The following is an 87,446-nucleotide window of genomic DNA, read 5'->3' as shown; positions in this document are numbered from 1 at the left end:
CTTTCGGGCTGTGAGCCCATGTAACACAAACGGGCTACCGCTTCGAGCGAACGGGAGAGATCAGCTTCCGGACGCCAGATTCAATATACAAGTAACCAAAGAAAGCAGCTCCCGATACGCCCGCGGTCACACGCAATTTGGGTAGTCCTCTCGTCGTTCGTGGGCTGCCTAACGAGTGCCCTCATAGGCCCCATCGAGCTTGGCTCGCGCACGGTCTGCCGCCCGAATGCGTCGAGCGCGCTGGTTCAGCACGAAAGAGCTTCGGCACAGCGCTACGCGCTGCCGTTGGGTATGCAAGGGAAACCAAAGGGCGGCGATTGCAGTGGGATGGAGACGTTAGTAGAGAAGCGCGCGCGGACCCGCTTCACCCGTCGGCCGCGAAGCGGGCTGGAGCTATTTGGTGCTGAACCAGTTGGCTGTGTGGTGCGATGTGGCAGACCGTACGCGAGCCAAGCCCGGTGATTGTGATGAGGGCACTCGTTAGGCGAGTGCCACCTAGGACGAGAGAACTACCCAAATTGCGCGTGACCGCGGGCGTATCAGTAGCTGCTTTCTTTGGTTACTTTCTTTGCAGCAGCAAAGAAAGTGACTGCCGCCCCGCACAGGGGCAGTGCTAATAGACCGACACGAACGCAGGATTCCACGAAAGCGGAAGCGAACAAGCACAAAGCCCGACACGAATACCGAATCCAGCGAAGAAGAAAACACGCACGAAAAAGGGCAAAAAACATCAAGAACAAAACTTAGCCAGCAACCCTAACTGCGCGTTGCGAATAGACTTACCCGGACGGCGCTTCCGATAATGCCCATCGCTCTGCATGACCCAAGCCGATTGATTATCGCCAAGACAAACCGATAACCCTTCAGCAATAACCCGCCGCTTCAACCGCCTATCGCGAATCGGAAACGCCACTTCCACACGACGAAAGAAGTTGCGATCCATCCAGTCAGCGCTCGACAAAAACACATCTTCCCTGCCATTCGCATAGAAGTAAAAAATCCGATGATGCTCGAGAAAGCGCCCGACGATTGACCGAACCGTAATGTTCTCCGAAAGATCCTCGACGCCGGGCTTCAACGAACAAACCCCGCGCACGATCAGATCGATCTTCACGCCCGCATGCGAAGCCTCGTAAAGCGCGGCAATAACCGTAGGCTCGAGCAGGGCATTCATCTTCGCGACGATGCGCGCACGCCGTCCCGCCCGCGCATGCTCGGCCTCGGCGCGGATCGCATCGATCAGCTTCGCATGCAGCGTGAAAGGCGATTGCCATAACTGATGCAGCGGAATCTCTCCGCCAATGCCCGTCAGTTGCTGAAAGACGTGATGCACGTCCTCGCACATTTCCTGATCGGAAGTCATCAGACCGAAGTCGGTATAAAGACGCGCCGTGCGCGGATGATAGTTGCCCGTGCCCAAATGGGCATAACGCTTCAACACGAACTTGCCGCCTTGCGACACGCGCCGCACGATCAGCATCATCTTCGCGTGGCACTTATGGCCGACGACGCCATACACCACATGCGCGCCAACCGCTTCGAGCTGCGACGCCCAATTGATGTTCGTCTCTTCATCGAAGCGCGCGAGGAGTTCCACGACGACCGTCACTTCCTTGCCATTGCGCGCGGCCTGCATGAGCGCATCCATGAGCGGCGAATCGGTGCCCGTGCGATAAATCGTCTGTTTGATCGCGACGACCTGCGGATCCTTCGCGGCCTGAAGCAGCAGCTCCAGCACCGGCTGAAAACTCTCGTACGGATGATGCAAAAGGATATCGCCCTGATCGATCGCATCGAAAAGATTCGACGTGTTCACGATGGCCTTCGGCACCGACGGAATATGCGGCACGAACTTGAGATCGGGTCGATCGACCATCTCGGGCAACTGCATGAGCCGCACGAGATTCACCGGCCCGTTCACGCGATACAGATCGCGTTCGCTCAGCTGACCTTCGTCGAGCAGACGCCGCACGAGATGCGGCGGCGTTTCCGCCGACACTTCGAGACGCACCGCGTTGCCCAGATGCCGCGCCGGCAATTCGCCCTGCAGCGCGACGCGCAGATTGGTGATTTCGTCCTCGTCGACGAAAAGCTCGCTGTTGCGCGTGATGCGAAACTGATTGCAACTGCGCACGACGAGATGCGGAAACAGCTCGTTCACGAAGTGCTGCATGAACGAACTCAGCAGCACGAAACCATGCGGATAGCCCGACAGCGCTTCGGGCATGCGAACGAGCCGCGGCAGCGCGCGCGGTGCCTGCACGATGCCCATCATCGCCTGACGGCCGAAGGCATCGGTGCCTTCCAGCTCGACGACGAAGTTCAGGCTCTTGTTCAGCACGCGCGGAAACGGATGCGCGGGATCGAGCCCGATAGGCGTCAGGACGGGGAGCAGTTCGTTGTAGAAGTAGTCGCGCGCCCATCCGGTCTGCTGCTCCGTCCAGTCCTCCGCGCCGTGAAAATAGATGCCTTCCATTTCGAGCGCCGGCAGCACGATGTCATGCAGCATCGAATATTGCTGGCGCACGAGCCGTTGCGCGCGCTCGGAGACGAGGTCGTAGACGTGCTGCAGCGACATGCCATCCGGCGAGAGCGAGCCGGGGTTGTCGCGCATCTGCTCTTGCAGACCCGCCATACGGACTTCGAAGAATTCGTCGAGATTGCTGCTGGTGATGCAGATGAAACGCAGGCGTTCCAACAGGGGAACCGTCGTATCGGCGGCTTGCGCGAGGACGCGCTCGTTGAAACCTAGTATGCCCAGTTCGCGGTTGAAGAGCGGATAGCGTATGGACATCGGAGGGAGGGAAGGTGTCTCGATCAGATGGGCAAGGGAACTCTCGGATGCTCTCACAGTATGATGTATTTTTTATGACATAACGGATGTCACAAATTCTACTCACATTGCGGATAGCGTTGCCAGCGCAAACGCGCGGTTCCGAACGGGACGGCAAGGCCCGCTCGCCAACCCGGCATAGAATAGAATTCGTGCGCTGCAGCAGCGCCGCTGTGACAGTGCTTCCCCCCACTTCACGATTTCTGGATATCCGATGGTCACACATCCCCATCTACTTGCCGCGGTCGACCTCGGATCGAACAGTTTCCGGTTGATCGTCGGACGGGTCGAGGAAACGCCCGCCGGCAGCCAGATCTATCAGGTCGACGCGCTGCGCGAGCCCGTACGTCTCGGCGGCGGCCTCTCCAAGGACAAGATGCTCGACCGCGCATCGCAGGTGCGCGGCTGGGACGCGCTGAAGCGCTTCGGCGAACGTCTGCGCGATTTCCATCCCGACCAGGTGCGCGCCGTCGCCACCAACACGCTGCGCGTCGCGAAAAACGCGCCCGACTTTCTCGCCGAGGCGGAAGCCGCGCTCGGGTTTCCGATCGAAGTCATCGCCGGGCGCGAGGAAGCGCGCCTCATCTACGCGGGCGCCGCGCATTCGGTGCCGGCGAGCGCGGGCAAGCGGCTCGTGGTCGATATCGGCGGCGGCTCGACGGAATTCATCATCGGATCGCATTACACGCCGATCCACATGGAAAGCCTCTATATCGGCTGCGTGAGCCATAGCCGCCAGTTTTTCCCGGCCGGCAACGTCGACGAATACACGATGCGGCAGGCCGAACTCGCCGCCAAACGCGAGATCCAGATCATTTCGAGCGAATACAAGGGCACCGGCTGGGATCAGGCCATCGGCTCGTCGGGCACGGCGCGCGCGCTCGCGGAACTGATCGAGGCGAACGGCTTCAACGACGAAGGCATCACGCACGGCATCTCGCGCGGCGGGCTGGAGAAGCTCAAGCGCGCGCTCATCAAGGCCGAGAACGTGAACCGGCTGAAGCTCGTCGCGTTGAAGCCCGATCGCGTGCCGGTGCTGGCGGGCGGGCTGTCGATCATGCTCGGCGTGTTCGAGGAACTGGGCATCGACTATGCCGATACGACCGATGCCGCGCTGCGCCTCGGCGTGCTCTACGACCTGCTCGGACGCTCGCAGCATCAGGACATGCGGACGGTGACGGTCGAAGGCTTCAAGCGCCGTTATGGCGTCGATGCCGCGCAGGCGGAGCGCATCGGCGAACTGGCGATCAGCTTCTACGACCAGCTCGGCGAACCCGACGAAGACGTGCGCGAGGAGAACCGCATGTTCCTCGCGTGGGCCGCGTCGCTGCACGAGATCGGACTGTCGATCGCGCACAGTGCGTATCACAAGCATTCGGCGTATATCGCGAGCAACGCCGACATGCCGGGGTTTTCCCGCACCGATCAGGCGCGTCTGGCCGCGCTCGTGCTCGGCCACGCCGGCAAGCTCGGCAAGCTCGCGCAGGCGCGCGACGTCGAATGGACGCTGCTGTTTTGCCTGCGGCTCGCCGCGCTGCTGTCGCGCCGGCGCACGGATGTCGGGCTGCCCGGCATCGAAGTGAGGCAGGCGAGTGGCGGTTTCGAAGTGCATCTGCCGAACGAGTGGGTGGCGAACAATCCGCTCACCGACTACAGCCTCGTTCAGGAAGCGATGGAATGGGAGAAGATCGGGCGGCCGTATCGCGTGGTCTATACGGGCGACTGATTTTCGCGTCGTGAGAAAAGCGAAGGCCCCGTCGAGTCGACGGGGCCTTTTGCGTTTCAGGGCTTCAACGTCCCTGCATGTCGCCGATGAAATGCCGCGCGTAACGAGCGTTGATATCGGACAGACGGAAGAGCGTGAGGAAGTCGGCGGTGTTGAAATCCGGATCCCATGCCGGCGCGCCGCAAATCCTCGCGCCGAGCCGCAGATAACCCTTCACGAGCGGCGGCGGGCTCACGTTCGCGCCGGTGCGCAACTCCTCGACGGGCAGCGGCGTGTGCGGGAACGCGCGGTACTCAGGGGCGGTGAGCGCATCGGCGGGTAGCGACGTGTAGAGATTCGCGGCGTAATGACCGCCGTCGATCATGCCGACGCTCGCGCAGCCGAGCATCGTCTCATAGCCGTTTTGCATCATGTACGCGGCGAGGCCGCCCCACAGCGACATGATCACCGCGCCGTTGCGATAGTCCGGATGCACGCACGAGCGTCCTACTTCGACGAGCTTCGGGCGCAGGTGCGTGAGGCGCGACACGTCGAATTCGCTTTCAGCGTAGAGACGCCCGATGCGCGCCGCCTGATGCGGCGGCAGCACGCGATACGTGCCCACGACCTGCAGCGTGTCGAGATCGCGCACGAGCAGGTGATCGCAATAGGCGTCGAAGGCGTCGACGTCGAGCCCTGCGGGGCCGGACAGACGCGCGCCCATTTCCTCCGAGAACACGCGAAAGCGCAGGCGCTGCGCGTCGCGCAGGGCGTCGTCGTCGCGCGCCCACGCGACTTGCAGGCGCTCGCGGCCCGTGTTCGTTTCCGACGTGCGCGGAAGGTGGCGGCGCGAATCGAGCGAGAGCGATGACGCTCCGAGTTGCAGGAAAGGCGTCGGCAGTTCTTGCATTGGCGTTCCTCGACAGGACGTTGCTGTGGCTTCAAGTCCTCGCCAATGTAGTAATGCACGGTGACGCTCGCATGGCATCGCAATGACGTTTCGATGAAACGACATCCGCATGAACGCGAGCTTACGACGCCTGAAGCAGGTCCGGATTGATCACCGCGCGCAGCACGCTTTGCCCGTCGCCGCCGCGCGTGCGCGACTGGAGCCACCAGATGCCCGACTTCTTGATCGACCAATCCGCTTCGTGGCCCGTCATGAGGAGCGCGGCCACCCGGCCGAGCGTCGGCTGATGCCCGATGACGACGACCGTCTCCGCAATGCCGTCCGGCCAGCCCGCCGCATCGAGCACGGCCTGCGCGCCGTTGCCGGGCGCGAGCGCGTCGACGACGCGATAGCGGTCGCCGAAGGCTTCGGCCGTCTGGATCGTGCGCGTCGCGGGACTGGCGAGCAGCACGGCGTTATCGTCGATGCGCGCCTTCAGCCACTTCGCGATGCCTTGCGCCTGTTTGCGCCCGCGCGGCGTGAGCTGCCGCGCGAGATCGCTCGACGCCTGATCTTCTGCTTCGGCGTGTCGCCAGAGAATGAGGTTCATCGATTGTCTCCGGATGATGAGGTTCGCTTTCGGATGCAGCAGAAAGTTGCGTGCCTGAGTTCGGCATTGCGGACGCGGGTCAGGCACGCTACAATCTGCGGCTCGTCGGAGCGTAGCGCAGCCTGGTAGCGCATCTGATTTGGGATCAGAGGGTCGAAGGTTCGAATCCTTTCGCTCCGACCACGATACACGAAGGGGTTACAAGTTACGGCTTGTAACCCCTTTGTCTTTTCTACGCTCTTCCAGGAGTCTCAATGCGCGCTGTTTCCGCCTTCGCTTGCGCCGTTTTCTTCACGCTCGGTCTCGCCGCCTGTGCGGAGTCTGGCCATCAAAAGCACGAACCGAAAGATCCGCCCGACTACAAGGGCGTGCCGACGGACATGACGCCGCCGTCGATGATCTCCGATCCTGCCAAGCCTCAGTAAGCCCCGCAAAGACGAAGCCCCGATGCGGGCGCACCGGGGCTTCTGACCCGCGCCAACCGTTCGCGCGGAGATACGGCACGGGCTGCCGCCAGTCTAGGAATTCGAGCGCGTCACGGCTGTATGCGCTTGTTTCCGTGCGTAACGGGATGCAAGGCGCGCCTCGTGCAGGGATGCAAGAAACCGTAATGCGTAACTCTTCCCGTTTTGGCGATATCGGCGGGATTGATCCAACGAAACATTTGCCGCTCGGGTATCATCGCCCGAACTTGTTGCAAAATGTATCTGTCATGGATCTGCTCTGGATTTTTGCTGCTGTCGCGCCGCTCGCCGTCGCTTCGCTCGTGGCGTTGCCGCGCATATCGATCCGTTGTCGGGGCATTGGCGCACGTGGGCGCCGAAAGACCGCTGACGGGCGTTACTGCTTGCAGCGGATCACCATCGAACGGTTCTTGATGTTCGCGCCGAAGATCCCGCCCACCGTGCCGCCTGCGGTCGCGCCGTTGTCGGCATCCTTCGAAATCACGTCGTAACCATACGCGCCGCACGTTTCACCCGCCTGCTTGTAGCAGGCCGCCCAGCTCGTCGCCGCGTCGCCGCCGCTGCAGTTGATCGCGAAGCCCGTGTCGCCCGAAGGCAGATAGGTCATCGTCGGGCCGCTCGCGCAGCCGGCCAGCGCGCCGGTGAGCGCGAGAGCCGCGCCGAGCGCGGCAGTGTTGATCCTCATCGTCAATCTCATCGATCTTCCTTAAAGCGGCCGCCGGCTGTCAGCGCGGCGGCAGATAGCGCGCCGGGTCCGTCGAGCGGCCCATGTAGCGCACTTCGAAATGCAGCATCGTGCGATTGCTGTCGGTGTCGCCCATTTCGGCGATTTGCTGGCCCTGCTGCACGGTCTGGCCTTCCTTCACCAGAAGCACGCGATTGTGGGCGTAGGCGGTCAGATAATCGTCGTCATGCTTGACGATCAGCATGTTGCCGTAGCCGCGCAGACCGTTGCCGGCGTAGACGACATTGCCGCTCGCGGAGGCGACGACGGGCGTGCCCGCCGCATTGGCGATGTCGATGCCCTTCGAGTTCTTGCCGTCGAAGCTGCGAACGACGCTGCCCTGCGCCGGCCACACGAGCGTGACGCCCGGTCCGGCCTTGCTCTGCGAGGACGCCTGCGCGCCGGCTTCGCTCTTCGCGCTGCCCGTTGCCGCCGCACCCGATGAATCCGCGGTGCTCGCGCTGCCCGCAGGCGGCGCGATGCGCAGCACCTGTCCGACCTCGATGGCGTCGGGATTCGCGAGCCCGTTCCAGCGCTTGATGTTCGCGATCGTCGTGCGATTCTCGCGCGCGATTTTGGAAACCGTGTCTCCACGCTCTACACGATAGAAACCCGGCGCGACCGGCCCCGTTCCACAAGCGGCCAACACTGCGATGAGCGATGCGCAGACGAGCCGTCGAATTGTTTTTTGCAAACCTGACCTCGCAAAGCATCGCCGCGAGCAGTGCGAGCACAGCCGCGCGGCGAATCGAAAGGCAGGATTTTACCGTCTCGGGTTTCCCCGGACAGAATGACGCCGCTTCGCCTACGCCTGCTCGCCGACGACGAGCCGCAGCGAAGCCGTCTCCGTCTTGCCCGGCGCGAGCCAGCGCAGGCCGCGCCCGTTGTGGATGGCATCGGGCAGGCCGATCCACGGTTCGACGCAATAGAAGTCCGATGCGTCGGATTCGGTCCAGGTCGTGACCGCGTACCACGGCACGGAATCGGGCTGCTGCAACTCGAAGGCGATCGTGCGCTTCAGGCCCGGCAGATTCAACAGCACCGGTTCGTCGGACTGCCGCGTGAGGCAATGAAACGTATCGACGATGCGCGGATCGGCGAGCGAATAACGCGGCAGGCCGGGCTCGGCTTCGGTGATCGAGCCGTCCGGAAGCTGACGGCGCCGTTCGGTGTGCGGCAGCGCGACGCTGCTCTCGCCGCGCTGGCCGTGCGGCAGATGAAAATAGAAGTGATGCCCGGCGTAGTAGGGCAGCGCGACCTCGCCCGGATTCGACGTCGTCAGCTCGACTTCGAGCGTATGGCCATCGACGATGCGGTACGCCGCCTCGAAGCGGAACGCGAACGGATAGCCGTCGCGGGTGGCGTCGCTGTCGACGAGCGTCATGCGCAGGCCGTGGCCGTCGGCGTCGCGCGTGTGGGAAAAGGGCAGGTTGCGCGCGAAGCCGTGCGTCGGCAGCGCATGCACGATGCCTTCCGGATCGCGCCACTTGCCGATTTCGCCATCGACGAAATGCCGTCCGAGAAACGGAAAGAGCAGCGGATTGCCGCCGCGGATCTTCGCGGGATTGGACCAGTCGGCGGCGTCGGGCCAGTGCACGACGGGCTTGCCGCCGACGCGCCAGGTCATGAGGCGTCCGCCCGCGTGCGGCGCGAGCTGGATGGCGGCGCCGTCGCGCTCGATTTCGATGATGTCGGATTCCGGTGACATGATGGCAGGCGCTCCGTTGGATGGCGAGACGCCGCGCACGCTCCTGAGCGACGCGGCTCAACCCGACGATTCTGCCTTGGAATTCTGTCCGGAAAAACCCTTTGCGGGAAATTGCGACTAAGCAAGGCTTATGCAATATGTTGTTATATGCTCCCTGTGTTGGGAATCAGACGGACAAGGAGTAACCATGGATCTGGCGATGGCAATGGGCGTCGCGATGTTCGGGCTCTTCGGGGCAAGCACGGCGCTTTTCCTCTACAAGCTGAAGGCCTGACGGGCGATCGCCGAATTGCGAGTCCGCGTCCCGTTCGGAGGCGCGCTCGCTTTCGTATTGCCTGTCATCGACTTTCGATAATGCTTCGTTTTGCCGACGATTGACTGTCGGCGCAATTTGTGTGCGGTAAGCGCTTGGCGCTCGATTTAGCCGACGGCATAATCGGTCCCGTTTGCGCGCCGTATCGACTCATCCTTCCTGTTCCACATTCCCTGTCCGGCATCTTTGGCTTCGCGTGACGCGAGGAATGGAACTGCACGGCGCGTCCTCCACCTTCCCCGAAAAAGGACCGACGCGTGACTTTGTGGTTTCTCGTTTTCTTAAGCGTGCTCCAGGGCGTAACCGAGCTCTTTCCTGTCAGCAGCCTCGGGCACACGCTCCTCGTTCCCGGCCTGATCGGCATGCACATCGACAAGCACGCGCCGCAACTGCTGCCGTTTCTCGTCGCGCTGCATCTGGGCACGGCCGTCGCGCTGCTCTGGTATTTCCGTGAACGCTGGATCGCGCTGATCCGCGGCTTCCTCGCGTCGCTCGGCGGACGCAAGAACGACGATGGGCACATGATGTGGGCGCTCATCATCGGCACGATTCCGACGGGCATCGTCGGCTTGCTGCTCGAGAAGCGGCTCGAGGCCATCTTTCACGATCTGCGGATCGTCGCGGCGGCGCTGATCGTCAACGGCGTGCTGCTGTGGCTCGGTGACCGTCTGCAGCGAAGCCGCGCGACGCGGGCGCCGGAAAAGCTCACGTTCAGGCAGGCGTTTCTGGTCGGGCTCGCGCAGATCGGCGCGCTGATTCCGGGCTTTTCGCGCAGCGGCCTGACGATGATCGCGGGCGTGGGCGCGGGTCTCACGGCTGAAGCGGCGGCGGAATTCTCGTTCCTGCTCGGCACGCCGATCATCTTCGCGGCGGGCGCGCTCGAATTGCCGAAGCTCTTTCACGCGCCGGGACAACTCGCCGATTCGGTGCTGGGCGGGGTGCTGACGGGCATCGCGGCGTATCTGAGCGTGCGCTTCCTGATGCGCTACTTCGAAGGCCACGGCAAGCTCGCGTCGTTCGGCGTGTATTGCGTGATCGCGGGAATCTTCTTCCTCGGCTGGTTCATGATGCATCCGCAGCCGATGTGACGAGCCGGGACAAGGGCAGCGGCGAATGAGGTAAAATCGCGATCTCTTCTGATTCGCGGCGGTTTTCGCGGTTGTCTCGCGTCTTACTCGCGTTGCTTCCGCCGCGCGCTCCGGTTCTCCGCCCTTAGCTCAGCTGGATAGAGCAACGGCCTTCTAAGCCGTAGGTCACACGTTCGAGTCGTGTAGGGCGGGCCAAACGGCCTGCACACAGGCAAAAGCCCAGTCTTCCTTCGGCCGGGCTTTTTGCTTTGCGCTCCGCGCAAAGCAAGCAGCGAGGCGCCATCGCCTGGCCCGCTTCCTGCCCGTCCTTCCCCCGCGTGCGCGCCCGATCCCCGCAACTCCGCGCCACACAACGCTTCACAAATTTAACCATCTCGTACAAGCAGACGTGCCGCCCATCGACGGTGCGCCGATGCGTCATCGTGGCGCGCGGTGCGCCACAACGGTGACGGTGCGTACCGCATCGTCGAAAGAGGGTGACTTGAACAATCGAGCATACGAAACCAGCCCGGCGCAATGCTCGCTATGGAATCGCAAGAAGCTGCGCCTGCAACCGGAATCGCGCCGCGTGCTGCTCGCGCTGCCGGAACGCGTGCTCGGCGCATCGCTTGCGTCGCTGTTCGAGCTGAAGGGCTTTCCGGCGCAGCTTGCGGCGGATGTGTCATCGGCCAGAAACATCGTCGAGCAATGGCGTCCGCATGTGCTTTTTCTCGATACGCGCATCGGAGGTTCCGGCAACTACGCGCTGGTGCGGGCGCTGCGCGAAGCCGATGACGACGCCACTCGCCTCATCATCGCGATGAGCGGTTTTCTGCCCGAAGAGCCGATCGCGCATCTCAAGAAAGCGGGCTACGACGGACATTGCCGCCGTCCGTGTCCCGTATGGCAGATGACCGATCTGCTCGACGAGTTCTTCGCCTGTCACGCGGTTCGCTGACCCGCGCGGACCGCATCGCGCGCGCATACCCGCGCGGGACGAACACGACGTCGAGCGCGATCATCGCGACGAGGCTCGCGGCGAGCATCATCCACGACATCGAGAAGCCGCCGCTCACGTCGCGCACGATGCCCGCGACGACCGGCGCAATCGCCGCGATCACGAACCCCACGCCCTGCACGAACGCGACGAGCCGCGCGGCCAACGCGGGATCGTCGGCGTGATCGAGCGTCAGCACGAGCGAAAGGGCGAACACACCGCCAAGGCCCGCGCCGAGCAACGCGACGACGGCGAGCGGCGCGGCAAGCGGCGCCACTAGCAACAGCGCGAACCCCGCGAGTTGCGCGGCGAGGCCGAGCGCGATCCACGGACGACGATCCCTGCCGCGTCCGAAACGCGCCGCCGCCATCGGCAACAGCAGCGCGGACGACGCCTGGAACGCCGTGAGCATCGCCAGCAGCGCGCCGCTTTCGGTCACGCCGCGGCCGAGTTGCTGGTAATACGCGGGCATCCACGCGACGAGGCTCGTATAGCCGCCATTGACGAGCCCGAAGAAAATCCCGAGCGTCCACGCGCGACGATTGAGAAAGAGCGACGGCGCGGGCTTCGCGTGGCCCGTCGATGCGACGCGCGGCAACGCATCGGCGCGCATCAGCATCATCCACGCCGCGAGCGCCATCAGCGCGGGAACAGCCCAGAACGCGAGTCCAGCCTGCCACGTCACGCGCGATGCGACCGCCGGCGTGATGCTCGCGCCGAGCCCGCCGCCCGCCATGATCGATGCGGAATAGAGGCCCATCGCGAAGGGCAGGCGCGCGGGAAAGCGCGTCTTCATCACGCCCGGCAAGAGCGCCTGAATGACGGCGACGCCCGTGCCCGCGATGGCCGCGCTCGCGACGAGCGCCACCGCGTTCCCCGCGACGAGGCGCGCCGCGCACGCCGCGACGATCGCGATGAGCCCGAGCGCCACGCCGCGCGCATTGCCGACCGAGCGTGACAGCGCGCTCGCGCCGAACGCGCACGCGCCCATCGCGACGACGGGCAAGCCGGTCAGCATCGACGCCCCGCGAAACGACAGTCCTGTCGCGTGCAAAATCACGCCCATCAGCGGACTGACGGACGTGAGCAGCGGCCGCAGATTCAGGCCGATCGCGACGATCACCGCGAGCCACGCGACGTTCGATGCTTTCATGTGACTGATCCTCGGTGCGAAAATGGTTGACCATTCTATCTATTTTTGGTCAACCAAAAATACGACGAACCGAATAGGGCGCATTCGTACGCGGCGGTGCGCGCTCGCTACAATGCGATTCATCGCAAGCACGGCGAGCATCATGGCATCACGCAAGGACACTTCATCGAAGGACATTTCCGCGGACGAGCGCGTCTACGCGGCAATCGCGTCCGCGCTTTTGCAGGGCAAGCTCGCGCCCGGCGCGCAGCTCGTCGAGCGCGAGCTCGCCGCAGCCTTCGAGTGCACGCGCGGCACGATCCGCAAGGTGCTCGCGCGCCTCGGCGCGGAAGGCAAGCTCACGCTCGAAGCGAATCGCGGCGCGTTCGTGCCGTCGCCGACCGTCGACGACATCCGCGAGGTTTATCGCGCGCGGCTAGTGGTGGAGGCGGGCATCGTCGCATCGCTGTGCGGCGCGTTGAGCGTGAAGGCGTTGCGTGCGTTGCGCGCTCACGTCAAGGCCGAACAGCGCGCGCTGAAAGCGGGAAGCGTCGCGGAATGCGTGCGTCTCGCGGGCCACTTTCATGTGCTCCTCGCGGAACTCGCGGGCGCGCCGGAAGTGGAGGCGTTTCTCGCGACGCTCGTCGCGAAGACCGAGCTCTACAAGGCGCTTTTCGATCCATCGAAGCTGTCGAACTGCTCATCCGATGAACACGCGCAACTCATCGACGCCCTCGAACAGGGCGATCTCGATGCCGCGCTAACTGCGATGCGTACGCACATCGACGAACTGGAAGCGCGCGTTCTCGCGCAAGCGGGCGCGTCGCGCACGAGCGATCTGGCGACGATCTTCGCGCTCGCGTGATCGTCGGCAAAAAGAAAGGGCCGCGGCTTCGAAAGCCGCGGCCCTGTCATTGTTGCGTGCGCGCGATGCTTACTGCGAGAAGTCGAGCGCGTTGGTCAGATCGCCCATCTTCGGCGCGCCGTTCGCCACCAGCGCGGCGTCGCGCGAGGCGAGGCCCGGCAGCGTCGGCAGGTTGAAGCGCTTCGTGATGAAGCGAAGGATCGACGTGGTGTCGTACTGCGTGTGATCGACGAAGCCCTTCTTCGCGTACGGCGAAATGATGAGCGCCGGAATGCGCGTGCCCGGACCCCAGCGATCGCCCTTCGGCGGCGCGACGTGATCCCAGAAGCCGCCGTTTTCGTCATACGTCACGACGACGACCATGTTCTTCCACTGCGGGCTCTTCTGCAGATGCGAGATCAGATCGGCGATGTGCTGGTCGCCCTGCGCGACGTCCGTGTAACCGGCGTGCTCGTTCAGGTTGCCCTGCGGCTTGTAGAACGCGACTTGCGGCAGCGTGCCCGCGTCGATCGCCTTGATGAACTCCGAACCGTTCGTGCCGCCGTCGAGCAAGTGTTGCGCGCGGTTCGCCGTACCGGGCGCGAGATCGGCGAAGTAGTTGAACGGCTGATGATGCGTCTGGAAGTCAGGCACGACGTTGACCGCGCCGTTGATGACCGAGCGGTTCGCGAGCGCCGCCGCCCACGAGCCGCCGTACCACGCCCAACTCACGCCCGCGCTGTTCAGCAGATCGCCGATGTGCTGCTGCGTCTGCGGCGGCAGCGTGTTGGCCTTGGTCGCATCGCCGAGCGCCGGATCGACGCCTGCGGGCGCCGGGTTGCCGCTCGGCTGATACGGCGGCTGCATCGTGTTGACGGCGTAGAAGTCGGGCGTGAGCGTGCCCGAGTTCACGAACTGCGCGTCCGCCGAGCCGGTGAGCGCCGAAGGCGGCGGATTCGTCTTGAGCTTCAGCGACACCCCATCGGCATTCACGGCCGAAATTGAGCCGGCCGCGACGCTCTTGTCCGCGTTCGGATAGATCGGCGTGCAGGCGCAGACGAGCCACTGGTGATTCAGGAACGAGCCGCCGAACGCGCCCATGAAGAAGTTGTCCGCGAGCGTGTATTGCTGCGCGATCTTGTAGAGGGGCAGCTTGTCCGGCGGCGTGTCGTAGTGACCCATCACGAGCGCGCCCGAATCGCCCCACGCGGCGAACTTGTCGTTCTTGCCGCCGTCGATCTGCATCTGATTCTCGTAGAAGCGGTGATACAGATCGCGCGTCGTGACGTTGAGCTGGATGTTGAAGCCCTTCGGATCGTCGATGGCGAACGGCGCGTTCGGCAGATTCGTCGTCATCGCCGCGGTGATCGCGGGCGTCACGCCCGTCGCCGTCAGGCCGGTCCAGATCGTCGGCAATGTCGGCAGAACGCTGCCGTCGCGGTCGAGCTGCTGCGCGCTCGCCGCCGTTACGTTCTGCAGGCCGTTCGCGCCGGGGAAATGCCCGTACAGATTGTCGAAGCTGCGATTTTCCGCGTAGATCACGACGACGTTCTTTACCGAAGAAATATCGCTGCTGTCGTGATGGTCGTCGCCACCGCATGCGTAGAGGCCGAATGCGGCAGTGGCCACGATCGGCACCGCGCAAACGAGTTTCTTGTTCATTGAGGATCTCTCTTGTGTTGGGGACCGGCGCACGGCGCGGCTTCATCGTCGAATGAGTCTTTGCTCGCCGGCGTGCGCAGTGTCGCAACGCAAATTGACGCAACCATGTAATAACGCTTTCGTTTGCGTAATGTTTGCTTAATAAATTTCGCGTAGATGGTTCGATGTGAAAGCGTCGAGGCTTGTCACATGAAAGACACGCAGACGACATACGCTTCGGCATCTTTCGATTCCGCCTCCTACGCCATGTCTTCGATGCGCCTGCCGTTCGTCCTGTGTTCCATCGCGCTTGCCGCGTTGTCGGCGGCGATGAGCGGCTGCGATTCGCACGCGGCGAACGTCGCGGCCAGGACGGTGAATGCGGCCAACGCGGACAACACGGCGCCGCACGGTCAATCGCGCGCGGAAGTATTCGCGCATGTGAAGCAGATCACCTCGCTCGGCGAGAAGCTTTTCTTCGATCCGTCGCTGTCCGGGTCGGGCAAGCTCGCGTGCGCGTCGTGCCATAGCCCGAGTCATGCGTTCGGGCCGCCGAATGCGCTGTCCGTGCAGCTCGGCGGCAACGACATGCATCAGGCGGGCTTTCGCGCGGTGCCGTCGCTCAAGTACTTGCAGTCGGTGCCTGCCTTCACGCGTCACTTCCACGATTCCGACGATGAAGGCGACGAAAGCGTCGATGCCGGACCGACCGGCGGCCTGACGTGGGACGGCCGCGTCGATCGCGGATCGGATCAGGCGCGCATCCCGATTCTGTCGTCGTTCGAAATGGGCAGCACGCCGGGCAAGGTCGTCGCGGCGGTGAAGGCGTCGTCCTATGCCGATGATTTCCGCCGCGCGTTCGGCGCCGATGTCTTCGCAAGCGACGACAAGGCGTTCGCGTCGGTGCTGGAATCGCTCGAAGCGTTCGAGCAATCGCCCGACAAGTTCTATCCGTACACGAGCAAGTACGACGCGTTCCTCGCCGGCCGCGCGAAGCTCAACGACGCCGAAATGCACGGCCTGCAACTCTTCAACGACGAGAACAAGGGCAATTGCGCGTCGTGCCACATCAGCCAGCGCGCGAAGGACGGCTCGCCGCCGCAGTTCAGCGACTTCGGCCTGATCGCGATCGGCGTGCCGCGCAACCGCGCCTTGCCGATCAACAAGAATCCGAATTTCCACGATCTCGGCGCATGCGGTCCCGAGCGTCGCGACCTGAAGGGCATGGACGAGTATTGCGGGATCTTCCGCACGCCGTCGCTGCGCAACGTCGCGACGCGCAAGACCTTCTTCCATAACGGCATCTATCATCGTCTGGAAGACGTGGTGCGTTTCTATGTCGAGCGCGACACGAATCCGGAAAAGTTCTATCCGGTGTCGAAGAACGGCGCCGTGCAGAAGTTCGACGACCTGCCGAAGAAGTACTGGGAGAACGTCAACACCGAGCCGCCGTTCGATCGCAAGAAAGGCGACAAACCCGCGCTCGACGAAGCCGAGATCAAGGACGTCGTCGCGTTCCTCGGCACGCTCACCGACGGCTACGATCCGGCGAGGGACAAGGACTCGCAAAAGGGCATCGGCATCAACGAAATGAAGTCCGCGCAAAACTGAGACAGCGCGGGCGGCGCGGCCCGCGCCTCATGCTATTCTCGTTGCAGCCGACGGCCGGCGCGGTCATCGGCGAAACACCAATGCAACGAGGAGAAACTTCATGCCGATACGAGATCGAGCGTTCGCTCACGCCTCTCTCCGGACGATCGCGGCAGCCGCGCTCGTCGCCGTGAGCGCGACCGCATCCGCCGCCAATCTCGGCTTCCTGAACAACACGCCGATCACCTACATGAAGCAGCGCGACCTGCAGGCGCTCAACAAGGCCGCGCAGATCGCGCTCAACACGAAGCAGGACGGCGAATCGCTCGACTGGAACAACGAGGGCACGGGCAACACGGTCCCGATCAACGGAACGGTGACGCCGCAGGAAACCTTCGAATCCGGCGGCCTCAAATGCCGCAAGGTCACGCTCGTCGCGCACGCGAAGGGACAGACGCAAACCTGGATCCCGACCGCATGCAAGCAGAGCGACGGCACGTGGAAACTCAAGAAGCAGTGACGAACCGGGCAAGCGATCGATGACCGCGCGCACCGTATCGTGCGGCGTGGTCATCCTCAACGAACAGGGCGACGTGCTGCTCTGTCACGCGACCGAAACCACGCACTGGGACGTGCCCAAGGGCGCCGCCGATCCGGGCGAAAACCCGCGCGAGGCGGCGTTGCGCGAGCTCGTCGAGGAGACGGGCATCGTGCTGCCCGCTGAACGTCTGAAGGATCTCGGGCGCTTCGTCTATCGCCGCGACAAGGATCTGCATCTGTTCGCGGTGCGCGTTTCCGCCGAGGAAGTGCAGCTCGAAAACTGCGTGTGCGAATCGTTTTTCCCGCGCTACAGCGACGGCACCATGATTCCGGAGATGGATGCGTATCGCTGGGTCAGTCCGGCGGATGTCGATCAGTTCGCGAGCCGCAGTCTCGCGCGGCTCTTTCAGACCACGCTCTCGCTCGCCGAACTGCACGAGACGCTTTGACCGGCGCGATCAGTCGATCGTGCGGTCGTTGGGATTGGCGAAGAGCGCCTTCATTTCCGGCGACATCGGGAATTGCAGGTTGATGCCGTCGGGCGGAATCGGGCGCATGAACCACGTCTCGTAGAGCTTCGTGGCTTCGCCCGAGCGCTGCATGCCGGCGATCACGTCGTCGACGATGCGCTTGAACACCGGGTCGCCCTTTCTCATCATGCAGCCGTACGCTTCGTTCGCGAGCGGTGCGCCCGTCACCGTGTATTCATTGCGCGCCGCGCCTTCCTGCGCGATCTTGCCGTAGAGAAGCGGATCGTCCATCACGAACGCGACCGCGCGATCCGACTTCAGCGCGGCGAACGCCTCCGCATGATCGCGCGCGCTGATGATGCGCAGGTTCAGCTTCCTGTCGATGCTCATCTGCCGCAGCATGCGCTCGTCCGACGTGCCCGCCGTCGTCACGACCGTCCTGTTCGCGAGATCGTCGTAATCGCGGATGCCCGACTTCTTCTTCACGGCCATGCGGATGCCGTACTGAAAAAAGCTGTTCGAGAACGCGACGAGCGGATCGCGATCGGCCACATGCGCGGTCGAGCCGCATTCCAGATCGACCTGATTGTTCACGACATAAGAGATGCGGTTCGCCGACGTGACCATCACGTTCTTGACCGCGAGGTTCGGCATCTTGAGGCGCTTCCTGATGTCGTCGACGACCTTCAGTGCGATGTCGTACGAGTAGCCCACTGGCTGCTGCTTCACCGTGTACGAAAACGGCACCGACGATTCGCGCGTGCCCAGCACGATCGCGCCGTTCTCGGCGATCTTGCGCAGCGTCGCCGACGGCGGCATCTGATCGACGCTGGCTTGGGCCGTCGCCAGTTCGGCGCTCGTGGCGGCACCCGCGCCGGCGGATGCGAACAGCAGCACGGAGGCGAGGGCGGCGCTTCGTTGGGCCCGTGTGCGGCGCGGCGCGAAGGAATGCGACTGCTTCATGTTCTCCTCGTTGGAAGCGGCGTATGGCCGGGCCGCCAGACACGACGAGGGCGCCGCGCGGCGCCCTCGTCGCATCGATGTCAGGCCGGCTTGCCCCAGCTGTCGCGCAGGCTGACGATGCGGTTGAACACGGGCTTACCCGGCTGCGAATCCACACGGTCCGCGACGAAGTAGCCGTGCCGCTCGAACTGGAAGCGGTCTTCGGCGTTCGCATCGCGCGCGCTCGGTTCGAGATAGGCGTTCACGACGCGCTTCGAATCCGGATTGAGCGCGTCGAGGAACTCCGCGCCGCCCGCGCCCGGCTGCGGTTCCTTGAACAGACGGTCGTACAGACGCACCTCGGCCGCATAAGCGGTCGCCGCGCTGACCCAGTGGATCGTGCCCTTCACCTTGTAGTTGTTCGCGCCTTCGGTGCCCGACTTGCTGTCCGGGAAGTAGTTGCAGTGCACGGCGATCACGTTGCCGTTCTCGTCCTTGTCCGCGCCCGTGCATTCGACGATGAAGCCGTACTTCAGACGCACCTTGTTGCCGGGGAAGAGGCGGAAATAGCCCTTCGGCGGCGTTTCCTGAAAGTCCTCGCGCTCGATCCACAATTCGCGCGAGAACGGGAACGTGCGTACGCCGCGATCCGCATGATGCGGATGCACCGGCGCGCTGCATTCCTCGCTCCGTCCTTCCGGATAGTTGTCGATGACGAGCTTCAGCGGATCGAGCACGGCGATCGCGCGCGGCGCTTTCTCGTCGAGATCGTCGCGCAGTGCGCCTTCGAGAATGCTCATGTCGATCCATGAATCGACCTTCGTCACGCCGACGCGCTCGACCATCAAACGAATGCTTTCCGGCGTAAAGCCGCGGCGACGCACGCCGACGATGGTCGGCATGCGCGGATCGTCCCAGCCGTCGACGTGATTGTCCTGCACGAGCTGCAGCAGCTTGCGCTTGCTCGTGATCGCGTAGGTGAGGTTCAGGCGCGAGAACTCGATTTGTTGCGGGAGCGGACGCTGAAACACGCCGTCGTCCGCGAGCTGCGCGAGGAACCAGTCGTAGAGCGGCCGATGATCTTCGAACTCCAGCGTGCAGAGCGAGTGCGTGATGTTCTCGATCGCGTCCGACACGCAGTGCGCGTAGTCGTACATCGGGTAGATGCACCACGTATCGCCGGTACGGTAATGATGCGCGAAGCGGATGCGGTAGATGACCGGATCGCGCATGTTGAAGTTCGGCGACGCCATGTCGATTTTCGCGCGCAGCACGTGCTCGCCTTCCTTGAACTCGCCCGCCTTCATGCGGCGGAAGAGGTCGAGGTTTTCTTCGGGCGAACGATCGCGATACGGCGAGTTGATGCCGGCTTCGGTGGCCGAGCCGCGCGTCGCGCGCATCTCTTCGGCCGTTTGACTGTCGACGTACGCCTGGCCCTTCTTGATGAGCATTTCGGCGTATTCGTACAGCTTGTCGTAGTAGTCGCTCGCGAAATAGCGGTGCTCGATGCCGTTCTTGTTCCAGTCGAAGCCGAGCCATTTCACGGCGTCGATGATCGAATCGACGTATTCGACGCTTTCTTTCTCGGGATTCGTATCGTCGAAGCGCAGATGGCACACGCCGCCGTAATCCGCGGCGAGGCCGAAGTTCACGCAGATGCTCTTCGCATGGCCGATATGCAGATAGCCGTTCGGCTCCGGCGGAAAGCGCGTCTCGACCCGCTGCGACCATTTGCCGGAGCGGTTGTCGTCTTCGATGATGTTGCGAATGAAATTGGATGGCGCCGGAGCGTCGTTGCGATCGGTGTTCATGCGGAAAAAGTGGCAGCGGATGCGCTCGCGCGCGTGATCGGTTCGGGAAGCGCTCGATGAAACTCGAAACGCGTACGAAGGCCTTGAATATTGGGTCGATTCTACCTTACGCAACCGTCCGGGGCAGGCCGCGGCGGCGTATGAGGAAGCGCTCGCGCTTTGTTTCGCCGGGCGGTTCCAGCCGTCGCGCCGTTTCGCGAGTTCCGTTACATGGTTTACGTGCCGCGGCACGCCTCGTAACCGCCGTAACGGGACGTAAATCGCGTTGAAAGGCGCGCGCGCGGGCTCTTAAGATCGGCTCGCGTGCATCGAGCGCGCCGGTTCCGGGGGCACGCTCGAGCGCCAGGCACAACACATCACAACGACAACACAAGGAAGCCCATCATGAAGAAGATCGCCCTCACGACGCTCAAATTCGCCGCCGCAGCCGCGCTCGTATCGAGCCTCGCCGCCTGCGCAAACGTCTCGCGTCAGCAGGCTCACGCGGGCGTCGGCGCGGCCGCCGGCGGCGCGCTCGGGTATCTGGTCACGGGCGGGCCGATCGGCACCGTCGCGGGCGCGGCGGCGGGCGGTCTGATCGGCGCGGGCGTTCGATAAGGGTTCAGATCGCCTTCTTTTCCCGCAATCGAGCGATTTCCGCTTCGTCGTAGCCGAGCACGTCGGCCAGCACGCTCGACGTGTGCTCGCCTAGCAGCGGCGGATGCGTGCGCGCTTCGGGCGGCGTCGCGCTCATCTTGATCGGGCTCGCGACGAGTTTCACGGTGCCGGCCGTCGGATGCGGCAGATCGATCTGCATCCTGCGCGCGAGCACTTGCGGATCCTCGAATACTTCGCCGAGATCGTTGATCGGCCCGCACGGCACGCCCGCCGCCTCGAGCTCGGCGATCCATTCGTGCTTGCCTTTCAGACGCACCATGTCCGCGAGAATCGGCACGAGCATGTCGCGGTTGCGCACGCGCGACGGATTCGCCGCGAAACGCGCGTCGTCGGCCAGCTCGGGGCGTCCGCCCGCTTCGACGAACTTGCGGAACTGCCCGTCGTTGCCCACCGCGACGATGATCCAGCCATCGCTCGTCTGGAAGGTCTGATAGGGCACGATGTTCGGATGCGCGTTGCCCCAGCGCACCGGCGGCTTGCCGCTCGCGAGAAAATTCGTGTTCATGTTGGCGAGCATCGCGACCTGCACGTCGAGCAGCGCCATGTCGATGTATTGGCCCTCGCCCGTGCGGTCGCGGTGCGCGAGCGCGGTGAGCACGCCGATGGTCGCGTACATGCCGGTCATCAGATCGGCGATCGCCACCCCCGCTTTCTGCGGACCGCCGCCGGGCTGGCCGTCGCGCTCGCCGGTGATGCTCATGAATCCGCCGATGCCCTGCACGATGAAATCGTAGCCCGCGCGCGACGCGTACGGCCCCGTCTGCCCGAAGCCCGTCACCGAGCAATAGACGATGTCCGGCTTCACGGCCTTCAGCGACTCGTAGTCGAGCCCGTACTTCTTCAGTTGCCCGGCCTTGTAGTTTTCGAGGACGACATCGCTTTGCGCGGCCAGCTCGCGCACGATCTGCTGGCCTTCGGGCGTGGCGATATCGACCGTCACCGAGCGCTTGTTGCGGTTCGCCGCGAGGTAGTACGCGGCTTCGTGCGTGTCGTTGCCCTCGGGCGTCTTGAGGTAGGGCGGGCCCCAGTGACGGGTGTCGTCGCCGGTTCCGGGCCGCTCGATCTTGATGACGTCCGCGCCGAAGTCGGCGAGCGTCTGCGCGCACCACGGTCCCGCCAGCACGCGGGTCAGGTCCAGCACGCGGATATGGCTCAAGGCTCCCATCGATGTGTCTCGCTACGTTGTGTCTCCGGAGTGCGACTGTCGCACAGAACCGCGGCGTGCGCGATAGCGCGGGCGTCCGCATCGCCCGGGCGCGCGCGGCGAATCCCGTATAATCGACAATCACCCTTGTTCCGCCGGCAGCCTGCGAAATCAGCTGCCCGCGGGCGCCATCAAAGAACCGAAGACACGCCCCGTACGCTATGAAAGCCGCCGAAATACGCGAGAAATTCCTGAAGTTTTTCGAATCGAAGGGCCATACGATCGTGCGTTCGTCGAGCCTCGTGCCCGGCAACGACCCGACGCTGCTCTTCACCAACTCGGGCATGGTCCAGTTCAAGGACGTGTTCCTGGGCAGCGAATCGCGTCCGTATTCGCGCGCGACGACCGCGCAGCGCAGCGTGCGCGCGGGCGGCAAGCACAACGATCTGGAGAACGTCGGCTACACCGCGCGGCATCACACGTTCTTCGAGATGCTCGGCAACTTCTCGTTCGGCGATTACTTCAAGCGCGACGCGATTCACTACTGCTGGGAACTGCTGACGAAGGTCTACAACCTGCCGGCGGAAAAACTCACGGTCACGGTCTATCAGGAAGACGACGAAGCCTTCGATATCTGGGCGAAGGAAATCGGCGTGCCGGTCGAGCGCATCATCCGCATCGGCGACAACAAGGGCGCCCGTTACGCATCGGACAATTTTTGGCAGATGGCCGACACCGGCCCGTGCGGTCCGTGCTCCGAAGTGTTCTACGACCACGGCCCGGAAATCTGGGGCGGCCCGCCGGGATCGCCCGAAGAAGACGGCGACCGCTTCATCGAGATCTGGAATCTCGTGTTCATGCAGTTCAATCGCGACGCGCAAGGCAACATGACGCCGCTGCCCAAGCAGTGCGTCGATACCGGCATGGGCCTCGAACGTCTCGCCGCGGTGCTGCAGCACGTGCACAGCAACTATGAGATCGACCTGTTCCAGAATCTCATCAAGGCCGCGGCGCGCGAAACGAACACGCCGGATCTGGAAAACAACTCGCTGAAGGTGATCGCGGACCACATCCGCGCATGCTCGTTCCTGATCGTCGACGGCGTCATTCCCGGCAACGAAGGCCGCGGCTACGTGCTGCGCCGCATCGTGCGCCGCGCGATCCGTCACGGCTACAAGCTCGGCAAGAAGGGCGCGTTCTTCCACAAGCTCGTCGCGGATCTCGTCGCGGAAATGGGCGCGGCGTATCCGGAACTCACCGATGCGCAACAACGCGTGACCGACGTGCTGCGTCAGGAAGAAGAGCGCTTCTTCGAGACCATCGAGCACGGTATGTCGATCCTCGAAGGCGAACTCGCCGATCTCGAAAAGAAGGGCGTGAAGCAACTGGACGGCGAACTCGCGTTCAAGCTGCACGACACCTACGGCTTCCCGCTCGACCTCACGGCGGACGTGTGCCGCGAGCGTGGCGTGACCGTCGACGAACCCGCGTTCGACGACGCGATGGCGCGTCAGCGCGATCAGGCGCGCGCGGCCGGCAAGTTCAAGCTGGCGGCGGGCCTCGAATACTCGGGCGCGAAGTCCACGTTCCACGGCTACGAAAAGGAAATCTTCGACGACGCGAAAATCCTCGCGTTGTACGTCGAAGGCGCATCGGTCAATGAAGTGAAGGACCGCCAGCAAGCGGTCGTCGTGCTCGATCACACGCCGTTCTATGCCGAATCGGGCGGCCAGGTCGGCGATCAGGGCGTGCTCGCGAACGCAAGCGTGCGCTTCGCCGTCGCGGACACGCTGAAAGTGCAGGCCGATGTCGTCGGTCATCACGGCACGGTCGAGCAGGGCACGCTCAAGGTCGGCGACGTCGTGAAGGCGGAAATCGACGGCGTGCGCCGCGCCCGCACCGCGCGCAATCACTCGGCCACGCATTTGATGCACAAGGCGCTGCGCGAAGTGCTCGGCGGTCACGTGCAGCAGAAAGGCTCGCTCGTCGATGCGGACAAGACGCGTTTCGACTTTGCACACAACGCGCCGATGTCGGACGAAGAAATCCGTCGCGTCGAGCAGATCGTCAACAACGAGATCATCGCGAACGCGCCGGGCGTCGTGCGCGTGATGCCGTACGACGACGCGGTGAAGGGCGGCGCGATGGCGCTCTTCGGCGAGAAATACGGCGACACCGTGCGCGTGCTCGATCTCGGCTTCTCGCGCGAGCTGTGCGGCGGTACGCACGTGCAGCGCACCGGCGACATCGGCTTCTTCAAGATCGTGATGGAAGGCGGCGTCGCGGCGGGCATTCGCCGCGTCGAGGCGATCACCGGCGACAACGCCGTGCGCTACGTGCAGGAACTGGATCAGCGCATCAATGCGGCGGCGGGCGTGCTGAAGGCGCAACCGTCCGAACTCACGCAACGCATCGCGCAGGTTCAGGAGCACGTGAAGTCGCTGGAGAAGGAACTGGGCGCGCTGAAATCGAAGCTGGCGGCGAGCCAGGGCGACGAACTCGTCTCGAAGGCCGTCGATGTTTCCGGCGTGCAGGTGCTCGCCGCGCAACTCGAAGGCGCGGACGTGAAGACGCTGCGTGAAACCGTCGACAAGCTCAAGGACAAGCTCAAGAGCGCGGCGATCGTGCTTGCATCGGTCGATGGCGGCAAGGTCAGCCTGATCGCGGGCGTGACGCCGGACGCGTCGAAAAAGGTGAAGGCGGGCGAGCTCGTCAATTTCGTCGCGCAGCAGGTCGGCGGCAAGGGCGGCGGCCGTCCCGACATGGCGCAGGCAGGGGGCACGGAGCCGGCCAATCTGCCGGCCGCGCTGGCCGGCGTGACCGGATGGGTGCAGCAGCAGCTTTAAGCGTTCATTGCTTCTGACAAAACGGCTCGATCTGACGAAGATCGGGCCGTTTTTCTTTACACGCTGTCAGGTATGGCGCGTGCGTCTTCCCGTGAAGTTCCATCAACACAAGGGAGACGACATATGAATCGCAGACTCGCATCGATCATTCTGGCTTCGACGATGCTCGCAGCAACGGGCGCCGCGCAGGCGAAGGGCTGTCTGAAGGGCGCGGCGGTCGGCGGCGTCGCGGGACATGTCGCGGGCGGACATGGCACCGCGGGCGCGATCGGCGGCTGCGCGATCGGCCATCACGAAGCGAACAAGAAGGACAAGAAGGCCCAGGAAGCGCAGCAGGCCAACGCCGCGAGCGCGCCGAACACCAAGTAGGCGCACGCGGTTCGGAAGGCGATGAACCGCTAAAATGGCCCGATTGCCGGCGCGCGCGATGACGTTCGATGTCTTAGCGCCCGCGCGCGCCGCGTTCAAACCGGCCATCACAGCGACCCCATGACAGCGCCCACGGACCCGATCCAACACTTCGCCTCCGACAACTACGCAGGCATCTGCCCGGAAGCGCTCCAAGCGCTGATCCAGGCCAACACGAGCGGCCACGAACCCGCCTATGGCGACGATTCGTGGACCACGCAAGTCTGCGACCGCATCCGCAACCTCTTCCAGACCGATTGCGAAGTCTTCTTCGTCTTCAACGGCACGGCGGCGAATTCGCTCGCGCTCGCGTCGCTCTGTCAGTCGTATCACTCGGTGATCTGCCACGAACTCGCGCATATCGAAACCGATGAATGCGGCGGCCCCGAATTCTTCTCCGGCGGCTCGAAGCTGCTCACCGCGAAGGGCGAGAACGGCAAGCTCACGCCCGATGCGATCGAGGAACTCGTCACGAAGCGCTCGGATATCCACTATCCGAAGCCCAAGGTCGTCTCGCTTACGCAGGCGACGGAAGTCGGCACCGTCTACACCGTCGAGGAGATCCGCGCGATCGCGGCCATCGCCAAGCGGCGGCATCTGAAGATCCACATGGACGGCGCGCGTTTCGCGAACGCGGTCGCGACGCTGAACGTGCATCCGTCGGAGATCACGTGGCGCGCGGGCGTCGATGTGCTGTGCTTCGGCGGCACGAAAAACGGTCTGCCGGTGGGCGAGGCGGTCGTGTTCTTCGACAAGGCGCTCGCCGCCGATTTTGCCTATCGCCTGAAGCAGGCCGGGCAACTCGCCTCGAAGATGCGCTTCATTTCCGCGCCGTGGCTCGGTCTGCTCGACGACGACGTCTGGCTGCGCAACGCGCGTCACGCGAACGCGATGGCATCGCTGATGGCCGAGCGCCTCGCCGGCATTCCGGGCGTGTCGCTGCTCTTCAAGCCCGAATCGAACGCGGTGTTCGCGGAGTTGCCGGCGCACGTCGCGGCGGCGCTGCGCGCGAAGGGCTGGCGCTTCTATCAGTTCATCGGCTCGGGCGGCTGCCGTCTGATGTGCGCGTGGGATACGCAGCGGGGGACCGTCGAGCGCTTCGTCGATGAAGTGCGCGCCTTGTCGGCGTCGATCTAACCCCGATTGACACTTCCGGCGTGCGGTTTCAACATGGCCGCACCTCTTTTATCGACGCTGACGCCATGGCCTTCATCTTCTATCTGACCCACATTCATCTCGGCTACGACGCGCTACAGACGCTGCAAAGCGAATGCGCGCGCATCGGGATGAAGCGTCCGCTCGTCATCACCGATAAAGGCGTGAAGGCGGCGGGGCTTGCCGATCGCGTGATCGAGAGCGCGCAGCTCGGCGCGCTGCCGGTGTTCGACGACACGCCGTCGAATCCGACCGAAGCGATGGTCATGCAAGCCGCCGCGCAATACAAGCGCGAAGGCTGCGACGGCCTGATCGCGGTGGGCGGCGGCTCATCGATCGATCTGGCGAAGGGCGTGGCGATTGCCGCGACGCACGACGAGCCGCTCACGACCTACGCGACGATCGAAGGCGGCAGCGGCAAGATCACCGAGCGCGCGGCGCCGCTGATCGCGGTGCCGACCACGTCGGGCACGGGCAGCGAAGTGGCGCGCGGCGCGATCATCATCCTGAACGACGGGCGCAAGCTCGGCTTCCATTCGTGGCATCTGCTGCCGAAATCGGCGGTCTGCGATCCCTCGCTCACGCTCGGCCTGCCGCCGTCGCTCACCGCCGCGACCGGCATGGACGCGATCGCGCATTGCATCGAAACGTTTCTCGCGCCCGCGTTCAATCCGCCCGCCGACGGCATCGCGCTCGATGGACTCGAACGCGCGTGGGCCAACATCGAGCGCGCGACGCACGACGGCCAGGACCGCGACGCGCGTCTGAACATGATGTCCGCGTCGATGCAGGGCGCGATGGCGTTCCAGAAGGGCCTCGGCTGCGTGCATTCGCTGTCGCATCCGCTGGGCGGGCTGGCGGTGAACGGACGCACGTCGCTGCATCACGGCACGCTGAACGCGGTGGTCTTGCCTGCCGTGCTGCGCTTCAACGAAAGCGCGCCGACGGTTGTCGCGGACCGGCGTTTCGGGCGCATGCGCCGCGTGATGAATCTCCCCGATAACGCCGATGTCGCGCAGGCCGTGCACGACATGACCGCGCGCCTCGGCCTGCCGACGCGTCTGTCGCAGATGGGCGTCGACGAAAGCATGTTCGACAAGGTCGTGAAGGGCGCGCTCGCGGATCACTGCCACAAGACGAACCCGCGCGAGGCGAGCGCCGACGATTATCGACGCATGCTGATGGAGTCTCTCTGAGCGATGAGCAAGCCGGTCCCGACCACGCGCGCCGATTACGCGCACTTCCTGCCGATCAGCACGCGCTGGTCGGATAACGACGTCTACGGCCACATCAACAACGTCGTCTACTACAGCTACTTCGATACGGTCGTGAACGAGTACCTGCTGCGCGCGGGCGTGCTCGATTTCAGCGAGGGCGCAACCATCGGCCTCGTCGTCGAGACGCGCTGCAATTTCTTCGCGCCGGTCGTGTTTCCCGAACCGATCGAGGCGGGCTTGCGCGTCGAGAAGCTCGGCAATACGAGCGTGCGCTACGAAGTCGCGATCTTCACGCAAGGCGCGGACGAAGCCGCCGCGCAGGGGCATTTCGTGCATGTCTACGTGGATCGCGTGACGCGCAGGCCGGTGCCGCTGCCCGCGCCGCTCGTCGATGCGTTGAAGCCGCTCATCACCGGCTGAGGGTCGCGTTTTGCTTCAGTGGTTTTGCGTGAGTCTGCTCAACGGCGTGAGCGTGGGATTGCTGCTGTTCATGCTGTCGGCGGGACTCACGCTGATTTTCTCGATGCTCGGCGTGCTCAACTTCGCGCACGCGAGTTTCTACATGCTCGGCGCGTATGTCGGGCAGGCGCTCGCCGCGTACGGCGGATTCTGGTTCGCGCTCATCTGTGCGCCATTGATCGTTGGCGTTGCCGGGGCCTTGTTCGAGCGCCTGCTATTGAGGCGCGTCCATGCGCGCGGCGCGCTCGCCGACATGCTGCTGACGTTCGGCGCGGCCATCGTCATCGGCGAGGGCGTGAAGCTCGTCTGGGGACTCGGGCCGTTGCCCGCCGCCGTTCCGCGCGTGCTCGACGGACCGCTTTTCATGCTGTACGGCGCATCGTTCGCGCGCTATCGCGTGTTCATGATGACGGTCGCCGTCGTCATGCTCGGCGCGCTGTGGCTCGTGTTGCGTACATCGAAAACGGGGCTCATCGTGCGCGCGGCGCTTACGCATCCCGCGACCGTCGAAACGCTCGGCCACGATGTGCCGCGCGTCTTCACGATGGTCTTCGCCGCCGGCACCGCGCTCGCCGCGCTCGCTGGCGTGATCGGCGCGCCGCTCGCCGTCATCGAACCGGCGATGGCCGATGCGATGGGCCCGATCGTGTTCGTCGTCGTCGTGATCGGCGGGCTCGGATCGCTCGGCGGCGCGCTCGTCGCGTCGCTTCTGATCGGCTGCGTCCAGACCTTCGCGGTCGGCGCGAGCGCGACGGCGGGCGGCATCGCGGCATCGCTCGGCGTGACCTTGCCGCCTGCGTGGAGCGCGTTGACGGTCGCGCAACTCGCGCCCGTGCTGCCGTATCTGCTGCTCGTCGCGATGTTGGCCGCGCGGCCGCGCGGGCTTTTCGGCGAGCGCACGCGCGATGCTTAAGGTCTTCATCGCGCTGATCGTCGCGCTCGCGCTGCCGCCGCTCGTCGTCGATCAATCGTGGCTGCTCGCGTATCTCGCGCAGACGGCGACGCTCATCGTCCTCGCGCTTTCGTACAACCTGTTGCTCGGCGAGACGGGTTTGCTCTCGTTCGGGCACGCGGTCTATTCGGGTCTCGGCGCGTTCGCCGCCGCGCATGCGTTCGCTCGATTCGGCGTGCCGTTGCCGTTACTGCCGATGATCGGCGGATGCGCGGCGATGCTCGTCGCGGTCGTTTTCGGCGCGATTTCGACGCAACGCGCGGGCACGTCCTTCGCGATGATCACGCTGGGCTTGAGCGAACTCGTCGCCGCATGCGTGTGGCTCGTGCCGGGATGGTTCGGCGGCGAGGGCGGCGTGACGATCGATCGCGCGAGCGGGCCTTCGTTCTTCGCGATGACCTTCGGGCCGCCGCGCGAGGCGTATGCGTTGATCGCGTGCTGGTGCGTGATATCGGCGGTCGCGATGTTCGCGTTTTCGCGCACGCCGATGTGCCGTCTCGCCAACGCCGTGCGCGACAATCCCGCGCGCGCCGCCGCGATCGGCTTCGCGCCCGCGCGCGTGCGCTTGCACGTGTTGATCGTGTCGGCGTTTTTCGCGGGCATCGCGGGCGTGCTGGCGTTGATCAACGTCGAGCTGGTGTCGTCGGAGAGCGTCGGTCTTGCGCGATCGACGAGCGCGCTCGTCGCGACCGTCATCGGCGGCGCGGGCACGTTCGCCGGGCCGGTCGTCGGCGCGGTGCTGCTCACGTTCTTCAGCGTCGGGCTCGCGAGCGTCAGCGCCGCGTGGCCGATGTATCTCGGGCTCTTGTTCATGTGGGTCGTCGTGGCCGCGCCGGAAGGCGTCGCGGGCCTCGTTCGGCGCGATGCGCGGTCCTTGTGCATCGGCATGCTGAGCGCGATCGCGTGGGGCGTCGCGGTCGTCGTGCCGGTCGAAGCGCTTTACGCCGGACGAACCGATGCACGCGCGTGGTTCATCGCGTTGCCGTGCGCGTTGCTGGGCTTGTGGCTCGCGCGACGCACGAGGACCGCGCGATGAACGCGGCGCTCGAATTGCATGGCATCGTCAAGCGCTTCGGCGTGACGCGCGTACTGCGCGGCGTCGACTTGCAGGTCGCTGCGGGCGAGCGGCACGCGCTCATCGGACCGAACGGCGCGGGCAAATCCACGCTCTTCGATCTGATCTCGGGACGCACGCGGCCCGACGATGGACGCATCGTCGCGAGCGGAATCGATATCACCGGCAAGCCGCCGCAACGCGTATCGCGCTCGCTTGCCCGCAGCTTTCAGACGACGAGCGTGTTCGGCGGCTTGTCCGTGTTCGAGAACCTGCGTTGCGCGGCGCTCGGCGCGGCATCGTCGCGGCTTGTCGATCGATGGCTGCCTTCGCGACGAATCGACGAACGCGCGCACGCGATGCTCGATGCCATCGGCCTTGCCGCGCGCGCCGACGAACTCGCGGCACGCCTGACGTACGCGGAGCAACGCGCGCTCGATCTGGGCATCGCGCTTGCCACCGATGCGCCGCTGATCTTGCTCGACGAGCCCACCGCCGGCATGAATCGCGCGGAGGCGACTCGCGCGCTCGAACTGATTCGCGCGACGACGGAAGGGCGCACGCTGCTCGTCATCGAACATGACATGGATGCGGTTTTCGGCCTCGCGGATCGCATTTCGGTGCTCGTGCAAGGGCGCGTGATCGCCACCGATACGCCCGCTGCGATACGCGCGAATCGCGCTGTTCAGGACGCGTATCTCGGTGGAGTCGCGTCATGAAGGCGCAGTTGCGTATCGACGATTTGCGCGCGTGGTACGGCGCGGCGCAAGTGCTGCACGGCGTGCACCTGTGCATTGACGAAGGCGAAGCGGTGGCGCTTGTCGGCCGCAACGGATCGGGACGATCGACGCTCGCGAAAGCCATCATGGGACTCGTGCGATGCGCGGGCGACATGCGCTATCGCGATGTTCAGCTCGTCGGCTTGAGGGCGCATCGCATCGCGCGGCTGGGCATTGGTTACGTGCCCGAAACGCGCGATGTGTTCCCTGCGCTCACGGTGCGCGAAAATCTCGTGCTGGGCGAAAGGAAGGGCACGCGTTTTGCGTTGCGCGATGCGTATCGGCTGTTTCCCGTGCTCGAAGAACGCGCGTCGGTGAAGGCGGGCGCGCTGTCGGGCGGCGAGCAGCAGATGCTCGCGCTCGCGCGCACGTTGACGGGCGATCCGTCGCTGGTCGTCATCGACGAACCGGGCGAAGGGCTCGCGCCGCAAGTGCTCGCGCAAGTGGCCGCGTGTCTCGCGATGCTGCGCAACCGCGGCGTCGCGACGCTGCTGATCGAAGAGCGATTGACGATCGCGCGCACGCTCGATGCGCGCGTCGCGGTCATGGGGCATGGGGCGATACAGTTCGATGGGACGATCGAGACGCTCGCGCGCGATGAAGCGATCTCGCGGCAATGGCTGTCGGTCGGTGGCACGTTCGATTCGAGTCAATATGCCTGAAGTTCCTGCGTATGCAGGCAGCGAAGCACGGTCGCTCGATGGAGGAAGAGGCTCGCGACATTCTGCGGACAGCTCTTTGGACAGAACCGGCGCAAGGAAAGAATCTTGTCGAATCGATTCGTGGCCGCATCGATCCGCTTGGCGGAGTCGAGTTGGAGCTTCCCAAGCGCGCGGCGATTCGTAACCCGTCGGGGTTCGATGACTGATCGTTCTAGATACCAACGTCCTTTCCGAGTTGCTGCGTCCGGCGCCGGAACAGCGCGTTTTGACATGGCTCGCCAACGAGCCGCGTTCGGCACTGTTCACCACGACTGTCACGCGTGGAGAAATTCTCCATGGAATATGGTCGATGGCCGCAGGTATCAGGCGGCAGCGCCTATGGGACGCCACGCGGATCATCTTCAGTGAAGATTTCGCTGGCCGTCTGCCGAGTTTCGATAACGATGCAGCCGATGCGTACGCGGAAATCGCTGCGTCGAGAAAGAGCATCGGCACCCATTAGTCAGTTCGACGCGACGATCTTCGATCCCTGGAACGCGTAGTGCAGCGAATGCCGCGACATGCGGCATTCGCCTTCCCGCTCGCTTAACCCTGCGCCTTGCTATCCCTCTCCACGATCCACTCATGCTTCGGATCGTTCTTGAAGTGCCACGTCCGCTTGTCGCCGGCCATCACGTTCAGATAGTAGTTATCGTAGCCATACGGCACGACCACCGGATGATACCCACGCGGCACCATGACGACATCGTGATCCTCGACGGCCATCGTTTCATCGAGATCGCGTTCATCGGTATAGACGCGCTGAAACGCGAAGCCTTGCGGCGGATTCAGTCGATGGTAATACGTCTCTTCGAGCGAGCTTTCGACGGGCACATTGTCCTGATCGTGCTTGTGCGGCGGATAGCTCGACGCATGTCCGCCCGGCGTGCGCACTTCCACGACCAGCAACGACTCGGCATCTTCCGTTTGCGGAAGAATGTCGCACACGTAGCGCGTATTCGCGTTCTTGCCGCGCGTCGAGCGCTTCATCTGCGATGGCTCGATGAGACGCGGCGGAAACTCGCCCTTCGCGGGCGCGCTCGCGACGCCGATCTGCGCATCGCGTTCCGCACGCACGATGGCGGCGAGCTTCGGCGGCACGTAGACGGCATACGGCGCGGCGTCTTCGAACACGCTGTCGCGCGAGCCGATCGACTGATAATGCTCGTCGCCCGCTTCGACGCTCACCGTGCCCGTCAACACGACGATGCAGCTTTCGCGATCCGCGTCGTAGACATGCACGACATCGCCCGCATTCAGGCGATACGCCGCGAAGCCGACGTGCTTCCAGCCCGCGGAATCGGGCGTGACGCGCGCGATGGTTTGTCCTTCGCGCGATGCTTTCACTAGCAGGCTCATGCTGCCTCCTTGAATGTTGCGTCGACGAGCGTACGCAGCGTGCGATAGCCCTTGTCGGCGTATGCGTAGCTCGGCGCGATCACCGGATCCTGTTCCGCTTCCACGACGAGCCAGCCTTCGTAATCATGCTTCGCGAGACACGCGATGATGCCCGGATAGTCGACGCAGCCATCGCCGGGCACGGAGAACGCACCGTTGATGACCGCATCGAGAAAGCTCCAGTTGCGATTGCGCGCGAGCTTCACGATTTCGGGGCGCACGTCTTTGCAGTGGACGTGGCATACACGAGCGATGTGCTTTTGCAGCACGCTCAGGGCATCGCCGCCCGCGAACGTGATGTGTCCCGCGTCGAACAGCAGGCCGACCGAATCGTTGGTGAGCGCCATGAGGCGGTCGACGTCGGCGGGCGTTTCGACATACGCGCCCATGTGATGATGATAGGCGACGCGCACGCCGCGCGAGAGGGTGTATTCGGCGAAGCGGTTCAGGCGGTCTGCGTACCCGGTCCATTGCGCATCCGAGAAAAAGCGCGGACGTTGATAGAGCGGTTTTGGCGCGCCCTGGATCGAGTTGGCGACCTCGCCGTAGACCATTACGGTCGCGCCGTTTTGCGCGAGCAGGTCGAGATGGGGGCCCGCGGCTTCGATTTCTTCTTCTGCGCTGCGTTCTGCGAGTCGGCCTGAATACCAACCGGAGACTAGCGCTAGCTCGTACTGCGCGAGCAAGGCTTTTAGCGCTTGCGGTTCGCGAGGGAACTTGTTGCCTAGCTCGAAGCCTTCATAGCCGATCTGTTTTCCTTCCGTCAGGGCGGTGGAGAGAGGCGTCTCGCCGCCGAGCGAAGGCAGGTCGTCGTTCATCCATGACAATGGATTGATGCCGATGCGTATCTTTTTCAAAGGCATGATGTTGGGTTCTCCTTTTTGCTTTTTGCTTTCGCTTTCGCCGGATCCCGGTTTCTTAGTGGTCTATTAGCACTGCCCCTGTGCGGGGCGGCACTTACTTTCTTTGCTGCTGCAAAGAAAGTAAGCAAAGAAAGCAGCTTCCGATACGCCCGCGGTCACACGCAATTTGGGTAGTCCTCTCGTCCATCGTGGGCTGCCTAAGGAGTGCCCTCATAGGCCCCATCGGGATTGGATCGCGCACGGTCTGCCACCTCGCACCACACACCAAACTGGTTCAGCACCAAATAGCTCCAGCCCGCTTCGCGGCCGACCGGTCAATCGGGGCCGCGCGTGCTTCTCTACTAACGTCTCCATCTCACTGCAATCGCCGCCCTTGGGTTTCCCTTGCAGACCCGGCGGCAGCGCGCAGCGCTGTGCCGAAGCTCTTTCGTGCTGAACCAGTGTCCTCAGCGTTTTCGGGCGGCGGACCGTGCGCGAGCCAAGCCCGATTAGGTGTTTGAGGGCACTCTTTAGGCGAGTGCCGCCTGGGACGAGAGAACTACCCAAATTGCGTGTGACCGCGGGCGGTGACGAGCTGCTTTCTTTGGTTACTTTCTTTGCAGCAGCAAAGAAAGTGACTGCCGCCCCGCACAGGGGCAACGCCAATAGACCGACGCGATCACAGGCTTCCATAGAAGCTCAATCAAACACTACGAGCTTTGACGGCCTGCTCATAGGCCTCACGCGCAACGACGACAGCCGCGCGATCCGACACTTCAGGAACGGCGACTTCCCACCACCATCCACCTTCCTCGGTAGTCCTCGAAGGATCCGTATCGATAGAGATGAGATAACTGCGATCCGCCGCCCGCGCGCGCTTCATCGCGACGATAAGCTCATCGATGCTGGAAACATGCTCCGCCAAAGCCCCGAGCGACCGCGCATGCATCGCGAAATCGATCTCCGGCGCCCCAAGCGCGCCCTGCTTGCAATCATCGATGAGATTGTTGAACGGCGCCCCGCCACAAGCCTGCTGCAAGCGATTGATGCACCCGAACCCGCGATTGTCGAGCAACACCACGATCAACTTCGCGCCGAGCATCACCGACGTAGCGAGCTCGCTATTCATCATCAGATACGAGCCGTCGCCGACAATCACGATCACTTCGCGCTCGGGCCGCGCGAGCTTCACGCCCAGTCCGCCCGCGACTTCGTAGCCCATGCACGAATAGCCGTATTCGACGTGATAACCGCCCGGCGCGCTGGTGCGCCAGAGCTTCTGCAAATCCGCGGGCAAAGTGCCCGCAGCACACACGACGATATCGTTGGCTGAAGAAGCATCGTCCGAGCGCTGCACCGCGCCGATCACATCGGCTTCGCGCGGCAGCTTGCCATCCGCGACGGGCGTGTTCGTCACATGCGCCACGGTCTCGCGCCACTCATTCGCAAGCCGATGCGCGCGCGTCGTCCATTGCGGCGATGCGTGCCAGTCGCCGAGCGCCTCGGACAACGCTTCCAGCGCGGCACGCGCATCCGCCTGCACGGCGAGCGCGTTCTGCTTGAGCGCATCGAACGGATTCGCATTGACCGCGACAAGCCGCGCCTGCGTGAATAGCGTGTTCGATCCGGTCGTGAAATCCTGCAGACGCGTGCCGATAGCAAGCACGCAATCGCTCGCATGCGCGAGTTCGTTCGCAGCGGTGCCGCCCGTCACGCCGATACCGCCGACGTTCAACGCATCGTCCCAGGCGAGCGCGCCTTTGCCCGCCTGCGTCTCCGCGACGGGCACGCCATGCCTGTGCGCGAACGTGCGCAACGCATCGGTCGCGAGTCCGTACAGCACGCCGCCACCCGATACGATCAACGGCTCGCGCGCTTCACGCAGCATCGCGGCGGCGCGTTCGATCTCGCGCGGAATCGGTGCCGGCGCATGAAACTCGACGGCGCGCGGCTCGAAGAACGAAGCAGGGTAGTCGTACGCCATCGCCTGCACGTCCTGCGGCAACGCGAGCGTGACCGGGCCGCATTGCGCCGCATCGGTGAGCACGCGTATCGCGCGCGGCAATGCGCTCAACAATTGCGCGGGATGCACGATGCGATCGAAGTAACGCGATACCGCCTTCAACGCATCGTTAGCGGAGACGCCGCCATCGTGACCATCCTCCACTTGCTGCAACACCGGATCGGGCGCGCGCGACACGAAGATATCGCCGGGCAACAGCAGTACCGGCAAGCGGTTCACATGCGCGAGCGCGGCCGCCGTCACGAGATTGGTCGCCCCCGGACCGATCGACGTCGTCACCGCCATCATGCGCCGCCGCATATGCGCCTTCGCATACGCGATCGCGCCATGCGCCATCGCCTGCTCGTTGTGCGCGCGATACGTCGGCAATTCATCGCGATGCCGATACAACGCCTCGCCCATACCCGCGACATTGCCATGCCCGAAGATCGCGAACACGCCGCCGAAAAGCGGCTCGCCGTGTTCGGTGCGAAGCGCCGCGAGATAGCGCACGAGCGCTTGCGCGGCGGTCAGTCGAATGGTCGAACTCACTGCAGTCTCCGATTGCGTTGCACGCTGGTTCATGCGGCTTGCTCCTGTGTCACTCGAAGTTCTGCGCCCGAAGACGAACGCGCCTCGCGCCATGCATCGATCAGCGCTTCGAACGTGCGTCGCACGCGCGCGATCAATTCGCGGTCGTCGATCTCATTGGCGAGCCACGCATGACTCGGCTCATGAAAAATCGTGCGCCCGACGGTGAAGCCCTTGCACGTCTTCGAGGATGCCGCCGCTGCGAAGCCTTCACGCAACTGATCGACGCCCGCCGACAAGCCCAGCAGCACGACGCCACGGCAATACGGATCGCGCTGCGCAATCAGCGCATCGATGGCTTGCCATTGCTTCGCGCTCATCGGTTCGAGCTTCCACCATTCCGGATAGATGCCGAGGTTATAAAGGCGCTTCAACGCACGATGCACGGTGTCGTCTTCAATCGGTGGCCCGTTTTTCGGCACGATCACTTCGAGCAGCAGTTCGTTGCCGCTTTCCTGAACGGCATCGTAGAGCGCGCGCAACTGCGCTTCCTGTTCGAGACGCACGTCATGCGGATGATCGGGGTGATATTGCACGAGACACTTCGCGACCTGCTCGCGCGGCCACTGCACGAGCGTCGTGCCGATGGAGCGGCCATGATCGAATTCGAGCGGCATCGAGCCGGGCAATTCGACCGGCCGGCCGATCCACCAGCCGCGTCCCGTCGCCGCGTTCAACGCATCTTGCCCGTAGCGATCGTCGATCAGCACGCCAATGCGTCCTTCGAGCGCGAGTTCTTTCTCCGTCTGTGCAACGGCTTCGACGAACAGGTTTTTCAACGTCGAGATGCGCGCTTCGCTCGCGCCCGTTTGCTGCGCGAGATCGAAGAACTGATTGCGATGATCGAACGCGAAGCCGAGCACTTCGTCCCATTGCTTGCGCTTCGGACTCACGCGATGCAGACGCGCGAGCTTTGCATCGCGATCGGGGCGGCGCATGCGCGCGGGGTCTTCCTTCGCCGCGGCGAGAAAGTAATCGAGCTCGGCGGGCGTGGGCATCGCGGGCGCGCAGCCGTGACGCGACACGACGAGCGCGCCGCATGCATTGGCCGTTCGCGCGCAGGCTTCGAGCGGCTCGTCGCGCAGCCATCCCGACAAGAAGCCTGAAGCGAACGCGTCGCCGGCGCCGAGCACGTTGAGCACTTCCACTTCGACGCCGCCATGAACCGGCGCATCGTCGATGGACGACGGCACCGCGCCTTCGATGATCGAACAGCCGAGCGGCCCGCGCTTCACGACGAGCGTCGCGCTCGTGACCTTGCGGACCATCGCGAGCGCATCGATCAGACGGTCCTTGCCGCCCGCGATGCGAAATTCTTCTTCCGTGCCGATGACGAGATCGATCAACGGCAGAATGCGCTGCAAATGCGCGGTGACGCCTTCATTCGCGATGAAGCGCGTCTCGCCATCCGCCTTGCCCGTGAGACCCCACAAGACAGGCCGATAGTCGATGTCGAGAATCGTGCGAACGTCGTTGCTTCGCGCGTAGTCGAGCGCGCGACGGCTCGTGCGGTTCACCTGTTCCGTCGAGAAGTGCGTGCCCGTAATGAGCAGCGCCTTCGATGACGCGATATACGCTTCATCGAAATCGTGTTCGTCGACGGCCATGTCCGCGCAGTTCTCGCGATAGAACACGAGCGGAAACGTGTCGCGGTCTTCGAGGCCGAGCAGCACGAGCGCGGTGAGCCGGTCACGATCGATGCGAACGTGACTCACATCGCAGCCTTCGCGTTCGAGCGTCTCCGTGAGAAAGCGCCCCATGTGATCGTTGCCGACGCGCGCGAGCATGGACGCATTCAGCCCGAGCCGCGCGCAGCCGAACGCGATGTTCGCCGACGAGCCGCCGAGATACTTCGCGAACGTCGATACATCTTCGAGCCGCGCGCCGACATTCTGCGCATAGAGATCGACGGCGAGGCGGCCGAGACACACGATATCGCGCGTGCGATCCGGCGCGAAGCGAGAGGGATTTTGCGTTGGCATGGATTCAATGTCCTCAGATCGTCGCGCCTTCGAGTTCGGTCATCATCTGCTGCATTTCTGCGCCGCCCGCCATCATGTCGAGCACTTCGTTCTTGCTGATGTTGTCCTTGGTGAACGTGCCCATCGAGCGGCCGCGATTGAGCAGCGTGAACGAATCGCCGATCGGATAGGCATGGTGAACGTTGTGCGTGATGAAGATCACCGAGATGCCTTTTTCTCGCGCCTTGTGGATGAGCTTCAACACATTGAAGCTCTGCTTCACGCCGAGCGCGGCGGTCGGTTCGTCGAGGATCAGCACGCGCGCGCCGAAGTGAATCGCGCGGGCAATCGCGAGACATTGCTTCTCGCCGCCGGACATCGTGCCGATCGGCTGATGCGGATCGCGCACATTGATGCCCATTTCGGCGAGCTTGGCGCGCGACGTTTCGGCGGCGAGGTCGAGGTCCATCACGCTGATGCCGAAGCGCTTCTTTTGCGGCTCGCGTCCCATGAAGAAGTTGCGCGCCACCGATAGCAACGGCACGAGCGCGAGATCCTGATACACGGTCGCGATACCGAGATCGAGCGCTTCTTTCGGCGAGTCGAAATGCACGGGGTTGCCATCGACGAGATAGTCGCCGGAAGAGGGCTGATGTACGCCTGCGAGCGTCTTGATGAGTGTCGATTTGCCGGCGCCGTTATCGCCGAGCAGACAATGCACTTCACCGCGTTTGAGCCGCAACGTGACGCCGTTGAGCGCGATCACCTTGCCGAAGAACTTGCTGACGTTTTCGAGCGCGAGGATGTTGTCGTCTTGCATGATCGTTGCTCCTCTCATTGAGCCTGGGACACGCGGCGGCGCACGTAGTGATTGAAGAGCACGGCGATGAGCAGCATCACGCCAAGGAATACGCGGAACCAGTCCGAGCTCACGTTCGTATAAGTGATGCCGATCTGCACGACACCGAAGATCAGGGCACCGAAACATGCGCCGACGACCGATCCGTAACCGCCCGTCAGCAAGGTGCCGCCGATGACCGCCGCGATGATCGCTTCGAATTCCTTCTGCAAGCCGCGATCCGCCGCCGCCGAGCCGATATCGCACACTTGCAGCACGGCGAAGAGGCACGAGCAGAACGCGGTGAGCACGAAGAGCGATATCTTCACGCGCTTCACCGGCACGCCGACGTTCTTCGCGGCATTCGCATCGCCGCCGACCGCGAGAATCCAGTTGCCGTAGCGCGTCTTGGCGAGCACGAACGCGCCGACCGCCGCGAGCGCGAGCCACCAGATGATGACTTTCGGAATGCCCGGCACGAGCGGCTGGCCGCTGTCGAGCAGCTTGCCGATGCCCATGTGCGCGAGCCAGGTGAACAGGCCGTGAAACGCGACGCCATGAAAGAGCGTGTCGGCGATGGGATCGGCCTGGGCGAGATCGCCGACGCCCGAAATGATGGTGCGGTCCGCGAACATGATCGACAGCGCGAGCGTGAGGCCGCGCAGAATGAACAGGAACGCGAGCGTGACGATGAACGACGGCAGGCGCGTGCGCATGACGAGATAGCCATTCAATGCGCCGAGCAGCATCGACATGACGAACGCGAAGAGAATCGAAAGGGATAGCGGCCAATGAAAATAGACCGCCGGCAACGCGACCATCATGCCAGCGAAGCCGATCATCGAGCCGATGGACAAGTCGAACTCGCCCGCGATCATGAGCAGACACGCGCCGACCGCGAGCAGGCCGAGATAGGCGGCCACTTGCGACCAGTTCATCACGCCGTCGAGGTTGAACATGCCCGACGATCCCGCGCCGAAGCCGAACACGATGAAGACGAGCACGGTGCCGGAAATGGCCGCGAACTCCGGGCGATTCAGCAAATGACCGAACCACGACGTGTGGCGTACGCGCTCATCCGAGGGCTTGGCCTGGTCAGGTGTTTCAGCGTTGTCCTGCTGACGGTTCACGTGAGGAGGGTAGTGTTTGCCGGCTACGCCCATGATGGCTCCTTGAGACTCGATGTCGATGCGGTACCGATGCGCGCGTCGCCGCCGCGTCCGCGAACGGACGCAGCAAGGCGCGCTGAACGTCGATAAAAGCGGGCGGTGCGCGAAGCGCCGCCCGAATCAGGTCACGCCGGGATCAACGATATTGACCCGCGTACTTCACGACCTTGTCGAGATTTTCTTTGGTGATGAAACCCGGGCCCGAACGAATGTTCTTGGGTCCGTACGACGGCTGCAATCCGTAGGTTTCGAGGCGCGCCTTGAACTTCGGATTGGCTTCGAGAAGCTGACGGATCTTCGCCGGATCGGTCGTATGTTCCTTCTTCACGATCGCGAGCACGGCCACCGGGATATAGCCTTGCAGATACGGCTGCTGATCGATCGCGAACTTGATCGTGCCGTCCTTGATGGCCTTCGCGATGTCGTCCGAGAAGTCGAAAGTCACGAAATACACCTTGTTTTGCAGGCCCATTTGCGTGACGGCCTTGAGCGTCGCGGATGCGGGCGTCGGTCCGAGCGTGAGGATCGCGCCGGTGTCCGGATGATTGCGCAGATACGCCGATACCTTCGACTGAATCTCGGTCGGGTCTTGTCCCGAATCGATCGTCGATGCCTTGTAGTCGATGCCGAGCGCGTCCGCGAAGCCCTTGCAGCGATCGAACGACACCGTGTTCGTCGCGATGTGATTCACGCAGACGAACGACTTCACGCCCGCGGCCTTCGCCTTCTCGCCGGCCGCCTTGCCCGCCACATATTCCGGCTGGCCGACGTGCATGATCGCGCCCAGTTGCGCGCTCTGTTCCTCGGTGCCCGAGTTGATCGTGACGAGCGGAATCTTCTTCGCCGTGACCTTGTTGATGGCGCTCTTCAGCACATCGAAGTCGGCGATGGTCGTGATGACGCCATCGTAGTTGCGCGCGGCAGCCTGCTCGATCAGGCGCGACATGTCCGCGATATCGCCGTTCGGCGGATTGCGGTAGTCCGTCTGCACGTTGAAGTCTTCGTCGGCCTGCTTGATCGCGTTCTTGATGGTGTTCCACCAGGAATCCGAGTCCGGCGCGTGGCTGATCAGCACGAACTTCGCGTCGGGCGCCGCGTGTGCGGGACTCGCCGCCATCATCGATGCGCTGCACAACGCAGCAGCAGCCACCAGCGCGCGCAGCGCGGCCCGACCGTTGCAAATGGTCATTGTCTCCACCTATCTCGGTTGTTGTTTGGTGTGATGTTTCGCGAGCCGACCCTTCGGTGTGCCGTGCTCAGGACCAAGAGTAGGTCAGTTTTCGGTGGCCTGCAATAGAAATTTCATTGGTGCGGCAAATGGAAAATACATTCCAATTTGCTTGCCGTGTTCCTATAATCGGTTCACGACGAACATCGAAAGAGCCTGTGATGGATGAGACCAGCACCGACGTGCAAAGCGTCGACGAACTGATGCAGCGGATCACCGACGCCTACGACTCGCTGCCGCGCCAGTTGAAGAGCGTCGCGACGTATATCGAGCAGCATCGGCCAAGCGTGATGATGGATCGCACGAGCGATATCGCCAACGCGTGCGGCGTGCATGCGTCGGCGGTCGTGCGGTTTGCGCAGCGCTTCGGTTTCTCCGGTTTCTCCGACTTGCAGGCCGTGTTCCGGCAGGCGTACACGGGCGCGGGCGGTTCGCAGCAGACGTATCAGCAGCGCATACGTAAGCTCATCGACGAGAAGGCGGGCGATGCGTCCGGCGTGTCGGTCGCGCGCGAGTTCATCGCGGCGAGCCGCACGGGTCTCGACGAGCTCGAAGCCGGTCTCGACGACGCGCAGTTCGAAGCCGCCGTCGAGATGCTTTCGCAGGCGGAGAACATCTACGTGATCGGCGTGCGCCGGTCGTTCGCGGTCGCGAGCTACATCGTCTATGCATTGCAGCACACGAAGAAGCGCGTGCATTTGATCTCGGGCTTCGGCGGCATGTTTCGCGAACAGGTGCGCAGCGTGAAGAAGGGAGACGTGGTGATCGCGATCAGCTTCGCACCCTACGGCAAGGAGACGCAATATTGCGTGCGCGCCGCGCAGCATCACGGCGCGGCGACGCTCGTCATCACCGATAGCCAGCTTTCGCCGCTCGCGCGTCACGCGAGCGCGAGTCTGTTCGTGAAGGAGGGCAGCGCGTTCGCGTTTCGCTCGCTCACGAGCACCATTTGCCTGTGCCAGGCGTTGTTCATCGCGCTCGCGTACCGGCTCGAGTTGAACGTTGAGGAATCCAAGGAGACAGGTGGCTATGACGATTGATGTGGCGGTGTTTGGGGCGGGGCGCATCGGCAAGATTCACGCGGCCAATCTCGCGCGGCAACCGGGCGTGCGTCTGAAATACGTCGTCGATGTGAATCGCGACGCGGCCGCCGCGCTCGCGAAAGCGCATGGCGCGACCGTCGCCGATGTCGATGGCGCGATGGGCGATGCCTCCGTCGGCGCGACCGTCGTGTGTTCGAGCACGGATACGCACGCGGATCTGATTCTGGCGTCGGCGGCGCAGAAGAAGCATGTGTTCTGCGAGAAGCCCGTCGATCTCACGACCGAGCGTGCGCGCGCGTGCGCCGATGCTGTCGAGAAGGCGGGCGTCGTCTGCATGATCGGCTTTCAGCGTCGCTTCGATCCGACGTTCTCGGCGTTGAAGGCGCGTATCGACGCGGGCGAGATCGGCGATCCGGAAATGCTGATCGTGACGAGCCGCGATCCGGGCGCGCCGCCGGTCGAGTACATCTTGCATTCGGGCGGCATCTTCAAGGACATGCTGATTCACGACTTCGACATCTTCCGCTGGATTCTCGACGACGAAGCCGACACGCTGCACGCGACGGGCAGTTGCTTGAGCGATGCGGCCATCGCCGAAGCGGGCGATATCGATTCGACCGCGGTCACGATCCGCACGAAGCGCGGGCGTCTGTGCCAGATCAATACGGCGCGGCGCGCGGCGTATGGCTACGATCAGCGCTTCGAGCTGCTCGGCAGCGCGGGCATGCTGCAGGCGGGCAATGTGCGGCCGACGGAAGTCACCGCGTTCACGTCGGCGTCGGTGTCGAGCGACAAGCCCGAGGCGTTCTTTCTCGAACGTTATCGCGCGGCGTATGCGGCGGAAATCGCGCATTTCTTCGATGCGGTCAGCAACGGCAAACCGGTGCGAACCACCGTCGCCGATGGCCTCAAGGCGCTCGAACTCGCCGAAGCGGCGACCTTGTCGTGGCGCGAGAAGCGCATCGTCAAGCTCGGGGAGAACGTCGCATGAGCGCGGTGCGCTTCGGTATCGCCGGACTGGGGCGGCTCGGGCGCCGGCATGCGGAGAATCTCGCGTGGCGCGTGCCGGGCGCGAAACTCGTCGCGGCGTGCAGTCCGGTTGTGGACGAGCGCGAGTGGGCTTCGTCGAGTCTTCCCGAGTTGTCGCTTTATGCGGATTACGATGAACTGCTCGCCGATGCCTCCGTCGATGCCGTGTGGCTCGTCACGCCGACGTCGCTGCATGCGCGGCAGATCATCGCCGCGTTGCGCGCGGGCAAGCATGTGTTCTGCGAGAAGCCGCTGTCGCTCGATCTCGCCGAATGCGACGCGGTGATCGAAGAGCACGCGCGGCATCCGCATCTGCAAGTGATGATCGGCTTCGTGCGGCGCTTCGATGCGAGCTATCGCGATGCGTTCGATCGCGTCGCGAGCGGCGCGATCGGCCGGCCGTTCATGGTGCGCTCGCAGACCTGCGACAAGAACGATCCCGATGGCTTCTTCGTGCGATTCGCGCCGACATCGGGCGGGCTGTTTCTCGATTGCAGCGTGCACGACATCGATCTTGCGCGCTGGCTGCTCGGCAATCCGCGCGCGAAACGCGTGTATGCGAGCGGAACCATCGCGATTCACGAAGGCTTGCGCGAGTGCAATGACATCGACAATGGCGTGGGCACGATCGAGTTCGATGACGGACGGCTCGCGGTGCTGTATGCGTCGCGGACGATGGCGCATGGGCACGACACGCAGACGGAAGTGATCGGCACGGCGGGCGCGCTGTCGGTGGGACGCAATCCGCGGGCGAATCGCGTGGAAATCGCGGATGCGCAGGGCGTGCGCAATGCCTGCACGCCGACGTTCTTCGAGCGCTTCGAGGATGCGTTTTTGCGCGAGGCGCAGGCGTTCGTCGGGTTGCTTCGGCAAGGGCAGCCGACGGGGCTGACGCTCGACGATGCAAGAGAGGCGACGCGCATTGGTATTGCGATGCGGCAGGCTTATGAGAGTGGGCGGGCGGTGGAGTTTTGACCTCTGCGTTAAAATCGAACCTTCACGAGCGCTCCCCTCACCGGCAAACAAAGGTTCAATCGCGATGGAAGTTCACAAGGAAGTCGACGCGCGCGGGCTCAACTGCCCGTTGCCGATTTTGCGGGCAAAGAAGGCGCTCGCCGACATGACGAGCGGTCAGATTTTGAAAGTGCTCGCGACCGACCCGGGATCGCAACGCGATTTCGCGGCCTTCGCGAAGCAGACCGGCAACGAGATCGTCGAATCGACCGCACAGGACAAGACGTTCATCTTCCTGATGCGCCGGCGTTGAAGCCAACGAACGCACGAGCAAACGCCCAAAAGCAAAATGCCCGTCACGCAGGTGACGGGCATTTTTTTCATCCGATCCGGCCAGAAAGTCAGTCTTCGAGAATCGGCGCGCGATTGCGCAGATATTCCTCGAATTCCTGCTTCACTTCCGGATGACGCAGCGCGAACTCGACCGTCGCCTTCAGATAGCCGAGCTTGCTGCCGCAATCGAAGCGCGTGCCCTGATACTTGTACGCGAGCACTTGCTCATCCGACAGCAGCGATTGAATCGCATCCGTCAGTTGCAGTTCTCCGCCCGCGCCCGGCTTCAGCGCGCGAATGTGATCGAAGATGCGCGGCTTCAGCACGTACCGGCCGACTACGCCCAGGTTCGACGGCGCCACGGCGGGTTCCGGCTTTTCGACGATTCCCGACAGTTTGAAGATGTTGTCTTCCCATTCCTTGCCGTCGATGATGCCGTAGGACTTCGAATCCTCCGGCGGGATTTCTTCGACGCCGATCACCGAGCTGTGATAGTGATCGAAGACTTCGATCATCTGCGACATGACGGGCGGCTTGCCGTACAGCAAGTCGTCCGCGAGGATCACGGCGAACGGATTGTCGCCGACGAGCTTCTCCGCGCAGAGCACAGCGTGGCCGAGACCGAGCGCTTCGGCCTGACGCACGTAGAAGCAGTCGACATGGCTCGGCTTGATGCTGCGCACGAGTTCGAGCAGCTTGTCCTTGCCGCGCGCTTCGAGTTCCGCTTCGATCTCATAGGACTTGTCGAAGTGATCTTCGATGGCGCGCTTGCTGCGTCCCGTCACGAAGATCATTTCGGTAATGCCGGCCGCCATTGCTTCTTCGACCGCGTACTGAATCAGCGGCTTGTCGACGACAGGCAGCATTTCCTTCGGGCTGGCCTTGGTCGCGGGAAGGAACCGCGTGCCCAGACCTGCGACGGGGAAAACCGCTTTGGTAACTTTTAGCATGTGATGACCCTGATCCTCTTAATCAATGAAACGTCGAGACAGACGGAGCGGATCGATAAATGATTCGAACCCTCAAATTCAAGCAGGCAGACGCAATAATTGGGCCTGAAGCTTCTCGATAGTGGTTCCGTATTCTGCCAGCCTTTTACGCTCCTGTTCAACGACAGCGGCCGGCGCTTTTGAAACAAAGCTTTCGTTTCCGAGTTTCGCGTTACATTTTGCGATCTCGGCCGTCAGACGGTCCACTTCCTTGGTCAGGCGCTCGCGTTCCGCGGCGATATCGATTTCGACTTTCAACACGAGCTTGCTCGTGCCGACGATCGCGACGGGCGCGCCATGAGCTTCCTTGTCGAGGGCGGCTTCGTCGTCGATGATCTTCACTTCGGAAAGACGCGCGAGGGCAGCGATATACGGTGCGAACGCGGTGAGGCGCGCCGCGTCGCCGTGCGCGAGCAACGGCACCTTCACCGCGGGCGACAGATTCATTTCGCCACGTAGATTACGACATGCATCGATGACACTCTTCAGTTCGGCAGCCCACTGTTCTGACGATTCATCGATCTTTTTCTGCTCGGCGCGCGGATAAGGCTGCGTCATGATCGAGACTTCGCCTTCCTTCGCGCCTTGCGGGAAGGCGTCGGTGAGAGGGGCAACCTTCTGCCACAACGCTTCCGTGATGAAAGGAATGATCGGATGCGCGAGGCGCAGCACCGTTTCGAGCACACGCAAGAGCGTGCGACGCGTCGCCCTCTGCTGCTCGGGCGTGCCGGTCTGGATCTGCACCTTCGCGAGTTCGAGATACCAGTCGCAGTACTCGTCCCACACGAATTTGTAGATCGCGCTCGCGACGTTGTCGAAACGATAGTCCGCGAAACCCTTTTCCACTTCGGCTTCCACGCGCTGAAGCAGCGACACGATCCAGCGATCCGCCTGCGAGTAATCCGTGTAGCCGCCAGGGCCGCAATCGCCTGGCTTGCACGCGCCCGGATTCGCAAAACCGCAATCGTGGCCCTCGCAGTTCATCAGCACGAAACGCGTGGCGTTCCAGAGCTTGTTGCAGAAGTTGCGATAACCCTCGCAGCGCGCGAGATCGAAGTTCACGTTGCGGCCGAGGGTGGCCATCGAGGCCATCGTGAAGCGCAGCGCGTCGGTGCCGAACGACGGAATGCCTTCGGGGAATTCCTTGCGCGTCTTCTTCTCGATCTGCGCGGCGGCCTTCGGATTCATGAGGCCGGTCGTGCGCTTGGCGACGAGCGATTCGAGGTCGATGCCATCGACGATATCGATCGGGTCGAGCGTGTTGCCCTTGCTCTTCGACATCTTCTGGCCTTCGGCGTCGCGCACGAGTCCGTGCACATAGACGGTGTCGAACGGCACCTTGCCGGTGAAATGCGTGGTCATCATCACCATTCTGGCGACCCAGAAGAAGATGATGTCGAAGCCTGTCACGAGCACCGACGACGGCAGGAACGCCTTCAGTTCCTTCGTCTCGTTCGGCCAGCCGAGCGACGAAAACGGCACGAGCGCGGACGAGAACCAGGTGTCGAGCACGTCTTCATCGCGCTTGAGTGCGCCTTTGTAGCCTTGCGCGTCGGCTTCGGCGCGGGCTTCTTCTTCGGTCTTCGCGACGAAAATCTCGCCGTTCTCGCCGTACCACGCGGGAATCTGATGGCCCCACCACAACTGGCGCGAAATGCACCAGTCCTGGATGTTTTCGAGCCACTGATAGTAGGTGGTCGTCCAGTTCTCCGGCACGAACTTGATCTGGCCGTTGCGCACGACATCGAGCGACGTTTCCGTGATCGACTTGCCCGGATTGAACGTGCCTTCGGGCGCCGGCTTGCTCATGGCGACGAACCACTGGTCCGTCAGCATCGGTTCGATGACCACGTTGGTGCGGTCGCCGCGCGGCACCATCAGCTTGTGCGGCTTGACGGATTCGAGCAGGCCGAGCGCTTCGAGATCTTTCACGACGGCTTTGCGCGCGTCGAAGCGATCCATGCCGCGATATTTTTCAGGCGCGTTGTCGTTGATCTTCGCGTCGAGCGTGAGAATTTCGATCTGCGGCAGCTTGTGGCGCTGGCCGACGGCGTAGTCGTTGAAGTCGTGCGCGGGCGTGACTTTGACGACGCCGGTGCCGAATTCGCGATCGACGTATTCATCCGCGATGATCGGGATTTCGCGATCGCATAGCGGCAACGTCACCGTCTTGCCGATCAGATGCTGATAACGCTCGTCTTCCGGATGCACCATCACGGCGGTGTCGCCCAGCATGGTTTCCGGGCGCGTGGTCGCGACCGTCAGATGACCGGAACCGTCCGGCAGCGGATAGTTGATGTGCCACAGGCTGCCGTTTTCTTCTTCGCTCACGACTTCGAGATCGGACACGGCGGTGCCGAGCACCGGGTCCCAGTTCACGAGCCGCTTGCCGCGATAGATCAGCCCTTGTTTATAGAGCGTGACGAACACGTCGCGCACGGCGGCCGACATCTTGTCGTCCATCGTGAAGTATTCGCGCGACCAGTCGATCGATGCGCCCAGACGCCGAACCTGATTCGTGATGGTCGAGCCGGATTGCTGCTTCCACGCCCAGACGCGCTTCAGAAACTCTTCGCGGCCGAGGTCATGGCGCGAGATGCCTTGCGCATCGAGCTGGCGTTCGACGACGATCTGCGTCGCGATGCCCGCGTGGTCCGTGCCCGGCACCCACAGCGTGTTTTCGCCCAGCATGCGGTGATAGCGCGTCAGGCCATCCATGATGGTCTGGTTGAACGCGTGCCCCATGTGCAGCGTGCCGGTGACGTTCGGCGGCGGCAACTGGATGGAGAAATTCTTCGCGCCTTCCTTGAACGTGGGAGCGGCGTATCCGCGCTTTTCCCATTCCGGGCCCCATTGGGACTCGATGTTTTGAGGCTCGAAGCTTTTTGCCAGTGTGTTGTCGCTCATGTCGTCGTTCGTCTAGATCTGAAAGCAGGGAATCCGTCAATTATAGCGGTGCCCACGTGGCCTACTCGTACGGTGCCCGAGTGCCCCGTAAGAGCGATATCTGGAAGTAATTGTCAAAAGCGCGCTCTGTCCCTGTATCGCAAAAAGCCATGGTTCTACGCTGGCGGATTCGCACGCGTGCATCCGGCACGAGTGGCGCAAGAGAAAGGGGCGAGATGACCACAGATCAGGAGTGTCAGAAGGTTAGCGTCGCGGGCATGGTCCGCTTGCAGACCTTGGCAGTGTTGAATAGTTGCGGCTATATCGACGATAAAACGGCCCTGCGGGTGCTAGAGTCGATGGACCAGATGTCGGAGATCGACCTGCGCTTCGATTCCGCGCGCGCGATGCTCGACTGGCTCATTCAAGAAGGTTTCCTGGATGAGCAAGCGGCGGAAGCGGCGGCGGTCCGTTTCGTGGAAACGCTGGAGACGGACAAGGCGCCTGAGGACTTGTTGCAGTACGAGTCGGTCGTCGGGCAGATCGACCCGCGTTTCCGGGCGCCATTCGCGGCGTTCGCCGCGCGCACGCGCAAGAAGGTGAAACGTCGCATGATCGGATACGCATCGGCGTTTTGCGTGATCTTCGCGGCGGTCGGGGCCTACACCCTCTGGTCGGCGAGCACGCCATCCTGCGCGGCAACCAGCACGAAGGACGCGCTGTTCCGGATCGGCGTCCAATCGAAGACCGATCTCGCCACGAAGCGTCCGGGCCTGTCGCTGAACGATGACCGTGATTTGACGCCACGATTTTCGGATTTCCAGGAAGTGGGCTACGACGATGGCGACAGATCGCGCGGTTGCACAGCGGTCATCAAAGCGGGGGAGGCGACGAGCCCCATAGGCTACGTGATCCGGCCCAGGGAAAAGAATGGTGAGTTCGAAGTGCACACCTATCCGTACGAATACGTCGCCGCGCGCTACAACGAGGCCGGGCTGAACAAGGCGCTGGGCGCCCCGCTCGGCCGCGACGCGATTCGCGCGGCGGTCATCGCGGGAATCAAGGGAATCGACGATCGCGTGGGCAGACGGTCGCCGTCGCATCACAAACCGGTGTACGGGGAAGATGTGCCGAGGACGATGGAAGCGAGGGTCATCGGCGTGCTTCCGGCAGCGGATTGCCGCAGGATCGATGACCATTCCTACGCATGTCCGGTTTTGGTCGACTATAAGGACGATCTGTTGAGCGTTATCGGTGCGATGCCATACGTGCAGCTCAAGGGCGAATTCGTGTTCGAGCGGGATCGGGACGCCTGGAAAGTGGCGAATGGCTTCGATGACAAATTTCTGAACACGCTTGTGAACGGACGTGTGCGAAATACGCTAGGCGCGGACGCGGCCCAGAAAATGCAACAATCCATGGAAAGTAGGCCGTCTGCGCCGTAATCGAGTGTCGGCTGCGATGGGCGACGCGGAAAGTCGTCGAAGAACCGGACATTTATAATGCTCGCTTACCTCGACGCCTCTTTCCCATGCCCGACCTGCTCGCGAATCTGAATCCCGAACAACTCGCCGCCGTGACGCTCCCGGACGAGCCCGCGCTCATTCTCGCGGGCGCCGGCAGCGGCAAGACGCGCGTGCTCATCACGCGCATCGCGTGGCTGATCCAGCAGGGCTACGCGTCGCCGCCGACCGTGCTCGCCGTCACCTTCACGAACAAGGCCGCGCGCGAGATGATGGCGCGCCTGTCCGCGCTGCTGCCCATCGATACGCGCGGCATGTGGATCGGCACGTTTCACGGCTTGTGCAACCGCATGCTGCGCGCGCATTACCGCGACGCCGGCCTGCCGCAGACATTCCAGATTCTCGACACGGCCGACCAGCTGTCCGCGATCAAGCGGCTGATGAAAGGCCTGAACGTCGACGACGAGAAGTATCCGGCGAAGAATCTGCAGTACTTCATCAACAACGCGAAGGAGCAGGGCCTGCGTCCGAAAGACGTCGACGCCACCGATGCGTTCAATCGCAAGTTCGTCGAGCTTTACGAAGCCTACGATCAGCAATGCCAGCGCGAAGGCGTCGTCGATTTTCCCGAGCTGCTGCTGCGCTGTTATGAACTCCTCGCGCACAATCCGCCGCTGCGCGCGCATTATCAGGCGCGCTTTCGCAACATTCTCGTCGACGAGTTTCAGGACACGAACAAGCTGCAGTACGCGTGGCTCAAGCTGCTCGCGGGCGAGCACAACGCGATCTTCGCGGTCGGCGACGACGACCAGTCGATCTACGCGTTCCGCGGCGCGAACGTCGGCAACATGCACGATTTCGAGCGCGAATTCCGCGTGCGCAATCTCATCAAGCTGGAGCAGAACTATCGCTCGCACGGCCATATTCTCGATACCGCGAACTATCTGATCGCCAACAACGCCAACCGGCTCGGCAAGAATCTGCGCACCGACGCGGGACACGGCGAGCCGGTGCGCGTCTACGAGGCCGCAACGGATTCGCAGGAAGCGGGCTGGATCGTCGAGGAAATCAAGGCGCTCATCAATACGGGCGTGTCGCGCGGCGAGGTCGCGGTGCTTTATCGCAGCAACGCGCAGTCGCGGACCATCGAACATACGCTCGTGAACGCGGGCATTCCGTATCGCGTGTATGGCGGTCTGCGCTTCTTCGAGCGGCAGGAAGTGAAGCATGCGCTCGCGTATTTGCGTCTCATCGACAATCCGAACGACGACACCGCGTTCGCGCGCGTCGTCAATTTCCCGACGCGCGGGATCGGTGCGCGCTCCATCGAGCAAGTGGCCGACGCGGCGCGTCTCTACAACTGTTCGATGGCCGCCGCCGTGCCGTACGTCACCGGCAAGGCGGGCACGAGCCTCGGCGCATTCGCGACGCTCATCGCGAAAATGCGCGCCGAAACGCAGCAGATGAGCCTGCCGGAAACCGTCGAATACGTCGTGCGCGCGAGCGGTCTCGCCGCGTTCTACGAAACCGAGCGCGAGGGCCAGGATCGGCTCGAGAATTTGCAGGAACTCGTGAATGCGGCGGCGGCGTTCGTCAGCGAGGAAGGCTACGGGCTCGATACGCCCGCGCGCTCCATTCCGCTGCGTCCGGGCGCGTCGGCGCTGCCGGAGATCGTCAGCGAGGACGGCGAGATCGAAGTGCTCGATGCGCCCGGCATCGCCGATCCCGCGCAGAATCCCGACACGATGACGCCGCTCGCCGGCTTCCTGTCGCACGCATCGCTCGAAGCCGGCGACAACCAGGCGCAGGCCGGCCAGGACGCCGTGCAACTGATGACCGTGCACGCGGCCAAGGGCCTCGAATTCACGGCGGTGTTCATCACCGGGCTGGAAGAGGGCTTGTTCCCGCACGAGAACAGCGCGCAGGAATCGGACGGGCTGGAGGAAGAGCGGCGTCTCATGTACGTGGCGATCACACGCGCGAAAGAGCGGCTTTATCTGTCGTTCGCGCAGAGCCGCATGCTGCACGGCCAGACGCGCTACAACATCCGTTCGCGTTTCTTCGACGAATTGCCCGAAGGCTCGCTCAAGTGGCTCACGCCGAAGATGGAGGCGGGCGCGCGCTGGGGCGGACGCGCCGACAACGCCGGCTGGGGCCGCGACTGGTTTGCGCGTCCCGGACAGGAGCGCGGCGGTTCTTCCGGCTATGCGCGGGATCAGGGCGCCAGCGCGGCATTGCCGTCGTTCGCCAACGAGCAGCGCGCGGCGGAATCCGGCTTCAAGGTCGGCCAGGCCGTGTTCCATACGAAGTTCGGCGAAGGCACCGTGACCGCGCTGGAAGGCTCGGGCGGCGACGCGCGCGCGCAAGTGCGCTTCAAGCGCCACGGCGAAAAGTGGCTCGCGCTGGCCGTGGCGAAACTGCAGGCCGTCGAATGAAGACGAAGCGGCTCGGCATCATGGCGGCGCTGCCGCAGGAACTGGGCGACCTCATCGCGCAGATGCGCTCGGCAGGCGAAGTTCGCACCGTGACGCTCGGCCAGCGCGAGTATTACGTCGGCGACGCGCATGGGCTGCCGGCCGTCGTCACGCTCGCGCGCATCGGCAAGGTGGCGGCGGCCGCGACCGCGAGCGCGCTCATCCATGTGTTCGAAACCGATGCGATCGTCTTCACAGGCGTCGCGGGCGGCGTGCGGGCGGACGTGCAAGTGGGCGATGTCGTCATCGCCGATGCTTTGCTGCAGCATGATCTCGACGCATCGCCGCTCTTTCCGCGCTACGAAGTGCCGCTGCTCGACCGCGCGCGCTTCGGCGCCGATCGCGCGCTTTCCGATGCGCTCGCCGCCGCCGCCGATGCGTTCATCGCCGACGAGGGCGGTACGCTGACGGAGCGCTTCGCCGTCGCCGGGCCGCGCGTGCATCGCGGGCTGATCGTGAGCGGCGATCGCTTCATCGCGAGCCACGACGCGCTCTTCGGCTTGCGCGACGCGCTGCCCGACGCGCTCGCGGTCGAAATGGAAGGCGCGGCCATCGCGCAGGTCTGCTACGAGCACGGCGTGCCGTGCGCGGTCGTGCGGACCATTTCCGATGCGGCGGACGCCGCCGCGCCGCTATCGTTCACCGAATTTCTGACGTCGATCGCCGCGACTTACTCGTCGGGCATTTTGTCGCGCTTTCTCCGCGCTGCCGGCTGATCGAGCGCCGAATCCCACGCGGACGCGGCTTTCCACGGGCCGCGCATCGTCGAAAATCCTGCTTGTAGTTGAGAATGATTCTCAATACAATGACTCGCACACCGTGAGGCAGACACAGGAGGCCCGACGACATGACCAACGATTTCACCGCCATCGGCACGATGGGCGAGGCGCGCCCGGCGTCCGAAAGCGGCGAGCGGGGCGAGCGTTGCGCTGTTTCGGCGAACGCCGCGAGAGTGCTCGAAACCACGCGCCGCGCGTGGACGGAGGCGACGGCGCAGGAGTTGGCTCGCCGCGCGCCACGCGCCACGCAGCCCAAGAAACGCGTGGTGCCGCGGCGTTCCCGCTGGCCGTCGCTCGTCGCCGCGCTCAACTACTGGAGTCCGAAACCGCTGTGAACGCCGCCGACCTCGCACCGAAATCCATCGAACTCGACGAGCGTCTTTTCGACGCGAGCCGATTCCCGCTCGTGCGCCTGCGTCCGCGCGCCGTGAAACCGGGCTATGCGTTCGCATGGGGCGCGCAGATGCGCCGTCTCGTGTCCCTCGCGACGCCTTTCGTTCTCGTGGCCGAGCACGACGCAAACGAAACCGCCGCCGACGCCCGTCTGCGCGCCGCGTGGATGCGCACGCATCGCACGATGCTGGCCGCGTACTGCCGCGGCCTGATCCTGATCGAACCGCGCATCGAGGCGCGCGCGAGCACGCGAGAAACGCTGCGCGCATTGACGGACGGATGCGGCGTACGAACGGTCGTCGTGTCGAGCATGCGCGTCGCGGGCGAGCTTGCGCCGGTGCTGCTCAAGCACACCGCGTCCGAGGGCCGCGCCGCAGCGCGAACCCGGGCGCTCTGACGCGCCGGACCGATCAGGGCGCGCCCGGTCTGGCGCGGGTTGGACGGCTGCTCTATGCTCAGGGCTCAGCCAACGCCGCTTTGCAGAGGACGCGCATGCCGACTTACCGAGAAGCGTATCGACGGTCGATCGACGAGCCCGAAGCGTTCTGGGCCGAACAGGCCCGTCGCATTCACTGGCAGACGCCGTTCGAGCGGGTGCTCGACCGCAGCAAGCCGCCGTTCGCGCGGTGGTTCGTCGGCGGCAAGACCAATCTGTGCCATAACGCCGTCGACCGGCATCTCGCGTCGCGTGCGCAACAGGACGCGCTCGTCTACGTATCGACGGAAACGGGCATCGAGCGCCGCTACACCTACGCCGAGCTGCACGCGGAAGTGAACCGCATGGCAGCCGTCATGCGCTCGCTGCACGTGAAGAAGGGCGATCGCGTGCTCATCTATCTGCCGATGATTCCCGAAGCGCTCTTCGCGATGCTCGCGTGCGCGCGCATCGGCGCGATCCACTCGGTCGTGTTCGGCGGCTTCGCGGCGCCGAATCTCGCGGCGCGCATCGACGATGCCGAGCCTGCGCTCATCGTCACCGCCGATGCCGGCGCGCGCGCGGGCAAGGTGATCGACTACACGCCGCTCGTCGACGAAGCGCTCTCGCGCGCCGAATACAAGGTGCCGCAAGTGCTCTTGATCGACCGGCAACTCGCGCCCGAGCGCTTGCAGGCGAGTTATCTCGTCGCGTACGAACCGCTGCGCGAGCAATTTTTCGACGCGCACGTGCCGTGCGAATGGCTCGAATCGAACGAGCCGTCGTACGTGCTCTACACGTCCGGCACGACGGGCAGGCCGAAGGGCGTGCAGCGCGATGTCGGCGGTTACGCGGTCGCGCTCGCCGCATCGATGGAGCACGTCTTTCAGGGCGCGCCGGGCGACACGATGTTCACCGCATCGGACATCGGCTGGGTCGTGGGGCACAGCTACATCATTTATGCGCCGCTGATCGCCGGCCTCACGACCGTGATGTACGAAGGCACGCCGATTCGTCCCGACGGCGGCATCTGGTGGCGGCTCGTCCAGCAGTACAAGATCAATCTGATGTTCACCGCGCCGACCGCGATCCGCGTGCTGAAGAAGCAGGATCCGGCGCTGATGGAGAAATACGATCTGTCGAGCCTGCGCACGCTGTTTCTCGCGGGCGAGCCGCTCGACGAGCCGACTGCGCACTGGATCCAGAGCGCGTTGAAAAAGCCCGTCATCGACAATTACTGGCAGACGGAAACCGGCTGGCCGATGATCGCGATTCCGCGCGGCATCGAAGAATTGCCGTCGAAGCTCGGCTCGCCGGGCGTACCGTCGATGGGCTTCAATCTTACGCTGCGCAACGAAGCGACCGGCGATGCCTGCGCGCCCGGCGAGAAGGGCGTCGTCACGCTGGCGTATCCGCTGCCGCCGGGCTGCATGCAGACGGTGTGGCGCGACGACCAGCGCTTCGTCGACACGTACTGGAAGAGCGTGCCGAATCAGATGGTCTATTCGACCTTCGACTGGGGTGTGCAGGACGAGGACGGCTACGTGTCGATCCTCGGCCGCACCGACGATGTCATCAACGTGGCGGGGCATCGGCTCGGCACGCGCGAGATCGAAGAGGCGTTGTCGGCGCATCCGGCGGTCGCGGAGGTCGCGGTGGTCGGCATCGCCGATTCCGTGAAGGGGCAGGCGGCCGCGGCGTTCGTCGTGCTGCGCGATGCGGATCGCATCAATGCGCCGGGCGCGCGCGAGGGCATGGAAGCGGAGTTGTGTCACGCGGTGGATTCGCAGCTCGGCGCGATCGCGCGTCCGGCGCGCGTGCATTTCGTGACGATGCTGCCGAAGACGCGTTCGGGGAAGCTGCTGCGACGCGCGATCGCGGCGTTGGCGGAAGGGCGCGATCCGGGCGAGCTGCCGACGATCGAGGATCCGGGCGCGTTGATGCAGGTGAGGGAGGCGTTGGGAAACTGAGCGCCCAAAACACAACGGGCACGCGGTCCGGCGTGCCCGTTGTGATCGTCATCGCGTGCGCTCAGGCCTTCGCCTTCCCCTCATGCGTCTTCGGCAACAACACCGTCAACACGCCCAGCAACGGCAGGAACGCGCAAACCTTGTACACATAATCGATGCTGGTCGCATCCGCGAGATGCCCGAGCACCGCCGCGCCCACGCCGCCCATGCCGAACGCGAATCCGAAGAACAAGCCCGCGACCATCCCGACCTTGCCCGGAATCAGTTCCTGCGCATACACGAGAATCGCCGAGAACGCCGATGCCAGCACGAGCCCGATGATCACCGACAGCACGCCCGTCCAGAACAGGTTCGCGTAAGGCATCAAGAGCGTGAACGGCGCGACGCCGAGAATCGACACCCAGATCACCGCCTTGCGCCCGACCTTGTCGCCGACCGGACCGCCGATGATCGTGCCCGCCGCCACCGACGCGAGGAACACGAACAGATGGATCTGCGCGGCCTGCACCGAGATGCCGAACTTGCTGATCAGATAGAACGTGAAGTAACTCGTGATGCTCGCCAGATAGAAGTACTTCGAGAACACGAGCAGCACGAGCACGCTCATCGCCATGACGACCTTGTTGCGCGGCAGCGTCGCGTGCGCGGTCTGCGCGCGGCCCTTCTTCGTCGCCGGATGACGCTTGTACCAGCGGCCGATATTCGCCAGCACGAACATCGCGACGAGCGCGGCCACCGAGAACCACGCGATGCTCTTTTGCCCGTGCGGGATGACGATCAGCGCGGCGAGCAAGGGACCCAACGACGAACCCGCGTTGCCGCCGACCTGAAAGAGCGACTGCGCGAGACCGTGCTTGCCGCCCGACGCCATGCGCGCCACCCGCGACGATTCCGGATGAAACACCGACGATCCGCAGCCGACCAGCGCCGCCGCGATCAAGAGCGTGCCGAAGCTGCCCGCGACCGACATCAGCAAGAGACCCGACAGCGTGAAGCCCATGCCGACCGGAAGCGAATACGGCTTCGGATGCTTGTCCGTGTACAGGCCGACGAGCGGTTGCAGCAGCGAAGCCGTCACCTGATACACGAGCGTGATGAGGCCGATCTGTCCGAACGTGAGCGCGAATTCGCTCTTGAACATCGGATAGATCGCCAGAATCAGCGACTGGATCATGTCGTTCAAAAGGTGCGAAAAGCTGATCGCGCCCAGAACGGAATAAACGGTGCGTTGCGCGCCCGCTGATGTCGCGGCGGAAGCGTTTGCAGAAGCGTTGGCGGAAGCGCCGGCCGATGCGCCGGAAGGCGACAAAGCGCCCTTGTCGATGCTCGTTTGCATAGTGATGGCTTGTGAAAGCAGGAAAGCGTCTCGGAATCGATCTTTTGTCAGTGCGACATTTATGCGCAGACTGAATTTCTGACAAGTGTAGGCTGTCCCCGACGCGTTGTCCTGCCAAGCTTTGTCGCGAATCGGACAGGATCGGCAGCGAATCAAGCTGCGATTTCGTCGCACGCAAGGTTTTTTGGCCGGTTATAAGAAGCGACGGCGGAGCGAACGAACGTGCGCTCCTGCTAAAAAAAGGCTCAAGAAAGCCCGCAAACCTGCCGTATTCCCGGCAGGGATCAGACCAGGACACGCCTCACGACGGCCTAGTCCAAAGAACAAATTCGGGGATTCGATCGATGAAACTGTTTTCGCTACGCGGCGCAAAAGACGCGGGCTTCATGGCGCATGACGAAGCGAAGCGCACGCTATCAGTCAAGGCATCGCTCAGGCTGGCTTTCGGACTCGTGCTCGCGGGCACGCTCGTCATCGGCGCAATTTCGCTCACGCAGATCAGCCGTCTGAACGGCGCGACCGAATCCATCTACACGCAAGGCTACGTCGCGAGCCGCGCGGCCGAGGAAACGCGCGGCTATCTGCTGCGCGCGAGCCGGTCGCAGAAGATGCTGCTCACCGCGAGCACGGCGAAAGAGCGCGACGATCTCGGCGCGCAGATCGAGCAATCGCTCGCCGAAATCGGACGTGAACAGGCGCAGCTCGCGCAATACATCGATCACGCCGACAAGGACGCGCTCGCGCAGCAAAAGAACTTCTCGATCGCGCTCGGCAAGTGGGCCGAGAATCTGCGGACGTTCGTGAAGCTCGTGAAGGAGCAACCGCTCGATCTCTCGCAGATGAACTGGCAAGTCGGCATGCAGGACGTGTCGCTGCTCGTCGAAACGGGCAAGCTCGAAAAGATGGTCGATGAACTCGTCGCGCGCCGCGGCGCCGCAGCCAAGGCGACGATCGAATCCGCCGCGTTCATCTTCCATTCGTCGTTCGTGATGGTGTCGGTGCTGACGCTCGCGTTGTTCGCGCTCGCGATCGTCGTCTCCGAATGGGTCGTGCGGCGTCTCGCCGGCCAGCTCGGCGGCGAGCCCGGTTATGCGAAGGACATCGCGCGTCGCATCGCATCGGGCGATCTCGCGTATCCGGTCAAGCTCAAGCGTCGCGACGACGCGTCGATGCTTCACGCGCTCTCCGAAATGCAGGCGGGACTGTCGTCGACCGTCGGCGATATAGCGGCGAGCGCGGAGGCGATCGCTTCGGCATCGAGCGAGATTTCAACGGGCAACGTCGACTTGTCGCGCCGTACCGAGGAGCAGGCCGTCGCGCTGGAAAAAACCGCGGCCAGCATGGAGCAGCTCACGTCGACGGTGCGTCAGAACGCCGACAATGCGAAGCAGGCGAGCACGCTCGCGGCGAGCGCGTCGGAGATCGCGGAGAAGGGCGGCGCGGTCGTGGGCCGCGTCGTCGAAACGATGCAGCGCATCGATGCGAGCGCGAAGAGCATCGGCGACATCATCGGCGTGATCGAGGGCATCGCGTTCCAGACCAACATCCTCGCGCTGAACGCGGCGGTCGAAGCGGCGCGCGCGGGCGAGCAGGGACGCGGCTTCGCGGTCGTCGCGGGCGAGGTGCGCAGTCTCGCGCAGCGTTCGTCGTCGGCGGCGAAGGAGATCAAAGGGCTCATCGATACATCGGTGTCGCGCGTGTCGGACGGCTCGACCTACGCGCAGGAAGCGGGCGCCACGATGGAGGAAGTCGTCAAGGCCGTGCGCCGCGTCACGGACATCATGGGCGAGATCTCGGCGGCATCGGCGGAGCAGAAGACGGGCATCGAGTCGATCGGCGAGGCCGTCACGAAGATGGACGCGAACACGCAGCAGAACGCCGCGCTCGTCGAACAGGCGGCGGCCGCCGCGCAATCGCTCGACGATCAGGCGCGCGCGCTCAAGTCGCTCGTCGGAAAATTCCAGTTGGCTTGACGCAAGGCTTGAGGATAGAATCGCGGACGGGCGCGGCAGGGCGCCCGGTCTCGCGAAAGTCTTACGCACCTGCCGTGCAGCACCTCAACTTTGGATCGAACCGCAACGTCGAACCTTTATAGCCGCAGCGAGAACGGCGCAACAAAGGAACAACGTCATGTGGTCTACATCCTGTCCGATCTCTTCTTCCGTTTCCAATAGCGACTATCTGCGCGAACATGCGCGGCGTCTGCTTCGTCACGCCCGCGACGGCGATACGAGCGCGTCGATGCCCGTTCTGCGCCGCCTGCTCGCGACGAACGTCACGCGCGCGGAACGCCTCGCCGATCTGCACGCGATGCGCGACGATCTGCAACTGAAGCATCTGCTTTCGATGCTCGCCGTCGAACTCGGCTACCCAGGCTGGGACGCGTGCAAATCCCACATCGACGAACAGCCGGACGTGGCGATCGACCGCTACCTGCTCGACGCCGGCGCGTTCAACGACTACGAGAAGAACTGGTTTGCGAACGAATCGGAAGCACGCGAATGGCAGCGCGCGCACGGCGGCTATATCGTGCGATACGGCGAGCAGGCCGTGGCGATTCTGAAGCGGGAATAAGGCGGAGGAAGGGGTCTGCGCGCAAGAAGGAAGCCGCTCAGATGAGCTCGACTTCCTTCCAGTTCGCGCTAAAGAAAAAACGGCTCAGCTCCTTCGTGAGCTCGTTCAGTGCGCTCATCTCGGCGGGCGAGATCTTGCGCACGTGTTGCGGCGAGGTCCAGTCGCCGTAGATCAGCGCGACGGTCGTATCGTTCGATTTCACCGGCAGCACGACGAACGCCTGCGCTTCGCCGAGCGTCTCCTTGTACCAGCGCGGCAGGCGGGCGTCGATGCGCGCGTCGTGCGCGTTCTCGATGAAGATGCCGACCGGATTGCTGATCGCGAGATGAAACACGTCGGGCCGGAACTCCGCCGAGAAGCGCAGTTTCGGCAACATCGGCTCGACGCCCGCGCCGAGGCCGAGACGCGCGTGGAATTCGTTGTTGGCCTGGCGCACGAACACCACGGTGCGCGACAGATGCAGGCTGCCGAGTATCGATTCCGACGCGAGCGCGAGCGCTGGCGCGAGCGCATTCTTCGACGGCAACGAGCGCAAGTCCGCGACGCTCGCGCCGATGCGCGCCTCCGCCGATACGTTCGCGCGCGCCATGGCATCGGCGTTGGCCTGCAGCTCGGAGATCTCGCGCATCACGCCGTCGCTCGCTTCTTCGTTCGCGAGCGCGAGGCTCATCGACGTGAGCGTGTCGGCGTCGGTGTTGAGCGGTCCGGTGTAGCGGTTCGCGATATCGAAGAGCACCGATTCGCGGCCGTCCGCGGCCACGTTTTGCGCCGTGAGCGCGTCCGCGACTTCGGTCGAATAGTTGGAGATCGCGCGCAGCCAGCGAACGTGCTTCGGCACGGTTTCATCGACGGGCGCGTTCGGATCGGTCGCGCGCATTCCTTCGCGAATCGTCTCGGGCAGACGCCAGCGGTCCGCCGCTTCGAGGCCGATCTCGTCGAAGGTGACGCCGAGCAGCGCGGCACAGGCGGCGCTGTCGGGGATGTTTTCCGAAGCGGCCTTGCGGCGCAACTGATCCCACTCGTGTTCGAGATAGAACGCGACGAGCAGCTTGCCGATCTGCCGCATCAGCGTGCAGACGACCGCTTCCTCGGCGGAGCGCAAGTCCTTGTGCTCGGTGAGCTGCCGCGCAACCGCGCCCGAGAGCAGGGTGCGGTTTAGTTCGAGCTTCGCGTCGATACGGCGCGGCGCGCTCTGATGGAAGTGGTCGACGAGCTTCAACCCGACGACGAGATGACCGACGGCGTCCATGCCGAGCACCATCAACGCGCGCGTGACGGTGGTGATGTTGCCGCCGAACGCGATGTACATCGCCGAGTTGGCGAGCCGCAGCACCTTCTGCGTGAGGCCGACGTCCGACAGCACGACTTGCACGAGGGACGTGAAGTCGAGGTCGTCATCGCTCATTGCGGACACAGTCGAGCGCAGCGCCTGAGACAGCATGGGGAAATCCCCGCGCTCGCTCATGCGCGACCACAGCTTGTCCAGTAGTTCGGCCTTGGTGCGTGCCATTGCAAAAAATAAGAACTCGTTCGTTACGCGACGGCTAACCCGAGGCGGTCCTGCAATCCAGCACCCAACAACGAAATGTACACGTTATTAGGGAGTTACGGCGCGTGCTTCGATTAAAACACGAACAATCGTCCGTTCATAATGTCTCGTGCAATACGAGCGAATGCGACTGGAACGAGCGCGCCAGCTCGTCCGACGGCAACGCATGGCTGATGAGCCAGCCCTGAATATGGTCGCATCCCAGGTCCGCGAGCAAATCCCGCTGCGCCTCGGTTTCGACGCCTTCGGCCACCAGCTCCAGTCCGAGCGATTGCGCCAGCCCGACCACCGCGCTCACGATCGCGCGATTGTTTCGGGACGTAATCAGGTTCTCGACAAAGCTGCGGTCGATCTTGAGCTTCGAGAGCGGAAAACGTTGCAAATAGGCGAGGCTCGAATAGCCGGTGCCGAAATCGTCGACGGCGAAGCGGATGCCGATCGTCGTCAGCGTTTCGAGCAGGCGCGTCGCTTCCTCCGGATCGTGCATCAAAAGGCTTTCGGTGATCTCGAACACGAGCCGCCGCGCGTCGATGCCGGTGAGCGCGAGCGCTTCCTTCACTGCGGCGGTGAATCGTTTGTCGCGGAACTGCTGCGGCGACACGTTCACCGACACGTAATCGAGCCGGATGCCGATCGCGTCCCACTGCACGATCTGCATGCACGCGGCCTTCAGCACCCAGTTGCCCAGATAATTGATGAGGCCGATGGATTCCGCGAGCGGAATGAACGTCGACGGCGGCACGAGCCCGTGCACCGGATGATTCCAGCGCATCAGCGCTTCCACGCCGACCACCGCGCCCGTGCGGATCTTCGTGATCGGCTGGAAGTAGAGCGAGAACTCACCGTTGCGCACGGCTTCGTACAGGTCCGCTTCGAGCTTGAGGCGCTCGGCGTCGGCGGGGTTGTCGTCGATCGTGTGGAAGACGAGCGCATTGCCGCCCGATTCCTTCGCCTGCGCGAGCGCCTGATCGGCCATGCGCAAGAGGTTGGTCTGCGCTTCGCTTTTCGCGAGCCTGCCCGCCTGATCCGGATACAGCGCGACGCCCACGCTCGCCGACAAATGCGTGTGCTGCCCGCGATGCCGGTAGGGCTGCGCGATCGCGGTGAGCAAGCGCCGCCCGAGACTTTCGGCGAGTTCCGCCGTGGTGCCGGGCGGCAGCAGCACGGCGAATTCGTCGCCGGCCACGCGCGCGACGCGCTCGCCGTGTCCCGCCGTATGCTGGATGCGCCGCGCGGTTTCGCGCAGTAGCTCGTCACCGGCGTCGTAGCCGAGCGCGCGGTTGATGCGCTGATAATCGTCGATGTCGAGCAGCACGAGTCCCGCGTGCGTGCGCGTGAGTTCGGCTTCGTCCTGCGCCGCAACGATCGCGGCCTTCAGGGCGATGAGATTGTCGAGGCCCGTCAGCGCATCGTGATTGATCGTATGCACGAGCGCCGCTTCGCGCTCGCGCCAGTGCGTCACGTCGAAGGCGGCGAGCGCGAAGCCGGGCATGCCGCGCGCGGCCGTCGACACGAGCCGCAACTCGACGCAGATCGGATAGGTGAGCGACTTCACGACCGTCAGCGTCGCCGATTCGAGCTTGCCGCTCACGCGCGCCCGCGCGACGAGCGCATGCAGCTCGTCGGCTTCCTCGGATGCGACGAGATCGTGCAGCGTCAGCATGCTCAGATAATCGCGGTGATAGCCGATGAACTCGATGCTCGCATCCGATACATACTGGAAGCGCAGCGCATCGTCGAGCTGGGCGAGGAAGTCGACCGCGCCGAGCGTGGCCTCGGACGCGTCGGTCAGGGCATTCGCGACGGCGGCGACGGGCGCATCCGGCGCGCCGGCCTTGGGCGATGTCGCGGGCGCGGGCGGCTCCCCGGCGCTCTCGGGATGCCGCTCGCGCGCGGCGCTTCCCCATGCGCGAGAGAGCGCATCGAGCGCGATGCGCCACGGTGCGCGGCGGGAGACGTTGATCCGGTTCGCTTGCATGGTCTCGTTGGTTTCTGGCGGCAGCGCCTGCTTTTTCGGCCAGGCGGCGGCGCGCGGAACACGCGCCTCGCGGGTTCCGGCCGGGACGTGCCGCAATGAGGCGCGACACGCTCTATCAGGCGAGTTATCGGCGCGATCGGGGATTTCTTTAACCGGCGGCGCGGATGCGGCGGGCGCATCGCGGCATCAAGAATGTCCAGGAATTGTCGATATGAGGTTTCATATTATCTCGTCAGGAGAATTCGGTTACAGTGGCGCGTTTGCGGCCGGGAACCCGTTCTCTCGTCGGTGTGCCGCCGGACGCAGGGCTTTCGCCGTGCTGTTGACCATCAGAATTCCGTTCGACTCGTTCGCCCCATGATCGAATCCACCAAGCGGCCGGCCTGTGCCATAGCCAAGGCCATCGAGCCGGCCATCACGCAACGCTTCACGGCGCCGCCGCGCGCATCCGACCGGTCCGCGCCATGCCCGATTCTTCCCTGAAGCGCGCGGCATCGGCGCGGCGCGGGCAAAGCGTCTATGTCGGGCGTCAGCCGATCCTCGACGGCGAAGGCGCGCTCGTCGCCTACGAACTGCTCTTTCGCGACAGCCCCGACAATCGCGCCCGCATCCACGACGACGTGCAGGCGACCGCGCATGTCGTCGCGCGCACGATCGGCGAGATGGGCGTGCCGGCGGTGCTCGGGCCGCATCCCGGTTACGTGAACATGAACCGCGAGCTGCTGTTCGACGACATCGTCCACATCATGCAGCCCGAGCGTTTCGTGCTGGAGCTGCTGGAAAGCATCACGTTCGACGAGTCGCTATTCAAACGCTGCGCGCAGTTGCGCAACGCGGGCTTTCGCTTCGCGCTCGACGACGTCGTGAAGCTCGACGACGCGCTGCATGCCGCGCTGCCGACCGTCGATATCGTCAAGGTCGATTTCCTCGCCGCGGACGATCGGCATCTGCCGCTACTCGCTGCGGAGGTGAAGCGGCGCGGCAAGCTGCTCGTGGCGGAAAAGATCGAGACGTTCGACGATCTGACGCGCGCCAAACGTCTCGGCTTCGATCTCTTTCAGGGCTATTTCTTCGCGCGGCCGCAGGTGCTTTCGGCGCGGCGCGAGAGCCCGGCGCGCGGCTCGCTCCTGCGCCTCATGGCCGTGCTCGCCGGCGAGCCGGGCCTGCGCGAGCTGGAAGCGGAACTGAAGCGCAATCCGGATATCGTCGTGCAGCTGATGCGTCTCGCGAATTCGAGTGCGCAGACGCGCGGGCGGCGCGTGTCGTCGTTGCGCGAGGCGATCGCCGCGACCGGCACGCGCCAGTTGATGCGCTGGGCGCAGCTGCTGCTTTACGCGGACGGCAGCGGTTTGCCGTGGCGCTCGGATCCGCTGCTGCAACTCGTCGGCACGCGCGCGCGCTTCCTGGAGCTCGCGGCCGAAAAGCTGCGTCCCGCCGACGAAGCCTTTTCCGACGCCGCGTTCATGACCGGCATCTTCTCGCTCGTGCATGTCGTGCTGAACATGCAGCCCGTGGAAATTCTCGATAAGCTCCATCTGGCGGCCGAAATCCGCACGGCCATTCTCGCGGGCGAAGGCTTGCTCGGCGCGCTGCTCGGCATCGCGCGGGCTGCCGAGCGGGGCGATGCGCCCGCCATCGACGCGAGCCGGCACGCGCAGCCATCGCTCGACGTGCTCACGCCCGCGGTGCTCGCTAAACTGCAATTCGAAGCGGCGGCGTGGTTCGCGCAACACCGGATGGATCAGGGCGAGGACGACGCATAGTTGGCGTCTTTGCATGAACGAGGTCTTCGAAAGGAGCGCGCATGAAAAGATTTTCCGGTATGAAAGCGGCTGCTGTTCTGGCGATGGCCGCGGCCGCGGCCGTTTATCCGCTCGTCGCAGGCGCGACGCTCAAGCCCGGGGATGCCGCGCCCGACTTCACCGCGCAGGCGTCGCTCGGCGGCAACGTGTACGACTATTCGCTCGCCGATGCCCTCAAGAAAGGCCCGGTCGTGCTGTACTTCTATCCGGCGGCGTTCACGAAGGGCTGCACGATCGAGGCGCATGAGTTCGCGGAAGCGGTCGATCAGTACAAGGCCGAAGGCGCGACGGTCATCGGCGTGTCGCACGACAACATCGATACGTTGAAGAAGTTTTCGGTGAGCGAATGCCGCAGCAAGTTTCCGGTCGCGGCGGACGAAAACTCGAAGATCATCAAGTCCTACGACGCCTCCATGCCGATGAAAAGCACGATGGCCAATCGCGTGTCCTACGTGATCGCGCCCGACGGCCGCGTCATCTACGAATACACGAGCCTGTCGCCGGACCAGCACGTCGCCAACACGCTGCAGGCGCTGCGCGACTGGAACGCGAAGCACAAGGCGCAGTGATACGCTGCGGTCTCATCGATTGAGCGTGCGGGAGGCGCGATGCCCATCGTCGTCGGACTGATCGTCTTAGGATTGCTGATTTACGGCGCGATATGGTCGTTCGACGCGCTACACGCGCACTTCGGCCTCGGCGTCGCGGTGGCGGTTGCGATCGTCGTGCTGGCGATCATCGCGGCGGGCGTGATGCGCTGGCTCGCGAGCCGCCGCGAGATCGCGCCGAATCTGCGCAAAGGCGAACACGGCGACTGGACCCACGAACTCAAATCCGACTGGGGCGGCGTGCGGGTCGCGGCGGGCAAGCGTCTGTGCGATGTGCGCGTCGGCGACGAGCGCGGCAGCTATATCTTCGCGGACCTGCGCGGCGCGCGCATGCGGCAGGCGAATGGAACGAACGGCGCGTGGCAGGTCGTGCTCGACGTGCGGGACGCGAAGCACGGCGAATGGACGCTGCCGATGCGCGATCGCGGCGAGGCGCACAAATGGGCGCGCCTCCTGTCGCTCGCCACGCAGCAGAAGCTCTGACTATTCCGCGTGATAACCCATGTCGCCGCGTACCTTGCCGCGGAACACCCAGTACGACCAGATCACGTAGATCATCAGGACGGGCAGCAGAAACATCGTCCCGATCAGCAGAAACTGATGCGACAAGGGCGCGGCGGACGCATCCCAGAGCGTGACCGAAGGCGGCGCGATGAACGGCCACAGGCTGATAATGAGCCCCGTGAACGCGAGAAAGAAGAGCCCGATCGAGCACAGGAACGGCAGCACGTCGCGGTCTTTCGCGAGGCTCGACCAGAGCGTCCACGCGAGCAGCACGGTGAGCACAGGCACCGGCGCGAACGCCAGGCTGTCGGGGAAGGCAAACCAGCGCGCGGCAATGCGCGCGTCCTTGAGCGGCGTCCACAGGCTGATGAGCAGAATGAACGCGATCACGCCGATGAGCGCATAGCGCGCCATCTTGCGGCTCCAGTCCTGCAGTTCGCCTTCGGTCTTGAGCACGAGCCACGTCGTGCCTTGCAGCGCATAGCCGAAGATCAGCCCCACGCCGACGAGCAACGGAAACGGCGCGACCCAGTTCCAGCTCGTGCCGGCGTAGACGCGGCCTTCGATCGGGAAGCCCTGGATGAACATGCCGAGCACGATGCCCTGCGAGAACGTCGCGACGAGCGAGCCGCAGCCGAACGCACCGTCCCACAGCCATTTGCGCGCGCCGGTCACTTCGCGGAATTCGAACGCGACGCCGCGAAAGATCAGCCCGAGCAGCATGAAGAGAATCGGGAAATAAACGGCCGGCACGATGATCGCGAACGCGAGCGGAAACACCGCGAACAATCCGCCGCCGCCGAGAATGAGCCAGGTCTCGTTGAAGTCCCAGACGGGCGCGACGGAGTTGATCATCAGATTGCGCGATTCGGCGTCGCGGCGCAGCAGAAAAACCATGCCTACGCCGAGATCGAAGCCGTCGAGCAGCACATACATGAACACCGCCAGCGCGAGAATGGCGGCCCACAGCGGCACGAGATCGAGCATCGCGTTCTCCGGTTCGTTGCTTATTTGCGTCCGCGGCCGGGCGGCACGATGTCGTCCTCGCTCACGCGGGGCGTCGCGCCGTTCGCGCCCGCCGATACCGCCGACAGCGGACGCGCCGCGCGCGCCTTCGTATCGAGTTCGTCCTTTTCGTGCGCATGGCCGACTTCGGCCGGCCCGACGCGCACCAGCCGCCGCAGCAGGAACAAACCCGCGCCGAAGATCACGAGATAGGCGAGCACATAGAGCAGCCACGAGAGACCGACATCGGCGGCGGTGAGCGAGGGCGTCACCGAATCCTTCGTGCGCAGGATGCCGTAGACGGTCCACGGCTGACGGCCGGCCTCGGTCGTCGTCCAGCCGGCGATCACCGCGATGAAGCCGAGCGGCATCGCCCACGTCGCCGCGCGCAGCCAGCGCGTGCTCGTCTCGATGCGCCCGCGCGCGAACTGCACGATGCCCCACAGCACGAGCGCGAACATCAGCAGCGCGATGCCGACCATGATGTGAAAGGCGAAGAACACGACCGCGACGGGCGGCCGGTCCTCGCGCGGAAAGTCCTTGAGGCCGCGCACGTAGCCGTTCGGGTCGTGCGTCAGATAGATGCTGCCGAGCACCGGAATCGAGATTTCGAAGTGATTGCGTTCCTCGTCCTGATCGGGAATCGAGAAGAGATTGGCCGGAACGCGCGTGCCGGATTCCCAGAGCGCTTCCATCGCCGCGAGCTTGGCCGGCTGATGCTTGAGCGTGTTGAGTCCATGCGCGTCGCCGATCACCATCTGCACCGGCACCATGATGATGAGAAAGATCAGCGACATCTTCACCATCACGCGGCTTTCCTCGAGCGCGCGGCGCTGGCGCAGATACATCGCGCCGACGCCGAGAATCACGAAGCCGGCCGTCACGAGAAACGCGCTCACCGTGTGCCCGAGCCGGTACGGAAACGACGGCGTGAAGATCACGTCGAAGAAGCTCACCACTTCGAAGCGGCCGTCCGGCAGCACGCGGTGGCCTTGCGGCGTCTGCATCCAGCTATTGACGGCGAGAATCCAGAACGACGAGATCACGGTGCCCGCCGCGACGAAAATCGCCGACATCACATGCGCCCACTGCGGCACGAGCTTGCGCCCGAAGAGCAGCACGCCGAGAAACGCCGATTCGAGGAAGAACGCCGTCAGCACTTCGTAGCCCATCAGCGGGCCGACGACGTTCGCGGTCGCATCCGAAAAACGGCTCCAGTTGGTGCCGAACTGAAACGGCATCACGATGCCCGACACCACGCCCATGCCGAACGACACCGCGAAAATTTTCAGCCAGAACGCCGACAGGCGACGATAGACGTCGCGCTTCGTGATCCACCAGTTGAATTCGAGCGTCGCGATGAAGCACGACAGACCGACCGTGAAGGCCGGCAACAGAATGTGAAAGGCGACGACCCACGCGAACTGGAAGCGGGAGAGCAGGACCGAGTCGACATCCATGAACGCTCCTTGTTCAGGCTTTTTGCAGCGGATGTGTCCAAAGGCGCGCCTCGCGCGGGCGCTTTTCTCCTTAATAGCATGGTTTTAAGGAACGCGACCACACGCCGCGCGGCGAAGCGCCGCGTGCGCCTGCCGCGAATGCACCCGTTTGGTACAATCTTCGGCTTTCGCGCCTAAGCCATGCGGACGACCGCATGCGCATCGTTTCGTCGGGGACGGCCCCATTTTTCAAGGGAGTCGCTCGATGTCCTGGATTCTTCTTTTCGTCGCCGGTCTGCTGGAAGTCGCCTGGGCCGCCGGTCTCAAATCGTCCGAAGGCTTCACCCGGCTCGGACCGTCCGTCTTTACCGTCATCACCGCGCTCGGCAGCTTCGTCCTGCTCGCGATGGCCATGAAGCAACTGCCGCTCGGCACGGCCTACGCCGTTTGGACGGGCATCGGCGCGGTCGGCGCGTTCGTCTTCGGAATCGTGTTCATGGGCGAAGCGCTGTCGGCGGCGCGCATCCTGAGCGCGGTGCTGATCGTCGCCGGGCTGATCGGGCTCAAGCTCTCGTCAGGACACTGAGGGCGCCGGGAACGCCAATCGCTTGAACCGTGCTGCACCGCGCGTATTTGCGTGGATATAATGGTTCGAGGTCATCCGCATTTGTCTGAGCGCAACGTTTTGCGCTTTTTCATCCTATCTTCGCGGATGTAGGCGGCTTCTTCCGGCATCTGCCGCAAAGACCGCTCTTTTCAGTCGGCAAATCGTCCCGTAGCGGCGAACGCCGGCGGCAGGCAGCATTCAGGGAGACGGCAATGCTTGAGTCACTTTCGCTCGCAGCGGGCCTGTCATGGGCGAGCGGGCTGCGCCTGTATCTCACTGTTTTCATCGCCGGCATGTTCCAGCGCATGGGAATCGTTCACCTGCCGGATTCGCTTGCGGTGCTCGGCTCGCCGTGGGTGATCGGCGTCGCGGGCGTGCTCGCGGTCGTCGAATTTCTCGCCGATAAAATTCCCGCCTTCGATTCCCTGTGGGACGCGGTGCACACGTTCATCCGCATTCCGGCGGGCGCGGTGCTCGCCGCCGGCTCCCTCGGCCACGCCGATCCCGCCATGCTCACCATCGCCGCGCTCGCGGGCGGCACGCTCGCCGGTGCATCGCATTTCGCGAAGGCGGGCACGCGGGCGCTCATCAATCTGTCGCCGGAGCCGGTGTCGAACTGGGCGGCGTCGGCGACCGAGGATGTCGGCGCGGTCACCGGCATCGCGCTCGCGCTCTTCGTGCCGCTGCTGTTTCTCGTGCTTCTTCTCGCGTTTCTGGTGCTGGCGGGCTGGGCGCTGCCGAGGCTCGCGCGCGGCGTGCACGGCGGGGTGTCGCGCATGGCCAAGCACATGCTGCCGAGCTCGGAACATCGGATGAACCGGTTGCGGAGCAAGCACGATTGAGCACCGCATTCAGGAACGATCAGGCCGCACGTAAGGCAGGACATTCGCATCCGCACATCACGCTCGGTTTCATGCAGACGATGCGTCAGGCGTGGCGCATGACCGGCCGCGACTGGCGCGCGGGCGAGCTCACGATGCTGCTGCTCGCGCTGGTGCTGGCGGTGGCGGCGCTCTCCAGCGTCGGATTTCTCGCGGATCGCATGCGCCAAGGGCTCGCGCGCGACGGACGCCAGATGATCGCCGCCGATTTCGTCGTGCGCGCCGATCATCCCGTCGATCCGATGTTCGCAACGCAAGCGAAATCGCTCGGACTCGAGACGGCGGGCACGACGATTTTCCCGAGCATGATCAGTTCGACGTCCGCGCAGCCGCTCTCGCGCCTCGCGGCGATCAAGGGCGTGACGCAGGGCTATCCGTTGCGCGGCGCGCTGCGCATCGCGCCCGCCGTCGACACCGCCGATGCGCCCGCGCACGGCATTCCCGCGCCCGGCACCGTCTGGGTCGACGCCGCCTTGCTCGATGCGCTCAAGACGAAGGTCGGCGGCACGGTGAAAGTCGGCACGCGCACGTTCACGGTCGCGGGCGTCATCACGCGCGAACTGGATCGCGGCTTCTCGTTCGTCAACTTCTCGCCGCGCCTGATGATGCGCGCCGACGAAATCGCCGCCACGGGACTCATCGGCTACGGCAGCCGCGTGACGTATCGCCTGCTCGTCGCCGGTTCCGACAGCCAGGTCGAGCAGTTCGCGAAGTTCGCGCGCGAGAACGTCGATGGCGGCAAGCTGCGCGGCGTCGCGCTGGAATCGCTCTCCGACGGCCAGCCGCAAGTGCGCCAGACGATCGATCGCGCGAGCCACTTCCTCACGCTGGTGTCGCTGTTGACGGCGCTGCTCGCGGCGGTCGCGATCGCGATGGCGGCGCATCGTTTCGCGCGGCGTCATCTCGACGGCTGCGCCGCGATGCGCTGTCTCGGCGTCAGCCAGCGCACGCTGCGCGCGCTCTTCCTGAACGAATTTCTGGCGATCGGCCTGATCGGCAGCGCGGCGGGCGTCGTGCTCGGTTTCGGCGGGCATCTCGTGCTGCTGAACTGGCTCGGCTCGCTCGTCGATGTCGAACTGCCGCAGCCGAGCGTCTGGCCCGCGCTGGAAGGCGTCGCGATGGGGCTCGTGCTGCTGCTCGGCTTCGCGCTGCCGCCGCTTCTGCCGATCACGCGCGTGCCGCCGGTGCATGTCATCCGGCGCGAACTCGGCGATGCGCAACGCGTCGCCCATGCCGCGTATGGCGTCGGCGTGCTGCTGTTCGCGGCGCTTTTGATCGTCGCGGCGGGCGAGTTGAAGCTCGGCGGCATCGTCGCGGGCGGTTTCGCGGCGGGCCTGCTCGTGTTCGGCGCGATCGCGCGCGCGGCGCTCTGGGCGGCGGCGCGCTTCGTGCGGCGCGAGCGCAGCCGCGCGGGCGTCGGCTGGCGTTATGCGCTCGCGTCGCTGGAGCGGCGCAGCGGGTCGAGCGCGCTGCAAATCACCGCGCTCGGCATCGGGCTGATGTGTCTGCTGCTCATCGGCATGACGCGCAACGATCTCATCAAGGGCTGGCGCGACGCGACGCCGCCCGACGCGCCGAATCAGTTTCTCATCGACATTCAGCCGGACCAGCGCGCCGGCGTGCTCGACTATCTGCACGCGCACGGCCAGCCCGACGCCGCGCTTTCGCCGATGGTGCGCGCGCGTCTCGTCGCCATCAACGGCAAGGCTGTGAATCCGGACAACTACGACCGTGCCGACGCGAAGCGCCTCGTCGATCGCGAATTCAATCTGTCGTACACGACCGAACTGCCGGGCGATAACCGCGTCACGCAAGGCGCGTGGTTCGGCAAAGACGGCAAGCCGCAGGTGTCGATCGAAGAGGGCATCGCGAAGACGATCCGCGTGAAGATGGGCGACGTGCTGCGTTTCGACGTCGCCGGACTGCCGGTCGAAGCGCCGGTGACGAGCGTGCGCAAGGTCGACTGGAATTCGTTCAAGGTCAACTTCTTCGTGCTGCTGCCGCCCGACGCGCTCGCCGATCTTCCCGCGACCTTCATCACGAGCTTTCATCTGCCGGCAGACGAGCAACGCGTGATCGACGGGCTCGTCGCGCGTTATCCGAACGTGACGGCGATCGATATCGCGCCGATTCTCGCGCAGATTCATCGCACGCTCGCGCAGGTGATCGGCGCGGTGCAGTTCCTGTTCCTCTTCACGCTCGCGGCGGGCGTGCTCGTGCTCTACGCGGCGCTTGCCGGCACGCGCGATGAACGCGTGCGCGAATCGGCGCTGTTGCGCGCGCTCGGCGCGTCGCACGGACAGATCCGCTCGGTGCAGGTCGCCGAGTTCGTCGCCGTGGGCGCGCTGTCCGGGCTGATGGCCGCGGTCGGCGCGCAGGGCATCGGCTATGTGCTGGCGGCGCGCGTGTTCGAGTTTCATATCGATTTCAATCCGTGGCTCGTGCCGGTGGGCATCGTCGCGGGCGTCGCGTGCGCGGGGCTCGGCGGCTGGCTGAGCCTGCGGCGCGTATTGGCGCGCCCCGCGCTGCAATCGCTGCGCGACGCGTAGTTTTTCGAATCAGAGCAATGACCGACGTCAATCCCGAAGACGATGTGCAAAAGCCGACCGCTTTCGAGCTGGTCGGCGGCGAAGAGCGCGTGCGCGCGCTCGTCGACCGTTTCTATGATCTGATGGACCTCGAGCCGGAGTTCGCGGGCATCCGCGCGCTGCATCCGCCGACGCTCGACAATTCGCGCGACAAGACGTTCTGGTTCCTGTGCGGCTGGATGGGCGGGCCGGATCACTACATCAGCCGCTTCGGTCACCCGCGTTTGCGGGCGCGGCATCTGCCGTTCGCAATTGCGTCGAGCGAGCGCGACCAATGGCTGCGCTGCATGGCGTGGGCGATGGAAGACATCGGCATCGACGCATCCTTGCGCGAGCGGCTGCTCACTTCGTTCTTCGATACCGCCGACTGGATGCGCAACCGTCCCGGTTGATTCGCTTTCTTTTGTACCGGTTCAGGCGGGGCGCGGCTGATGCATCATCGGCTTTTTCGCCTCATCGCAAGGAAGCACGACCATGAGCACACGCGCACTCTTTCGCGAGGACGCTTATCAAACGCGTTGCGACGCGACCGTCACCGCCATCGACGAGCAGGGCATCCACCTCGATCAAACCGTGTTCTATCCGCTCGGCGGCGGTCAGGCGGGCGATGCCGGCACGCTGACGCTCGCGGACGGCACGGTCATCGCGATCGCCGATACGCGCAAGGCGAAGTTCGAAGGCGCAACGCCGGATGACGCGGTTCACGTTCCCGCGCCCGGTCAGGAGGATGCGCTTGCGAAGCTGAAAACCGGCGACAAGGTGAGCGCGGAGATCGACTGGGCGCAGCGTTACCGGCGCATGCGGCTGCATACGGCGAGCCATCTGATCTGCGCGGTGCTGCCGTATCCCGTCGACGGCTGCAGCATCACGACGGAATACGCGCGGCTCGATCTCGCGACGGTCGAGCCGATCGAGCGCGAAGCCGTCGAAGCGAAGCTCAACGCGCTGATCGGCGGCGCGCACGGCGTGCAGACCGAATGGATCACCGATGATGAAATGGCCGCGCGTCCCGAGCTCGTCCGCACGATGAGCGTGAAGCCGCCGACGGGCCTCGGCCGCGTGCGTCTCTTGCGCATCGAGAATGTCGATCTGCAGCCGTGCGGCGGCACGCATGTGCGCAACACGGAGGAGATCGGCGAGTTGCGCATCGCGAAGCTGGAGAAAAAGAGCGCGCGCACGCGGCGACTGGTGCTGGAACTCGTCTGAGCATGGATCCGCGCGCTCAGGCCGTGCTCGATCTCTGGTTCGGCGCGCCCGGTTCAGCGGAATTCGGTCAGGATCGCAAGCTGTGGTGGAAGAAGAAGCGCGCCTTCGATTCGCTGCTCACCGAACGTTTCGGCGCGCTGCTCGACGAGGCGCACGCGGGCGGCTTGCGCGATTGGGAAAGCACGCCGCTCGGCACACTCGCGCTGATCGTGCTCATCGATCAGTTTTCGCGCAACTGTCATCGGAACACGCCGCGCGCGTTTGCGGGCGATGCGCGTGCGCTCGCGCTGGCGAAGACGCTGGTCGAGCGCGGCGACGATCTGCGCTTGCCGAGTGCGTACCATCGCGCGTTCGCGTACATGCCGTTCGAGCACGATGAATCGATGGGGAGCCAGCGCGAGGCGCTGCGCTTATTCGCAAAGCTGAAAGAAGAGACCGGCGTTTCGAGCTTCCATGAATCGGCGCTGGAGCACGCGGAAGTGGTCGAGCGCTTCGGACGCTTTCCGCATCGCAATCGGATTCTCGGACGCGAAATGCGCGCCGATGAGGAAGCGTGGCTGGCGGCGCATGGCGGGTTTTGAGCCACGGGCGAAGCGTGTGCCGCATCCCTTTTACGTGAGGAAGCCCGCGTCACATCGTCGATCGAACGGATTGACATTGGTCGTTGACGATCCGTTTTCCGATTAGTTCTATTGATGCATGAGCGATGCGCCCCTAATATGAATACCGCTGTATCAAGGCACTATTCATATATCGGACCATCGCAAGAGCATGACGCGCGCGAACTTTAATCGAATTACTTTGGTTTCCGTAACAGGTTTGCAGGACGCCACGTGCGCCGTTCCAGCGCTGGAATTGAGTCGCAGACAAATGCCAGGCGCGCGCGCATTACTTTGCAGCCCGAATTCGCCGCGCGGGCTGCCTGAAGGAATCGCGCACCGCAAGATCGCTCCCATGAACTACCACGAATACAGCTGGTTCGTGATGTTTGCGCTTTGGAAGCTGATCGACACCGATTTCGCGCTCGTCTTGCAGGATGATGGCTGGGTTCTGGACGGCAATAACTGGCGTGACGAATTCTTCGACTACGACTACATAGGGGCACCCGTTCATCAGGCGTGCGTCGAATCGGCCGCCGGTACCGAATGGATTTCACACTTCAAATGGCGCGATCGGATAGATCGTCCGGGTCATGTCGTGCGGCCTGTTTTGAATGGAGGCTTCAGCCTGCGCAGCAGGCGCATGTTGCGCGCATTGATGGATCATCCGGAAATCAAGGTTGAGATTCCGCGGCCGGAATTACTCGATAACAGCGAATTTCGCATGCGCTGGAGTAATCGCGCACCCAATGAAGACGTGCAACTGACTGCCACTTTGCGTCCGCAACTCGAGGCGGTCGGGATCAAGTACGCCCCGCTCGATTTGTGCAAGCGCTTTGCAGTCGAAGATTCCGGTCCTATCTATGGCGATGCCGATTTCATGGACCTTTTCGGCCATCACGCTTTCTGGCGCCGTCTGGTCAGCATCGATCCACCGAGCGTGGAGTACAAAGTCAAACGCAGTTTGGCACAGCGGGCATTCCGGGAAATGGATGTCGTGCGTATGTTGGAGGCGCGCGGGTATCGCGTAACGTTCGCTGCGGAGTGAGCAGGCATAGGGCGACGCACTGGAAGACATCGCCCCCAGACGATGACGCTAGGGAGGTTTTCGGGAACTCATCATCGACGAAGGAGGACGGCATGGTCGCATAGTATCTGGGTGCAATGTTCAGTTTTACGGTCGGTTAAATTAAGGATACGAATTAAATAAGGTATCCGAATAATGAGTGACTGCTTCCGGAAACGGGCCTAACGGCAAGGGGGAAGTTTCGACGCAGCAGCCTGGGAACTGCAACGGGATCGTCACTGTTGGTGCAACGGATTCCGGTGGCAATCGTGCTGTATTCTCGAATTACGGGCCGCCGGTCACTGTGATGGCCCCCGGCGGATCGATCATCTCGACCGTCGATACAGGTAAGACCGTTCCCGCATCCAACTCCATGTTTTCGATATTGAGTGGCACATCGCAGTCAACTCCGCACGTAGCAGGAGTGATTGCACTCATGTTCGAGGCGAACCCCGGGGCGACCGTCGACGAGATAAAGTCCGCCCTGACTTCAACGGCGACATCGATGGCCGCACAGTGTCCGGAGGGTTGTGGCGCGGGTCTCATCAATGCCCGGAAGGCCGTTGAGAGCATCCTGGCGATCAAACGAAGCTGACAGGGCAGATCCCGCTGTTACGCGCTCGAGACGTCGTCGAGTATGAATGGAAGGCTCGCCTGCCGCGGGCCTTTGCAACGATCTGAACAGTTGCCGCGCGCCTGAGTTCGGTGTCGATAACGACATATGCGACATCAGCCACCCGATCGATTTGCTCGCTTCATCGAAAATGATCGCGCACTTTCCCCGTCAAAACCATATTCTCGCCGCCAAATGCGCGTCGATGAATGACCCAGCCTTTTGAGATGGCGTCGAATGCCAGTGATTTAGAATCGCTCGGCATCCTTATCATCCGACGTGTTTCATGCCCGATTTCAGCAACATCACTCTGGTCTCCGTGACCGGACTGAACGACGCCCACGGCGCGGCGCTGGCGCTCGAATTCTCCCGCCGGCAAATGCCCGGGGCTTCCGCCTTGCTTCTAAGCCCGTCCGCACCCGGCAATCTTCCGCCGGACATTCGTCACCGTGCCATCGCGCCGCTGAGCTTCAAGGAATACAGCCTTTTCATGATGTTCGCGTTGTGGCGCATGGTCGAAACGGAGTACGTGCTGATCGTCCAGGAAGACGGCTGGCTGCTCGACGCGTCGAACTGGACCGATGAATTCCTCGAATACGACTATATCGGCGCGCCCGGACACCTCGCGCGCGTCGACAGACCCGAAGGCATTTACTGGAAGAAGGATTTTTCTTGGTACGGCGATCTCGAGAACCCGGACTCCGTCGTGATTCCGGTGCTCAACGGAGGCTTCAGTCTCCGTAGCCGTCGCATGCTTCGTGCGCTGGTCGATCATCCGCACATCCGGATGGTGGTCCCGCCGCCCGACGTCAGCGATTCCGAGCCGATCGCCATGAGCTGGTTCAACGACGCCACGCATGAAGACGTGCAACTCACCTGCATGTTGCGTCCCGAGCTGGAAGCCGTGGGTCTGCGGTTCGCGCCGCTCGAAGTCGCGGCGCGTTTCGGTTTCGAACATGCCGCGCTCAGTCACATCGGCGTGAACCTTCACGCTGTATTCGGCATGCACGGTTCATGGCGGCGTCTTGCCAGCATCGATCCGCCGGTCGTGCGTTATGGCGCGACGCGGCGCCACATCGACGAACATCCGCTGGAGCCGCCTGTGGTCAAGATGCTCGAGGAGCGCGGTTATCGGCTCGAGTTCATGCCAGAGCCTGCGTGATCAACGCCCGCCCGACACGTCCAGAATCGCGCCCGTCACATACGACGACGCATCCGACAACAGCCATACGATCGATTCGCCGACTTCATCGGCGGTGCCCGCGCGTCCGATCGGCGTCTGCACGCCAAGTACGTGTGCGCGATCCGGCTTGCCGCCGCTCGCGTGGATGTCGGTATCGATGAGCCCGGGGCGAATCGCGTTCACGCGCACGCCTTCGCGCCCGAGTTCCTTCGACAGCCCGATCGTGAGCGTGTCGATCGCACCTTTGGATCCCGCGTAATCGACGTACTCGTTCGGCCCGCCGAGCCGCGCCGCCGCCGACGATACATTCACGAGCGATCCGCCCTTGCCGCCGCGCGAAGTCGACATGCGCCGCGCCGCCTCGCGCGCGCAGAGATACGCACCGAGCACGTTGATGTCGAAGATGCGCTTCATGCGCGCGATATCCATGTCCGCGAGCATCGAACCGGGCGCGACGATGCCCGCGTTGTTCACGACGCCATCGATCTTGCCGAAGGCTTTCTCGGTCGCGTCGAACATCGCGATGATCGCGGCTTCGTCGCTGACGTCGCCGGGAATCGCGATGGCCTTGCCGCCCGCCGCAACGACGGCCGCGACGGTGTCATCGGCGGCCGCGGCGTTCGACGCGTAGTTGACGCCGACCGACCAGCCGCGCGCGCCCGCGAGCACCGCAGCCGAGCGGCCGATGCCGCGGCTTGCCCCCGTAATCAGGATCACTTTCGACATCGGTTCCGCTCCTCAGACGGCGTTACGTTTTTCGGACCACTTGTCGATCGCGGGCGGCGTGTAGGTCTTCAGCTTTGCGATCATCTCGCCGGGTTCGGCTGCGACCTGAATGAAATCCAGATACGCCTCGCGCATGAAGCCTTCGTCGACCGTATGACGCAGCATCGCCATGAGCGGATCGTAGTAGCCGTTCACGTCGAGCAAGCCGACCGGCTTCTGGTGATAGCCGAGCTGCGCCCACGTGTAGACCTCGAAAAACTCCTCGAACGTGCCGACGCCGCCCGGCATCGCGACGAACGCGTCCGACAGATCGGCCATCTTCTTCTTGCGCTCGTGCATGTCGGGCACGACGTGCAATTCGGTGAGATCCGTGTGGCCGACTTCCTTCGCGAGCAGCAACTCGGGAATCACGCCGACGGCGCGTCCGCCCGCGGCGAGCACTTCATCGGCGATGAGTCCCATCAGCCCGACGCGGCCGCCGCCGTAGACGAGCGAGAGATCGTTTTCAACGAGCGCGCGGCCGAATGCCTTGGCCGCTTCGGCATAGACGGGGCGGGCGCCGGTCGCGGAGCCGCAATAAACACAAACTGCCTTCATTTATCTGGAATCCTTCGGTATTTCGGTCTTCGACGCGTTCGATGCGTTGGACGCGTCTTCGCGCGGCGGCAGGAAATCCGCATACTCGCGCTTTGGCAGCTTACCGGAAACGAGATCGTCGAAGAGCTGACGCGAGCGTCCGCGCAGATACGGCGCCATGATCGAGATGATATGCAGGCTCGCCTGATGCAGTTCCGTGCGGATCGCTTCCTGATCGTTGTACTTGCGCGGATTCATCACGTACTGATACGACAGCCAGTACGTCGCGATTACGCCGATGTTCGTCGCGATCACCTTGATCTCCTCGGGCGTCGCGACCATTTCCTGATCGGCCACGAGCGCCTCGCACAACTGGCTCGCGAAGTGCACCTTGTGCGTGATGATCTGCTTGAAGTGCGTTTCGAGCGTGCGGTTGCGCGCGAGCAGATCGTTCAGGTCGCGATACAGGAAGCGGTAAGTCCACAAGAAATCCGCCATGTATTGCAGATACGACCACATCTCGTCGATCGTCGGGCGATGATCGTCCGGAAAGCGCAGACGCTTCTGAATCTGCTGCTCGAACTGCGCGAAGATGCTGTTGATGATGTCGTCTTTGTTGCGGAAATGGTAGTACAGGTTGCCTGGACTGATTTCCATCTCCTCGGCGATGGTCGTCGTGGTGACGTTCGGCTCGCCGATATCGTTGAACAACTTCAGCGACAGCTCGAGTATCCGTTCGCGGGTGCGGCGGGGTGGTTTGGCTTCCATGTCGTCCGACCTTGGGATCGGGCCGCGAGGGCTCGGGATGAGCGTTCGCGCGGCCGCTTCCGTTGCTATTTTTGAGAATATCGGACGATTATAAACCGGTCGTTCTGCGGCACGGACGCGAGCTTTGAGCGCACGAATTCTCTTTTATAAGATACGCGCGAGCCAAGCGGATGCAAACGGCCAAAGAATCAGACCCCAGGTAATGACGCAGACGCCGAGCGCGACCATCACCGCGGCGCTGCCGAAATCCTTCGCGCGCTTTGACAACTCGTGACGTTCGAGCGATATCCGGTCGATGGCCGCCTCGACGCTCGAATTCAGCAACTCGACGATCAGCACCAGCAGCACGGACGCGATCAGCGCCGCGCGCTCGACGGGCGAGACCGGCACGAAAAGGCTGCACGGCAAGAGGATCGCGGCGAGCGTCAATTCCTGACGAAACGCGCTTTCCTCGCGAATCGCGACGCGAAAACCGTACAGCGAATTTTTCATCGCGTGCCACGCGCGCGTGAAGCCGCGGTTGCCCTTGTACGGATTGAAGGGCAGGTCGTCGGGGCCGAGCGGCTCGGGCGGCTGCGCGGACGTTTCGTCGATGTCTTCGGGGTCATCGTCGAAGGGATCGCGCGCGCGGGCCGTCGCGGACGATGCGCCTCGCGCGTTCGCTTCGGCCCGTTCCTGCGCCACGGCGTGTCGCGTCATGCCGCTGCCCGGTCCGAGCTCGCGGCGCGCGGCCCGAACTGGCGCAGATGCGATGCGAACTGCTCCGAGGCCGCGCGCCACGAGAAGCGTTCGGCCCACGCGCGGGCATCGGCGCGTTCGATTTTCAGCGCCTGCAGGCAGGCTTCGTGAAGGTCGTCGTCGAGCGCACCGGGGCCGTTTTCGCCGAGCACGTCGATCGGGCCCGTCACCGGATAGGCCGCGACCGGCGTGCCGCAGGCCATCGCTTCGAGCAGCACGAGGCCGAAAGTATCGGTCTTGCTGGGGAACACGAAGACATCCGCCGCCGCGTAGACCTTCGCGAGCTCCGGCTGCGACAGCACGCCCAGATAGTTGACGTTCGTATAGCGCGACTTCAGCTCCGCGAGCGCCGGACCTTCGCCCGCGACCCACTTCGAGCCGGGCAGATCGAGCTTGAGAAACGCCTCGACGTTCTTTTCCACGGCCACGCGCCCGACGTACAGAAAGATCGGCCGCGCCGTGTTGAGCACCTTCGACTCCATCGGATGAAAGATGTCGAGATCGACGCCGCGCGTCCACAGCACGACATTGGTGAAGCCGTATTTTTCGAGATCGCTCTTGACGACGGGCGTCGGCGCCATCACCGCCTGCGAGCCCTTGTGGAACCAGTGGAGGAAGCGATACGTCAGCGCGAGCGGGATGCCGAAGCGCGCCTTCACATACTCCGGAAAGCGCGTGTGGTACGCGGTCGTGAACGGCAGCTTGTGACGCAGCGCATACGCGCGCGCCGCGAGTCCGAGCGGACCTTCGGTGGCGATGTGCAGCGCGTCCGGCCCGAACGCGTCGATGCGGCTCGCGACGCGCTGTCCCGGCATCAGCGACAGGCGAATCTCCGGATAGGTCGGGCAGGGAATCGTTCTGAACTCGAGCGGCGTGAGCAATTCCACGCGATGTCCGAGCGCGGTGAGTTCCTTCGTCGTCTGCGTGAGCGTGCGCACGACGCCGTTGACCTGCGGTTCCCATGCGTCGGTAACGATCATGATCTTCATCGGCTTTGGCCCCGTTGGTTCGTTCGTGGTCAGACGGTCGCGCGTGCTTTCGCCGGCCGCGCTTCCGGCGAGCGCATCACCGTCCAGTAGACGATTTTCAGTTCGCCGTCGTAGGTTTCGACGAGCGCCGAGAGACTCTCGACCCAGTCGCCGTCGTTGCAGTAGAGAATGCCGTCGATGTCGCGGATTTCGGCCTTGTGGATGTGCCCGCACACGACGCCGTCGCAGCCGCGGCGGCGCGCTTCGTCGGTCATCACGCGCTCGAACTGCGAGATGAAGTTCACCGCGTTCTTGACCTGATGCTTCAGGTATTGCGACAGCGACCAGTAGTTGAAGCCGAGCTTCGTGCGCACGCGATTGAACCAGCGGTTGAGCAGCAGGATCATCGTGTAGGCGGTGTCGCCGAGATAGGCGAGCCATTTGGCGTGCTGGATCACGCCATCGAAGAGATCGCCGTGCACGATCCATAAACGCTTGCCCGCGAGCGTCGTGTGAAAGGCTTCGCCGCGAACGTGGATGTCGCCGAACGCGAGATCGCAGAACTGGCGCGCCGCTTCGTCGTGATTGCCCGGGATGTACACGACCTGCGTGCCCTTTCGCGCCTTGCGCAGGATTTTCTGCACGACGTCGTTGTGCGCCTGCGGCCAGAACCAGCCTTTACGAAGCTGCCATCCGTCGATGATGTCGCCGACGAGATACAGATACTCCGACTCGTGGTGCCGCAGGAAATCGAGCAGATACGGCGCCTGGCAGCCGCCCGAGCCGAGGTGGATATCGGACAGCCAGATCGTGCGGTATCGATTCGGCTCTCCGCCAGAATCGGCGATGCCGTCGTGCTGGCCCGGCGACGCGGATTCGGACCCGAACGATTCCGTGGACTCCGATCGCAGCGCGAAGGGACCGGTGCGCAGTTCGTTATTGCTGAAGCTGAAGGGAGAGGGCGGGTCGATTGCCGGTCGGGCGGACGAGTTGAAGGCCATTGGCTCGCGCATCGGGTTTCGGTATGCGCATTACGCCTTCCGGCCGTGACCGAGCCGTGACAGTCACGAGAAGTTCTTATTACTTGACAACGGATTGCGCGGGAACGATGCGCGTGCCGGCGAGGCGGTCATGGAGAAATTGACGCGCCGGATCGAGCCACACGGCGGCGGCCCACAGCGCGACCCACGCGGCGAAGACGGCGAGCGTCTGCGGCACGGCGAGCGAGAAGAGCGGGTGCAGCGCGAGCGGCGGCAGGAACCACAGCCACGCGAGCGCGTAGCGCGCGAGCGCGCGGGCGGGTTTGACGGGTTGCCCGCGCGCATCGACGAGTTTGAGGCGCCAGGTTTTCATCGGCAGGGTCTGGCCGCCGTGCGTCCAGAAATACACGAAGTAAGCCGCGAGGACAATGCCGATCCACGACATCAGCCAGTTGTGATGCGTGAGGCCGTTGCGTTGCTGCGTGAGCGTGCTGAAGAGATAACCGGCGAGGAACACGACGCCGAAGAGAATGACGCCTTCGTAGAGCATCGTCGCGAGCCGGCGGCGCAGTGTGGGCGCGCGCATCGGATCGACGGTGGCCACTGCCGGCTGCGCGCTCACGAGCCGTTGTACATCGAAGGCGCCTGCTGCGGCGATACCGGAATCGGCGTGGCCGGCACGATGCTCGCCGCGCTCGGAATGGCGGGTTGCGCCGGCGCGCCGGAAACGGGCACTGCCGGCGCGGCCGCCGCCGCCGAACTGCCGTCCACGTGGCCGCCGACGTGTCCCTGCTCGCGCGCCGCGACGAGCCGGTTGATGTCTTTCACTTCCGTCTTGCCGGTGGGCGGCGCGGAAACGATTGTCGGACGGCGCGTGTGCTCGCTCGCGGCCAGCTTTTTCTTCTGTTCTTCGGAGAGCTTCTGATACGCGTCCCACGCCTTCTCGCGCTTTTCGAGCGGCACCGACTTCGAAACCTGATAGTTCTCGCGCGCGACCTTGCGCTGGTCGGGCGTGAGCCGCACCCATTCTTCCATGCGCTGATGCAGATGCTTCTGCGCGTCGGGCGACATCCGATGGAACCGCGACGCGATCCTGAGCCACTTTTTCTTGCGCTCGTCGGAGAACGAGTCCCACTGCGTGGCGAAGGGCGCGAGCGCAACGTGCTGCGCTTCGGTGAGATGACTCCAGGAGATCGGGCTGTCGGACGACAGCGCCGCGAGCGGCGATGCGTTCGAATCGGCGGGCGTGCCGGAACTGCCGCTCGGCGCGGCGGCGGACGACGGCGCTGCGGCGGTGGAATAAAAGCGCGGATAAGTCGCGGCGAACGCAACCAGACCCGCAATCGCGCAACTAAAGACAATCGCGAGACCGCGCTTGTAACTCACCCGGAAATTCCCCCGCTGTTTTCAGTGCTTAATGATTGCGCGTCAGATACGCGTTGAAACCGTGATCCAGATAGGCGTCGATGGGCAGGCTGTCGCTCATCATGGCCGCGTCGATGTCGGCCAGTTCCGCCTTGCGCTGCTGATCTTCCCAATACGCGATGCCCGCAATCCCGATGACGAGCGCCGCGAGCGGCCACGCGAGTCCGAGGCCGCCGAGCCGCGCGAGCAGCCCTTTTGCGCCGCGGCCGTTATCGGCGCCGCCCGCGTCGAGCGTGCCTCCGGCGAACGCCGGAGCGAAGGCGGGCGCGGTCATCGCGACGGCCACCTTTTCCGGCTTCTTGCGCGCGATCGCGGCGCGGCGCGCATCGCGCAGCCGGTCGACGGCAGCAGCCGGAATGTTCGACGTGCTTTCATCGAGTGCGCGCACGACTTTCAGCGCGAACTCGTTTTCCTTCGTTTCAAGAGTGGAACTCATAGCGTGATCCCTTTGGCTTTCAGGGCTTGCGCGAGTGCATGCGTAGCGCGTGAACAGTGCGTCTTCACGCTACCCTCGGAGCATCCCATCGCGGCGGCCGTCTCGGCGACATCCATATCCTCCCAGTAACGCATGAGAAAAGCTTCTCGTTGACGCGCGGGCAGTTTCTGGATTTCGGCGTCGATCAGATTCAATACCTGCTCGCGCTCCAGACGGTTTTCGCTGCTCTCGCTGCCCGCCGCGCCGTCCTCGGATTCGAGGGTTTCGAGCGGGTCGAATTCGTCGTCGTCCGCATTGCCGAAGGACGAAAACAGGCTGACCCAGGTGTTGCGCACCTTCTGGCGACGGAAATAATCATGCGTCGCGTTCTGAAGGATACGCTGGAATAAAAGGGGAAGCTCGGATGCAGGCCGGTCGCCGTATTTTTCCGCCAGCTTGATCATCGCGTCCTGCACGATGTCGAGCGCCGCGTCGTCGTCGCGAACGGTGTACACGGTTTGCTTGAACGCGCGTCTTTCGACGCCCGCCAGGAAGTCGGCGAGTTCCTTGTCTGATGCCATCCGTTGGGGACCCGGCGCAACGAAGCTGCGTCCGAAGTTGCGTCGATGAGGATCGTGGAGTTCTAGGAAAACCTGCGAATCCTAGCAAAGTTTCGCCGCATCCGGAGCGGATGAGAGCTTTTGTTGCCATTTGCCGCCTGCACTCGACCGGTCGAATGCGCCCCGGACAGCCGCTCCCCGTAAAGGAACTTTCGCACCGCAACGGCGCAAAATCAGCGCGCACGCCGCGTTCGGTAACTTTTTGCTTGACCGCCCGCGCGCGCCGCTGTTACATTTTCTGACTCGCATCATCAGTGAAATGTCTGCTTTGAGGCGAGCCCAAGAAGCACGCCAGTCAAACCTAGACGCGCCGCTTGAACCCGAGCCACAAGCCCGGCAGAGAGCACCCGATCAATTTTTTGCCGAAAATTCGAAAGGTGATGAATGAACATGCCCAGCGCGGAATTCTCCACGTCGGATACGACTCCTCCTCACGAAGCTGACTCCATCGGCGCCACCGTGCTCATGCGCGCATTGGCCGATGAGAACGTCGAGTTCATTTGGGGCTATCCCGGCGGCTCGGTACTCTACATCTACGACGAGCTGTACAAGCAAGACCAGATTCAGCACATTCTCGTGCGCCACGAGCAGGCCGCCGTGCACGCCGCCGACGCGTATTCGCGCTCGACCGGCAACGTCGGCGTGTGTCTCGTGACCTCGGGCCCGGGCGTCACCAATGCCGTCACCGGCATCGCCACGGCCTACATGGATTCGATTCCGCTCGTCGTCATCAGCGGGCAGGTTCCGACCGCGGCCATCGGTCTCGACGCATTCCAGGAGTGCGACACCGTCGGCATCACGCGTCCATGCGTGAAGCACAACTTCCTCGTGAAGGACGTGCGCGACTTGGCCGAGACCGTCAAGAAAGCGTTCTACATCGCGCGTACCGGCCGTCCCGGCCCGGTGCTGATCGACATTCCGAAGGACGTGTCGAAGGCGCCGTGCAAGTACGAGCCGGTCAAGAGCGTGTCGCTGCGTTCGTACAATCCGGTCACGAAGGGCCATTCGGGCCAGATCCGCAAGGCGGTGCAGCTTCTGCTGTCGGCGAAGCGCCCGTACATCTATACCGGCGGCGGCATCATCCTCGCCGATGCATCGCGCGAGCTGAACCAGTTCGCCGATCTGCTCGGCTATCCCGTCACCAACACGCTGATGGGCCTCGGCGGCTATCGCGCATCGGACAAGAAGTTCCTCGGCATGCTCGGCATGCACGGCACGTACGAAGCCAACATGGCGATGCAGAACTGCGACGTGCTGATCGCCATAGGCGCGCGCTTCGACGACCGCGTGATCGGCGATCCGAAGCACTTCGCGTCGTCGCCGCGCAAGATCATCCATATCGACGTCGACCCGTCGTCCATTTCCAAGCGCGTGAAGGTGGATATCCCCATCGTCGGCGACGTGAAGGAAGTGCTCAAGGAGCTCATCGAGCAGCTTCAGCACGCCGAGCACGGCCCGGACACGCAGGCGCTCGCGAAGTGGTGGGACGAGATCGAAGGCTGGCGCTCGAAGGATTGCCTGTCCTACGACCGCAAGAGCGAGATCATCAAGCCGCAGTACGTCGTCGAAAAGCTCTGGGAACTGACCGACGGCAACGCGTTCGTGTGTTCCGATGTCGGCCAGCATCAGATGTGGGCGGCGCAGTTCTATCCGTTCAACAAGCCGCGCCGCTGGATCAACTCGGGCGGTCTCGGCACGATGGGCTTCGGCCTGCCGGCGGCGATGGGCGTGAAGATGGCCTATCCGGACGACGAAGTGGTCTGCATCACGGGCGAAGGCTCGATCCAGATGTGCATTCAGGAGCTCTCGACGTGCAAGCAGTACAACACGCCCGTCAAGATCATCTCGCTGAACAACCGCTATCTCGGCATGGTGCGCCAGTGGCAGCAGATCGAATACAAGAAGCGCTATTCCAGTTCGTACATGGACGCGCTGCCCGACTTCGTGAAGCTCGCTGAGGCGTACGGTCACGTCGGCATTCGCGTCGAAAAGACCGCGGACGTCGAGCCGGCGCTGAAGGAAGCGCTGCGCCTGAAGGATCGCACCGTATTTCTCGACTTCCAGACCGATCCCACCGAAAACGTATTCCCGATGGTGCAGGCAGGCAAAGGCATCACGGAAATGCTGCTCGGGTCTGAGGATCTATAACGCGGCTTCGACTCGCGAGGCCCGCGCGCGCCTGTCTTCACAAAGGACATGTGACGCGCGCGGGTTTTTCGGACGAACGCCTCTTCTGGACACATTCGGGAAAAGACAATGAAACACATCATCTCCGTTTTGCTG

At 63.8% G+C, this 87,446-nt stretch carries 82 protein-coding genes and 2 tRNA genes (1 of these 84 cut by a window edge); 49 read left to right on the top strand and 35 right to left on the bottom strand.

Annotated elements, in window-relative coordinates; genetic code table 11:
• Positions 1 to 730 precede the first annotated feature (730 nt).
• On the bottom strand, positions 731 to 2,794 hold the full coding sequence (gene ppk1, locus NCS03_RS09855; RefSeq protein ID WP_175982589.1) for a polyphosphate kinase 1: 2,064 nt from the start codon (positions 2,792 to 2,794) through the stop codon (positions 731 to 733).
• Between the two features lie 253 nt (positions 2,795 to 3,047).
• On the opposite strand from ppk1, the gene ppx reads away from it, so the two are divergent.
• A complete protein-coding gene (gene ppx, locus NCS03_RS09850; protein WP_008342024.1) occupies positions 3,048 to 4,559 on the top strand; it encodes an exopolyphosphatase in 1,512 nt (503 codons plus the stop codon).
• Between the two features lie 64 nt (positions 4,560 to 4,623).
• Here ppx and NCS03_RS09845 read toward each other — a convergent pair whose 3' ends face one another.
• Both NCS03_RS09845 and NCS03_RS09840 read right to left on the bottom strand, forming a co-directional pair.
• Positions 4,624 to 5,448 carry a GNAT family N-acetyltransferase gene (locus tag NCS03_RS09845; protein ID WP_008342022.1) on the bottom strand — a complete coding sequence of 275 codons (825 nt, stop codon included), beginning with the start codon at positions 5,446 to 5,448 and terminating at the stop codon, positions 4,624 to 4,626.
• Positions 5,449 to 5,569: 121 nt separating this feature from the next.
• A complete protein-coding gene (locus NCS03_RS09840) occupies positions 5,570 to 6,037 on the bottom strand; it encodes a SixA phosphatase family protein (protein ID WP_250496907.1) in 468 nt (155 codons plus the stop codon).
• A gap of 106 nt (positions 6,038 to 6,143) precedes the next feature.
• Between NCS03_RS09840 and NCS03_RS09835 the strand changes: the two genes are divergently transcribed.
• Positions 6,144 to 6,220, top strand: a tRNA-Pro gene (locus NCS03_RS09835).
• 71 nt (positions 6,221 to 6,291) lie between these two features.
• Complete coding sequence (locus NCS03_RS09830; protein ID WP_167561874.1) at positions 6,292 to 6,462, top strand: hypothetical protein; 171 nt, start codon at positions 6,292 to 6,294, stop codon at positions 6,460 to 6,462.
• Positions 6,463 to 6,877: 415 nt separating this feature from the next.
• Here NCS03_RS09830 and NCS03_RS09825 read toward each other — a convergent pair whose 3' ends face one another.
• From NCS03_RS09825 to NCS03_RS09815, 3 genes are all read right to left on the bottom strand, one after another.
• Positions 6,878 to 7,198 carry a hypothetical protein gene (locus NCS03_RS09825; RefSeq protein ID WP_008342014.1) on the bottom strand — a complete coding sequence of 107 codons (321 nt, stop codon included), beginning with the start codon at positions 7,196 to 7,198 and terminating at the stop codon, positions 6,878 to 6,880.
• Positions 7,199 to 7,226: 28 nt separating this feature from the next.
• The gene (locus NCS03_RS09820; protein WP_250529109.1) at positions 7,227 to 7,919 is read right to left on the bottom strand and encodes a peptidoglycan DD-metalloendopeptidase family protein; all 693 of its coding nucleotides are present in this window, start codon (positions 7,917 to 7,919) and stop codon (positions 7,227 to 7,229) included.
• Positions 7,920 to 8,030: 111 nt separating this feature from the next.
• Positions 8,031 to 8,933, bottom strand: a complete 903-nt coding sequence (locus NCS03_RS09815) for an aldose epimerase family protein (RefSeq protein WP_034474273.1) — start codon at positions 8,931 to 8,933, stop codon at positions 8,031 to 8,033.
• Between the two features lie 570 nt (positions 8,934 to 9,503).
• On the opposite strand from NCS03_RS09815, the gene NCS03_RS09810 reads away from it, so the two are divergent.
• The 3 genes from NCS03_RS09810 to NCS03_RS09800 all read left to right on the top strand — a co-directional run bounded on the left by NCS03_RS09810 (position 9,504) and on the right by NCS03_RS09800 (position 11,271).
• Positions 9,504 to 10,334: an undecaprenyl-diphosphate phosphatase gene (locus NCS03_RS09810; RefSeq protein ID WP_250529108.1), complete on the top strand. Its 831-nt coding sequence runs from the start codon at positions 9,504 to 9,506 to the stop codon at positions 10,332 to 10,334.
• 118 nt (positions 10,335 to 10,452) lie between these two features.
• Positions 10,453 to 10,529, top strand: a tRNA-Arg gene (locus NCS03_RS09805).
• Between the two features lie 286 nt (positions 10,530 to 10,815).
• Positions 10,816 to 11,271, top strand: coding sequence for a response regulator (locus NCS03_RS09800; protein WP_250529107.1), 456 nt, complete (start codon positions 10,816 to 10,818; stop codon positions 11,269 to 11,271).
• On the opposite strand, the gene NCS03_RS09795 is transcribed toward NCS03_RS09800, so the two are convergent.
• On the bottom strand, positions 11,171 to 12,463 hold the full coding sequence (locus tag NCS03_RS09795) for a cyanate transporter (protein ID WP_250529106.1): 1,293 nt from the start codon (positions 12,461 to 12,463) through the stop codon (positions 11,171 to 11,173). The genes NCS03_RS09800 and NCS03_RS09795 overlap by 101 nt on opposite strands.
• A gap of 142 nt (positions 12,464 to 12,605) precedes the next feature.
• Between NCS03_RS09795 and NCS03_RS09790 the strand changes: the two genes are divergently transcribed.
• The gene (locus NCS03_RS09790) at positions 12,606 to 13,307 is read left to right on the top strand and encodes a GntR family transcriptional regulator (RefSeq protein WP_051078881.1); all 702 of its coding nucleotides are present in this window, start codon (positions 12,606 to 12,608) and stop codon (positions 13,305 to 13,307) included.
• 69 nt (positions 13,308 to 13,376) lie between these two features.
• On the opposite strand, the gene NCS03_RS09785 is transcribed toward NCS03_RS09790, so the two are convergent.
• A complete protein-coding gene (locus NCS03_RS09785; RefSeq protein ID WP_008342003.1) occupies positions 13,377 to 14,948 on the bottom strand; it encodes an acid phosphatase in 1,572 nt (523 codons plus the stop codon).
• Between the two features lie 246 nt (positions 14,949 to 15,194).
• Here NCS03_RS09785 and NCS03_RS09780 point away from each other — a divergent pair, with 246 nt between their 5' ends.
• The 3 genes from NCS03_RS09780 (at position 15,195) to NCS03_RS09770 (ending at position 17,506) form a co-directional block, all read left to right on the top strand.
• Positions 15,195 to 16,538, top strand: a complete 1,344-nt coding sequence (locus tag NCS03_RS09780; protein WP_250529105.1) for a cytochrome-c peroxidase — start codon at positions 15,195 to 15,197, stop codon at positions 16,536 to 16,538.
• A gap of 100 nt (positions 16,539 to 16,638) precedes the next feature.
• Positions 16,639 to 17,037: an RT0821/Lpp0805 family surface protein gene (locus NCS03_RS09775; RefSeq protein ID WP_008342001.1), complete on the top strand. Its 399-nt coding sequence runs from the start codon at positions 16,639 to 16,641 to the stop codon at positions 17,035 to 17,037.
• Between the two features lie 19 nt (positions 17,038 to 17,056).
• Positions 17,057 to 17,506 carry an NUDIX hydrolase gene (locus NCS03_RS09770; protein WP_250529104.1) on the top strand — a complete coding sequence of 150 codons (450 nt, stop codon included), beginning with the start codon at positions 17,057 to 17,059 and terminating at the stop codon, positions 17,504 to 17,506.
• Between the two features lie 9 nt (positions 17,507 to 17,515).
• Here the strand turns inward: NCS03_RS09770 and NCS03_RS09765 are convergent, their stop codons facing one another.
• The gene (locus tag NCS03_RS09765; RefSeq protein WP_008341999.1) at positions 17,516 to 18,490 is read right to left on the bottom strand and encodes a transporter substrate-binding domain-containing protein; all 975 of its coding nucleotides are present in this window, start codon (positions 18,488 to 18,490) and stop codon (positions 17,516 to 17,518) included.
• A gap of 80 nt (positions 18,491 to 18,570) precedes the next feature.
• Entirely contained in the window at positions 18,571 to 20,280 is a 1,710-nt protein-coding gene (locus NCS03_RS09760) for a glutamine--tRNA ligase/YqeY domain fusion protein (RefSeq protein ID WP_250518234.1), read from the bottom strand.
• Between the two features lie 384 nt (positions 20,281 to 20,664).
• On the opposite strand from NCS03_RS09760, the gene NCS03_RS09755 reads away from it, so the two are divergent.
• Positions 20,665 to 20,877: a hypothetical protein gene (locus NCS03_RS09755; protein ID WP_008341996.1), complete on the top strand. Its 213-nt coding sequence runs from the start codon at positions 20,665 to 20,667 to the stop codon at positions 20,875 to 20,877.
• 4 nt (positions 20,878 to 20,881) lie between these two features.
• Here the strand turns inward: NCS03_RS09755 and NCS03_RS09750 are convergent, their stop codons facing one another.
• Complete coding sequence (locus NCS03_RS09750) at positions 20,882 to 22,102, bottom strand: CaiB/BaiF CoA transferase family protein (protein WP_034474286.1); 1,221 nt, start codon at positions 22,100 to 22,102, stop codon at positions 20,882 to 20,884.
• Between the two features lie 200 nt (positions 22,103 to 22,302).
• Between NCS03_RS09750 and alaS the strand changes: the two genes are divergently transcribed.
• From alaS to NCS03_RS09695, 11 genes are all read left to right on the top strand, one after another.
• Positions 22,303 to 24,927, top strand: coding sequence for an alanine--tRNA ligase (alaS, locus tag NCS03_RS09745; RefSeq protein ID WP_250529103.1), 2,625 nt, complete (start codon positions 22,303 to 22,305; stop codon positions 24,925 to 24,927).
• Between the two features lie 123 nt (positions 24,928 to 25,050).
• Positions 25,051 to 25,296 (top strand): hypothetical protein, encoded by a 246-nt coding sequence (locus tag NCS03_RS09740; protein WP_034474291.1) that lies wholly within the window; start codon positions 25,051 to 25,053, stop codon positions 25,294 to 25,296.
• A gap of 141 nt (positions 25,297 to 25,437) precedes the next feature.
• Positions 25,438 to 26,472 (top strand): threonine aldolase family protein, encoded by a 1,035-nt coding sequence (locus NCS03_RS09735; protein WP_033537101.1) that lies wholly within the window; start codon positions 25,438 to 25,440, stop codon positions 26,470 to 26,472.
• 65 nt (positions 26,473 to 26,537) lie between these two features.
• On the top strand, positions 26,538 to 27,686 hold the full coding sequence (gbd, locus tag NCS03_RS09730; protein WP_250529102.1) for a 4-hydroxybutyrate dehydrogenase: 1,149 nt from the start codon (positions 26,538 to 26,540) through the stop codon (positions 27,684 to 27,686).
• Between the two features lie 3 nt (positions 27,687 to 27,689).
• Positions 27,690 to 28,127 carry an acyl-CoA thioesterase gene (locus NCS03_RS09725; RefSeq protein WP_008341987.1) on the top strand — a complete coding sequence of 146 codons (438 nt, stop codon included), beginning with the start codon at positions 27,690 to 27,692 and terminating at the stop codon, positions 28,125 to 28,127.
• 70 nt (positions 28,128 to 28,197) lie between these two features.
• Positions 28,198 to 29,079 carry a branched-chain amino acid ABC transporter permease gene (locus NCS03_RS09720; RefSeq protein ID WP_051996832.1) on the top strand — a complete coding sequence of 294 codons (882 nt, stop codon included), beginning with the start codon at positions 28,198 to 28,200 and terminating at the stop codon, positions 29,077 to 29,079.
• Positions 29,072 to 30,154: a branched-chain amino acid ABC transporter permease gene (locus NCS03_RS09715; RefSeq protein ID WP_250502253.1), complete on the top strand. Its 1,083-nt coding sequence runs from the start codon at positions 29,072 to 29,074 to the stop codon at positions 30,152 to 30,154. The genes NCS03_RS09720 and NCS03_RS09715 overlap by 8 nt, the downstream gene beginning before the upstream one ends.
• On the top strand, positions 30,151 to 30,891 hold the full coding sequence (locus NCS03_RS09710) for an ABC transporter ATP-binding protein (RefSeq protein ID WP_250434930.1): 741 nt from the start codon (positions 30,151 to 30,153) through the stop codon (positions 30,889 to 30,891). Before NCS03_RS09715 ends, NCS03_RS09710 begins: the two co-directional genes overlap by 4 nt.
• Positions 30,888 to 31,613 carry an ABC transporter ATP-binding protein gene (locus NCS03_RS09705; protein WP_034473012.1) on the top strand — a complete coding sequence of 242 codons (726 nt, stop codon included), beginning with the start codon at positions 30,888 to 30,890 and terminating at the stop codon, positions 31,611 to 31,613. The genes NCS03_RS09710 and NCS03_RS09705 overlap by 4 nt, the downstream gene beginning before the upstream one ends.
• A gap of 11 nt (positions 31,614 to 31,624) precedes the next feature.
• A complete protein-coding gene (locus NCS03_RS09700) occupies positions 31,625 to 31,819 on the top strand; it encodes a FitA-like ribbon-helix-helix domain-containing protein (RefSeq protein ID WP_250529101.1) in 195 nt (64 codons plus the stop codon).
• A gap of 29 nt (positions 31,820 to 31,848) precedes the next feature.
• Positions 31,849 to 32,115 (top strand): PIN domain-containing protein, encoded by a 267-nt coding sequence (locus NCS03_RS09695; RefSeq protein WP_342346270.1) that lies wholly within the window; start codon positions 31,849 to 31,851, stop codon positions 32,113 to 32,115.
• 83 nt (positions 32,116 to 32,198) lie between these two features.
• On the opposite strand, the gene iolB is transcribed toward NCS03_RS09695, so the two are convergent.
• From iolB to NCS03_RS09660, 7 genes are all read right to left on the bottom strand, one after another.
• On the bottom strand, positions 32,199 to 33,011 hold the full coding sequence (gene iolB / locus NCS03_RS09690; protein WP_008341974.1) for a 5-deoxy-glucuronate isomerase: 813 nt from the start codon (positions 33,009 to 33,011) through the stop codon (positions 32,199 to 32,201).
• Complete coding sequence (gene iolE, locus NCS03_RS09685) at positions 33,008 to 33,913, bottom strand: myo-inosose-2 dehydratase (RefSeq protein WP_250434926.1); 906 nt, start codon at positions 33,911 to 33,913, stop codon at positions 33,008 to 33,010. The genes iolB and iolE overlap by 4 nt, the downstream gene beginning before the upstream one ends.
• A gap of 682 nt (positions 33,914 to 34,595) precedes the next feature.
• Positions 34,596 to 36,479, bottom strand: coding sequence for a 3D-(3,5/4)-trihydroxycyclohexane-1,2-dione acylhydrolase (decyclizing) (iolD, locus tag NCS03_RS09680; protein ID WP_175982734.1), 1,884 nt, complete (start codon positions 36,477 to 36,479; stop codon positions 34,596 to 34,598).
• Positions 36,476 to 38,467 carry a bifunctional 5-dehydro-2-deoxygluconokinase/5-dehydro-2-deoxyphosphogluconate aldolase gene (locus NCS03_RS09675; protein WP_008341969.1) on the bottom strand — a complete coding sequence of 664 codons (1,992 nt, stop codon included), beginning with the start codon at positions 38,465 to 38,467 and terminating at the stop codon, positions 36,476 to 36,478. The genes iolD and NCS03_RS09675 overlap by 4 nt, the downstream gene beginning before the upstream one ends.
• Before the next feature lie 13 nt (positions 38,468 to 38,480).
• Positions 38,481 to 39,266 (bottom strand): ATP-binding cassette domain-containing protein, encoded by a 786-nt coding sequence (locus NCS03_RS09670; protein ID WP_008341966.1) that lies wholly within the window; start codon positions 39,264 to 39,266, stop codon positions 38,481 to 38,483.
• A 14-nt stretch (positions 39,267 to 39,280) separates the two neighbouring features.
• Complete coding sequence (locus NCS03_RS09665; protein ID WP_008341964.1) at positions 39,281 to 40,447, bottom strand: ABC transporter permease; 1,167 nt, start codon at positions 40,445 to 40,447, stop codon at positions 39,281 to 39,283.
• A gap of 142 nt (positions 40,448 to 40,589) precedes the next feature.
• A complete protein-coding gene (locus tag NCS03_RS09660) occupies positions 40,590 to 41,642 on the bottom strand; it encodes a sugar ABC transporter substrate-binding protein (protein ID WP_008341961.1) in 1,053 nt (350 codons plus the stop codon).
• Positions 41,643 to 41,842: 200 nt separating this feature from the next.
• Between NCS03_RS09660 and NCS03_RS09655 the strand changes: the two genes are divergently transcribed.
• The 4 genes from NCS03_RS09655 to NCS03_RS09640 all read left to right on the top strand — a co-directional run bounded on the left by NCS03_RS09655 (position 41,843) and on the right by NCS03_RS09640 (position 45,020).
• The gene (locus NCS03_RS09655) at positions 41,843 to 42,721 is read left to right on the top strand and encodes a MurR/RpiR family transcriptional regulator (protein WP_008341959.1); all 879 of its coding nucleotides are present in this window, start codon (positions 41,843 to 41,845) and stop codon (positions 42,719 to 42,721) included.
• Positions 42,711 to 43,715 carry an inositol 2-dehydrogenase gene (gene iolG / locus NCS03_RS09650; RefSeq protein ID WP_250529100.1) on the top strand — a complete coding sequence of 335 codons (1,005 nt, stop codon included), beginning with the start codon at positions 42,711 to 42,713 and terminating at the stop codon, positions 43,713 to 43,715. Before NCS03_RS09655 ends, iolG begins: the two co-directional genes overlap by 11 nt.
• Positions 43,712 to 44,728, top strand: coding sequence for a Gfo/Idh/MocA family protein (locus NCS03_RS09645; protein WP_250434921.1), 1,017 nt, complete (start codon positions 43,712 to 43,714; stop codon positions 44,726 to 44,728). The genes iolG and NCS03_RS09645 overlap by 4 nt, the downstream gene beginning before the upstream one ends.
• Before the next feature lie 64 nt (positions 44,729 to 44,792).
• Complete coding sequence (locus NCS03_RS09640; RefSeq protein WP_008341954.1) at positions 44,793 to 45,020, top strand: sulfurtransferase TusA family protein; 228 nt, start codon at positions 44,793 to 44,795, stop codon at positions 45,018 to 45,020.
• An 88-nt stretch (positions 45,021 to 45,108) separates the two neighbouring features.
• Here NCS03_RS09640 and galU read toward each other — a convergent pair whose 3' ends face one another.
• Together galU and NCS03_RS09630 are read right to left on the bottom strand one after the other, a co-directional pair.
• Positions 45,109 to 45,990, bottom strand: a complete 882-nt coding sequence (gene galU, locus NCS03_RS09635; RefSeq protein WP_008341953.1) for a UTP--glucose-1-phosphate uridylyltransferase GalU — start codon at positions 45,988 to 45,990, stop codon at positions 45,109 to 45,111.
• 78 nt (positions 45,991 to 46,068) lie between these two features.
• The gene (locus tag NCS03_RS09630; protein ID WP_008341952.1) at positions 46,069 to 48,936 is read right to left on the bottom strand and encodes a valine--tRNA ligase; all 2,868 of its coding nucleotides are present in this window, start codon (positions 48,934 to 48,936) and stop codon (positions 46,069 to 46,071) included.
• A gap of 215 nt (positions 48,937 to 49,151) precedes the next feature.
• On the opposite strand from NCS03_RS09630, the gene NCS03_RS09625 reads away from it, so the two are divergent.
• From NCS03_RS09625 to NCS03_RS09600, 6 genes are all read left to right on the top strand, one after another.
• Positions 49,152 to 50,360, top strand: coding sequence for a hypothetical protein (locus NCS03_RS09625; protein ID WP_250529099.1), 1,209 nt, complete (start codon positions 49,152 to 49,154; stop codon positions 50,358 to 50,360).
• A gap of 86 nt (positions 50,361 to 50,446) precedes the next feature.
• Complete coding sequence (locus tag NCS03_RS09620) at positions 50,447 to 52,813, top strand: UvrD-helicase domain-containing protein (protein WP_008341949.1); 2,367 nt, start codon at positions 50,447 to 50,449, stop codon at positions 52,811 to 52,813.
• Positions 52,810 to 53,568, top strand: coding sequence for a 5'-methylthioadenosine/adenosylhomocysteine nucleosidase (locus NCS03_RS09615; protein WP_250434919.1), 759 nt, complete (start codon positions 52,810 to 52,812; stop codon positions 53,566 to 53,568). The genes NCS03_RS09620 and NCS03_RS09615 overlap by 4 nt, the downstream gene beginning before the upstream one ends.
• A 131-nt stretch (positions 53,569 to 53,699) precedes the next feature.
• The gene (locus tag NCS03_RS09610; RefSeq protein ID WP_250529098.1) at positions 53,700 to 53,966 is read left to right on the top strand and encodes a hypothetical protein; all 267 of its coding nucleotides are present in this window, start codon (positions 53,700 to 53,702) and stop codon (positions 53,964 to 53,966) included.
• Positions 53,963 to 54,421: a hypothetical protein gene (locus NCS03_RS09605; protein WP_250529097.1), complete on the top strand. Its 459-nt coding sequence runs from the start codon at positions 53,963 to 53,965 to the stop codon at positions 54,419 to 54,421. Before NCS03_RS09610 ends, NCS03_RS09605 begins: the two co-directional genes overlap by 4 nt.
• Positions 54,422 to 54,516: 95 nt before the next feature.
• On the top strand, positions 54,517 to 56,409 hold the full coding sequence (locus NCS03_RS09600; protein WP_250523010.1) for a propionate--CoA ligase: 1,893 nt from the start codon (positions 54,517 to 54,519) through the stop codon (positions 56,407 to 56,409).
• 61 nt (positions 56,410 to 56,470) lie between these two features.
• Here NCS03_RS09600 and NCS03_RS09595 read toward each other — a convergent pair whose 3' ends face one another.
• Positions 56,471 to 57,745 (bottom strand): MFS transporter, encoded by a 1,275-nt coding sequence (locus NCS03_RS09595; RefSeq protein WP_250496892.1) that lies wholly within the window; start codon positions 57,743 to 57,745, stop codon positions 56,471 to 56,473.
• 344 nt (positions 57,746 to 58,089) lie between these two features.
• On the opposite strand from NCS03_RS09595, the gene NCS03_RS09590 reads away from it, so the two are divergent.
• Both NCS03_RS09590 and NCS03_RS09585 read left to right on the top strand, forming a co-directional pair.
• Positions 58,090 to 59,718: a methyl-accepting chemotaxis protein gene (locus NCS03_RS09590; RefSeq protein WP_008341939.1), complete on the top strand. Its 1,629-nt coding sequence runs from the start codon at positions 58,090 to 58,092 to the stop codon at positions 59,716 to 59,718.
• Between the two features lie 157 nt (positions 59,719 to 59,875).
• Entirely contained in the window at positions 59,876 to 60,319 is a 444-nt protein-coding gene (locus NCS03_RS09585; RefSeq protein ID WP_250529096.1) for a hypothetical protein, read from the top strand.
• Positions 60,320 to 60,356: 37 nt separating this feature from the next.
• Here the strand turns inward: NCS03_RS09585 and NCS03_RS09580 are convergent, their stop codons facing one another.
• Together NCS03_RS09580 and NCS03_RS09575 are read right to left on the bottom strand one after the other, a co-directional pair.
• A complete protein-coding gene (locus NCS03_RS09580) occupies positions 60,357 to 61,829 on the bottom strand; it encodes an HDOD domain-containing protein (RefSeq protein ID WP_008341937.1) in 1,473 nt (490 codons plus the stop codon).
• Positions 61,830 to 61,965: 136 nt separating this feature from the next.
• Entirely contained in the window at positions 61,966 to 63,846 is a 1,881-nt protein-coding gene (locus tag NCS03_RS09575; RefSeq protein WP_250502245.1) for a putative bifunctional diguanylate cyclase/phosphodiesterase, read from the bottom strand.
• Positions 63,847 to 64,310: 464 nt separating this feature from the next.
• Here NCS03_RS09575 and NCS03_RS09570 point away from each other — a divergent pair, with 464 nt between their 5' ends.
• From NCS03_RS09570 to NCS03_RS09560, 3 genes are read left to right on the top strand one after another with little or no spacing between them, the layout of a single operon-like run.
• Positions 64,311 to 65,609 (top strand): EAL and HDOD domain-containing protein, encoded by a 1,299-nt coding sequence (locus NCS03_RS09570; protein WP_008341935.1) that lies wholly within the window; start codon positions 64,311 to 64,313, stop codon positions 65,607 to 65,609.
• Positions 65,610 to 65,650: 41 nt separating this feature from the next.
• Positions 65,651 to 66,217 (top strand): peroxiredoxin, encoded by a 567-nt coding sequence (locus NCS03_RS09565; RefSeq protein WP_051996614.1) that lies wholly within the window; start codon positions 65,651 to 65,653, stop codon positions 66,215 to 66,217.
• A 39-nt stretch (positions 66,218 to 66,256) separates the two neighbouring features.
• Positions 66,257 to 66,739, top strand: coding sequence for a hypothetical protein (locus NCS03_RS09560; protein ID WP_250439974.1), 483 nt, complete (start codon positions 66,257 to 66,259; stop codon positions 66,737 to 66,739).
• Here the strand turns inward: NCS03_RS09560 and cydB are convergent, their stop codons facing one another.
• Positions 66,740 to 67,747: a cytochrome d ubiquinol oxidase subunit II gene (gene cydB / locus NCS03_RS09555; protein ID WP_250529095.1), complete on the bottom strand. Its 1,008-nt coding sequence runs from the start codon at positions 67,745 to 67,747 to the stop codon at positions 66,740 to 66,742. It lies immediately after the preceding gene.
• Positions 67,748 to 67,767: 20 nt separating this feature from the next.
• The gene (locus NCS03_RS09550; RefSeq protein WP_244807443.1) at positions 67,768 to 69,225 is read right to left on the bottom strand and encodes a cytochrome ubiquinol oxidase subunit I; all 1,458 of its coding nucleotides are present in this window, start codon (positions 69,223 to 69,225) and stop codon (positions 67,768 to 67,770) included.
• 244 nt (positions 69,226 to 69,469) lie between these two features.
• Between NCS03_RS09550 and sugE the strand changes: the two genes are divergently transcribed.
• From sugE to NCS03_RS09500, 10 genes are all read left to right on the top strand, one after another.
• The gene (gene sugE / locus NCS03_RS09545; protein WP_008341930.1) at positions 69,470 to 69,790 is read left to right on the top strand and encodes a quaternary ammonium compound efflux SMR transporter SugE; all 321 of its coding nucleotides are present in this window, start codon (positions 69,470 to 69,472) and stop codon (positions 69,788 to 69,790) included.
• Between the two features lie 233 nt (positions 69,791 to 70,023).
• A complete protein-coding gene (locus NCS03_RS09540) occupies positions 70,024 to 70,653 on the top strand; it encodes a DUF4126 domain-containing protein (protein WP_008341929.1) in 630 nt (209 codons plus the stop codon).
• Positions 70,654 to 70,724: 71 nt separating this feature from the next.
• Positions 70,725 to 73,241: an ABC transporter permease gene (locus NCS03_RS09535; RefSeq protein WP_502801518.1), complete on the top strand. Its 2,517-nt coding sequence runs from the start codon at positions 70,725 to 70,727 to the stop codon at positions 73,239 to 73,241.
• Positions 73,242 to 73,258: 17 nt separating this feature from the next.
• Positions 73,259 to 73,672, top strand: a complete 414-nt coding sequence (locus NCS03_RS09530; RefSeq protein ID WP_008341927.1) for a group II truncated hemoglobin — start codon at positions 73,259 to 73,261, stop codon at positions 73,670 to 73,672.
• Positions 73,673 to 73,754: 82 nt separating this feature from the next.
• Complete coding sequence (locus NCS03_RS09525) at positions 73,755 to 74,486, top strand: alanyl-tRNA editing protein (RefSeq protein WP_008341926.1); 732 nt, start codon at positions 73,755 to 73,757, stop codon at positions 74,484 to 74,486.
• Between the two features lie 2 nt (positions 74,487 to 74,488).
• Entirely contained in the window at positions 74,489 to 75,067 is a 579-nt protein-coding gene (locus NCS03_RS09520; RefSeq protein WP_008341924.1) for a DUF924 family protein, read from the top strand.
• Positions 75,068 to 75,257: 190 nt separating this feature from the next.
• A complete protein-coding gene (locus NCS03_RS09515; RefSeq protein ID WP_250529094.1) occupies positions 75,258 to 76,133 on the top strand; it encodes a DUF5672 family protein in 876 nt (291 codons plus the stop codon).
• A gap of 178 nt (positions 76,134 to 76,311) precedes the next feature.
• The gene (locus NCS03_RS09510; RefSeq protein ID WP_250529093.1) at positions 76,312 to 76,746 is read left to right on the top strand and encodes a S8 family peptidase; all 435 of its coding nucleotides are present in this window, start codon (positions 76,312 to 76,314) and stop codon (positions 76,744 to 76,746) included.
• 46 nt (positions 76,747 to 76,792) lie between these two features.
• On the top strand, positions 76,793 to 76,990 hold the full coding sequence (locus NCS03_RS09505; RefSeq protein WP_034473045.1) for a hypothetical protein: 198 nt from the start codon (positions 76,793 to 76,795) through the stop codon (positions 76,988 to 76,990).
• A 60-nt stretch (positions 76,991 to 77,050) separates the two neighbouring features.
• Entirely contained in the window at positions 77,051 to 77,926 is an 876-nt protein-coding gene (locus NCS03_RS09500; RefSeq protein ID WP_034473046.1) for a DUF5672 family protein, read from the top strand.
• Here the strand turns inward: NCS03_RS09500 and NCS03_RS09495 are convergent, their stop codons facing one another.
• The 10 genes from NCS03_RS09495 to NCS03_RS09450 all read right to left on the bottom strand — a co-directional run bounded on the left by NCS03_RS09495 (position 77,927) and on the right by NCS03_RS09450 (position 85,124).
• Positions 77,927 to 78,673 (bottom strand): SDR family oxidoreductase, encoded by a 747-nt coding sequence (locus NCS03_RS09495; protein ID WP_008341918.1) that lies wholly within the window; start codon positions 78,671 to 78,673, stop codon positions 77,927 to 77,929. It abuts the gene before it with no gap.
• Between the two features lie 12 nt (positions 78,674 to 78,685).
• Positions 78,686 to 79,270, bottom strand: coding sequence for an LOG family protein (locus NCS03_RS09490; RefSeq protein WP_244807439.1), 585 nt, complete (start codon positions 79,268 to 79,270; stop codon positions 78,686 to 78,688).
• Positions 79,271 to 80,017, bottom strand: coding sequence for a TetR/AcrR family transcriptional regulator (locus NCS03_RS09485; protein ID WP_008341915.1), 747 nt, complete (start codon positions 80,015 to 80,017; stop codon positions 79,271 to 79,273).
• 144 nt (positions 80,018 to 80,161) lie between these two features.
• Positions 80,162 to 80,716 (bottom strand): diacylglycerol kinase, encoded by a 555-nt coding sequence (locus NCS03_RS09480; protein WP_250496885.1) that lies wholly within the window; start codon positions 80,714 to 80,716, stop codon positions 80,162 to 80,164.
• Positions 80,713 to 81,744, bottom strand: coding sequence for a glycosyltransferase family 4 protein (locus NCS03_RS09475; protein ID WP_034473050.1), 1,032 nt, complete (start codon positions 81,742 to 81,744; stop codon positions 80,713 to 80,715). The genes NCS03_RS09480 and NCS03_RS09475 overlap by 4 nt, the downstream gene beginning before the upstream one ends.
• Positions 81,745 to 81,773: 29 nt before the next feature.
• Complete coding sequence (locus tag NCS03_RS09470; protein ID WP_250523005.1) at positions 81,774 to 82,736, bottom strand: UDP-2,3-diacylglucosamine diphosphatase; 963 nt, start codon at positions 82,734 to 82,736, stop codon at positions 81,774 to 81,776.
• 67 nt (positions 82,737 to 82,803) lie between these two features.
• On the bottom strand, positions 82,804 to 83,325 hold the full coding sequence (locus NCS03_RS09465) for an RDD family protein (RefSeq protein ID WP_008341911.1): 522 nt from the start codon (positions 83,323 to 83,325) through the stop codon (positions 82,804 to 82,806).
• Positions 83,322 to 84,089, bottom strand: a complete 768-nt coding sequence (locus NCS03_RS09460; RefSeq protein WP_008341910.1) for a DUF3106 domain-containing protein — start codon at positions 84,087 to 84,089, stop codon at positions 83,322 to 83,324. Before NCS03_RS09460 ends, NCS03_RS09465 begins: the two co-directional genes overlap by 4 nt.
• Positions 84,090 to 84,117: 28 nt before the next feature.
• On the bottom strand, positions 84,118 to 84,564 hold the full coding sequence (locus NCS03_RS09455) for a DUF3619 family protein (protein ID WP_175982714.1): 447 nt from the start codon (positions 84,562 to 84,564) through the stop codon (positions 84,118 to 84,120).
• Positions 84,561 to 85,124 (bottom strand): RNA polymerase sigma factor, encoded by a 564-nt coding sequence (locus NCS03_RS09450; protein ID WP_008341908.1) that lies wholly within the window; start codon positions 85,122 to 85,124, stop codon positions 84,561 to 84,563. Before NCS03_RS09450 ends, NCS03_RS09455 begins: the two co-directional genes overlap by 4 nt.
• Before the next feature lie 423 nt (positions 85,125 to 85,547).
• Between NCS03_RS09450 and NCS03_RS09445 the strand changes: the two genes are divergently transcribed.
• Both NCS03_RS09445 and ilvN read left to right on the top strand, forming a co-directional pair.
• Complete coding sequence (locus NCS03_RS09445) at positions 85,548 to 87,311, top strand: acetolactate synthase 3 catalytic subunit (RefSeq protein WP_008341907.1); 1,764 nt, start codon at positions 85,548 to 85,550, stop codon at positions 87,309 to 87,311.
• Between the two features lie 108 nt (positions 87,312 to 87,419).
• Positions 87,420 to 87,446 carry the 5' end (the start) of an acetolactate synthase small subunit gene (gene ilvN, locus NCS03_RS09440; RefSeq protein ID WP_008341906.1) on the top strand. Its footprint extends 465 nt past the window's final position, so 27 of the gene's 492 nt are visible here — the first part of the coding sequence; its start codon is at positions 87,420 to 87,422; its stop codon lies beyond the right edge, outside the window.

It is taken from the genome of Caballeronia sp. ATUFL_F1_KS4A (genome assembly GCF_023630905.1).
In the GTDB taxonomy this organism is placed as follows: Bacteria; Pseudomonadota; Gammaproteobacteria; order Burkholderiales; family Burkholderiaceae; genus Caballeronia; species Caballeronia zhejiangensis.
The sequence above is the reverse complement of the archived record's forward strand: the minus strand, read 5'-3'. Positions and strand labels throughout refer to the sequence as shown.

Excerpts from the sequence above, each read along its gene's own strand:
- NCS03_RS09675 (WP_008341969.1), bottom strand. The coding sequence starts at position 38,467 with ATGCCAACGCAAAATCCCTCTCGCTTCGCGCCGGATCGCACGCGCGAT.
- NCS03_RS09520 (WP_008341924.1), top strand. The coding sequence starts at position 74,489 with ATGGATCCGCGCGCTCAGGCCGTGCTCGATCTCTGGTTCGGCGCGCCC.
- NCS03_RS09475 (WP_034473050.1), bottom strand. The coding sequence starts at position 81,744 with ATGAAGATCATGATCGTTACCGACGCATGGGAACCGCAGGTCAACGGC.
- NCS03_RS09840 (WP_250496907.1), bottom strand. The coding sequence starts at position 6,037 with ATGAACCTCATTCTCTGGCGACACGCCGAAGCAGAAGATCAGGCGTCG.
- NCS03_RS09670 (WP_008341966.1), bottom strand. The coding sequence starts at position 39,266 with ATGCAAGACGACAACATCCTCGCGCTCGAAAACGTCAGCAAGTTCTTC.
- NCS03_RS09470 (WP_250523005.1), bottom strand. The coding sequence starts at position 82,736 with ATGCGCGAGCCAATGGCCTTCAACTCGTCCGCCCGACCGGCAATCGAC.
- NCS03_RS09450 (WP_008341908.1), bottom strand. The coding sequence starts at position 85,124 with ATGGCATCAGACAAGGAACTCGCCGACTTCCTGGCGGGCGTCGAAAGA.
- NCS03_RS09625 (WP_250529099.1), top strand. The coding sequence starts at position 49,152 with ATGACCACAGATCAGGAGTGTCAGAAGGTTAGCGTCGCGGGCATGGTC.
- NCS03_RS09830 (WP_167561874.1), top strand. The coding sequence starts at position 6,292 with ATGCGCGCTGTTTCCGCCTTCGCTTGCGCCGTTTTCTTCACGCTCGGT.
- NCS03_RS09620 (WP_008341949.1), top strand. The coding sequence starts at position 50,447 with ATGCCCGACCTGCTCGCGAATCTGAATCCCGAACAACTCGCCGCCGTG.
- NCS03_RS09570 (WP_008341935.1), top strand. The coding sequence starts at position 64,311 with ATGCCCGATTCTTCCCTGAAGCGCGCGGCATCGGCGCGGCGCGGGCAA.
- NCS03_RS09815 (WP_034474273.1), bottom strand. The coding sequence starts at position 8,933 with ATGTCACCGGAATCCGACATCATCGAAATCGAGCGCGACGGCGCCGCC.
- NCS03_RS09700 (WP_250529101.1), top strand. The coding sequence starts at position 31,625 with ATGCAGGCAGCGAAGCACGGTCGCTCGATGGAGGAAGAGGCTCGCGAC.
- NCS03_RS09660 (WP_008341961.1), bottom strand. The coding sequence starts at position 41,642 with ATGACCATTTGCAACGGTCGGGCCGCGCTGCGCGCGCTGGTGGCTGCT.
- NCS03_RS09720 (WP_051996832.1), top strand. The coding sequence starts at position 28,198 with ATGCTGTCGGCGGGACTCACGCTGATTTTCTCGATGCTCGGCGTGCTC.
- NCS03_RS09665 (WP_008341964.1), bottom strand. The coding sequence starts at position 40,447 with ATGGGCGTAGCCGGCAAACACTACCCTCCTCACGTGAACCGTCAGCAG.
- cydB (WP_250529095.1), bottom strand. The coding sequence starts at position 67,747 with ATGCTCGATCTCGTGCCGCTGTGGGCCGCCATTCTCGCGCTGGCGGTG.
- NCS03_RS09550 (WP_244807443.1), bottom strand. The coding sequence starts at position 69,225 with ATGGATGTCGACTCGGTCCTGCTCTCCCGCTTCCAGTTCGCGTGGGTC.
- galU (WP_008341953.1), bottom strand. The coding sequence starts at position 45,990 with ATGCTAAAAGTTACCAAAGCGGTTTTCCCCGTCGCAGGTCTGGGCACG.
- NCS03_RS09480 (WP_250496885.1), bottom strand. The coding sequence starts at position 80,716 with ATGACGCGACACGCCGTGGCGCAGGAACGGGCCGAAGCGAACGCGCGA.
- NCS03_RS09530 (WP_008341927.1), top strand. The coding sequence starts at position 73,259 with ATGACCGACGTCAATCCCGAAGACGATGTGCAAAAGCCGACCGCTTTC.
- NCS03_RS09455 (WP_175982714.1), bottom strand. The coding sequence starts at position 84,564 with ATGAGTTCCACTCTTGAAACGAAGGAAAACGAGTTCGCGCTGAAAGTC.
- NCS03_RS09770 (WP_250529104.1), top strand. The coding sequence starts at position 17,057 with ATGACCGCGCGCACCGTATCGTGCGGCGTGGTCATCCTCAACGAACAG.
- NCS03_RS09845 (WP_008342022.1), bottom strand. The coding sequence starts at position 5,448 with ATGCAAGAACTGCCGACGCCTTTCCTGCAACTCGGAGCGTCATCGCTC.
- NCS03_RS09740 (WP_034474291.1), top strand. The coding sequence starts at position 25,051 with ATGAATCGCAGACTCGCATCGATCATTCTGGCTTCGACGATGCTCGCA.
- NCS03_RS09755 (WP_008341996.1), top strand. The coding sequence starts at position 20,665 with ATGAAGAAGATCGCCCTCACGACGCTCAAATTCGCCGCCGCAGCCGCG.
- ppx (WP_008342024.1), top strand. The coding sequence starts at position 3,048 with ATGGTCACACATCCCCATCTACTTGCCGCGGTCGACCTCGGATCGAAC.
- NCS03_RS09765 (WP_008341999.1), bottom strand. The coding sequence starts at position 18,490 with ATGAAGCAGTCGCATTCCTTCGCGCCGCGCCGCACACGGGCCCAACGA.
- NCS03_RS09595 (WP_250496892.1), bottom strand. The coding sequence starts at position 57,745 with ATGCAAACGAGCATCGACAAGGGCGCTTTGTCGCCTTCCGGCGCATCG.
- NCS03_RS09445 (WP_008341907.1), top strand. The coding sequence starts at position 85,548 with ATGAACATGCCCAGCGCGGAATTCTCCACGTCGGATACGACTCCTCCT.
- NCS03_RS09775 (WP_008342001.1), top strand. The coding sequence starts at position 16,639 with ATGCCGATACGAGATCGAGCGTTCGCTCACGCCTCTCTCCGGACGATC.
- ppk1 (WP_175982589.1), bottom strand. The coding sequence starts at position 2,794 with ATGTCCATACGCTATCCGCTCTTCAACCGCGAACTGGGCATACTAGGT.
- NCS03_RS09645 (WP_250434921.1), top strand. The coding sequence starts at position 43,712 with ATGAGCGCGGTGCGCTTCGGTATCGCCGGACTGGGGCGGCTCGGGCGC.
- NCS03_RS09640 (WP_008341954.1), top strand. The coding sequence starts at position 44,793 with ATGGAAGTTCACAAGGAAGTCGACGCGCGCGGGCTCAACTGCCCGTTG.
- iolD (WP_175982734.1), bottom strand. The coding sequence starts at position 36,479 with ATGAACCAGCGTGCAACGCAATCGGAGACTGCAGTGAGTTCGACCATT.
- NCS03_RS09790 (WP_051078881.1), top strand. The coding sequence starts at position 12,606 with ATGGCATCACGCAAGGACACTTCATCGAAGGACATTTCCGCGGACGAG.
- NCS03_RS09630 (WP_008341952.1), bottom strand. The coding sequence starts at position 48,936 with ATGAGCGACAACACACTGGCAAAAAGCTTCGAGCCTCAAAACATCGAG.
- NCS03_RS09785 (WP_008342003.1), bottom strand. The coding sequence starts at position 14,948 with ATGAACAAGAAACTCGTTTGCGCGGTGCCGATCGTGGCCACTGCCGCA.
- NCS03_RS09710 (WP_250434930.1), top strand. The coding sequence starts at position 30,151 with ATGAACGCGGCGCTCGAATTGCATGGCATCGTCAAGCGCTTCGGCGTG.
- NCS03_RS09590 (WP_008341939.1), top strand. The coding sequence starts at position 58,090 with ATGAAACTGTTTTCGCTACGCGGCGCAAAAGACGCGGGCTTCATGGCG.
- NCS03_RS09500 (WP_034473046.1), top strand. The coding sequence starts at position 77,051 with ATGCCCGATTTCAGCAACATCACTCTGGTCTCCGTGACCGGACTGAAC.
- NCS03_RS09795 (WP_250529106.1), bottom strand. The coding sequence starts at position 12,463 with ATGAAAGCATCGAACGTCGCGTGGCTCGCGGTGATCGTCGCGATCGGC.
- NCS03_RS09655 (WP_008341959.1), top strand. The coding sequence starts at position 41,843 with ATGGATGAGACCAGCACCGACGTGCAAAGCGTCGACGAACTGATGCAG.
- NCS03_RS09725 (WP_008341987.1), top strand. The coding sequence starts at position 27,690 with ATGAGCAAGCCGGTCCCGACCACGCGCGCCGATTACGCGCACTTCCTG.
- NCS03_RS09825 (WP_008342014.1), bottom strand. The coding sequence starts at position 7,198 with ATGAGATTGACGATGAGGATCAACACTGCCGCGCTCGGCGCGGCTCTC.
- NCS03_RS09760 (WP_250518234.1), bottom strand. The coding sequence starts at position 20,280 with ATGAACACCGATCGCAACGACGCTCCGGCGCCATCCAATTTCATTCGC.
- iolB (WP_008341974.1), bottom strand. The coding sequence starts at position 33,011 with ATGAGCCTGCTAGTGAAAGCATCGCGCGAAGGACAAACCATCGCGCGC.
- NCS03_RS09750 (WP_034474286.1), bottom strand. The coding sequence starts at position 22,102 with ATGGGAGCCTTGAGCCATATCCGCGTGCTGGACCTGACCCGCGTGCTG.
- NCS03_RS09565 (WP_051996614.1), top strand. The coding sequence starts at position 65,651 with ATGAAAAGATTTTCCGGTATGAAAGCGGCTGCTGTTCTGGCGATGGCC.
- NCS03_RS09560 (WP_250439974.1), top strand. The coding sequence starts at position 66,257 with ATGCCCATCGTCGTCGGACTGATCGTCTTAGGATTGCTGATTTACGGC.
- NCS03_RS09490 (WP_244807439.1), bottom strand. The coding sequence starts at position 79,270 with ATGAAGGCAGTTTGTGTTTATTGCGGCTCCGCGACCGGCGCCCGCCCC.
- gbd (WP_250529102.1), top strand. The coding sequence starts at position 26,538 with ATGGCCTTCATCTTCTATCTGACCCACATTCATCTCGGCTACGACGCG.
- NCS03_RS09705 (WP_034473012.1), top strand. The coding sequence starts at position 30,888 with ATGAAGGCGCAGTTGCGTATCGACGATTTGCGCGCGTGGTACGGCGCG.
- iolE (WP_250434926.1), bottom strand. The coding sequence starts at position 33,913 with ATGCCTTTGAAAAAGATACGCATCGGCATCAATCCATTGTCATGGATG.
- NCS03_RS09505 (WP_034473045.1), top strand. The coding sequence starts at position 76,793 with ATGGAAGGCTCGCCTGCCGCGGGCCTTTGCAACGATCTGAACAGTTGC.
- NCS03_RS09540 (WP_008341929.1), top strand. The coding sequence starts at position 70,024 with ATGCTTGAGTCACTTTCGCTCGCAGCGGGCCTGTCATGGGCGAGCGGG.
- NCS03_RS09515 (WP_250529094.1), top strand. The coding sequence starts at position 75,258 with ATGACGCGCGCGAACTTTAATCGAATTACTTTGGTTTCCGTAACAGGT.
- NCS03_RS09780 (WP_250529105.1), top strand. The coding sequence starts at position 15,195 with ATGTCTTCGATGCGCCTGCCGTTCGTCCTGTGTTCCATCGCGCTTGCC.
- NCS03_RS09615 (WP_250434919.1), top strand. The coding sequence starts at position 52,810 with ATGAAGACGAAGCGGCTCGGCATCATGGCGGCGCTGCCGCAGGAACTG.
- sugE (WP_008341930.1), top strand. The coding sequence starts at position 69,470 with ATGTCCTGGATTCTTCTTTTCGTCGCCGGTCTGCTGGAAGTCGCCTGG.
- NCS03_RS09535 (WP_502801518.1), top strand. The coding sequence starts at position 70,725 with ATGCAGACGATGCGTCAGGCGTGGCGCATGACCGGCCGCGACTGGCGC.
- NCS03_RS09715 (WP_250502253.1), top strand. The coding sequence starts at position 29,072 with ATGCTTAAGGTCTTCATCGCGCTGATCGTCGCGCTCGCGCTGCCGCCG.
- NCS03_RS09485 (WP_008341915.1), bottom strand. The coding sequence starts at position 80,017 with ATGGAAGCCAAACCACCCCGCCGCACCCGCGAACGGATACTCGAGCTG.
- NCS03_RS09585 (WP_250529096.1), top strand. The coding sequence starts at position 59,876 with ATGTGGTCTACATCCTGTCCGATCTCTTCTTCCGTTTCCAATAGCGAC.
- NCS03_RS09525 (WP_008341926.1), top strand. The coding sequence starts at position 73,755 with ATGAGCACACGCGCACTCTTTCGCGAGGACGCTTATCAAACGCGTTGC.
- alaS (WP_250529103.1), top strand. The coding sequence starts at position 22,303 with ATGAAAGCCGCCGAAATACGCGAGAAATTCCTGAAGTTTTTCGAATCG.
- iolG (WP_250529100.1), top strand. The coding sequence starts at position 42,711 with ATGACGATTGATGTGGCGGTGTTTGGGGCGGGGCGCATCGGCAAGATT.
- NCS03_RS09580 (WP_008341937.1), bottom strand. The coding sequence starts at position 61,829 with ATGGCACGCACCAAGGCCGAACTACTGGACAAGCTGTGGTCGCGCATG.
- NCS03_RS09575 (WP_250502245.1), bottom strand. The coding sequence starts at position 63,846 with ATGCAAGCGAACCGGATCAACGTCTCCCGCCGCGCACCGTGGCGCATC.
- NCS03_RS09610 (WP_250529098.1), top strand. The coding sequence starts at position 53,700 with ATGACCAACGATTTCACCGCCATCGGCACGATGGGCGAGGCGCGCCCG.
- NCS03_RS09600 (WP_250523010.1), top strand. The coding sequence starts at position 54,517 with ATGCCGACTTACCGAGAAGCGTATCGACGGTCGATCGACGAGCCCGAA.
- NCS03_RS09495 (WP_008341918.1), bottom strand. The coding sequence starts at position 78,673 with ATGTCGAAAGTGATCCTGATTACGGGGGCAAGCCGCGGCATCGGCCGC.